Consider the following 111,724-nt stretch of genomic DNA (forward strand, 5'->3'; position numbering starts at 1 on the left):
TCCCGTCCATCTCGGCATCGAGCGCCGCTGCCCGTGGGCCAAAACCGTTTTGAGCGGTTTGCAGGATCACGACGACGGAGGTTTGCGCGGAAATCTCGTCCGCCGTCTCGAAGACTGGCGCCGGCGACTGAGGCATGTAGCTCGTTCTCCCATTTGCGGGGCGGCTCCTGCCAGGTCGGCTGCGTCGTGCGCAAACCTTTCCCGCCACCGATGCAACCGATGAGGCCGGTCCGCGCCGTTGGGGAAATGGTATCGGAGTACCCAAATAATTGTTTTCTGACGGCGACTTAGTCGCTCTTGCCATTTGGGTATCCCCGAACCGGCCAGGGGATCAAACGCCAATTTTGCCCAAGTCGATTGACAAAAACTCAACTGACAATTCATGATCGGCCAATGGCCCTGCCCTCACTCAATGGCATGCGCGCTTTCGAGGCCGCCGCGCGTCTCGGCAGCATCAAGGATGCAGCGGAAGAGCTGCATCTGACGCCCTCGGCCGTCAGCCGCCACATCCGCGCGCTTGAAAGGAACCTCGGCCAGGACCTGTTCGAACGTGGCTTTCGCCAGATCACCCCGACCATCAGGGGCTCATATTACGCGCGCTCTCTCTCGGAAGCATTCGAGGCCATCTGGCGCGCCACCGACGATGTCAGCTTCGTCGATGCGCCGGGTCACGGCAGGACCCAGCGTGTCAGGGTGCTCTGCGTGCCGGCGGTCCTGAACCTTTGGCTGGCCGACCGCTTGCCGAATTTCCGCAAGCTGCACCCTTCCGTGGACCTGGAGATCTCGACTTCGGGCAAGCGCGCCAATTTCGATTTGGCCATCGTCGACGAGTTCGTCTACAAGGCCGGCCCGGCCTTGACACTGCTGATCCCGTTGGTCCTGACGCCGGTCTGCGCGCCCTCGTTGCTCGAAGGGCCGGTGCCGCTCCGAACGCCGGCCGACCTGGTCAATCATCACCTGATCCACGAATGCGAGAGCATGCGCTGGCGGCGCTGGCTGGAGCAGGAGGGCGTTCTCGACACCACGCCCAAATCCAGCACGACGCTCGACGACTGCACCTTGATCATGCGCGAGGTGATAAACGGCGCGGGGATCGCTCTGGCCGACACCATGATGGCGCAGGACCTTCTGCAGCAAGGCAGGCTGGTCGCCCCATTCAACGCCCGCCACACCTATCCCGCCGGCATCTATCTGCACCAGCGCCGCAGCATCGGAAACAAGCCGGGCACCGGTCTGTTCCAGGACTGGCTGCTCGCCGAGATCGCTGACCATAAGCGAACGATGGGTATCGCGTAGCGCGTTCCGGAAAGGCGGGCCGACCGAAGCGCCACGCAAGAAAAAGGCGGCGGCCGACCGGCCACCGCCTTCGCATTTGTCGATGGCTGGGCTCAACCCTTGATGGTGGCGGTCAGCTCGTCATAGGCCTTGCAGGCTTCGTCGAGTGTCGTCGCGCCCTGATATTTCGTCGTCACGGCCTGCACCTTGGCGGTCAGATCGGCCGCCTTGCTCGGATCCTTGGTGATGGCTTGCTGAAGGGCGGCAGCCATGTCCTGCGCCTTCTTGGCGGCGATTTCCTGCGTGCATTCCGGCCCCTTGGAGCAAGCCGAACCGGCCAACGCCGCAACACCGACGGCAACGAGCAAAAACTTCTTCATCTCAATCATCTCCTCAAAAAAGTCAGCCGCCCATCGCGGCTGCCTCCACTGGCCTAAGCCGAGCGTGCCATAACCTCTGATTGTGACGGCGCGCAACGACTGGGCCGCATAAACTTGTGTAACAGGCTTGCAACAGGCGTTTGCCGCGGAGCCGGTTGCTTCGTATCCTGCTGGATGCCCCCTGCTCTTCCAGCCAGTCTCCGCGCCCTTGCCTCCCGCTCCCAGGCCATGCAAGGAGTGCTTCTCATGCATGTCGTCCAGCGTGCAGCGGGTTCTGGGACAACGACATGCGTCAAGCAAAGACCTAAGGCACGCCGCGTGAATCTGTTTCAGGCGGGGCGCTTTGGGGCAACGGGATGACAGGCATGGCAGCGGAAGCGTCGAGCAGCGATCTGGTGCAGGTGGTGGCGCTGCTCGCCGCGGGCGTCGTCGCCGTGCCGATCTTCAAGCGCATGGGGCTCGGCTCGATCCTCGGCTATCTCGCCGCCGGCGTCGTCATCGGCCCGTTCGGCCTGCGCATCTTTTCCGAATCGGAAGCGATCCTCCACGTCGCCGAGCTCGGCGTCGTCATGTTCCTGTTCATCATCGGCCTGGAGATGCAGCCGTCGCGGCTCTGGGGGCTGCGCCGCGAAATCTTTGGACTGGGCGCCTTGCAGGTCGGCGTCTGCGCGGTGCTTCTGACCCTGGTCGGACTGGCGGGAGGCTTTCCGATCGCGCAGTCCTTCGTCGCCGGCGCCGGTTTCGTGCTGACCTCGACGGCGATCGTCATGCAGCTGCTGGAGGAGCGCGGTGAGATCGCCACGCCGAAAGGCCAGCGCATTGTCTCCATCCTGCTGCTCGAAGACCTGATGATCGTGCCGCTGCTTGCGCTGGTGGCGTTCCTCGCGCCCGGCGGCGCCGAAACCAGCTTTTCGGAGCGGCTGACCGAAGTCGGCATCGGCATCGCCGCGATCGTCGGGCTGGTCGTGGCCGGCCGCTACCTGCTCAATCCGCTCTTTCGCATCCTGGCCGACGCCCGCGCCCGCGAAGTCATGACCGCGGCGGCGCTGCTGGTGGTGCTGGGATCGGCGCTCGCCATGCAGCTCTCCGGCCTGTCGATGGCCATGGGCGCCTTCCTCGCCGGCGTGCTGTTGTCGGAATCGACCTTTCGCCACCAGCTCGAAGCCGATATCGAGCCGTTCCGCGGCATCCTGCTCGGCCTGTTCTTCCTCGCCGTCGGCATGTCGCTCGACCTTGGCCTCGTCGCCCAGAACTGGCGGCTCGTCGCCATCTATGTCGTCGCCTACATGGTCATGAAAGCGGTCGGCATCTACGCCGTCGCGCGCATTCTGAAGAGCGGCCACCGCGAGGCGCTCGAACGCGCCGTCTTCATGGCGCAGGGCGGCGAATTCGCGTTCGTGCTCTATTCGTCAGCCGCCGCGGTCGGCATCATCGACGGCCAGGCCAACGCCACGCTGACGGCCATCATCATCATCTCGATGGTGCTGACGCCCTTGGCCATCCTGGCGCTGCGCTACCTCACCCCGCGCGACGAGCAGTCGCTCGACGGCGTCGACATCGCCGAGGGCCTCACCGGCAGCGTACTGATCATCGGATTCGGCCGTTTCGGCCAGATCGCCAGCCAGCCGCTTCTGCTGCGCGGGCTGGACGTCTCGATCATCGACAACGAGGTGGAGATGATCCAGGCGGCGGCCGACTTCGGCTTCAAGGTCTATTACGGCGACGGCACCAGGCTCGACATCCTGCATGCTGCCGGCGCCGGGCGCGCCCGCGCGGTGCTGATCTGCGTCGACAAGCCGGACGCAGCGGTGCGCATCGCGCAACTGATCAAGGCCGAATTTCCTTTGGTCACCATCCTGGCGCGCGCCTTCGACCGCGGCACGGCGCTGCAGCTCGTGCGCGCCGGCGTCGACTATCAGCTGCGTGAGACCTTCGAATCGGCGCTGGTGTTCGGCGGCTCCGCGCTGGAGGCGCTGGGCGTCGATCCGGAAGAGGTCGCCGAGGTCATCGAGGATGTGCGTCGTCGCGATGAAGCCCGCTTCGAGACGCAACTGGCCGAAGGCGTACGCGCCGGCCAGCGTTTCCTGAAGGGCAATATCGGCACGCCTATCCCGACGCCGCTGACGCAGCCGCGCCGTGCCGGCCGTGCGCTGAACCAGGAAACCGCCGTCGTCCTGAACCAGGCAGAGACCAAGAACTGAGGAACAAGGCATGGCAGAGCTCGACCCGCGAGCGCTTTCGGTCACCAAATTCTGGCGCGATGCCGGCGAGGACGCCTGGTTCGAGAAGAACGACGCCTTCGACACGGATTTCCGCGACCGCTTCCTGGAACTGCACTACGCCGCCGCGCGGCGCGAGTGCGACGACTGGAACACGTATGCCGAAGGCTCGCTGGCGTTGATGATCCTACTCGATCAGTTCCCGCGCAACTGCTTCCGGGGCAGCGGCCACATGTACGCGACCGATCCGCTCGCCAGATACTTCGCCGACCGGGCGATCGCCGCCGGTCAGGACCTTGAGCTGGAAGAATTGCTTCGCGTCTTCCTCTATTTGCCCTTCGAGCATTCCGAATCGCTGGCGGACCAGCAACGGTCGGTGGAGCTGACGGCCGCCAGGGCGCCTGACTATCTGAAATATGCCGAGGAGCATCTTGAGATCGTCCGGCGCTTCGGACGTTTTCCGCACCGCAACCGCATGCTCGGCCGCGCGACGACCGCAGAGGAGCAGGCATTTTTGGACGACGGCGGTTTTTCCGGCTGACCAGCCTTTACCCGAGCCACCACTCACGGCCGGACGACAGCCGCTGGATGCCGGAGGTATCGACGGCATTGAGCCGTTCCGACACGCTCCTGCCGCTCACCGAAAGCGCGGGCGCGATTTCGGCTAGCGGCGCCAGCACGAAGGCGCGCTCAAGCATGCGCGGATGCGGCACTTCGAGGCCGGTCTCGTGGATCACCCGGTCGCCGAACACCAATATGTCTATGTCGATCAGGCGCGGCCCCCAGCGCTCCTCGCGCACGCGCTTCAGCCGCTTCTCGACATCGAGGCAAAGCTCGAGCAGCGCGCGTGGAGAAAGCGCCGTCTCGATCGCGGCGGCTGCATTGAGGAAATCGGGCTGGTCGAGCTTGCCCCAAGGCGGCGTGCGGTAGAGCGAGGAGACAGCGGTTACGCGCGTTGCGTCGTCGCCGTCCAGCATGCGCAATGCCGCGCCCATGGACTTCGCCGGCTCGCCGAGATTGCCGCCGAGACTGAGGTAGACGGCGCTATTCTGGCCAGACAACGGTCACCTCGACATGATCGAGCACGCCCGGCACCGGAGCGTTCGGTTTGCGCACGGTGATCGCGGCCTTCCTGATCTGCGAGAACCGTGCGGTCAAGGCCTTCGCGACCTCCAGGGCCAGCGCCTCGATCAGGAAGCGGCGATGTCCGGTCACGATCTCCTCGATAACCGAGAAAGCAACGCCGTAATTGACGGTGTCCTCGATGGAATCCTCGGCCAGCGGCCGGCTGGGCTCGACCGTCAGCTCGGCATCGACATAGAAACGCTGGCCAAGCGTCTCCTCCTCGTCCAGCACGCCGTGGCGGGCGAAGAAAGCGCAGTTCTTCATGCGGATGACATACATGATCAGTGTCCGGGAGGAAGCTCGGTTTCGCGTTGCAGCATAGCATCGGTCAGCGCCAGCGCGTCCACGTTGATTGCGACATCGTGGACGCGAAACAGGTCGGCTCCTTTCAAGCGCAGGATGACGCTGGTGGCCGCCGTGCCGGCCGCCCGATCGCCAGGCTTGCGCCCCGTCGCGTTGCCGATGAAGCGCTTGCGCGAGGTTCCGGCCATCAGCGGATAGCCGAGCGCCTGAAGCTCGGAAAACCGCGCCATCAGGTCGAGGTTTTCCTCCGCCGTCTCCTTGGCGAAGCCGAAGCCGGCATCGAGCACGATCTGGCTGTCGGCGACCTTCCCGGCGCGCGCGATCTCCAGGGATTTGCGCAGGAACAGGAACTGGTCCTCGATCACGTCGGACAGCTTCCGCCGTTCGCGCCCGGTATGCATGATGACGAGCCCGGCGCCGGTCTCGGCGGCGACGCGCGCGATGCCGGGCTCGCGCTGCAGTCCCCAGACATCGTTGACGATATGGGCGCCGGCGGCGACCGCCCGCCGCGCCGTATCCTCGCGATAGGTGTCGACCGAGATCAGCGCTTCGCCCGAAGCGGCGAGCGCGGCGATAATCGGCAACACGCGGCCCTGTTCTTCTTCCGCGGTGATCGGGGCGAAACCCGGCCGGGTCGATTCCCCGCCGACATCGATGACGGCGGCGCCCTCTTCCACCATGCGGCGCGCCTGCTCCAGCGCCTTTTCAGGCGCGGCGAACAGCCCGCCATCCGAAAAACTGTCGGGCGTCACGTTGAGGATGCCGACGACGACCGCCTTCGGACCGAGGTCGAGATAGCGTCCATGCGCCAGCTGCCATCGCCTTGTCGTCATTGTCCATCAACCATGCGTGATCCGCGCGAAATCAATTCCGTTGCGCTGGCGACGGCCCTAAAGCAAGGTGCGTGAAGAGGCAATATGATGAACCGATCCCTGCTCTGCGCCCTGATGCTCGCATTGACCGCCATGCCGGCGGGCGCGGCCAATCTGGTGAAGACCTACAGCTATTTCAGCGTCGGCGGCCGCACGCTCGACGATATCCAGAACCAGCTGTCGAGAAACGGCCCCGAGGTGAAGAGCACCGGCTCGCGGCACCCGGGCGCCACGCAGATGGCCTTCACCACCCGCATCAGCTACGCGCAGAGCGCCGGGTCCTGCCGCATCGCCGACGCGGCCGTCACCGTGAAGGTCAAGGTGATCCTCCCCGAATGGCGGCGCCCGCGCAAATCCGATCCCGGCGTCAGGCTGGTCTGGGATACGCTCTCGGCCGACATCAAGCGGCATGAGGAGCGCCATGTCGAGATCGCCAAGAACCATGCGCGCCTGCTCGAGGATGCGCTGAAAGCCCTCCCCGCACAGAAGACCTGCGAGGCGGCAAAGGTGAAGGCAGCCGCGATCCAGGCAGCCGAGCTCGCCAGGCACGATCAGGACCAGGTGCGCTTCGACCGGGTCGAGAGCGTCAATTTCGAAAGCCGTATCCTTCGCCTGATGCGCTACCGGATGGAGCGCGTCGAAGCCGGACAACTGCCGCCGCCTTGACCGCAAGCAAGCCGTCTCCGAGGCCAATTTCGCCCAAGCATGGTGCCAGACCGGGAAAACTTTCGAAGGACGGTCGAAATCGGCCTATATCGAACGACATATAGCGGGTTCGAACACTCGAACCGCTATCCACGAGAAATGACAGGCGCGACCGGCCGCAGCCGTCTTGGCGCGCAAGGCATCAGCCTTTGAAAGAATGACGCATGGACCAGACCGTCGAGAAGCAGGCGATGGCGCCGAAAGCCGCGCCGCTGATGAGCGAGAACGAGAAGAATACCATCATCGGCGGCGTGCTGTTGTCGATGCTGCTGGCAGCACTTGACCAGACCATCGTTGCCCCTGCCCTGCCGACGATCGCGCGTGCGCTCGGCCACGCCGAATATCTGCCATGGATCGTCACCGGCTATCTTTTGGCCGCAACCGCGGTGGCGCCGCTCTACGGCAAGATATCCGATGTCTATGGACGCCGGCCGGTCATCCACGCCGGCATTCTTATCTTCCTGCTCGGGTCGCTGGTCAGCGCGCTCGCGCCCAACATGCTGGTGCTGATCATCGGCCGCGCCATCCAGGGCGCCGGCGGCGGCGGTCTCTTCGCGCTGGCCCAGACGGTGATCGGCGATCTCGTGCCGCCACGCGAGCGCGCCCGCTACGCGGCCTGGATCTCCGGCACCTGGGCGGTGGCCAGCGTCGCCGGTCCGCTGCTCGGCGGTGTCTTTGCCGAGCATCTGCACTGGTCGTTGATCTTCTGGATCAACCTGCCGATCGGTTTCCTGGCCATGGCCATCGTCAACAACCCGCTGAAGAAGCTGCCGATCGCGGCCAAGCACCACCGCATCGACGGACTGGGCGCAGTGCTGCTGGTCATCGCGACCGCGCTGCTGCTTCTGGCGCTCAGCTGGGGCGGCAGCACCTATCCCTGGTTCTCATCCGAGATCATCGGATTGGTGGCCTTTTCGGCCGTATTCTGGTTCTTCTTCGCGCTGAGGCTGATGAGGGCGGCCGAGCCTTTGGTCTCGCTCGAAGTGCTGGGCAACCCGATCGTGCTCGCCGGCACGCTGTCGATGTTCCTGCTGCAGGCCGCCAACATCGGCGCGTCGGTCTACCTGCCGGTCTATCTGCAATCGATCGTCGGGCTTTCGGTGAGCGAATCCGGCACGGCGATGCTCGGCCTCCTGCTCGGCACGGTTGCCGGCGCCGCGTTCAGTGGCCGCATGATCCCACGATTCGTCCACTACAAGCGCATCGCCATGATCGGCCTCAGCCTGGCAATCCTGTGCATAGGCCTGCTCAGTGCCATTGCGGGACACGCCTCGCTGCTCGAAGTCGAACTCCTGACCACGATGATCGGCCTGGGCAGCGGCACGACCTTTCCGGTCAGCACCGTCTCGGTCCAGAACGCGGTCGACCGCGCGCATCTCGGCGTCGCGACGGGCGTGCTGACCTTCCTGCGGACGCTGGGCGGCGCGCTGGGCGTCGCCATGCTCGGCGCCGTTGCGCTGGGTTTTGGCCTGCCCTTGGCCACCGAAGGCTCGCAGACGCACATCCTGCTGACGTCGGCGACGCCGTTCGTGATGATCTTCCTCACAGCCGGCGTCACGCTTGTGCTGGCGCTGATCACGCTGGCCCTGATGCCCGAAAAAGAACTGCGCGGTCACAACGAGAACGCGGCGCCCGTGCTTGCGGAGTAGATCGCCTGAAGGTGTGTTGAGATTCAGGTCAGGCCGAGTCGAGAATGGCGGTTTTCGAGAACCGGAGCGGAGCGTACTTAATGCATGTCGCCCAAAAGTGCGCAGCGGTTTTGGGAGAACGACATGCATCAAAAACAAGACTTACAGCGCTTCGCCTGAATCGCTTTCAGCGTGATGCGCTTTAAGGTACGTGAGCACCGGAAGCGCAGGAAGCTGCCGTTCGCAGGCCGGCTGAATATCAATACGCCTTAGTCGTGGACGCCGAGCTTCTTCTGCAGGCTCGTCGACGATGTCGTGTACTGGAAGACGATGCGCTCGCCCGGGCTGACGATGCGCTTGGCGGCCTGGGCCATCAACGCCACCTCGTGGAAGCCTGACAGGATGAGCTTGAGCTTGCCGGGATACCAGTTGATGTCGCCCACCGCGAAGATGCCCGGGATCGACGTCTGGAACTTTTCCGTGTCGACCGGAATCAGGTTCTCGCTGAGGTTAAGGCCCCATTCGGCTATCGGCCCGAGCTTCATGGTGAGGCCGAAGAACGGCAGCATGCGGGTGCAAGGCACCTCGACATCGCCATCCGGGCCGCCCTTGATGGTCGCCGATGACAGTTGGCCGCCGGCGCCGGCAAGGGCGCTGACTTGGCCAACCAGGAATTCGAGCTGCTTCATCTCCTGCATGGCATACATCTTGTTGACGCTGTCGGGCGCCGCCCTGAATTCAGGGCGGCGATGGACCAGCGTCACGCTTTTGGCGATCGGCTGTAGGTTGAGCGTCCAGTCGAGCGCCGAATCGCCGCCGCCGACGATGACCAGGTCGTGCCCGCGAAAATCCTCCATGCGCCGGACGGAATAGAAGACGCTCTTGCCTTCATAGTCCTCGATGCCGGGAATGGGCGGACGCTTGGGCTGGAACGAGCCGCCGCCGGCGGCGATCACCACGATCTTGGCCTCGAACACCTCGCCTTCATCCGTGGCGACCCGGAAACTGCCATCCTCCAGCTTTTCAAGGCTCGACACCATGCGGTTGAAGGTGAACTCCGGCTTGAACGGATGGATCTGCTCCATGAGCTTGTCGACTAGGCCCTGGGCCGAGATCGTGGGCCAGCCCGGAATGTCGTAGATCGGTTTTTCGGGATAGAGCTCGGCGCATTGGCCGCCGGGACGGTCGAGAATGTCGATGAGGTGGCATTTCATGTCGAGCAGACCGAGCTCGAACACGGCGAACAGGCCGACCGGCCCTGCCCCGACTATGAGAACGTCCGTCTTGATGGTCTCGGTCATGCGCTGCGCCCTCTTTTTGGGAATGAGCGAGACTGCATGAGCGCCAGCCTGCTGCCAAGCAGCCAGCGTGAAAGAAAATTGGAAAGTTAGCCTCAGCCTTGGCGTTCAGGCACCCTGACGATCAGGCCGTCCAGCGCGTCGCGCACCTTGATCTGGCAGGACAGGCGCGAGTTCGGCCGGACGTCATAGGCGAAATCCAGCATGTCCTCTTCCATCGCCTCCGGCTCGCCGACCTCGGCCGTCCAGGCCTCGTCGACATAGACATGGCAGGTCGCGCAGGCGCAGGCGCCGCCGCATTCGGCTTCGATGCCGGGCACCGCGTTGCGGATCGCGTTTTCCATCACCGTCGAGCCGTTTTCGGCGTCCACGTCAAATCGGGTCCCGTCATGGGCGATGTAAGTCAACTTGGTCATTAAAGTCACCTGAGGAGTCGCAGCCGAGATAATCACTCCACCGGACAAGTCAACTGCGGCGCGAAAGCGCCACGAAATGACGTTTTTCAAAAAGGTGGACGCTCAAGCAATTCCAGTAAAAGCGCGCAACGGTTTTCCGCCCGGAATTGCAAAAAATAAGGAGCTGGAGCGAGTCGGCGATTCCATGAAACGCTGAACCGCTCTAGCGGCTGATGCCGGCGATGAAATCGCGCACTTCCTCGATCAGCGTGCCGAGCCGCTTGAGCGCGCGGACGTCCTCCGGCTGCTTTTCGATGATCGCCGCGCATTCGGCCACCGCAAAGGCGCCGATGCCGCGCGCAGAACCTTTCAAGCCATGTGCCAGAAGCACCCTCTGCCGGGTGTCGGCGTCGGCGATCTGGTCGCGGACGCCGAGCGACTGATGCACGAACAGCGCCAGCACCTCGCGTTCGAGGTCGCGGTCGCCCATCGTCTGACGCGCCAGATGACCGAGATCCACAGGTCTGGCTCCGACCGTTCCGGAGGCATCTCCCCCCGGCATGGAAAACGCTATACCAGTTTCGCCACGCATACGCACTGCAACTCCATCAAGCGGGCAGACGGGCCCATGAAAATAGGCGACTCCGGTCGCCAAGGGGTTAACGACTGCAGGGGAAAAATGTTGTCACGGAGGCGGCCGGATCACGTCTCCGTTAACCTTATATTTAAAGTTTTACGTATCGCCTGGAATGCATGTTTTCTTTACCCCTGTGTGTCATTACGATACGAAGGTCCATTTTTCAGCCTCCTGCTCGGGATAGACAAGCCAGAATCGGGCCAGAATCAGGCCAAAATCATAAGTCCCGCGGCAGCTAGTACAGGGTAGCGAAGGCATGGCTAAGAAACCAACGACGACCAAATCTCTCGACAGCGACGTAGCCGCGGAACTGGAAAAGGCGCTCGACCTTGACCTTAACGGCGACGAAGGCGGCCTCGATATGGCGGCGTCGATGGAGGATCTCGAAGCGCAGATCTCGGCGGCGGCCGACGAACTGGCGCGCGAGGGCCGCAGCCAGAGAGCGGAGCCAGCAAACAACCCTCAGCCCTCCAAGGCGCCCGCGGCCAAGCCGGCCGAGTTGCGGCCCGTCGAGCCGCGCAACGGACAACCGTCCGGCTTTGCGCCTCCCGCAGGCTTCACGCCCGCCAATGACGACCGCCAGAAGGACTATAAGACGCTGCTGCACAGCCTCAACCGGCGCGCGTCGAGCACCGTCTATTGGGTGATCGCCTTCATCTCCCTGGCCTGGATCGCCGGCGCCGGCGGCCTGGCCAATCTCTTGTTCGGCCCCGGCATCTGGAATATCCGCACCTTCGACCAGTTCTTCGCCCGCCCCGAGCTGATCGGCCTGGCGGTCGCCGCGATCGTTCCGGTCATCCTGTTCTGGGCGTTCGCCGCCATGATCCGGCGCGCGCAGGAGATGCGCATCGCCGCGCAATCCATGACCGAGGTCGCCTTCCGCCTGGCGGAGCCGGAAAACCTCGCCCAGGACCGCGTCATGATGATCGGCCAGGCCGTTCGCCGCGAGGTGGCGGCCATGGGTGAAGGCATCGAGCGCACCCTGGCCCGCGCGGTCGAGCTCGAAACGCTCGTCCACGGCGAAGTCAGCCAGCTCGAACGCTCCTATTCCGAGAACGAGGCCCGCATCCGTTCGCTGGTCGATGGTCTCGGCAGCGAGCGCGAGGCGGTCGTCACCCATGCCGAGCGCGTGCGCGCCTCGATTGCCAGCGCCCACGAGACGCTGCGCGACGAGATCGGCTCGGCCAGCGACATCATCCGCGATTCGATCCTCAACGCCTCGACCAAGCTGTCGATGACGATCAACAATTCCGGCGACACGCTGATCGATCGCATCAACGAAAGCTCGACGTCGATCTTCGATTCCGTCGAATCGCGCCTGGACAGCATCACCGACCGGCTTTCGACCTCCGGCGAGGCTTTCGCCAGCCTGCTCGACACCCGTATCGCCAAGCTGACCGACACCACGGACGGCCTCACCCGCTCGCTGACCGACCTGCTCGACGACCGCACCAATGGCATGGTCTCGCTGCTCGGCGGCGCGGCGCGCACGCTGAATTCGGAATTCGAGGCGAGCCTCAGCGGCATCGAGCGGACCCTGGCCGAACGCGGCCAGGCGCTGATCAGCGAATTCCAGACCCGAGCCGAGGCGCTCGACACCGGCACCCAAAAGCTCAACGCCGCCCTCGAAGCCCGCGCCCGCCAGATCAACGAGACGATGGTGGAGCGCGCGAAGGAAATCGCCCACGCCTTCGCCGAAAGCAAGGACACGCTGTCGGCGATGATCGATCAGGGCAAGACCCAGATCGGCGCCGATATGGCCGACATCATCTCGTCGACCTCCTCGATGCTCGAAGCCCGCGCCACCGACTTTGCCGGCCGCATGGAAGCGGCCCGGCATGTGGTGTCGCGCTCGTTCGATACCGACATCCAGCGGCTTGCCGACGCCCGCGCCGGCATCGAGGAAGCGGTCGAGAACCACAGCCGCTCGCTTTCGGAAAGCCGCGAACGCATGGCCGCCGCCATGCAGGATGACCTGGCGAAATTCGCCGAAGGTCGCGCTGCGATCGATGCCGCCGTCACCAATCAGGTGCAGAAGCTGGCCGAAGGTCGCAGCCTGATCTCGCGCGCCCTGGAAGAAGATCTGCGCAAGGTCAACGAATCGCGCGCGGCCATCGACGCCTCGCTGGGCAGCCATCTGGAGCAGATCGAAGAAGGCCGCAACCGGCTCGCCCAGGCCTTGAACGAAGACTCCGGCAGGCTCGTCCAAGCCCGTACAATGATTGACGAAATGGTCGCCGGCCATGTCGGGAAGCTGGCCGAGGGCCGCAACATCCTGGCGCGCGCCCTGGAAGCCGATCTCGGCAAGCTGCAGGACAGCCGCGCCTCGATCGACGGCCTGGTCGCCGGTCAGGTCGAGAAGATCGCCGAGGGCCGTGCCGTGCTGGCCAAGGCGCTCGAAACCGACATCGTCGGCATAAGGAGCCTCATCGAGGCCCACTCGACCAAGCTCGCCGAGGACCGCGGCGAGCTCAGCCGCGCGCTTGAAAGCGATCTGAGTGGCATCCGCGGCCTGATCGACAGCCACGCCGGCAAGCTCGCCGCGGACCGCAGCCTGCTGTCGCAGACGCTGGAAGCCGACCTCGCCAAGCTCGCCGAAAGCCGTGCCTCGATCGACGGGCTGGTTGCCGGCCAGGTCGAGAAGCTCGCTGAAGGCCGCGACATCCTCAAGCGCGCGCTGGAAGCCGACCTCAACACCATCAAGGGTGCCATTGCGGGGCACTCGGGCAAGGTGCTGGAGGACCGCTCCCAGCTGTCGAAGGCGCTCGAAGCCGACCTGCAGGCCGTCAGCGGCGCCATCGCAGATCACCAAAACAGGCTGGCGCAGGATCGCTCGACCTTGTCGAAGACCTTGCAGGATGACCTCCAGGCCGTAAGCGGTGCCGTCGCCGATCATCAGAACCGACTCGTTCAGGACCGTTCCGTGCTGTCGAAGTCGCTTGAGGACGATCTCGCCAAGCTCGCCGAGAGCCGCTCCAGCATCGACGGGCTGGTCGCCGGCCAGGTCGAGAAGCTCGCCGAGGGCCGCGACATCCTCAAGCGCGCGCTGGAAGCCGACCTCAACACGATCCAGGGCGCGATCGTCGATCATTCGCAGAAGATTACCGACCACCGCGCCGAGCTTTCGCGCGTGCTGGAGGCCGATATGGCCGGCGCCAGCAGCCTCATGCAGACCCATGCCGAACAGCTGTCGCAGAACCGCGCGACGCTGTCCAAGGCGCTCGAGGATGATCTCGCCAAGCTCGCCGAGAGCCGCGCCGGCATCGACGGTCTGGTGTCCGGCCAGGTCGAGAAGCTCGCGGAAGGCCGTGACATCCTCAAGCGTGCGCTGGAAGCCGACCTCGCCAAGCTGGCCGAAAGCCGCGCCTCGATCGACGGCCTCGTTGCCGGCCAGGTGGAAAAGCTTGCCGAAGGCCGCGACATCCTCACGCGTGCTCTTGAAGCCGATCTCGCCAAGCTGGCGGAAAGCCGTGCCGGTATCGACGGGCTGGTCGCCGGCCAGGTCGAAAAGCTCGCCGAGGGGCGCGACATCCTCAGGCGCGCCCTTGAAGCCGACCTTCAGAAGCTGACCGAGAGCCGGTCCGAGATCGACAACGTCATCGCCGGCCATGTCGGCAAGCTGTCCGAAGGCCGCGATATGCTGGCCCGCGCCCTGGAGGACGACCTCGCCAAGCTCGCCGATGCGCGCAAGGACGTCGACCGTTCGGTTTCCGGGCATATCGACCAGATCGCCGCCAGGAGCAGCGACATCTCGGCGGCGATCGCCGCCGACGTCGAGAAGATCGAGCACGCCTTCAGCCGGCAGACCGGTATCATCGAGGAGCGCGCCGGCACGATGGAGCGTGCGCTGTCGACCGGCGTGGAAAATGTGCGGGGTGTGCTGGAAAAGACCGCAGTCTTCGTGGCGGGCGCGCTGCGCGACAAGGTCATGGAGGTCACCAGCACTCTGCATGAGCAGGCCGGCGCCGCCTTCAGCGACGCCGATCGCAAGATCGCCGAGCGCGCCGAGCAGACTTCCGCCGCGCTCCTTGCCAGGGCCGAGGACATTGCCCAGGCCTTCGAGGCGGCCGACCGCCGCCTCCACGAGCGCGCCCAGGACACGTCCAGCATGCTCATGGCGCGCGCCGACGATGCGTCCAACGCGCTCATGGCCCGCGCCGAGGAAACCGCCGACAAGCTGGCCACGCGGGCCGGCGAGATCGCCAACACCTTCGACGCGGCCGACCAGAAGCTGGTTGCCCGCGCCGTCGAGACGGCGCAGTCGCTGGCCGCCCGCGCCGGCGACATCTTGCGCAACTTCGAGGGCGCCGACGAGCGGCTCTCGATGCGCATCACCGAATCGGCCGAAGCGCTGGCCGCCCGGGCCGCCGATCTCGGCCGCATCTTCGATGGCGTCGACCAGCAGCTCATGGCGCGCATAGCCGAAGGTTCCGAAGCGCTTTCCGCCCGCGCCGGCGAAATCGGCCGCATCTTCGACGACGCCGACAACCGCCTGGTGTCGCGCATCGCCTCGAGCACCTCGACCATCGGCGAGCACGCCGACACGATCGTCGGCGCCTTCGCCGCCACCGAGCAGCGTGTCGCCGACCGCGCCCGCCAGACCGGCCAGGAGCTTGCCGTGCACGCCCGCGAGATCGAGCAGGCGCTGGCCGGCGCCGACGAGCGGCTTGCCGCAAGCGCCGCTGCCGCCGCTTCCCGCGTCGAGGACCAGGTCGCGAGCGTGGAAAACCGCCTCGCCTACAGCGCCGAGACCATGGGCCAGAAGCTCAACGAGCAGGTCTCAAGCGCCGAGGCCCAGCTCATCTCGCGCGCCAACGTCATTGCCGAGACCTTCACGGCGGTGGGCCAGCATATCGGCCAGAGCACGAACGAGGCCGCGCGCACGATCGGCGCCAACACCCGCGAGCTCAACACCATGCTCGCGGCGCGTTCGGCCGAGATGGCGAAAATCCTCGACGAGACCGCCAAGCCGCTGGTCGAGCGCTTCGCCCAGGGTGGCTCCGAGCTGCAGCGCAGCATGGAAGAGGTCACCGAACGGGCGGCCGAGAAACTGCGCAGCGAGAACACGAACCTCGTCAATGCTCTCGCCAGCCGCACGGCCGAAACGCTGTCGGCCGTCGAAGGCGCTCGCTCGTCGCTCGCCGACAGCGTGGCCGATCTCATTGGCCGCATGACCACCTCCAGCGCGCAGCTCGGGCAGCTCATCGAGCAGGCGGCCGTCAACCTCGGTCAGGTCGAGGAGCGGCTCTCCGGCAGCACGCAGAGCTTCGCCGCGACCACCGAAAAGGCCGCCCAAACCTTCGCCAGCTCGGCACGTCTCGTCGATTCCAACACGACGCGGCTCACCGACCTGTCCTCGGCGACGCTGCGCGAGGTGGCCTCCATCGCGACCAAGTTCGACGAGCATAGCCGGCTGCTCTCCAGCGCCTCCAACCTGCTCAGCTCCGCGCAGAGCAATCTCGAGCACACGCTGGAGCGCCAATCCTCGCTGGAAGACCTCGCCGTCGGCCTGGTCAAGAAGTCCGAAGACCTCGAGAAGGTGATGCGCTCCTTCGAGAACCTCGTCGGCCAGACGATGCAGACTGCGGAAGGCCGCACGATGGAATCGGCGGAAAAGATCCGTACCGCCATCGCCGAGGTCGTCGATTCGGCGACGCGCCGCTTTGCCGACGCGACCGAGGAGATGCGCCGCACCGCGGGCTCTATCAAGAGCGAACTCGACCTGACCCGCGCCGAGCTGAAGAAGGGCGTCATCGAGATGCCGGAGGAGGCCAAGGAATCGACCTCGGCCATTCGCCGCGCCGTCGCCGAGCAGATCAATGCGCTCAAGGAACTGTCGGATATCGTTGCGAAATCCGGCCGCAGCGGCTCAAGCGAGCAAGGCGAGCCCCGCGGTCTGCGCCCTGCTCCGCAGGCACCGGCCCGTGCCGCCGAGCCGCCGCTGCGTCGTCCGGCGGCGCCTCAGCCGCAGCCGCAACCCACGGCGCGCCCTCCCCAGGCGCCGCTTGCCGAGAGCACGCTGCGCGGCACGCTCGACCTGGAGCGCCCTGCCGAAGCGCCGCGCCGCGAGAACGGCAAGACGCCGCAGGGCGGCTGGGTGCGCGACCTCCTGACCAATGCCTCGCGCGAGGAAGAGCTGCGGCCGGCAGCGCCCGCGGAAGCGCCGCGCGCGACGCCTGCCCAGCGCTCGCCGCTGCATGTCATGGAGTCGCTCAACTCGCTCTCCGTCGACATCGCGCGGGCGATCGACCATGACGCCTCGATTGAGCTGTGGAACCGCTACCGGCGTGGCGAGCGCGACGTCTTCACGCGTCGCCTCTACACGCTCAAGGGCCAGCAGACTTTCGACGAGATCCGCCGCAAGTATCAGGCCGAGGCGGAATTCCGCGCCGCGGTCGACCGCTACTGCGAGGATTTCGAGAAGCTGCTCAAGGATGTCTCGCGCAACGACCGCGACAACATCATGGCGCAGACCTATCTGACCTCCGACACCGGCAAGGTCTACACCATGCTGGCCCACGCCAGCGGCCGGCTGCACTGACGCCGCCAAGCAGAACCGGAACTGAAAAAGGCGGGTCTCGACCCGCCTTTTTCATATCGATGATTTCGATTGTCGGCTTGGCCCGGCGCTCAGATCGTCTGATCCGTCCAGCGGACGATGTCCTTCGCCGCCTGGCCGAAGGCGCTGTCCAGCGCGCCGACGTAAGCCGCGTTCCCGCTGCCGGAGACCGGCGCGGTCGCGGTGAAGTTCTTCGAGGCGCGCACCTCGCCGTTACGGTCGTTCAGGATGCGCACGAACAGGTCGACATCGGCATGCTCGCCGCCATCGACGCGCACCTCGAAGGAGCGCACCTCGACGATGATCTGGTAGTCGATCGCCAGCCCCTCGCCCGGCTTGCCGACGCCGGCGAAGCTGCCGGAGCGCTGAAAGGTCTCGGCCAGCCTCGCCTGCACGATCAGCGGCAGCCGATCGGCCCATTGCGCGCCTTTGAGGAACTGGATCGACCGGTCCGAGGGCCTGATGACGATGTTCTGGCTGTCCAGCGCCTTGAGCGCCGACGGCTGGGCGATCAGGATCTGGCGGCGGCTGTGAGCGCGAACGTCGACCGACGGCGCCGACAATTCGAACGTATCGAGCGGCGCCGGCTTGCCGCCGAGGGCCGCGCAGCCGGCAAGCGCAAGCACCAGCAACGCTGCCGCGGACGATCTGAAACTCCCCGCCACCACCCTCACCGACTTCACGCGCGATCCCCGTCGTCCCCGGACCTTACGACCAACCCGCTTTTGCGGTTCATTTTCTTGGCGGTCGCGGCGGCGGAAGTCAACGCCGTGCCCTTCCATCGAACTGTCGGACCTCGCCGTCGCCGCCGGACAGAATGCGCTGCGGATTGCGGCTGAGGTCGGTCACCGCTTCCTCGATGCGGTTGATCGAGCGGCGACTGTCCTGCACCAGCGCTTCCACATTCTGCAGGCCCTGGCCGGAGAAGCGCGACAGATTGTCGACGATGGTGCCGAGGCGGGAGTTCAGCGTGTCGGCCACCTGCTTGAAGGATTTCAGCGTCGCCCTGGCATCGGCCATCACACCGTTGGCCTCGCCGGAGCCGAGGAGATTGTCGACTTTGGCCAGGATGCCGTCGACGCGCACCGAGGCGTCATTGAGGCGCTGCGCAAGCTGGCGGGCGTTCTTGATCGTGTCATTGATGTCGTCGGAACGGTTGGCGATCTTGTCGGTGACCTTGGCGATGTCGGACGCCGCCTTGTCGGCGCTGGCGCTGGCCTTCTGGATGTTGGCCAAAGCGCTTTTGACATCCGCCGGATCGATGCCGTCGAGCACGCCGTTGACCTTGGCCAGCGTCCCTTGCGTCTGCTTGGCGAAATCGTTGATCGAGCCGACCGCCGTATTGACGTTGCCGATGACCGTATCGAACTGCTTCGAGGTCTCCTTCAGGTTCGCCGTCACCGTGTCGACATTGGCCACGATGCTTTTGATTTGGTCCTTGTCGACGGAATTGAGCAAGCCTTCGGCTGCCTTCAGCGTGCTGTCGAGCCGGCCCGAGACGTTCTTAAGCTGATCCGAAAGCGAGCTCACCGCTGTCAGGAACTTGTCGATGCCGTCGGAATTCTTGGCCAGCGCGTCCGAGAAGGTCTCGACATTCTTGACCGTCTGCGTCAGCGGGCCACGAACATCCTTGGTGAAGCCTTCGAGCTCGCTCAGCACCTTGTCGGCGCGGGTGAAGATGTTCTGCGCCGTCTGCAGAAGGTTGGTGACCGCCGACGGATTGGCGGTTATCTCGGGGATCCTGCCCTCCTTCTCCGCCTCGTCGAGCAGCTTCGCTTCCTTGGGATCGGCGCCGCGGAGTTCGATATTGGCCTGGCCGGTCAAGCCGGCAAGGCCGATATCGGCCTGTGTCGACTTGGTGATCGGCGTCATGCGGTCTATCTCGGTATCGGCGATGGCCACCGTCGGATTGTCGACGTCGATGTAAACCCGTTTGACGTCACCGACCTTGACGCCGTTGAACAGCACGAAGCTGCCGCGGCCGAGGCCAGAGGCCGAACCCGGGATGCGCACGCGCAGCATTGTCGTTTCGCCTCTGTCGCCGATCGCCGCGGTCCAATAGACGAAGGCGAAGGCCGCCAGGATCGCACCCAGCGTGAAGATGCCGACAATAATGTAGTTGGCTCTTGTTTCCATCGCCTCACTTATGGCTATGCGCGCGCCGCAAGATCAAGTTGCCGGGCGCGTTTTCCGCGGAAATAGGATTTCACCCATGGCTCCTCGCTCTTCAGCATGTCGTCGATCGTGCCTTCGACGAGCACCCGCTTCTTGCCGAGCACTGCCACGTGATCGCAGGCGGTGAACAGCGTGTCGAGATCGTGCGTGACCATGTAGACGGTCAGGTCCATCGTGTCGCGTAGCTTGACGACCAGTTCATCGAATTCAGCCGCGCTGATCGGATCGAGCCCCGATGTCGGCTCGTCGAGAAAGACGATGTCGGGGTCGAGCGCCAGCGCGCGCGCCAGCGCCGCGCGCTTGATCATGCCGCCGGACAGTTCGGAGGGAAATTTCTGTGCGGCGTCGGCCGGCAATCCGACCAGCTCGATCTTGAGTAAGGCGAGCTCGTCCATCAGAGCCTTGGGCAGGTCGAGATATTCGCGCATCGGCACCTGCACGTTCTCCAGCACCGTCAGCGCCGAAAACAGCGCGCCATGCTGGAAAAGGACGCCGAGCCGCATGTCGATGCGCAAGCGGTCGGCGTCGCTTGCCTTGTCGACGTCGACGCCGAACAGCCTGATCGTCCCCGATTGCTTCGGCATCAGTCCCAATATGGTACGCAACAGCACCGATTTGCCGGCGCCGGAGGCGCCGACGAAGCCGAGGATTTCCCCGCGCTTGATGTCGAGCGAAAGCTTGTCGAGGATCAGATTGTCTTCGATGGCGACGGTGACGTCGCGCACCGAAAGCACGATTTCGTCGTCGTTCGCGTCCTCCCCAGTCGTGGCGCCGTTGCCGTTCGCCATCTCAGAACCCGATCGCTGCGTAGAACATGGCGAAAAGCCCGTCGAGGATGATGACGACGAAGATCGACTTCACCACCGACGCGGTCACGTGCAGGCCGAGCGATTCGGCGCTGCCGCCGACCTTCATGCCTTCGACCGATGCGATGATGCCGATGATCAGGGCCATGAACGGCGCCTTGATCAGGCCGGCGAAGATGGTGCTGAGATCGATGGCCACACGCAGCCTGTCGATGAACGCGGCCGGCGGAATGTCGGAATAGAGCCAGGCGGCGACGATACCGCCGGCGAGGGCCGCGAAATTGGCGATGATGGTGAGGCATGGCAGCCCGATCACCAGCGCGACGAGCCGCGGAAAGACCAGCACGCCGATCGGGTTGAGGCCGATCACCTTCAGCGCGTCGACCTCCTCGCGCATCTTCATCGAGCCGATCTCGGCGGTGATGGCGCTGCCCGAACGCCCCGCGAGCATGATCGCCGTCATCAGCACGCCGAGCTCGCGCAGGATGAGCACGCCGACGAGGTCGACGACGAAGATGTTGGCGCCGAAATAGCTGAGCTGATAGGCGCCCTGCTGGGCGACGATGGCGCCGACGATGGCCGACATCAGCACCACCACCGGTATCGCGCCGACGCCCATGCGATCGATCTGGTTGAAGATCGCGGCGGGATTGACCGCGTGACCGCGCCCGAGCTTCATCTGCGCACCGCGAATCGTGGCGCCGAGGATGTTCATCGAGGCCAGGAAATCGTCGCGCATCTCATAGACCCGCCGGCCGACCAGCTCCAGCGCGCGCAGGATGATGTTGGGCGGCCTGGACGGGCCCGATTCGGGCTCGCGGCGGACCGCGTCGCCGACCGCGCCGAGCAGGATCGAGGCGATCTCGCTCTGGCCCTGCAAATGGACCTCGACGCCTTTCTTCTCGAAGGCGCTGGCCAGCCGGTCGATCAGCCAGGCGCCGGCCGTGTCCATCTTGTCGATGTGGGAAAGGTCGAGCACCAGCTGTTTCGCGCCGCTTCTCTGCTCGATCTTGCGCATGTCGGCATCGACCGCCGCGACGGTGCGCGTCGTCCACACGCCGGAAAAGGCGCAGCCCAGAACGCCGCCTTCCTCGCCAACGGCAACGCGCGGCCGGTGCTCGGCGTCCTTGGCGGCCTCGCCGCTTGCGTCGCGTTTGCGGATGGTCAACATGGTGTCCTGTTTAGCGTGACGGGACTGGCGTGTCGATTTGCCGGCAGACCGGTGTCGCACAGCCGGAGAAGAAAATTATGGCGCGTGTCATTTCGGTCGAAATGGAGCGATTCCCGATCGCCGGCACCTTCACCATCTCACGCGGATCCAAAACCGAGGCCGAAGTCATCACCGTAACGATCACCGACAGGGGACGTTCCGGGCGCGGCGAGTGCGTGCCTTACAAGCGTTATGGCGAGACCATGGAAGGGGTGCGCGCGGCCATCGAGACCATGCGCGACCCGGTCATCGCCGGCATCGACCGGACCGCTCTGCTCACGGCCATGCCCGCGGGCGCCGCACGAAACGCCATCGATTGCGCGCTTTGGGACCTGGAAGCCAAGCTGACCGGCACGCCAGTGGCGGCGGCGATCGGCGCTGTTCCGGCCAGACCGCTGGAAACCGCCTACACGCTATCGCTTGCTGAGCCGGAGGCCATGGCAGCGCAGGCGCGCGCCAATGCCGCGCGGCCTTTGCTCAAGGTCAAGATCGGCGGCGACAACGACATGGCAAGAATCCGCGCGGTGACGCAAGCCGCTCCTCAAAGCCGCATCATCCTCGATGCCAATGAGGGCTGGACCGACGACAATATCGAGGCGAACCTCGCCTTCGCCGCACAGCACGGCATCGCGCTGGTCGAACAGCCGCTGCCGGCCGGCAAGGACGATATCCTGCGCCGGATCGCGTATCCGGTGCCGGTCTGCGCCGACGAAAGCGTGCATGCTGCGAAGGACCTCGATGCGCTGGTCGGCCTCTACGACGCCGTCAACATCAAGCTCGACAAGTCAGGCGGCCTGACCGAGGCGCTGACGTTGCGCGACCGCGCGCGCGACCTGGGCTTCGGCATCATGGTGGGCTGCATGGTCGGCACCTCGCTTGCCATGGCGCCGGCGGTGCTCCTGGCGCAGGACGCCGACTTCGTCGACCTCGACGGTCCGCTGCTCTTGGCGCGTGATCGCGAGCCCGGGCTCGTCTATCATGGATCGCTCGTCTCACCCCCTGACAGGGTGCTTTGGGGCTGAGCGGGAAGCGAGGCCTATCAGCGCCATGCCGATGATCGCGATCGGGATCATCGCCCAGAAACCGTCGACGCCCAGGCGGTCGTAGAGCGGGCCGGACGCGAGCGTCACCGCCGCCATGAAGAAGCCGTTGAAGAAATAGGCGATGCCTTGCGCGGCCCCTGTACGCTCCTCGGAAACCGTCTCGCCGATCATTTTCTGCAGGCCGATCAACACCATTGCCACCGAAACCGAGTGCAGCGACTGGACGAGGAAGAAGCCGGCGACGCCAAGCCCGAGCGGCCAGACGAGCGGAAAGGCGATCCAGCGCACGACCGAGCCGATGCCGGCGATCACCATCACCTTGACCACCGAGACCGAAGCAAAAATGCGGTTGAAGAACAGGAACATGCAGACTTCGGACACCACGCCCCAGGCCCATAGCAGGCCGACGACGGAATCGCCGATGCCGATAGACTTCCAGTAGATCGAGACAAAGCCGTAGAGGAGGGCGTGGCTGGCGGTGATGACGCCGACGCCGAGGGTGAAATAGAGGAAATAGGCGTTGAACAGGCTCGGCGCCTTATGCTGGATCTCGGTGGCCGACAGCGGCGAGGCCTTGCGAGGCCGTCCCATGCGCGGTGCCGCCACTGCCGCGACCAGGGCCGCGCCGAGCGCGATGAAGATGATGGCCGGAACCGCCTGCGGACCGGTGGCCGCCAGGATGAAGCCGCCCACGACATTGGCGCCGAGGTAGGAGATCGAACCCCATTTGCGCATCGCCGTGTAGTTGGAGCCGAAGCGGCGCACGCCCGACAGCGCCAGCGAATCGGCCATCGGCGAATGCGGCGTCCAGACGATCGTCAGCAAAAGCGACACGGCAAGCACGATCGCATAGGTGGCCGGCAGGAAGTAACCGGCCGAGACGACCATCGAGGCCGCGACCAGTATGATGTAGACATTGGCGCGGTCCTTCGCCCGGTCGGCAAGCGCCGTCAGCATCGGCGTCGTCACCACGCGCAGGAACATTGGCGCCGCCAGGATGACGGCGATCTGCTCGGCATGAAAACCCTTCGCCTGCAGCCAGAGCGGAAAATAAGGCAGATGCGTGCCCTGCGACACGAACAAGGTCGCAAAGATCAGGCTCATGCGCAATTCGAAATGGCTGGGCTTGACGAGTTGCTCGGGCGACAGGGGCGGCAGCGACATGAATCGATCCAATTGCGCTGCAATCGACGGCCTGCAACGCGTCTCGATCCCTAACATGCGGCAAGGCGCGGCGGAACTGGCTGGATCAATCGATCGGCGGCAAAGCTGTTGACGAACGGCGCAGGGGAGCAGGCCGCGCACGTCAGCGCGACGAAGGCGGCAGGCTGAACCGCGACGTGCGGCTGCGTTCAGGCTGCCTGAGCCGCCCTGCCCGTCAGGTCGATGATGTCGATCGGCACCAGCGCTTCATTGCCGGCCGAAGCCTCGGGCAGCACATGCGCCCAGGTCAGGATTTCCATGCGGCCATCGAAATGCTCGACCACCGCCGTGCAGCTTTCCACCCAGTCGCCGGTGTTGATGTACTGCACGTCGCCATAGCTTTCGATCGCGGCATGATGGATGTGGCCGCAGATCACGCCGTCGACATGCGAGCGCCGCGCTTCTTCCGAAAGCACCGTCTGGAACGAACTGATGAAGTTCACCGCCTTCTTCACCTTGACCTTGGCCCAGGACGAGAACGACCAGTAAGGCAGGCCGAGCAGATGACGCAGCTTCGTCACCACCCGATTGATCACCATCGCCGTGTCATAGGCATAGTCGCCGAGATAGGCGAGCCAGCGCTGGTTGTGCACCACCGTATCGAACTGGTCGCCGTGGATAACCAGCAGGCGCCGGCCGTCGGCGGTCTCGTGGATGGCGCGGTCGGCGACGACGATGCCGCCGAAATGCACGCCCTGGAACTGGCGGGTGAACTCGTCGTGATTGCCGGCGATATAGGTGATCGAAGCGCCCTTGCGCGCCTTGCGCAGCAGCTTCTGCACCACGTCGTTATGGCTCTGCGGCCAATGCCAGCTGCGCCGCAGCCGCCAGCCGTCGACGATATCGCCGACCAGATAGATGATCTCGGCGTCGTGATGGCGCAGGAAGTCGATCAGGAAATCAGCCTTGGCCGCCTTCGAGCCGAGATGCACGTCTGAAATGAACATTGCGCGGAAAGTGCGGGGCTCTGGGTCTGACATCACGATTACCCTTTGCTTTCGCGTGCCTATGCCCCGATTCATGCAACAACCGTATGACGGTTGCGGTTGGTCCAGCCCAGGCGCTAGCTTGCGCGACCATAGCATCAGGAGAAAATCACCATGGATCTCGGCATTCGCGGCAAGAAGGCCATCGTCTGCGCCTCGAGCAAGGGACTTGGAAAAGGTTGCGCCATGGCGCTGGCCGAGGCTGGCGTCGACCTCGTCGTCAACGGCCGCAACGCCGAGCTTCTGGCCAGGACCGCTGCTGAAATTCGCGAAAAATTCGGCGTCACGGTGATCGAAGTCGCAGGCGATGTGTCGAAGCCCGAGGTGCAGAAGGCGCTGCTTGCCGCCTGTCCCGATCCGGACATCCTGGTCAACAACAATGGCGGCCCGCCGCTGCGCGATTTCCGCGAGCTCGACCGCGCCAAGATCCTCGAGGGTGTGACCCAGAACATGGTGACGCCGATCGAACTGATCCAGGCGGTGATCGACGGCATGGCCAAGCGCGGCTTCGGCCGCATCGTCAACATCACCTCGCTGTCGGTCTATGTGCCGATCCCCGGCCTTGACCTTTCGTCCGGCGCACGCGCCGGCCTGACCTCCTTCCTGGCCGGGGTGGCGCGCACTGTGGTTGACCGCAACGTCACCATCAACAGCCTCCTGCCCGGCAAGCTCGATACCGACCGGCTGCGCGGCCCGCACGAGGCCGGCACTCCGGAAGACCCGGCCACGGCCGCCGCACGCAAAGCGCGGATCAGCGCCGACGTGCCGGCAAAACGTCTCGGCACGCCGGAAGAATTCGGCCAGATCTGCGCCTTCCTGTGCTCGGTCCATGCCGGCTATCTCACCGGCCAGAACATCCCGGTCGACGGCGGCCTCTACGTCAGCGCGTTCTGATCGCCGTCAATTTAAAAGGCTTGAGGCTCGCAGCCTAACCATCTGGAATCGATTGATTATTTTCGCTCCGGCATTGTGAAGGCCGGAGCCCGTTATTTGCCGTCGCGAAAACGCTCCGACGCGTGCTAAAAGGCTCCAAAGCAATATCGCAGAGAGGGGCCGGATGGACGGCGAGAACAAGAAAACGGCCCGGTCGGACCTCGACGAGGCCGCCCTCTTCTTCCACAAGCATCCTACTCCGGGAAAGCTCGAGATCCAGGCGACGAAGCCGCTCGGCAACCAGCGCGACCTGGCACTCGCCTATTCGCCCGGCGTCGCGGCACCTTGCCTTGAGATCCGCGACAACCCGGCCGCCGCCGCCGACTATACGGCGCGCGCCAATCTGGTCGGCGTCGTTTCCAACGGCTCGGCGGTGCTCGGCCTCGGCAATATCGGTCCGCTCGCCTCCAAGCCGGTGATGGAGGGCAAGGCGGTGCTGTTCAAGAAGTTCGCCGGCATCGACGTCTTCGACATCGAGATCGACGCGCCGGAGATCGAACGCATGGTCGAGACGGTGGCCGCGCTCGAGCCGACCTTCGGCGGCATCAACCTCGAGGACATCAAGGCGCCGGAATGCTTCGAGGTCGAGGAGCGGCTGAAGGCACGCATGGGCATCCCGGTTTTCCACGACGACCAGCATGGCACCGCGATCATCGTCGCCGCCGCGGTGCTCAACGGGCTGGAACTGGCCGGCAAGACGATTTCCGATATCAAGATCGTCACCTCCGGCGCGGGCGCCGCCGCGCTTGCCTGCCTCAACCTTTTGGTCTCGCTCGGCGCCAGAGTGGAAAACATCTGGGTCACCGACCGTTTCGGCGTCGCCTATAAGGGCCGCGTCGAGGAGATGGATCGCTGGAAGGACCCTTATGTGAAGGACACCGAGGCGCGAACGCTGGCCGATGTCATTCCCGGCGCCGACGTCTTCCTAGGCCTCTCCGCCGCCGGCGTGCTGAAGCCCGAGCTTTTGCAGCATATGGCGCCGAAGCCGCTGATCCTGGCTTTGGCCAACCCCAATCCCGAGATCATGCCGGAAGTGGCGCGCGGCGCCCGGCCGGACGCCATGATCTGCACCGGCCGCTCGGATTTTCCCAACCAAGTCAATAATGTGCTGTGCTTTCCTTATATCTTCCGCGGCGCGCTGGACTGCGGCGCCAGCGCCATCAACGAAGAGATGAAGATGGCGGCCGTGCGGGCGATCGCCGCCCTTGCCCGCGAAGAGCCCTCCGATGTCGCGGCGCGCGCCTATTCCGGCGAGACGCCGATATTCGGTCCCGATTTCCTGATCCCGTCGCCCTTCGATCCGCGCCTGATCCTGCGCATCGCGCCGGCGGTGGCGAAGGCTGCCTGCGATACCGGCGTTGCAACGCGGCCGATCGCGGATTTCGCCGCCTATATCGACAAGCTCAACCGCTTCGTCTTCCGCTCCGGCCTGGTGATGAAGCCAGTGTTCTCGTCGGCCAAGACATCGAGCACCAAGCGCGTCATCTATGCCGACGGCGAGGACGAGCGCGTGCTGCGCGCAGCACAAGTGGTGCTGGAGGAAGGCATTGCCGAACCGACGCTGATCGGCCGCCCGCACGTGGTGGAGGTGCGCCTGAAGCGTTACGGCCTGCGCATCCGGCCGGGCGTCGATTTCGCTTTGATCAATCCGGAAGACGATCCGCGCTACCGCCACTATGTCGACCTTTTGATCGAGCTCGCCGGCCGGCGCGGCGTGACGACGGAAGCCGCCCGCACCATGGTGCGCACCAACAATACGGTGATCGCGGCGCTCGCGTTGAGGCGCGGCGATGCGGATGCCATGATTTGCGGACTCGAAGGCCGCTTCGAGCGGCATTTGCGCAATGTCTCGCTGATCATCGGGCCGCGCGCCGGCGTCAAGGACCGCGATCTGTCGACGCTCTCCATGCTGATTTCGCAGCGAGGCATTATCTTTCTCACCGACACCTATGTCTCCATCGATCCAACGGCCGAGGAGATTGCCGAGATGACCGTTCTGGCGGCGGAGGAGATCAGGCGTTTCGGCATGGAACCCAAGGCCGCCCTGCTCTCCTTCTCGGATTTCGGATCGCGTGACGCGCCGAGCGCGTTCAAGATGCGGCAAGCCGCGGCGATCCTGGCGCGCATCGCGCCCGACCTTGAATGCGACGGCGAGATGCATGCCGATACGGCGCTTTCGCAACATCTGCGCCAGCGCGTCTATCCGCATTCCAGGCTGAATGGCGAAGCCAATCTGCTGGTCTTCCCGAACCTCGATTCGGCCAACATCACGCTGACGGCGCTGGGCGCCATGATGGATGCGCTGCATGTCGGGCCGATTCTGCTCGGCACCGACAAGCCCGCGCACATATTGACGCCTTCGGTGACCTCGCGCGGCGTCGTCAACATGACCGCGCTGGCCGTCGTCGAGGCGGCGCACAAGGCGCAGGCGCTCGTCGATCTGAATTGAGGCGGTGCCGAAGCAGACTAGGGAACACTTAACCACGAACGCGGTAGCCTTCCGTCCACGGGCAATCGGGATTCCGGGCGGATGAAGGGGTTTAAGCTGATGCATCTTGCGACGCTGCTTGTAGCGTTTACGGGCTCAGCCGTCGCCGTCACGGATTCCCAGGCGACATCTCGCACATGCCGGCAGCTCGAAGCCGAACTCGCCGCGGCGCGCGGTGGCGGCGGCGGACCGGGCCTCGTCCGCAAATATGACGACGCGATCGCCAGGCAGCGCGAGCAGTTGGCCAAGGCCCGCGGCCGGGCGAGCGACGCCAATTGCGGCTTCACGCTGTTTTTGCGCAATGTCAGCCAATGCGCGGCGATCAACGCCTCTATAGAGCGCATGAATGCCAATCTCGACACGTTGCAGGCCAAGCGCGAGCGACTGTCCGCCGGCGGCGGCACGCGGCGTGACCGCAGCCGCATCCTCGCGGCGCTCGATGCCAATGGCTGCCGCGGCGACGAGCCCCCGCCGCGCCGCCCGCCGCTTCAGGAGGCTTCCCGCGACAATGGCGGCGGCAATTTGTTCGAGCAGCTTTTCGGCCGCCAGGACCAGCAACTCGAAACGCCCGATGCCCCCGACATGCCGGACGCGGCGGACGTACCTGCCGATGATCCCAGCGTGCGCAACATCCGCCGCGTCATCAACCAGCCGGACGGCATGGATCTGCCGAGGCTGGGCGGCGAGTTCCATACGATGTGCGTGCGCACCTGCGACGGCTATTTCTTCCCGATGTCCAATGCCGCCTCCGTCGGCGATTTCGAGCGCGACCAGAAGAATTGCGAATCGAGCTGCCCCGGCACCGAGATGCAGGTCTTCTATTCGCGTGGAATAGACGACGATTCGGGGTCGATGACCTCCTCGGTCACCGGGCAACCCTACGCCTCGCTGCCGACCGCCTATCTCTACAAGCAGGCCAACTACTCACGCCCACCGAGTTGCGGCTGCAACGCGCAGGCCGGCAATTTCACGATCATCGGCGGCAACCCGCCCAATCCCGAACAGTCGCAGCCGGAGAGCGGGATGCCGCCCTTCATCCCCGTGCCGGCAGTGAAGCCCGATCCCGGCGCCGATCCCGAAACGCTCGCCAATGCCGAAGGCGGGCTCGATCTGGACGCGATCAAGCGGCTGACCACCAAGGCGCCAGTGTCGCCGGTCTCGGCGCTGCCGCCGGATCAGCGCAAGGTCAGGGTCGTCGGGCCAGCGTTCCTTCCCGACCCATCAGCGGCAATAGATCTGAAAGCTCCGGCCCCGAAGTCCGCCCGGTAAGCGCCAGTCTCAGCGGCATGAACAGCGGCTTGCCCTTGCGCCCAGTGGCTTCCCTGATCTTGCCGGTCCAGTCCTTCCAAACCGTGCCGTTCCACGGCTCCTCCGGCAACAGCTCGAACGCCTGATCGAGGAAGTCGCGGTCTTCGCCGGAAAACTCGGCCGGCTCTTGCGGACCCTCGTTCAGGATGCGCCACCAGATGACGGCGTCCGACAGACGGTCGAGATTGCCGCGCACCGCCAGCCAGAACGGCTCTGCTTTGTCGCCGGAAATGCCCAGCACCATCAGCCGGTCGCGCGCTTCCTCGAACGACATGTGATGCATGAGCGCTCGGTTGAGCACGAAGAGCTCGTCCGGGTCGAATTTCGCGGCTGACTTGGATGTCGCCGCCGGGTCGAAATGGCGGGCAAGCTCGTTGAGGTCGTGCGCGGCGGTGACATTCTCCGACGTGCCGACGAGCACGGCCAGCGAGGCAACCGCCATCGGCTCGATGCCATCCTCGCGCAGGCTTTCGATCGACAGCGCGCCGGTGCGCTTCGACAGCCCCTCGCCCGACACGGTGGTGAGCAGGTTGTGATGGCCGAACACCGGCGGCTCGGCGCCGAGCGCCTTGAAGATGGCGATCTGCACGCCGGTGTTGGTGACATGGTCGTCGCCGCGAATGACGTGGCTTACGCCCATCTCGATATCGTCGACCACCGAAGGCAGCGTGTAGAGATAGGTACCGTCCTCGCGCACCAGGACGGGGTCCGACAGCGAGGCGAGATCGACGGTCTCCTCACCGCGAACCAGGTCGTTCCAGTGCACCTCGGTGCGCTCCGGCTGCAGCGGATCGCTGGTGAAATTGGGCAGCAGGAACCGCCAATGCGGCTTGCGCCCGTCCGACTGGTATTCGGCCACCTGCTCCGGCGTCAGCGTCAGCGCCTCCCGGCCATAGACAGGCGGCAGGCCGCGCGTGCGGCGCACCTTGCGGCGCAGATCGAGCTCTTCCGGTGTCTCGTAGCAGGCATAGAGCACGCGAGCCGCTTTCAGCCGCTCGACCGCCGCGTCGTAGATCTCGAAGCGGCGCGATTGATACTCGGTGACGTCCGGGAAGATGCCCAGCCAGTGCAGGTCGTAAAGAATGGAATCGGCATATTCCTGCTTCGAGCGGGCAATATCGGTGTCGTCGAAACGCTGGATGAAACGGCCCTTGTTGTTCATGGCGAAAAGCCAGTTGAACAGTGCGGTGCGCGCATTGCCGATATGGATGCGGCCGGTCGGCGACGGGGCAAAACGTACGGTAACTGTCATGAGCGGGGCGTAGCGGATGCTTTTGGTGTTGACAAGGCGCGCCCCCGCGCGAACGCAACAGATAGTGCAAGCCAGCTAAAATGAAAAGCCGCTGCCTGACACGCTTCGCGGCGGCCTGACAAACGGCGTCAAGTGCCTGCAAAGCCGAGCTTCTTGTGTCCCCGTTATCCACATGTGTGACACACAAGATGTTGGGGTCACAAAAGCTACAAAAACGAATCCTTGACGGGTCGGAACGAGTCGCTTTTTATGGGGCATGCGCTCCTGTTGCGGGCGTGACCGGAGAGTTCAGAGGCCGGTCTTTTTTCCCGGATTTTGTGCGTTTTGCCCACATTTCCGCCCGTTCACGAGGCCGGCGGAAGCGTTGGGATCGTTAGGGCTTGGGTGGGCGAAAGGGAGAATTGTCGGCCTGGAAAAAATGATCTGTTAACACTATATTTAGTGTTTGCAGGCAGGCTGAACCCTAGATAGTGTGAACCTCCCTCTTCCGAGGGAATCGACCAAAGTTTCAGTTGAGGGACCCGCGGGGGTCGGCCTGCAGCCCGGGTAAACGCCCGGCAAGGTGCTTTGCTGTCTGCATGGCGGCGCCCGCGACGAGGAGAATGCCGGCGTCGCCTGCGGTGCCGGCAAATGGCGGACTGCGCTTTTTGCCGAGTGGGGCAGAAATCCCTTGGGAAAAGCGCTACATATAGACACAAAGGGACCGGACCAATGCGCATCGAGCGTCGCTTCACCAAGCCAGAGCAGTCAGCCTATGCGGAGATCGAATTCCGCAAGGCTTTGTCGGAGATCAAGAATCCCGACGGCTCGGTGGTGTTCCGCCTCGACAACATCGATGTGCCGGCGCAGTTCAGCCAAGTCGCGGCCGACATCCTGGCGCAGAAGTATTTCCGCAAGGCGGGCGTGCCTGCGCGCCTGAAGAAGGTCGAGGAGAACGACGTTCCCTCCTTCCTATGGCGTTCGGTTGCCGACGAGGCCGAGCTCGCCAAGCTGCCCGAGGCGGAGCGCTATGGTTCGGAGACCGATGCCCGCCAGGTCTTCGATCGCCTCTCCGGCACCTGGACCTATTGGGGCTGGAAGGGCGGCTACTTCAAGTCGGAAGAGGACGCGCGCGCCTTCCGCGACGAGCTCGCCTATATGCTGGCCACCCAGCGCGTCGCGCCGAACTCGCCGCAGTGGTTCAACACCGGCCTGCATTGGGCCTACGGCATCGACGGCCCGAGCCAGGGCCACTTCTATGTCGACCCCTTCACCGGCAAGCTGACCAAGTCGAAGTCGGCCTATGAGCATCCGCAGCCGCATGCCTGCTTCATCCAGAGCGTGCAAGACGACCTCGTCAACGAGGGCGGCATCATGGATCTTTGGGTGCGTGAGGCGCGCCTGTTCAAATACGGCTCCGGCACCGGCTCGAACTTCTCCATGCTGCGCGGCGAAGGCGAGAAGCTTTCCGGCGGCGGCCGCTCGTCCGGCCTGATGAGCTTCCTCAAGATCGGCGACCGCGCGGCGGGCGCCATCAAGTCGGGCGGCACGACGCGCCGCGCAGCCAAGATGGTCATCGTCGACGCCGACCATCCCGACATCGAGGACTTCATCGACTGGAAGGTCAATGAGGAGCAGAAGGTCGCCTCGCTGGTGACCGGCTCGAAGATCGTCAAGAAGCATCTCGAAGCCATCATGAAGGCCTGCGTCAATTGCGAAGGCAATGGCGACGACTGCTTCGACCCGGCGCTGAACACCGCGCTGAAGCGCGAGATCAAGGCGGCCAAGAAGGACGCCGTGCCGGAGAACTACATCTACCGCGTCATCCAGTTCGCCCGCCAGGGTTACACCTCGATGTCGTTCAAGACCTACGACACCGACTGGGATTCCGACGCCTACCTCACCGTCTCCGGCCAGAACTCCAACAACTCGGTGTCGCTGAAGGACAATTTCCTGCGCGCCGTCGAGGCGGATGGCGACTGGCAGCTCACCGCCCGCAAGGACGGCAAGGTGCTGAAGACGCTGAAGGCGCGCGATCTGTGGGAAAAGATCGGCTATGCCGCCTGGGCTTCCGCCGATCCGGGCCTGCACTTCAACACGACGATGAACGACTGGCACACCTGCGCCTCCGCCGGTGCGATCCGGGCCTCCAACCCGTGCTCGGAATACATGTTCCTCGACGACACGGCCTGCAACCTCGCCTCGATCAACCTTCTGCCCTACCGCAAGGAAGACGGCACGATCGACATCGCCGCTTATGAGCACACCGTTCGGCTGTGGACCATCGTGCTCGAAATCTCGGTGATGATGGCGCAGTTCCCGTCCAAGGAGATCGCCAAGCTCTCCTACGAATACCGCACGCTCGGCCTCGGCTACGCCAATATCGGCGGCCTGCTGATGACCTCGGGCATCCCTTACGACTCCGACGAGGGCCGCGCGATCTGCGCCGCGCTCACCGCGATCATGACCGGCGTCGCCTATTCGACCTCGGCCGAGATGGCTTCCGAGCTCGGCGCCTTCCCGGACTATGACCGCAACGCCCAGAACATGCTGCGCGTCATGCGCAATCACCGCCGCGCGGCCTATGGCGACAAGGACGGCTACGAGAAGCTCGCCGTCAATCCGGTGCCGCTGGTCGCGTCCGACCTCAAGCAGCAGGCGCTGGCCGAGCACGCCCGCGCCGCCTGGGACCGCGCCATCGAGCTCGGCGAGGAGCATGGCTACCGCAATGCGCAGGCGACTGTCATCGCGCCGACCGGCACGATCGGCCTGGTCATGGATTGCGACACCACCGGCATCGAGCCCGACTTCGCCCTGGTGAAGTTCAAGAAGCTCGCCGGCGGCGGCTATTTCAAGATCATCAACCGCGCCGTGCCGGAAGCGCTGCGCACGCTGGGTTACTCCGAAAGCCAGATCGCCGAGATCGAGGCCTATGCGGTCGGCCACGGCAACCTCAACCAGGCGCCCGGCATCAACCCGTCGATGCTGAAGGCCAAGGGCTTCACCGACGAGAAGATCGCGGCGCTGAATGCGGCGCTGAAGTCGGCCTTCGACATCAAGTTCGTGTTCAACCAGTGGACGCTCGGCGCCGACTGGGTGAAGGAAACGCTCGGATTCACCGATGAGCAGCTTAGCGACGTCTCCTTCGAGATGCTGCCCGCGCTGGGCTTCTCGAAAAAGGATATCGACGCCGCCAACATCCATGTCTGCGGCGCGATGACGCTGGAAGGCGCGCCCTTCGTCAAGGCCGAGCACCTCCCGGTGTTCGACTGCGCCAGCCCCTGCGGCAAGATCGGCAAGCGCTCGCTGTCCATCCAGAGCCACATCCTGATGATGGCCGCCGCGCAGCCCTTCATCTCGGGCGCCATCTCCAAGACCATCAACATGCCGAACGAGGCGACGGTCGAGGACGCCAAGAACGCCTACATGCTGTCCTGGAAGCTGGCGCTGAAGGCCAACGCCCTCTACCGCGACGGCTCGAAACTGTCGCAGCCGCTCAACGCCTCGCTGCTCGCCGATGACGACGAGGATGAGGACGAGGCCGTCGAGCAGCTGATCGCCGCACCTGCCGCGCAGCGCGCCGTGCAGGTGACCGAAAAGATCGTCGAGCGCGTCATCGAGCGGCTCTACCGCGATCGTGAAAAACTGCCGAACCGCCGCAAGGGCTACACCCAGAAGGCCGTCGTCGGCGGCCACAAGGTGTATCTCCGCACCGGCGAGTTCGACGACGGGCGCCTGGGCGAGATCTTCATCGACATGCATAAGGAGGGTGCTGCCTTCCGCGCGATGATGAACAACTTCGCCATCGCGATCTCGCTCGGCCTGCAATATGGCGTGCCGCTCGATGAATATGTCGAGGCCTTCACCTTCACCAAGTTCGAGCCGGCCGGCATGGTGCAGGGCAACGACGCGATCAAGAACGCCACGTCGATCCTCGACTATGTGTTCCGCGAGCTTGCCGTCTCCTATCTCGGCCGCCACGACCTCGCCCATGTCGACCAGTCGGACTTCGACAAGACGGCGCTTGGCCGTGGCATCACCGAAGGCAAGGCGACGCCCTTCTCCAAGGGCCTCTATCGCGGCGCCTCGCCGGTGAAGCTGGTGAGCGGCATCGGCAGCGAGCCCAAGGGTTTCGGCGGAGGTTCGGGTTCCTCCGGGACCACCAGCCCTGCCCGCGCCGCGCCCACGGCCTTCGCCGGCTCCAACGTGCTGGCCCTGAAGCCAGCCAGTGACGAGGCGCTCGCCTACAAGCGCGACTATGAGGAGCGCGCCCGGGAACTGGCCGAGGATATGGTGGAAGAGGAAGCCGAAGCCGCCGGCGGCACCGAGGCTCTGTTCACCGACGCCGCCGCCAACGAAGCCGCCGAAGCAAAGAAGCTCGCCGCGACAAGGCGCCAGCAGTCGCTGCTCCAGGGCTATACCGGCAACGAATGCTCCGAGTGCCACAACTTCACCATGGTGCGGAACGGCACCTGCGAGAAGTGCGACACGTGTGGTTCAACGAGCGGGTGCAGCTGAAGACGGTCCGAAGCTAATCAAAGCGTGCGAGGTAAGCACCTCGCACGCAAATGTCTTCAAGTTATAAGGGGCCAATCAGCTTGGCACTTACCTCGGGACGTTCACCTGCACCGAGAATGCTATAGTCACGACTCCCTTGAAGTGACGGACGTCATCCTCGAAGCTGGGCTATCAATTCCTGGCATATAACAGAGGGCATACGCTGCGAGCGAGGACGCTCTAGAGCGACCGAGAGAATTGAAAAGTTCGAAAATTGGCCTGTGGTTTGATCGAATTCTATTCTTGCTTTGAAGTAGCCCTTCTGCATGACTTCGATGACCACAATGTCGTCCTGCATCTCCAGAAAAACAAATCCTCCTATGCTTTCGCTACCTTGGTATTTACTTTGTGGAATTCTTATCGTCCAAAGGAAACCTGCCAACTCATAGGACAATTCAATTGAAATTTGATCAACTGTATGCTCCATCCGTATTATCTCAAGATCTTGGATGCCGCCAAAGTCTAGCACCGAGAAACTCGCAAAACCCCGTAAACACCGCCAAGGGACATTCGTCGATCGCAAGAATTTTCTCATTTCTCGCGATGATAGTTTTTCAAGAGCGGCAATCGTCGACTCACCGGCGATTGCCTCCATATGGGCGCCCCATTTGCCAACGAAAGCTTTGAGTTCATTCTCCTCAGGCCAAGCCTTCCTGTCCCTTGCGGAGAGAGGGGTAGAGCGAGCTAAAAGCCTTAATTCTGCGTCTGACAGCACAAACTTCACATCTCCCCAGGGATTTCGGCTAACTTGCCCCTTGACCTTCACGAGCCCCATCGCCCTGGCGTGTAGGAGACTTGTTTTCCCATGGCGGGCAAGCTTCGGTACAGTTCCCTTTAAGTTAAGCTGGAAAGCATCCCAAATCAAAGTTATGTAGGAAGGTCTTCCATCAAAGGAGGAGGATACGATTCCAACTAAAAGCCCGTCGGAATTGAGAACGGGACCGCCGCTCATCCCTCCAAGCACATCCATCTCTACTTCACAACAAGGAGAAATCATCCGTTCACCCCGCCCGCAAGGGAAAACTGCCGTCACCAACCCCAACGATACCATCAGGCTCACGAGAGCAGTGCCGTCTTCAATTCTCTGATGCCTAAATCCAAGTGCCCAAAGACGTTGGCCAACAAGCGGCAATGCTATTTGCATTGGGGCTAGCATCAGGGGAGACGTTTCGTAGGCAGCAGAATTTAATGTGCAGCTAATCAAGGATAGGTCCGATATGACATCCCGAGTCTCATCAAATTTGCTCACGACTGAGCTCGCCACGATCTCTTGTGGGAGCCATGCCCGCGCCGCGCCTGGCAGAAAAGTCAAAAAAACGGGAGATATAGCACCGACAGCCATGCACTCCTCAATTACATGAGTTGCGGTAAGGAGAAGCCCCGGACCGACCATCACCCCGCTTCCGAGAATTGTTATTTCTCTTTCTTCCATCTTAGCTACGGCTACTAAAGCGTCCCCGGCATCATACAAGGAGGCTAGTGGTCCGATGCCGTCTTCGGCGGCAAACAAACTTGTCTTCCATGACAGTGGCATTTCTGGCAGTTTTGAGTTGTCTTCTGTAACTGATACAGGATGTGTTGTTTTATTGCTCTTGGGGTTAAGTCGGATTCGGGTGCCGCCCTTATTTGGCGAGAAGCCTAATGATGAAGCTACTACTGGGGGCTTTCTTAGTCACCCCATCTCGCAATCGACGTAGGTAGACAAAATAGAACGAAGTTCGGAGGAGATAATTGCATCCGAACATCGCATTCAGACGAGGTGCGTGCCTGCTCTTGTCCAACGTTCGCACGGAAAGCCCAAACCCACAGATACGAATGCTCGACCACATCACGATCGAAGTCAGCGACCTCACCAGGAGCAAGCTATTCTGCGAACAGGCCTTTGCGCCCTCGGGCTACAGCCTCGCCTTCGGCAAGGACGGCATCTTTTTGGGCCTTTGATGTCGGCAATGGCTGCCTGTTCGAGATCCAGAGCACGGGCCAGACACCGCCGCTCACCCATCTGCATGTCGCCTTCCGGTGAAAAGCAAGGCAGAAGTCGATGCGTTCTACCGCGCGGCGCTCGAGGCGGGCGCCGCGGACAACGGCGCGCCGGGGCCGCGTCCGGGCTATGCGGAAAATTACTACGCCTGCTTTGTGCTCGATCCCGATGGTTACAACATAGGGGCGATGATCAACGAGGGGTGAGGACCGATCGCCTGCGCGACTTCGTCATTCCAGGGCGGAGCAAGGAGCGAAGCGACGCGCGCAGACCCTGGAATCCATGCCGTTAAATCGAGGCCTTGCAGCGGATTCAGAATTCTGCACCGTTGCGCGCCGCGATAAAGGTCACGGTATGGATTCTCGGGTCAAGCCCGAGAATGACGAACGCGTAGGGCCGCCTTTCGCCCCTCGTCCTCTGAAAGCCCGCTCAATCCTTGAACGTGATCCCGTACTTTGCCGCTTTCTCCTTCGGCATGTCGGCCAGCGCCTGGCGCACCGTGTAGCCGCCATAGATGTCGCGGCCGTCGCGGATCATCCAGTCCTCGACATCGGCTTCGGCAACGCTCATGCGGTCGCCCATCTTGTACTGGTTGCCGTTGACCGGTTCGTCGGCGAGCAGGCGACGAAATGACCGTCGCTATAACCGACAAGCTGCAGCCAGATATGCTCGGTGGCGCCGTTCTGCGTCAGCGGAAACTTCACGGTGTAGGTGTCTGGCATGCCGGCGTCCATCAGCTGGTGGAAACGCGCCAGCGTCGCATGGCCCTTGGCCTTGGCGCCTTGCATCGCCTGGTCGGCGGTGGAATAGGCGACGACCTTGATCGGGCGCGGCGCCGTGGGCGAGGCGCCGGGCGCCGCCTCCGGAATCGCAACGGGCTTATTGCTCGGCACGTGCCAGTGCGTGTTGAGAAACCCGTAGCCGAGAGCAGCGGCGAAAACGACTGCCATGACAGGATTGCGCATCGAATCCCTCCAAATGCGATCACGGACACGTTACCGGAAGGTCGTTGCCGCGCCGCTAAAAGACAGGGTGAGCGCCTGGTTAGAAAAATAAAGAAATTGCCATCGACCGATCGGCCGTGCGTGGGCGCGCCGGCGCCCTCTCCTTCTCCCCTTGTGGGAGAAGGTGGATCGGCGCGATAGCGCCGAAACGGATGAGGGGTGTTCCAGCGGAGTGAGGGGCAGGCGATCTTGCTGCAGCGCCCCAAGCCGGCAAAGGTTTCCGCCAAGCTGGAGCACCCCTCATCCGGCCGCTTCGCGGCCACCTTCTCCCACAAGGGGAGAAGGAAGATGCGCCTCAATCCGCGTCGGCCATCATCTGCCCGCCGCCGCCCAGCCAGGCGCGCCATTGGCGCTCGTCGCCGTGGAAGACGTTGAGGTCGATGCGGCCGCTCACGCCATGCGACAGGCCGGAACCGGAATACTGCCAGAACAGCCATTTGCGGCCCGGATAGACCTTTGACGGATGCGCCGCCACCGCGCGCAGCCAGAACGGGTAATCCTGGAAGGCGCCGCGCAGGTTGTCGCGGTAGAAATCGGGGCTGGTGTAAATGATGGGCCGCTGGCCGTAATGGCGCTCCAGCTTATCCATGAAGACCTGCATCTTTTCCAGCACCTTCTCGCGCGAAGGCCGCCGCTTGCAGGAGGAATCCCCGTTCCACTCGACGTCGATGACCGGCGGCAGCGCACCGTCGATCTTGGGTACGTTGCGGATGAACCAGTCGGCCTGCTCGCCGGCGGTGCGGCACCAGTAGAAGAAATGATAGGCGCCGCGCTTCAGCCCGGCGCCATCGGCGTTGCGCCAGTTCTTCATGAACATCGGGTCGAGATGATCGCCGCCGTCGGTCGCCTTGATGTAGGCGAAGTTGGCGCCCTGAGCGCGCAGCTTTTCCCAGTTGATGTTGCCCTGCCAGCGCGAGACGTCGACGCCGTGCACGGCCAGGTGGCGCGGCGAAGAGCGGCCGAAATTGATCGGCTTGGCGTCGCGGAAGGCATAGCGCGTGACCGGGCTGGCAAGCATGGCGGGCGCGGCGCGCGACAGCCGCTTCGGCGGCGAGACGAGTGCTGCCTCCTGCACCGGCGGCTCGACGCTGTCCGGCAGATCGGCCGCCGGGAAGTTCACCGTCTCCTCCTTGGCGAGCCCGAAGGGGCGCGAGCTCTCGTCGCCGGGACTTCCATTGCCTTCGTCAAGCAGCGGCGCCGGCGGCTTGATGCCTGCCATGCCCGACATCGACGCGGTCTCGACGGTTTTTTCCCTTGTGGCGGTCTTCACGCCCTTCGACACCGGCGCGCTCGGCCGCACGACCGAACTGGTCGTCTCGTTGGACGGCATCTGCAAGGCATCGACGCCCGACGTGGACGAGCAGCCGGCAAGGCAAAGCGCTGCGAGCACGAAACTGACGACGCCAAAAATCCGCATCTTTGACCTGTACGCAAGACAAAACAGACCGAAGGCAGGAACAACGCCGCCGGAAGCCCCATTCCTAATGAGAAATTACCAACAAAGTTTGAATCAAAATTTACCTTTGGCGCAACGGTGGTGACCGATTCGGGGTGTGTCCCCGTCACCTCTCCCCGCGCGAATTCGGCGAGGCACCTGCCCTCGCCTGACTTCGCCGCGCTTGACACTTCCGGGGCTCATGAAGGCGCAGCCGCGAGCGAGCTTAGGATCAGGACGATTGTCGCCGGCTCGGCGGACGCATTGAAGCAGGGGCTAAACCTGGCTCGCTTGGCACCCCATATACGGGGCTCGCGCAAAGTGAAACGCTCACGTACCCAGGGATTGTGCTTAATGTCGAAGTCACGAACGATCAAAGTCGCGTCGATCTTCATGATCCTGCTGATGGCGCTCGGGACCCTCGCCATCGGCCCCGCCGAAGCGCGCATGGGCGGCAGCTTCGGCAGCCGCGGCAGCCGCACCTACCAGGCTCCCGCGCCGACCAGGACGGCCCCTTACACGGCGCCCGTCACGCGCTCGATGACGCCGCAGGCCACCCAGTCCACCCCATCGTCACAGTCGTTTCCCGGCTCCGCTCGCCCCGGTTTCTGGCGTGGTTTCGGCGGCGGCTTTGTCGGCGGGCTGGTGGGAGGACTGTTCTTCCAGGGCCTGTTCGGCATGATGCTGGGCCATGGTTTCGGCGGCATAGGCGGCGGGCTGAGCTTCATCTTCCAACTGCTCTTGATCGGCGGGCTCGTGATGCTGGCGATGCGCTTCCTCAATCGCGACAATGCCGCTCCGGCCAACATGCGAAGCGCCGGCGTTCCGTTCGGACGGCAAGGCTGGGGCGGCGCGCCGCCCAGCTATTCGTCCAACGCCGCGAGCTTCGGCTCCACTGACGCATCCGGCGCGGATGAAATTGGCATCACGGATGCCGATCGCGACGCGTTCGAACGAATCCTCGGCGACGTGCAGGCTGCCTTCACCCGCGAGGATCATCAGGGATTGCGCCGGCTGACGACCCCCGAAATGGTTTCCTACCTTTCGGAGGAGCTGGCGGAGAACGCGACTCATGGCCTCAAGAACGAGGTGACAAATCTTCGGTTGCTGAAGGGCGAAGTCGCCGAGGCGTGGCGGGAAGGCTCGCGCGACTACGCGACCGTGGCGATGCGCTGGTCGGCGATCGACATCATGCGGAACCGACAGACTGGTGCCGTCGAGAAGGGCGATCCCAACAATCCGGTCGAAGCCACGGAGCTGTGGACCTTCACCCGCCAGGCCGGAGAGCCATGGCTGCTGTCTGCGATCCAGGACGCGTCCAGTTAAGCCAGAAGCACAACGCAAACAGCGCTTCGATCAACGCCTGAACACGCCGATCATCGGCCCGAGATTCCAGAAATCGTCGTTGCGGCCGATCCCTGGCGCATAAAGGCTGGAGATCGAGCCGTCGAGGAAGAGCGCGTTCGGGCAGCCGAGCTGATCGCGGAACAGGCGCGCAAACTCGTGGAAGGTCACGACGTCGTCCGAGATCGCGAAGACGGCGACGCCATCGGGACGCACGCCGACGCCGTCGCGGATCTTGCGCGAGGTACTGTCGTAACGGAATTTCGGATGGAGCTTGCCGTCGATGACCAGCATCGGCCCGGACTGCGTCGCATAATCGACGCGCGGCGGACGCTTGAGATAGTCCTTGGTCGCACGAACCCCGGCCTTGCCGGCGCTGAGATAGAAGATGCCGTTGGGCTGCATGGAGAAATTGCCGGATCCCGATCCGGTCTTCGCCGGCGTGACCTGCTCACCGCGCTCGACATACAGCCCGACCGGCATGAGGTTCGGATGATACATGCCGGCATTGATACCGAACAGCATGGTGCGCCCTGCCGCCTGCTGCGCGCTGCGCAGATTGTGCAGCGACCGGTAGAAGTCGCCGTCCTCGTTCTTCCAGAACAGCTCGATGGAGAAATGCTTCGGATCGGCCTCGCAGACCAGATAGGACGCGCTCTCGAAAGTCTGGTTGCGACAGGGCGGCAAGGCCACCAGCCATTGGCCAAGGCCCATGCCGGCGCCGACGGCCGCGGGCACCGCCGATTTCACCAGCATCACCAGCAAGGGCACGGCGTGCAGCAACGTCGAAAGATCCATGAGCATACCAATAGCTGAACGGCCCTATGAGGCGAACGGGCAACTCGCCTCTTCCGGCAATTCCGCCCTTCCGGGTGAGATCGTCATGAGGCTGGAATACCCGGGTCCTGCAGCAGATAGAAGATGCTCTTCGGATTGAAATCGGTGATGAGGAAGTCGAAGCTCGCCTGACGATGTGTGTCCACGTGGCCCTCGAGAAACCGAAGGCGATCGAAAGGCTCAAGCTGGCGATCGTATCGGGCGAAGCTGTCGGATGAGATGAAGTCGGACGGGGTATGGGTCTGATCGAAGGACAGGCCGTCGCCGAACACGCTCGGCTGGTTCATTATCGACTGAAGCTCGAACATGAAGTCCACCCACGGATGCCCGCTGCCGTTGAGCGCCACGATCCGCAAATAGAGAATTCCCTCGGTGAAATTGGCTGTTGGCTGCCGTGCCCTGATCGTCAGAATGACGGGGTCGGCCGTTTCCATTTCCTCGCCGAGGATAACCGGATCGGATCTCGTTCCCGTGCCTGAGACCGATCGGATCAGAAAGCCGCCGCGTTCGTCCGAGAAAGAATACTGACCGGCTTGCCATTGGCGGCCAAGCCCATTGGCTTCGGCCGCCGGCATGACAAGAACCAGGCACGAGAGAAATCCTGCAAGGCGGCGCACGCCTTTTGCGTGAACCGCCAGCAGCGCCGGACCTGCTAGGAGAGCCATCCTAGTGCCAGGCCCAGCAACAGCACCACGCCGAGCAGGCCTCGATAGATGACGAAAGGCCAGGCGGAAAAGCGCTCGAGAATCCGCATCAGCCCCCATATGGCGAAGAAGGCCGAGATCGAGGCGACGACAAGGCCGACGGCCAGGATCGACCAGCCATGCGCGTCGAGATGCACCTTGTGCAGCTCATAGAGCTCCTTGAGGCCGGCGAGCGCGATGGCCGGCAAGCCGAGCAGGAAGGACAGGCGCGCCGCCTCCGGCCGGGCGAAGCCCAGCCCCATCGCCGCCGTCAGCGTCGAGCCCGAGCGCGAGACGCCGGGAATGAGCGCGCCGACTTGGGCGACGCCCACCAGCAGCGCGTCGAGGATCGAGGCCTGGCGCAGCATGAGCTTGTGGCTGGCGAAGATCTCGGCGAGCGCCAGGAGGATCGCCATGGCGATGCAGGCCCAGCCAATGACGGCGAGCCCGCGCAGCGGCGAATTGCAGGCGTTGAGCACGCCCGAGAGCGCAAGGCCGGCAATGACGATCGGGACGGTGGCAAGCACGATGCTGATCGCAAGGCGGAAATAGCGGTCGCGGAAATCGCGGCGCGAGATCGCGGCAAGCGATCCGAACAGCACGTCCCTGACATCGCTCCAGAAATAGCTGACCACCGCCGCCAAGGCAGCCAATTGCATGGCGGCGGAAAAGGCCGAGCCGGGATCCTGCCAGCCGAGCACGGCCGGCACGATGCGCATATGCGCGGTCGACGAGATCGGCAGCAATTCGGTGATGCCTTGCACGATGCCCAGAAACGCCACCTTGGCATAACCCAGACCGACAAAGCCGGTATCCAAACCTTGAGTGCAGACGTCGGTCATCTCAATCCTTTTCCCAGCGCCCCGGCCCTGCCCCGGGGCAAAAGTGAATCGTCATTCGAAAAGCCCTGGAGGACAGGCTTAGCCTCACGATAGCGTGATTCCAACTCACGGATTTGTAAGGTGCCGCTAATCCTGCTTGACAACGCCCGGCAGCATATTATCATCCACTAATCTTACACTGTAAGGTAATTGGAGGAGGATTTTAATGTCGACCGCCGCCCTCTGGGAACTGCAGCCAATCATCCCACCGGAAACGCATGCTGCGGAAATTGCGATCGAGGAGGTGTCGCGCGATTTCAGCCGCGCCATGGAGCGCACCGAAGTGGCTGCCTGGCTCGACCTCTACGAAGCGGCGCCCGCCGACTTCGCGACGCGGCATGGGGTGTCGATAGCCAGCGACGGCGATCTGGTCTGGACCACCTGCACGACGATCCCGTTCATCCATTTCAACTGTGTGAAGAATATCGGCGTCGATGGTCCGGCGACGGAAGAACAGGTCGATGCGCTGCTCCAGCGCTACCGTGATGCCGGCGTCATGCGGCCGTGGTTCTATACCAACCCACACGCCGAACCGGCGCGACTGCGGTGCTGGCTGGAGGCGCGCGGCCTGCAGCATCAGGGCGGCTGGGAGCGCATCTATCGCGACGCCGCGCCGCTGCCGGACGAACCGCTTTTTCCGGGCGATCCGCTGATCCCGGTCGATGATCTGCTGGTCGAGGAGGTCACGCCCAGGACGGCGTCGGATTGGGCTTCCTTCATCGGCGCCAATTACAGGCTCCCCGCCACGCCCTGGCTCACGGCGCTTGTCGGCCGCAAGGGTTGGCATCACTACATGCTGAAACGCAGGGGCGCGGTCGCCGCCGTGCGCTCGCTCTTCATCTCAGGCGGCGCGGCCTGGAGCGGCATCGACGCCCCGGTGCCCGGAATCATGGCGCAGAGCTTCGATCTTGACGCCGTGCTCGGCGAAAGGCTGGTTCGCGACGGCATCGCCGCCGGCGTGAAACTGTTCGTCGCAGACATCGAGGCGCCGCGCCCCGACCGCGACGGGCCGGCCTATCGCAATTATGATCGGCTCGGCTTCAAGCTCGCCTATTTGCGCAATCATTACAGCTACTTGCCCGCGTATTCGAGCTGACGGGCGGCTGTTGTCCTTGCGCAATTCCCGGCGGGAAACCGACATATTCTTTGTGGGATGGCCTTAGCGATAGAGCCACTGCTTCAGGCAGCTTCTTGCCACGACATGCGCCGGCGGCACCGAGGTCTGGTCGATGCGCGAATCATCGCCAGCCCTGTCGCGCGCCTTCTCCAGAAGCAGGCGAATCTCGGCCGGACGCACCCGGTCGCGTTCCATCACGAGTTGGATCATCGGGTCGTTCAAAAGCTCGTCCAGGGTGTTGATGCTCTCGCTCATCCGTCGCCTCCTCGATGCCTGCCCGCATGGCTTAGATAGGCGCCAATGATGGCCCGCCAATGACGCTTTGCCGGCTATGTCGTGAATCGAAGATGAAATTTTGTGCAGGCCTGCGTCGCGATGACTCAGGCCGGCGGCGCGCCTTCATATTGCGGCAGGCCGTCGTCGAGCTTTACCCAAGGCTGCTTCGAGGCGGTCCAGAAATGCATGTCGGGCTTGAACAGCGACGGGTCGTCAAGCGAGCCGGAGGTGACGCCGAGAATGCCCCGGGAGTCGCGCCGTGAGAAAAGCGTCGTGCCGCAGGCCGGGCAGAAGCCGCGCTTGAGGTCCGGCGTGGAATTGATCGTCGCGACCGGCCCTTCGATGGTCACGTCGTCGATGCGGAACAGAAGCCGCGCGTTGAAGGCAGCGCCGATCGCTCTCTGGCAGATCCGGCAATGGCAGACCCGTTCGTTGACCGGTTTGACTTCGGCCTTGTAGCGCACCGCGCCGCACAGGCATCCGCCTTCATACTTGGTCATCACCGAACACCTGCCCCGAGGAAATGCCGGGCACCGTAGTGGCCGGCATGACAGGGTCAATCAAAAAACATTGATGGGACGCGATCGCTTGAACTGATGCCACTGGCCGCCTGCCCTCAGGCCGCCAGCGGCCAGGATCATTCGCTGACGATCTCGTCCCAGGTCTTGACCTTGGTGACACCGTCGAGGAACGGCAGCGTGCTGGCGACCAGTTCCGGCGCGAAGAACACGTCGTAATGCGTGCGATTGGGGATGATCGCCAGCCGGTTCTGCGATAGGTGCTCGCGCATCCAGCCGGCGTCCTTCAATCCGCCGCCAAGCATCTGGTAGAACTTGATCTCGTGCTCGGGCTTGTACATGTCGCTGTCGCCGTAGACGAGCATGACGGGCATCTTCAGTTTCGGCACGTCGGCCGAGAAATCATAGTCCTTGCGCATGAAGGCGCCGAGCGCATCGAGCAGTTTTGGGAAATCCTCGGGCTTCGGCGCCACGGCGACGTAGGATTTATACATCGGGGTGTCCTTCATGAACTCGGCGGCCGCCGCGCTCACCTGCGCCTGCTGCGGACGCATCTCGTCATAAAAGCCGTTGGCGGCGTAGCCGGTCGACACCATGACCAGCCGACGCACCGCTTCCGGATGCTGGACGGCCATGCGGAAGGCGACGCCGCCGCCAAGCGAATAGCCCATGACGTCGACCTTGTCGTAGCCGAGCGCCTTGACGGTGGCCGCCATGTCGTCGCCCATCGCCTCAAGGCCGAAAGGCCGTTCGCCGAGCGCGGTACGGCCATGCCCCTGCAGGTCGACGGCGATCACCGTGCGATGTTCGGCAAATTTCGGCAGGATCGGCGCGAACATGTCGCCCGAACCCAGGCCGCCATGCAAAAGAAGCAGCGGCTCGCCCTTACCATAGACGGCGTAATAGTAGTTCACGCCGTCGATCGGCAGCAGGCCTGATTTTTCCGGCTTCAAGAGAGCTTTGGTTTCGCTGGCCATGGCAGATTTGGTCTCCTCGGATTGTGCGCTCGGCGTGGCAATGAGAGCCATGGCCGAAGCAAAGATGGCGAAAAACAGGGTCTTGGACATTTCAGGCTCCTCTCCGCTTGCTTTGCCTCAAGGACGCGGTGAGAGAGCCCAAGCCGACATGGCCTGCCAAATAATTCGAGGGAGAGTGGAAGCGCCTCGGCAGGCGTCCCCACCGCAACGAGAAGTCAGTGGCGCTTGGCCTGCACGAGATAGGCGTCGATCATGGTCTCGCCGAGCCACTTTGCTGCCTCGAGCCGATGCAACCCCTCGACCAGGATGTGGCGCTTGCCATCGTGCCGCACCTGGATCGGCGTCTTCATACCGTTCTCGAGGATGTCCTCGGCGAGATGACGCACGGTTTCGGGATGCAGCGTCTTGCGCCGCGCCGTCGGCACGTAGATGTCGTCGACCTTGACCTTTTGCACCCGCAGCATGTCGGCTCCCGGCGTTGGAACATCGCCTCAAGCTGAGATAGTCCCTTTGCCGGATATCGCCAAGCGCAAGCGCCCTGCTGGCCCGATGCTTTCCATTTGACGCTTGGCCAGCCGATGGTCTCAATGACGGCCTCGTGATCTCAGGTGTTCCTTGACGCAACCGCCCACCAAATTCCCCGATTTCGGGCTGACGCCCGAGCAGCGCCGTGAGGCGGTGCGCGGCCATTATTACGAATGGCCGGGCATGGACGGCGAGCGCGGCGAGATCTGGTGCTATTCCGATCGCTTCTCCTACGGCCCCGGCGAGAAGGTGGCGCTGCATGTCAGCTCGACGGCCCCGCAATTCAGCATGGCCATCGTCCGCGACGGCGGCATCGAAACCAAGGTCTTCGAGAAACCCGGCATCGCCGCACGCTGGCAGGAGACGCCGGATCAGTGCTCGGTCGAGGGGTGCGGCTGGGAGGCCTCGTTCGAATTCCACATCGGCGCCGATTGGCCCTCGGGCGCCTATCGCCTGACGCTTGTCGCCGCAGGCCGCGACGGCAAGCCGATACAGTGCCAGCACCTGTTCATCGTCGCGCCGCTGCCCGGCAGGAAACCCGGCCGCCTGCTGCAGGTCGCGGCGACCGGAACATGGCTCGCCTACAACACCTGGGGCGGGTCCAATCACTACCAGGGCATCACCGGCCCGAACCGCGATCAGTATGCCACCACGGTTTCGACGCAGCGGCCGTGGTGCCGCGGCTTCGTCGTGTTGCCCAAGGATGCGCCGCGGGTGCCTCTCGAAGTCGCCGTACCGCCGAAGACCGTGCCGCGCTATCCGCACATGGAATGGGCTTTTGCCACCGGGCATTCCAAGAAATACGCCTCCTCCGGCTGGGCGAGTTACGACAGCCATTTCTTCCGCTTCGCCGAGCGCGCCGGCTATGCAATCGATCTGGCCAGCCAGCACGAACTGCATTTCTCGCCCGAAATCCTCGACGGCTACGACTGCGTCGTTTTCGTAGGGCATGACGAATACTGGACCTGGGAGATGCGCGACGCCGTCGATGCCTATGTCGAGCGCGGCGGACATGCCGCGCGCTTCGCCGGCAATTTCATGTGGCAGACCAGGCTGGAGGACGAGGGCCGTCGGCAGGTCTGCTACAAATACAAGGCGCGCGCCGAGGACCCCGCCTATCGCGGCGGCGACGTCACCCGCGCCACCAACTCCTGGGAGGCGCCCGAGATCGGCCGTCCCGGCAGCGCCACCTTCGGCCTCAATGCAACGCGGGGCGTCTATGCCGGCTGGGGCGGCTGCGCGCCGCGCGGCGTGCGCGGCTTCCCGGTCTACCGGCCCGAGCACTGGGCCTTCGCCGGCACCGGCATCTATTATGGCGACCTGCTCGGCGCCGACAGCCATGTCTATGGCTATGAGGTCGACGGCCTCGATTTCGAGATCCGTGGCGGCCTGCCATACCCGACTGAAACCAGCGGCGCGCCGGATGGCTTGCAAGTGCTGGCGGTGGGCATGGCGAGCCAGGTCGAGGAAAGCGCCGATATCCCGATCGAGGACCAGTTCCTCACCGACGAGGATGGCCGCTTCACCGCCGAGACGCTGTTCGGCGAGGCGAGCGACGCCAATCTCGACAAGGTCAAGCGCGGCAACGGCATGATCGTCAATTTCCCGCGCGGCAAGGGCGAGGTCTTCCACGCCGGAAGCTGCGAATGGGTCGCCGGCCTGCTAAGGCAGGATCCAATGGTCGAACGCGTGACCAAGAATGTCCTCGACCGCTATCTCGGAAAGTCCTGACATGCCGAAATCGCAAACGCAGCCCGTATCCGATGTCGAAGCACGGCCGCCATCGCATCTGTTCTATCTGTCGAGCCTGCGCCGGCCTCTCGTCGACCGCGCCGAGGGCATCTATTTCTGGACGAAGGACGGCCGCCGTTTCCTCGACGGCTCGAGCGGGCCGATGGTCGCCAATATCGGCCATTCCAACCGCAACGTGCTCGACGCTATGAAGCGGCAGATGGACAAGACCACCTTCGCCTACCGGCTGCATTTCGAGAATGAGCCGGCCGAGGAGTTGGCGCGCGCCCTGGCCGGCAAGCTGCCTGAAGGCATGGACCGCATCTTCTTTGTTTCCGGCGGGTCCGAAGCGACCGAATCCTGCATCAAACTCGCTCGCCAATGGGCGGTCGCCACCGGCCACCCCAAGCGCTGGAAGGTGATCACCCGATTTCCCTCCTATCATGGCGGCACGCTGGGCTCGCTCTCCATCACCGGCGACGACGCGCTCGCCGAAAGCTTCACGCCGATGATGCGGGTGATGCCGACCGTGCCGGCGCCTACCGCTTGGCGCGACCGCGACAACCTTTCGATGGAACAGCGCGGCATCCGCTATGCCGACATGCTGGAGGAAAAGATCCAGTCCGAGGGCCCGGAAAGCGTTCTGGCCTTCATCATGGAACCGATCGGGGGTGCGGCAACGGCTGCGCTTGTCGCACCCGACAGCTATTATCCGCGCATCCGCGAGATCTGCGACCGCTATGGTATCCTGCTGATCCATGACGAGGTGATGAGCGGCGCCGGCAGGACAGGCAAATTCCTCGGCGGCGATCATTGGAACTGTAAGCCGGACATTGTAGCACTTTCGAAGGGGCTGGGCTCGGGCTATGCGCCGCTCGGCGCCCTCGCCGCGCCGATTCGCCTGGTCGAGCCGCTGCTGGCCTCGGGCGGCTTCCAGCATGGCCACACCTATGCCGGCAATCCGCTTGCCTGCGCCGCCGGCCTTGCCGTGCTCGGCGAGATGGACCGGCTCGACTTGATCGCCAACGCCGCCGCCATGGGCGACGTGCTGATGGCGGAGTTGAAGGGATTGCAGAAGCGCTTCCCCTTCATCGCGGATGTGCGCGGCAAGGGCCTGCTCACCGGCGCCGAAATGGTCGCCGATCCGGAGACACTGAAGCCGATCGACCCGGCCAGCAAGGCGACGCAGCGCCTGCTCGATCACGCCTATGCGCGCGGCCTGATAATCTATGGCCGCAAGGTCAAGGGCGGCGGCGACGGCGACAATTTCATGGTGGCGCCGCCGATGATCATCACGCGCGAGCAGATCGGCGAGATGATTTCCATCATCGGCGATTCGCTGGAGACGCTGGCGGAGGAACTCGATCTGCCGGTGGAAGGGTGAGAAAGGTGTTTTGATGCCGGCACCGGTTACGCTCCGCCCCGGTCGCATCGAGGATGTCGAAGCCATTCACGCCGCCTTGCTCCGTCTCAGCACCCACATCGGCGCGCAGGAAGAGATCCAATCGACGCCCGACGACCTCCGCCGCTACGGCTTCGGTGAAAAGCCCGCCTTCTCGACCCTGATCGCCGAGATCGGCGGCGAATTCGCCGGTCTTTGCCTGCACTTCCCGATCTTCTCGACCTGGATGGGCCGGCCGGGCGTCTATGTGCAGGACCTTTACGTCGAGGATCGTTTCCGCGGGCGCCGGGTCGGCGAGAAACTGCTGCGCCGCGTCGCGAAAGAGTGCCGCGCGGCGGGCGGCGCCTATCTGAGGCTCTCCGTCGATACCGACAACGAGACCGCCAAGGCCTTCTATGAGAAACTGGGCATCGGCTGGTCGAGTTACGAGCAGGTGCAGAAGATCGTCGGCGATGCCTTCTTCGCCTTTGCCGACACGCCGGAGGAGTGACGATGAAAGCCTTCTATGCCGAGGAGCAGAAACGCCATGACCCGAAGGCTTTCCTCTCCAGCGGCGCGCCGCAGCCCAATCCGGAAAAGCCGGAGCGGATCGAGAGATTGTTAGCCGGCGCAAGATCAGCCGGGTTGACGGTCGAACGTCCGAAAAATCATGGACTTGGACCGATCTCGGCGGTGCACACGCCCGAATATCTGGATTTCCTCCAGCACATTTTTCCGCGCTGGCAGCGTATCGAAGGCGCTTCGGCAGAGGTGATCCCGAACATCCACCCGATCGCCCGCAACGGCTCCTATCCGGCCTCGGCTGTCGGCCAGGCCGGCTATCACATGGCCGACACCGCCTGCCCGATCTCGGCCGAGACCTGGAACAGCGCGCTGTGGAGCGCCTGGAGCGCGGTGGAAGCCGCTGAAGCGGTGATGGCCGGCGCGGCGTCGGCCTATGCGCTGTGCCGCCCGCCAGGCCATCACGCCTTCGCGGATGTCGCCGGCGGCTTCTGCTTCATCAACAATTCGGCGGTCGCGGCGCAGGTTCTGCGCAAGAATTCCGCCCGCGTCGCCATCCTCGATGTCGACCTGCACCACGGCAACGGTACGCAAGGCATCTTCTATACCCGTCCCGACGTGCTCACCGTCTCGGTGCATGCCGACCCGGTACGCTTCTACCCGTTCTTCTGGGGGCATGCCGACGAGCGCGGCGAAGGCCCGGGCCTCGGCTACAATCTCAACCTGCCGCTGCCGCGCAAATCCGGCGACGCGGCCTTCCTCGAAGCGCTGGCGGCGGCCTTCCAGCGCATCCGCGCCTTCGCGCCGGAAGCGCTGGTCGTCGCGCTCGGCCTCGACGCTTTCGAAGGCGATCCATTCGGCGGCCTGTCGGTGACGACGCCGGGCTTCGCGCGCATCGGCGAAGCGATAGCCGGCCTCGGCCTGCCCACGGTCATCGTCCAGGAGGGCGGCTATCTCTGCGACGCGCTGGGCGACAACCTTACCGCTTTCCTGACCGGCTTCGGCGGCAAGAAAGACTAGCGCTGCTGCCGTAGCATCGCGATCACGCGGTGCACGCTTTCAAGCGTTTCCTCGATCTCGGCCGCCGTATTGTAATGCGCAATGCCGATGCGCACGACGCCCTGCTCAGCCGGAATGCCGAGCTGCTGGACGACCTCCCACGCATAATTGTGGCCTGACCACAGGAAGATGTTTTCGGCGTTCATCTGCCGCACGATCGTTTCCGGTGCGATGCCTTCGACGGTGAAGGAAATGGTCGGCACCCGCTCGGCGAGACGCTCCGGATCGGTGATGCCGTGGATGACCAGGCCCTCGATGTCGGACAGGCCGTCGATCAGTCGCCGGACCAGCGCGTTCTCGTAGGCGATCGACACCTCGAACGCCCTGGCGATCCGCTGCCGCCGCGAGCCGCCCTCGCCGGCCGAAGCGCCGAGATCGGCGAAATAGTCGATTGCCGCCGTCAGCCCCGCCATCAGCTCGATCTGCGGCGTGCCAAGCTCGAACCGTTCGGGCAGGACGTTCGAAGAACAGCGGCATTTGTAGGGCTTGAGGCGGTCGATCACGTCGCGGCGGCCCCACAATATGCCCATATGCGGGCCGAAGAATTTATAGGCCGAGCAGATCAGGAAATCGCAGCCGAGCTCCTGCACGTCGACCAGCCCGTGCGGCGCGAACTGCACGGCATCGACATAGACCAGCGCGCCGGCCTGCCTGGCGATCGCCGTCAGCGCCTTCACCCGGTTGATCGAGCCGGTGAGGTTGGAGGCATAGTTCAGCGCGACGAGGCGCGTCTTGTCCGAAAGCAGCTCCTTGAGCGCCGTCTCCTCCACCTGCCAGCTCCGCTCGTCGAACGGCAGAAAGCGCACGACAAGGCCGAGATCCTCGGCAAGCTGCAGCCAGGGCGAGACATTGCCCTCATGGTCCATGCGCGTGACGATGATCTCATCGCCGGGTTTCATCGTCCGGCCGAGGGTGCGCGACATGTGGTAGGTCAGCGTCGTCATGTTGGCGCCGATGACAATCTCCTCAACGCTCGATGCGTTCAGAAAATCGGCCATTGCCGCATGCGCGTCGTCGACCGCTTTTTGGGCCGCGACCGTAGTCTCGAAGAACCCGCCCAGATTGGCGTTGGTCGAGAGCAGGCAGCGCGACACCGCGTCCGCCACTGTCAGCGGCACCTGCGTGCCGGCGGGATTGTCGAGATAGATGCGCCGGCGTCCTTTATCGGTCAGCGAAAGCGCCGGAAATCTGCCGCGCACGGCCTCGATCGGAAAATCTGCCATCGTCTCCACCCTTTTTGTTTTTCCACGATTCCCGCTCAAGGGCACGGATTGCCTACGCGCTGGTGGATGGCGTCGACCGCCTTCTGCATCTCTTCCGTCCAGGTGACGTCGACCGAGGACAGCGCCATCTCGAGCTGCGCGATGGTGGTTGCGCCGACGATGTTCGCGGTCACGAAGGGCCGGCTCGCCACATACGCATTGGCGAAAAGCGCCGGCTCCATGCCGAAGGAGCGCGCCAGCTCATTGTATTCGAGCAGCACTTCCGCCGCATTCGGCGTCTCGTAGCGCTGGCCGCGGTTGAAGAGCTGCGAGCGCGAGCCCTGCGGCCGCGCGCCGTGGTCGTATTTACCGGTCAGGTACCCCTGCGCCAGCGGCGAATAGGGAAGTAACGCGATCTCCTCGCGCTGGCAGACCTCGGCAAGGTTCACCTCGAACGTGCGGTTGACCAGATTGTAGGCGTTCTGCAGCGAGGCGACGCGCGGACCAATGCCCTTTTCGGCTTCGAAGACGAAGCGCATGAGACCCCAGGAGCTTTCGTTCGAAAGGCCGAGATGGCGAATCTTGCCGGCCTTCACCAGCTCTTCGAAGACGGCGAGGGTTTCGGCAATCGGCGTCTCGTCTCCGGGAGCGCCTGCCGCATCCGCACGCCGCGCCACAGCCCCGACGCGCGTCGGATTCGAGCCCCACGGAATATCCCGGTCCGGCCAGTGGATCTGATAGAGGTCGATATAGTCGGTGCCGAGCTTGGCCAGCGATTTCTCGACAGCGTCGAAAATATCGCCGCGCACCAGCTTCGACGGACGATCGCCGCGGAACCATGTGTTGGCCGTGCGGCCGACGACCTTCGAGGCGAGGATGACCTTGTCGCGATTGCGGTTGGCCTTCATCCAGCTGCCGATGGTCCTCTCGGTCCGCCCTTGCGTCTCCGCCTTGGGCGGGATCGGGTAAAGCTCGGCCGTGTCGATGAAATTCACGCCGCGCGAGAACGCCAGATCCATCTGCGCATGGCCTTCGGCCTCGGTGTTCTGCTGACCCCAGGTCATCGAACCGAGGCAGATTTGCGAAACAAGAAGATCGGTCCGACCGAGGCGGCGTTTATGCATGGGTTCTCCGGCGGGAGGTTTGCGCGGACGGCGCGGGTAGGAAATTCAAGCATAAAGCACAGGCTGGAGTTTCTCCAAGCCCTCGCTCGCAACGACGTTTTGCTTGAATTGCTTGGCTAACGGTGCGCCCCGGCCAAAGCCCGCCGCTTGGCCTCGTCGATCAGCATGTTGGCCACCTGCATGCGGATCATGGCGCGCTGGCGCAGATGCGGCGCCACCCGGTCCGGGTGGTTGGCGAAAGCGAAATTGCGGCGGATGCGGCCGAAATCGGCATTCTTGGCCGGACGGTCGAGGCCGAGCTCGCCGGCGATCGCTTCAGGATCGATCGGCGGCAGCTTCTCCTCCGGCCGCTGTTCCTCGCCGGCAAGGGTCAGTTTCGCCTGATCGAGAAGTGCCGCGAACTCAACCGCGAGGTCGGCGCCGGACTCGCGGTATTCGGCGGCGACGCTCTCGCCGGCGACCTTGATGCGGCCGGAATGCAGCTCATCGGCTACGGACAGATAATCAAAGGGAATAGACGGCCAGGCACCCTCCTCCTCGCCTTTTTTCGAGGCGACGATCAGGTCGTCGAGCAACGAAGCGAAATCGAGCTTGTTCCCGGTGCCGATCTCAGCCTCCCTGTGGTGCCGGCATGCGTTTATGCCGCCGAACATAGGAGGCTCTCGTTAAAAATGAATGCCGGCGATGTTAACAATTGCCGGCTTTTGCGCCCGGGAAAGACGACCAGTGGAAAAGGCTGGACTGCATTTCGTGCAGCCCGGCAGGGGCGCCAGGAGTGGCGAGGAAAAAGCCGGCCATGGGCCGACACGGGTCACTACGATCGAGCCCGCCGGAAAGTTTCACGAAAAATCGATTGTGGCGGAAAATTTCGTGCGGCATGGCAGCCATGCAATTGCTGCACTGCACAACTTTAACAAATCACCTATATCGTGGTGTCGGGAGGAACCAACAGGGGCAACTGAGTCATGGGGTTCTTCACTGAAATGTTCGCTCGGCCGAGGCCGCAGGAACAGCAGCGTTACCGCGCGGCGCTCGCGCTTCTGAACGCGATGAGCAATGACGATCGCGCCGATATCGGCGTCAAGCCGGCGGATTTTCCCCGCATAGCGCGCGAAATGTCGACCCGCTGAACAACACTGAGCCAAAGAGGTTTCCCGGGCTATCGGGAAACCTCAAAGCCTCCAAAAGTCAGCGATTTCCCAAAAATGTCTGCTTGCCGAGCGGCACGCCATTGTGGCGCAGGATGTCGTACGCGGTCGTGACGTGGAAATAGAAATTCGGCGTCGCTATATGCAGCAGGTAGTGCAGGCCGGGCAGCGTGGTTTCGCGGCCGCCGAGCTTTAATTCGATCGTCTTGTCTTCCGATCCCTCCAGGTCAGCCGCCGTAAACGTCGCCAGATGATCGAGCGTCTTGGAGACACGGGCCTGCAGCTCGGCAAAGCTCGCTTCATTGTCCTCGTATTTCGGCACCTCGCGGCCGGCGAGCCGCGACGGCGCACCCTTGGCATGGTCGGTGGCGATCTGGACCTGCCTGGTCAGCGCGAACATGTCTGGCGCCAGCCGCGCGGTAAGGAACACCTGCGGATCGATCTTGCGCTCGCCGGCATTCTGCTCCGCCGCCGTCAGCACGCTGGCCAGCGCCTTCAGCCTCGCGGAAAACACGCCGACCGAGATGTCATACATGGAAATGGTCACGGGCAATCTCCCACGCGGCCCCAGCGCCGCGGGCCGTGAACTAGCGCTTCCCATCACGATTCTTCAAGCGGTCCTGCCCATGGCGTCACCGCGCCGCCGCAATCGCCATGGTAGTATTTTCGTTACCGAGCGGAGGATTCGATGAAAAGAGCCGTTTTCGCAGCGACCGTGTTTTTCTCACTGGCCGGCTTCACGCAGTCCGCGCCCGCGGCGGACGTGCCCTACATCGATGACCGATCAAGCGCCGACGCCGTCATCCGCTCGCTCTACAGCGCCATCAACCGCCACGAATTCGCCCGCGCCTGGAGTTATTTTGGCGAAACGAAGCCGGCAAAAGACTTCAACGCCTTCGTCAAGGGTTACGACGGCACCGACAGTGTTGAGGTCAAGACTGGCGCCGTGTCGAACGAAGGGGCAGCCGGCAGCATCTATTACAGTGTCCCGGTCGCCATCCAGGCAACCGACAACAAGGGCGAGGCCAAGGTTTTCGCCGGCTGCTACACGGTCCGCCAGGTCAACGCGCAGATCCAGGAGCCGCCCTTCCAGCCGATCTTCATCGACAAGGGCGCGCTGAAGCCGTCGACCGAGGATTTCGACAGCGCCGTGCCGGCAAGCTGCGGCGACGGCCCACCCCCGCCGAAGACGGACGAGGCCCTAGAGCAGGCCAAGAAAGCCTTCCTCGCCACCTACGGCAACCAGTGCGACAAGAAGGATCCTGATGGCAAGCCAGTCGGCGAGCCCGAGGCTCACTCTATCCGCTACAAGGACAAGGACGCCCAGCCCAACGATCCCGAACGCGAGACGCGGCTGTTCCGCTTCTTCTGTTCGATGGCCGCCTATAACGAGACGGCGGTTTACTACATCGCCGATGACGTCAACGGCGTCTCACAGTTGCAGTTCACCGAGCCGGATCTCGACATCCGCTACGAGAACAACAACAGCGAAGGCAAGGTCGAATCGATCCACATCATCGGGTTCAAGACCAGCGGCTGGGCGACCAACTCGGACTATGACGACAACACCAAGACCATCACCACATCGAACAAATGGCGTGGTGCGGGAGATGCGTCGTCATCGGGAACCTATCTTTTCCGCAACGGCGATTTCTCGCTCGTCCAGTATGACGTCGATGCTTCCTATGACGGCGAGATCAATCCGCAGACGGTCATCGACTACAACACCGCACCTTAAACGCAGGGCGTCGATCAGGGCGCCTTCGTCAGCATCCAGTTCAGCGTGCCGCGCCAGTCGACCATGCGGATCGGCGTACCATGGGTGCCTGTCTCGAAGCGGACGAAGCGGGTCGGGTAAGACTTCTTGGCCAGGATCGAGCGGAAGAAGGCTTCCTGCTTCTCCACCGGGAACACCACGTCATGGCTGCCCTGCCCGAAAAACACCGGCACGCGGCGCTTGAAGGCGGGGCTGGTGAGGAAGCTGTCGTCCCAGAGCGAACCGAGCAGCAGCAGCCCATTGATGCGGCCGCCGGTGTCCTTGCGCGCAGCGAGCTTCCAGCAGATCATGCCGCCCATCGAGCCGCAGGCGACGAAGATCTTCGCGCCCGGCGATTGTTGGGCATAGTGATCGATCAATGCCGCGACCTGCGCCGCGCCCTTGTCGCCGAAATCCGGGAAATCCGGCGAAAGATAGAGCCCATTGTTAGCGGCCATCAGGTTCTTGATGCGGTTGAAATTTCCGCCGAAGGTGAAGTCGTCAACGCCCTGCTTTCGGCTGCCGCCTTGCCCGTGCAGGTAGAGCACGATGATGGAAGCGCCTTGCGTCCTGCCGACCGCGACATGCCTTATATCGCCGGCGTCGGTCTTCAGCATCAGGTCCTGCTGGACCTTGCGCACGCCGGGATCGGTGTATTGCGCGCGAACGCGCTTTTCCGGCACCTCGTCGCGCTGGTTGATGTCGCGCAGCTCGTGATAGTCGAGCACGGTGTAGGCGCCATTGTCGCCGGTGGACAGCGTCGCCGGATAAGCGAACAGGTCGTCCTTGAACGGCTTTAGCGAAAGCGGCTGGCTATGGGCAGCCTGGACGGCAAAACCGGTTGCGACGAGCAGGGCGAAGAGGAAGCGGAAAGACATGCCGAGAGCCATGCGAAATTCGGCTCTGCTTTGTCAATCCTGCAGAACGCCGCCCGCCCCTTCCAGCGCCTCGCGCGTGTCGACATCGATCGAGGCGCCCTGCCCGATCTCGACATCGATGACGTCGAGACCCTCGGCCTCGACCAGATGGCGCGCGCCGGTGTCGCCCTCGAGCTGCGCGACGGCCGCGAAAAGCGATCGTGGCAAAAGCACCGGATTGCCGCGCTTGCCCTGATGCGAGGCGCGCACCACGGAGCGGCCGCCGGAGCCGCGGAACGCATCGATCAGGCTGTCGAGGTCTTTCGATGAAACGCCGGGCATGTCGCCGAGCACGATCATGGCGCCTGCCGCATCGGGCCCGACCCTCGCGATGCCCGCCTTCAGCGACGATGCCAGACCATCGGCGAAGTCCGGATTGTCGGCGAGGCTCACGCCGAGGCCGGAAAGCGCGGAGCGCACGCGCTCGCGCTGGTGGCCGGTGACGACGATGGTGCTGGCGGCCTTCGAGCCCAGAGCCCGCCGGGCGGTGCGGCGCACCAACGGCTCGCCGTCGAACAGGGCCAAAAGCTTGTTCGGCCCGCCCATCCGGCTCGAGCGGCCGGCGGCCAGAAGCACGATATCGACCTTCAGCGCCGCCCTTGCCGGCTGCGGCGCGGGCTCGCGCGGCTGCGGCCTTGTCGGGATTTCCATCAGAAGTCCGCCGACGCCCATGCCGGCAATGTCGCCCGCCGTCACCTCTAGCCCGGCAATCAGGCGATCGAGCACCCAGTCGAAGCCGTTCTCCTTCGGGCTGCGAGCGCATCCGGGCGCGCCGACGATGCGCTTGCCGTCCAGCGTTCCGAGCACCAGCAGGTTGCCGGGATCGACCGGCATGCCGGCACGGACGACGGTACCCCCTGCGCGTTCGATCGCGGCCGGCACGACGTCGGCGAAATCGCTCATCGCCGAGGCCCCAAAGATCACCACCATGTCATTGTCGCGCGCCAGCTGGGTTGCCGCCGCGGCGACCGGCGCAATCTCATGCGGCGTGCGCCGCTCGGCCGTCAGCCGGCCGCCTGAGCGCGCCAGCCGCGCCTCGGTGACGCGCAGCGTCTTGTCCAGCACGCTCGGCTTGACGCCCGGAAGCACCGTCTGGATGACGCCGACAGTGATGGGCCGATAGGCGTTGACGGCAAAGATCTCGCGGCCGGCGCAAATCCTCACCACCCTGTCCACCAGGCTCGCGGCAACGGCAAAGGGGATGATCTTCACCGTCGCCACCATCTGCCCCTTCTCGACCGGCGCATGCTGCGCCAGTGTCGCGATGGTGATGGCCGGATCGACCGCGTTGATGGCGTCGATCATCCCGGCATCGACGGTAAAGACGCCGGCAGCGCCTGCATGAAGGTTCACCCGCCCGGTTGCGGCCGGCTTGACCTCGATGTTGCGGTGGCTCATGGCGGCGGCGATCTTCGCGGCAGCGGCATCCTCGCCGAGATCATCCTCGGCAAGAACCGCCGCGACGACTTCGCCGATGCCCGCCGCCTTGAGCGCCGCGATATCCTCGCGGCTCAGCCGGTGTGCCTTGCGGAAGCGTTTTTCGCCGGCGGTGGTCGCATGCGCCAGCACCGCACCTTCCGCCGCATCGATCGGAACCGGCCCAAATTTCACGCCACGGCGCCTTTTGCTTCGAGACCGCGCGAGCGGAAGGCATGAATGGTCTGCGCAAGCACCGCGACGGCGATCTCCGCCGGACTGGCCGCGCCGATGTCGAGGCCGATCGGCGCGTGGATGCGGGCGATCTGGTCGGCGCCGGCGCCGAGCGCCAGCAGGCGTTCGACACGCTTGGCGTGGGTCTTGCGGCTGCCGAGCGCCCCGATATAGAAGCACCGCGCGTCGAGCGCCGCCTTCAGCGCAAAATCGTCGATCTTCGGATCATGGGTGACGGCGGCAAGCGCGGTATAGCTGTCGAGCGGCGCGCGCTTCAGCACATCCTCCGGCCATTCGGCATGCAGCGCGACGTTCGGAAAGCGCTCCGGCGTGGCGAACGCCGTGCGCGGATCGATGATCTCGACGGGATAGCCGGCGATCCTGGCCATCGGCCCCAGCGCCTGGCTGATATGCACCGCGCCGACCACCACGAGGCGCGGGCGCGGCAGATGCGCATTGAGAAAGAAGGTCCGTCCTTCCGCCTCCACCGACCGCGAAATGCCGGTGCGGAACGCATTGGCGATCGCCGCCCCGAGATCGCCCGCAACCCGGTCGCCCTCACGCACGATGCGGTCGCGGCCGTCGCCGAGATCGGTGACAAGCACGGCCGCTCGACGGGCGCGGCGTTCTTCGTTGAGTGTCTTCAGGACATACGGATCCATCAGGAAGTCTCTTGTTCGAGCATGATCTTGCCCCAAAACCGGTTCCCGCTTTTTGGAATCATGCTCTAGCCCAGCCTTTCGACATAGACCTTGATGCGGCCGCCGCAGGAAAGGCCCACCTGCCAGGCGGTTTCGTCGGCGACGCCAAACTCAAGCATCTTTGGCTTGCCCGAGCCGATGACGTCCATCGCCTCGGTCACCACGGCGCCCTCCACGCAGCCGCCCGAGACCGAACCATGGAAATTCCCCTCGGCGTCGATGACAAGATGACTGCCGACCGGACGCGGCGCCGAACCCCAGGTCTCGACCACGGTCGCGATGGCGACATCCCTGCCGTCCTTCATCCAGCCTTCCGCGATGATCAGGGGATCGCGGGCCTCATCAAGATAAATGCTCTCATCCATCGTCGCTTCTCACAAAGTCTGGTTTTCAAGGGAAAACTTTAGTTCTCTCCGGGAGAGACATCCCCAGAAAATATGGCTGCAGAACATATGGCTATGCGGCACGCCTCCCGCCAGTTTGCAGCCAGCGGCGCGGATCGACCCCGGCGGCCGGCTGCTGGTCGAGCGAGGCGCAAAGATCGGCCAGCGCGTCGAGATTATGCACCGCCCGGAACTCGTCGACATAGGGCAGCATCGCCATGACGCCGCGGGCGCGCGCCTCGAACCGGTCGAAGCGCAGCAGCGGATTGAGCCAGATCAGCCGCCGGCAGGATTTATGCAGCCGCTCCATCTCGTGCGAAAGACTGGTGACGTCGTCGCGCTCCAACCCGTCGGTGATCAAAAGCACCACGGCGCCCTGCCCCAGCACCCGGCGCGACCACAGCCGGTTGAACTCGGCAAGCGTATCGCCGATGCGGGTGCCGCCCGACCAATCCTTCACCGCCGCCGAGCATTCGGCCAGTGCCTCGTCCGGATCGCGATGGCGCATCTGCCGCGTCAAATTGGTCAGCCGCGTGCCGAAGACGAAGGCATGCACACGGCCCCGCTTTTCCGTCAGCGCATGCAGGAAATGCAGGAAGATGCGCGTGTACTGGCTCATCGAGCCGGAAATGTCGGCCAGCACCACCAGCGGCGGGTGCACTTCACGCTGCGAGCGGAATTTCGGCAGGATAAGCGCGCCGCCGGTGCGCGCGGCCGAGCGCATCATGGCGCGCGGATCGATGCGGCGCCCCTGCGCGTCGGCCTTGAAGCGCCGCGTGCGGACAAGGTCGAACGGCAGCCGCAGGGCCATGATCGCCTTTTTGGCCTCGGCCATTTCGCCGGCATCCATCTGGGCGAAGTCCTTGCCGCGCAGCACCTCGTTGCCGGAAAAAGTCATCCGCGCATCGACCTCGATCTCAGGCGCTTCTCGCGCCGGCTGGTTTTTCCGATGGCCCTCGAACATCGCTTGGCTGACGCGGTTCTCGGCCGCCCGCGGCTTCTGTTTTTCAGCGTTGTCCGGCGCAACCGGCGAGAACATCGCCAGCAGCTTCTCGATCAGCTCGCGCGATTTCCAGAACAGGCGGAAAGCCTCGTCGAAGACCGGATGATCCTCGTGCCGCGAGACGAGCACCGCATGCAGCGTCCAGTAGAAATCGTCGCGCGAGCCGATGCCGGCGGCAAGCACCGCCTCGATGGCGTCCTTCACCGAGGCCGGACCGACGCGCATGCCGGCCTTGCGAAGGGCGCGGGCAAAATAGACGATGTTGTCGGCGATACGCCCATCGGCGAGCGCCTCTTTGGGTTCCGGGGGCGGCGACGGCATCGCACCTACTCCGCCGCCGAAAGCTCGGCCTTCACCTCATTGAGGATGCGCCGGCCCTCGCCTTCGCCGATACGGGCGATGTCGTCCTGGTACTTCAAAAGAACGCCGATCGTGTCCGACACGGTCTCTGGGTCGAGCGCCACCTTGTCGAGCTCGGTCAATGCGCCGGCCCAATCGATCGTTTCGGCGACGCCGGGCGCCTTGAACAGCTCGACCTGGCGCAGCTTCTGGACGAAGGACACGACCTGCGCCGAGAGCCGGCGGTTCGCCTGCGGCACCTTGCGCCGAACGATCTCCAGCTCGCGCTCGGCGTTCGGGTAGTCGACCCAGTGGTAAAGGCAGCGCCGCTTCAGCGCGTCGTGAATCTCGCGTGTGCGGTTGGTGGTGATGATGACGATCGGCGGCTCTTCCGCCTTGATCGTGCCAAGCTCGGGAACGGTAACCTGGAAGTCGGACAGGATTTCGAGCAGGAAGGCCTCGAAAGCCTCATCGGTGCGGTCGAGCTCGTCGATCAGGAACACCGGCGCAGCGCCCGCCTTGCCGGTCAGCGCATCGAGCACCGGGCGGCGGATCAGGTATTTTTCGGAGAATACGTTGCGCTCCATGTCGGAGCGCACGACCTTGCCGGCCGCCTCCTCCATGCGGATCTCGATCATCTGGGCGGCGTAGTTCCACTCATAGACGGCCGAGGAGACATCGAGACCCTCATAGCATTGCAGGCGGATCAGCCGGCGGCCGAGCGCGTCGGCCAGCACCTTGGCGATCTCGGTCTTGCCGACGCCCGCCTCGCCTTCGAGGAACAAGGGCCGCTTCATGCGCAGCGATAAAAACAGCACGGTCGCCAGCGAACGGTCCGCGACATAGTCCGCGCCGGTCAAAAGATCGAGTGTTTCGTCGATCGTTTTCGGCGCGGGGCGCGGCGCGGTCATCTCGTCTCCGTGGATCCCGCTTGCACGTTTCAAAGAACGTGATAGCCGCGGTTGTGGTAGATCAGCGGCCGCAAATTATCGCCGATGCGCAGGCCTGTCACCTTGCCAAAAAGCACACGGTGGGTGGCCAAATCCTTGGCATCGATGATCTCGCAGTCGAACACGGCAAGGGCGCCTTTCAGGGTCGGCGCGCCGGTCGAGATCACATCCCATTCGGCCAGCGCAAAGCGCTCGTCCGCCGGCAGGCCGGTGATGCCGGAAAAGCCGACCGATACGGCTTCCTGGTCCGAGGCGAGCGTGTTCAACGCGAACCTGCCGTTCTTGATGAAGGCTTCGTTCTTGACGTTCTCGCGGTTGAGACAGACCAGCACCGTCGGCGGGGTGTCCGAAACCGAACAGGCGGCGATCACCGTCGCGCCCCGCTTGCCGCCGGGCCCGTCCGTCGTCACCACATGCACATGGCCGGCAAAATGCGCCATCGCATCGCGATAGTGCTGCGGTCCGATATCATTGATCTTGAGCACCCGATAATCCACCTGTCGGAACCAGTTCGTTATATATGGCGGCATATTGCACGCCACAAGTTGCATAGCATGGGCGAAGTGCTTGACTGCAATCCGCAAATTCGCGTTGCGCGCCGCTTAGCCAGCCTTTAGGCATTTCCTGGAATAGTGTCGGGACTGTATCCCCGGCATGGAGGATCACTTAGCCCGAATGCGTCTTCTCACGACGACATCAGCCTTGCTGCTCTGGCTGTCGCTGGCCGCGGGCGCCGAGGCCGAGACGCTGGTCGGCGTCGCGGCGCCGCTTTCCGGTCCGTCGGCGATCCTCGGCAAGCAGGTCGAGACCGGCGCTGACCTCGCGGCGGAGGCAAACGGCATCACGGTGAAAACACTCGACGACGCCTGCACCGCCGACGGCGGCGCGGCGGCGGCAAAGGAATTCGTCGACGCCAAGGTCAATGTCGTGGTGGGCTTTCTCTGCACCGAGGCGATCGAGGCGGCGCTGCCGATCCTGAAGGATGCCAACATCCCGGTGATCACGGTCGGCGTGCGCACCGAAAGCCTGACCGACCGGCGCGCCAAGACCGGCTGGCCGGTCTACCGGCTCGGCCCGCGCGGTGACGACGAGCGCAATGCGGTTGCCGCCAAGCTCACCCAGCTCTGGCGCGACGACCTGTTCGCCATCGTCGACGACGGCACCATCTATGGCCGCGAAATGGCCGAGACCTTTCGCGCCGCGGCCGAGCAGGCTGCCTTGAAACCGGTCTTCGTCGACACGTTCCGGCCGCAGCTCGACAACCAGATCGGACTGGTCGGGCGGCTGAAGAAGGCCGGCGCGACCAAGGTGTTCGCCGGCGGCGACGGCGACGACATCGCGATCATGGGTCGCGACGCCGCCCAGCTCGATGCCGGCATCACCTTTGCCGGCGGCGAGAACCTGCGCACGCCGCCGGGCGATGTCCCCTATGCGGTAGGCACGCTGATGATCGCCACGCCGGAATGGGCGGAGGTCGCCGATCCCAAAGTGGTGCAGGCTTTCGGGGCGAAGAACATCGTGCCGGACGGCTACACGCTGCCGGCCTATGCCGCAGTCGAGGTCGCCAAGGCCGCGCTTGCCGGCGCGGAAAGCTCCGGCAAGCCGCTCGGCGAAGCGCTGACCGGCCATGATTTCGCGACCGCGATCGGCACCATCCGCTTCGACGCCAAGGGCGATCTCAGCCAGAACCCGTTCCGCCTCTTCCGCTTCGACCGCATGCATTTCGTGCCGCTGGAGGACAAGTGATGTTCCGCACCGGACCGCGTAATCTTATCACCGACGTTGTCGGCCTTCGCGTCGGCAATGCCACCGACGCCGGGCTCAAATCCGGCGTCACGGTGGTGCTGTGCGACGAGCCAGCGGTTGCCGGCATCCAGGTTCTGGGCGGCGCGCCGGGCACGCGCGAAACCGACCTGCTCGAGCCGCAGAACTCTATCGCGACGATCCATGCCGTCGTCCTGTCCGGCGGCTCCGCCTTCGGCCTCGACGCCGCCTCGGGCGTGCAGGCGGCATTGCGCGAGAGGAACATCGGCGTCGAGGTCGGCGGCTTCCGCGTGCCGATCGTGCCGGCCGCGATCCTGTTCGACCTGCGCAACGGCGGCGACAAGGATTGGGGCCGCTACCCGCCTTATCGTGAGCTCGGCTATCAGGCCGCGCAGGCCGCAACGATGGATTTCGCCATCGGCACGACGGGCGCCGGCACCGGCGCCCTGACCTCCGGGCTGAAAGGCGGGCTGGGTTCGGCCTCGACCGTGCTTGACAGCGGCGTCACCATCGGCGCGCTTGCCGCGGTCAATCCGACCGGCTCGGTGACGGTTGGCGGCAGCCGCCATTTCTGGGCGGCGCCCTTCGAGATCGGCAACGAGTTCGGCGGCCTGGGCTATCCCGAGCCGCTGCCACAAGACGCCAGGAAGATCCTGCTGAAATACCGCGACCGGCGCGTCGGTGGCGAGGCCGAAGGCGGCAGCACCACCATCGCCGTCATCGCCACAGACGCCGTGCTGAGCAAGGCCGCCGCCAAGCGGCTGGCGATTTCGGCGCATGACGGCTTCGCCCGCGCCATCTGGCCGACGCATACGCCGGCCGACGGCGATCTGGTGTTTGCGCTGGCCACAGGCGGGAGCGGCATCGAGCTCGGCGCCGATGCCGCGATCGACCTCTTCGCGGCGGCCGGCGCCACCATGGCGCGCGCGATCAGCCGCGGCGTCCACGCCGCGACCCCGGCCGACGGCGATTTGTTTCCCGTCTGGTCGTCGCGCTGATTGGCTCGGTACCGATCAGGTCGGATCGGATTTTTCTTCCTCGAAGGTGACCGCGACATCGGAATTCGCGGAGAGCCATACCTTTTGCCCATCGATTTCCGCGACCAGGGCGAGTGAAATGTAATGGTGATGGTCCTTGTGCGAGCCCATGCCGCTGTCGGCCTTGGTCAGCTTGATCCGGTCGCCTTCGACTTTGTCGACGGTGCCGATATGGACGCCGTCGGCGCCGATCACTTCCATATGTCCGCTTATCTTGCTGATGTCGGTGCTCATGCTGGTCCTCCGCTGGATGCCGATGTGCCCTTTCGGATGCGAGACGGCCGACAATAACAAATGAACGCCGGATTGGATGCATCGCACGGCACGTCTCGTTCACCATGGCGTGATAAGCATGACGCCGATGAGACAGAGGTCGAGCCGGTGACGCTTTCAGTTTTGCAGCGCTTCTCGGTCAGTATCTGGTTTGCGCGGCAGCGGCGTTGAGCATTAGGCCCGCCTCTGTTAGGACGCGGCCGACGCTTCTCCCAGGCAGGACTTAGAAAACGGATGATCCCTCGCTATTCCCGGCCGGAAATGGTCGCCATCTGGTCGCCCGAAACCCGCTTCCGCATCTGGTTCGAGATCGAGGCCCATGCCTGCGATGCGCTGGCCGAGCTCGGCGTCATTCCGAAGGAAGCGGCAAGGACCATTTGGGAAAAAGGCGGCGCCGCCAAATTCGACGTCGGCAAGATCGACGAGATCGAACGCGTCACCAAGCATGACGTCATCGCTTTCCTGACCCATCTCGCCGAATTCGTCGGACCGGACGCCCGCTTCATCCACCAGGGCATGACCTCGTCGGACGTGCTCGACACCTGCCTTGCCGTGCAGCTGACCCGCGCCAGTGACATCCTGCTTGCCGACATCGATGCCTTGCTTGCGGCGCTGAAGCGCCGCGCCTTCGAGCACAAGGACACCGTCACCATCGGCCGCAGCCATGGTATCCATGCCGAGCCGACCACCTTCGGCGTCAAGCTGGCGCAGGCCTATGCCGAGTTCTCGCGCGGCCGCGAGCGGCTGGTGCACGCGCGGGAGGATATCGCAACATGTGCGATCTCCGGCGCTGTCGGCACCTTCGCCAACATCGAGCCTTATGTCGAAGAGCATGTGGCGGCAAAGCTCGGGCTGAAGCCGGAGCCCGTATCGACCCAGGTGATCCCGCGCGACCGCCATGCCATGTTCTTTGCGACGCTCGGCGTCATCGCCTCCTCTGTCGAACGCCTCGCCGTCGAGATCCGCCATCTGCAGCGCACTGAGGTTCTCGAAGCCGAAGAGTATTTCTCGCCGGGCCAGAAGGGTTCGTCGGCGATGCCGCACAAGCGCAACCCGGTGCTGACCGAAAACCTCACTGGCCTTGCCCGGATGGTGCGGTCGATGGCGCTGCCGGCCATGGAAGACGTGGCGCTCTGGCACGAGCGCGACATTTCGCATTCCTCGGTCGAGCGCATGATCGGGCCGGACGCGACGGTGACGCTGGATTTTGCGCTGGCGCGCCTCACCGGGGTCGTCGACAAGCTGCTCGTCTATCCCGAGAACATGGAGAAGAACCTCAACAAGTTCCGCGGCCTGGTGCATTCGCAGCGTGTGCTTCTGGCGCTGACGCAGGCCGGCCTGTCACGCGAGGACGCCTATCGGCTGGTGCAGCGCAACGCTATGAAAGTTTGGGAGCACGGCGCTGATTTCCTCGAGGAACTGCTGGCCGACAAGGACGTGACGGCGGCCCTCTCCGAAGCCGAGATCCGCGAGAAATTCGACCTCGGCTATCATACCAAGCATGTCGACACGATCTTCAAGCGGGTGTTTGGGGAAGATTGATCTTTCCTTCTCCCCGTCTCTATACGGGAGAAATAGGCTGTCACCGACGCCCGCTCAAGCCTTCCCTTGGCACGGTCCTAATCACCGTGCCCCACGGGTCCTCTCTGCTCGTCTCATCCTTCACATTATCCGAGCGCATCTCGACCCAGGCGAGGCCTGAGCGGGACGGATCGCGGCGGCCGGCGCCGGCGCTCTGCCACGCATTGGCGCCGATATGGTGGTGGTAGTGGCCGGACGACAGGAACACCGCCTGGCTGCCATATTTGGCGACGGTGTCGAAGCCGAACTGGTCATGCCACCAGGCTTCGGCATCTTCCGGCCGGCCGACGCGCAGGTGAACGTGGCCGACAACGGTGTTTTCCGGCGCGCCCTGCCAGCCGGCATCGCCTGCCGGCACGCTTCCTACCACCGCCGGCAGGTTCAGCCGTTCGGTTGCCATGGCGATGCGGCCGCCGTTCCATTTCCAGTCCTGCGGGCTGCGGTCGGCATAGATCTCAATGCCGTTGCCTTCCGGATCGGTGAGATAGAGCGCCTCGCTGACCAGATGGTCGGAAGCGCCCTCGATGGCGAGGCGGTTGGCGGCGGCGTGATTGATCCAACGGCCGAGATCGGCGCGCGACGGCAACAGGAAAGCCGTGTGGAAAAGCCCGGCGCTGCGCGGATCGTCCGGCTTGGCCGCGGAATCCGGCTCCAAGACCATCAATGGCCGGTTGGCGGCGCCAAGCGTGATCGCGCCGTCGGCGCGGCTCAACTCCTGCAGGCCGACGACCGCGCGGTAATAGGCGGCAAGACTCTCGGCGTCGCGCGCCTTCAACCCGACACGCGACACGCTGACCGGTGTGGTCGCGGCAAAAGGCAGTTCGCTCATCAAACTCTCCGTTCGGGCGACACCTACTCCAGAAAGGGGTTTTGTGGGCCGCCGGCTCTGTTCCTTGTTCCCTCCTCAGATCGTCGATTGCGATCGTTCACACAAGAGAGCAAGAATCGAACAAGTTGTTCACGATTGTGATCACGTGATATTGGCGACAGGGTTGCAGGCGGGAAGGCCGCTCGCTACATCGGCGCCATGAAAGTCAAAGACGCAGATATCCTGATCGTGCCGGGCTACACCAATTCCGGCCCCGAGCACTGGCAGACCCGCTGGCAGTCGAAACTGTCGACGGCGCGCCGAGTCGAGCAGGCGGAATGGACGAAGCCCGTCCGCGAGGACTGGACGGCAAGCGTGGCGAACGCCGTCAACGAGGCCGAGCGACCAGTGGTTCTGGTCGCGCACTCGCTTGGCGTCGCGGCGGCGGTGCAGGCCATCCCGCAATTCAAGAAGCCGGTCGCGGGCGCCTTTTTCGTGGCGCCGCCCGACGTCTCCAATCCGGAAATCAGGCCAAGACATCTGATGACCTTCGGCCCTTATTCGCGCGATCCCCTGCCCTTTCCGTCAATCGTGATCGCCAGCCGCAACGATCCGTTCTGCGCCTTCGAGGTCGCCGAGGACATCGCCGCCGCCTGGGGATCGCTTTTCATCGATGCCGGCGAGGCAGGTCATCTCAACCACGATGCCGGCTTCGGCCCCTGGCCCGAGGGTTCGATGACTTTCGCCAAATTCCTGACGGAGTTGAAGGAGCCGTAGGGCTGGCGCTAAGAACCGATCGAATCTCGCATGCTCTTCAGCAGCGTCTTCGCGCCGAGCGAGATCAGCGTGTGGTCCGAGCCCATGGCGAGCAGCCGGAAGCCCATCGACGCCACACGCCCAGCGATCGCCGGTTCGATGACATAGATCGCAGCATGCTTGCCGGCCTTGCGCGTCCGCTCGGCGATCGACGCGACCGTCTCCATCATGCTTTCCAGCGTCGAACTGACGGTGGCGCCGTTCGACCAGGCGATCGAGAAATCCGAGGGGCCGACGAAGATGCCGTCGATGCCGGGCGTATCCAGGATACCGTCGAGCGCATCGAGGGCCGCCCGCGTCTCGACCATCGCGAAAGCCATGGTGCGCTCGTTCGTATCGCGCAGCCATTCGGCATGGTCACCCTTGCCGTGACGAGGGAAGGCATAGGTCGGACCCCAGGAGCGCTCGCCCAGCGGCGGATATTTCATCGCGGCGGCGAACTGCCTTGCCTCGGCCACGGAATTCACCATCGGAGCGATCACCGCCTCGGCGCCGAAATCGAGCGCGCGGCTCGCCATGTCGAAGCGCCCGACCGGAATGCGCACCAGCGCCGGCTTATTGGCTGCCAACACCGGCACAAGGCCGCGCAGCACGCTGTCCTCGTGATGGCCGCCGTGCTGCATGTCGAGGGTGACGGCGTCAAAACCCTGCTTGGCGATGATCTCGACCGTCAGCGCGTCCGGCACGCCCGACCAGGCGGTGAACAGCGTTTCGTCGGCGGCCAGGCGGGATTTGAGCGACATCGGAACTTTCCTCGTTAACAATCCGCAGTTTCGGCCGGAAACGACGCCAAGGCAAAGAAAAACCGCCCGGTTTGGCCGGGCGGCGATTGGTCCAACTACCGCATGACGCCGGAAATCGAGGAGCGGCTTTCGAACGACATCATGGCCATCAGCCTCAGGTATTCTTGATCTGCTCGATCGCCTGCGCCATCAACTCGTCCATGGTCCGGCGGATCTGATGGTCGGACTGGGCGACGCCGGCAGCGTCGAAATCCTTGCGGATCTTGCGGAAGACGTCGTGGTCGCCTGCTTCCTCGATATCGGACACCACCACTTCCTTGGCATAGGCTTCGGCATCGGCGCCGGATTTGCCGAGTTTCTCGGCGGCCCACAGGCCAAGCGCCTTGTTGCGGCGCGCCGAGGCCTTGAAGCGAAGTTCCTCGTCGAAGGCGAATTTGCGCTCAAAACCCTCTTCGCGGTCTTTCATGCTGCTCATTACGTCCCTCCGATCAATCCGATTCGCTTGGCGATGAATATGTGTGATGGGCAAGCACAAACCAAAAGGCCGCGAGCCGGTCAATATGCTTCGTCGCATGCTGCGCTGCGGCATTTCGGTCCCGAAAGCGGTTGATTCGCGGGATTTGCGGATTGAGCAAACAAGGCGATTGCGATAACACCGGCATTGAACGCCGCCTTCGCCATACTAACTTAGGCAGACGGGCAGGAACCGGTCACTTGCCGCCTGCCCGCAGATCCAGAGAAAAAATCAAATGAAAAATCGCCGCCGCATTTATGAAGGCAAGGCCAAGATCCTCTATGAGGGACCTGAGCCGGGGACGCTGATACAGTTTTTCAAGGACGATGCCACCGCCTTCAACAAGAAGAAGCACGAAGTGGTCGATGGCAAGGGCGTGCTCAACAACCGCATTTCCGAGCACATCTTCAATCACTTGAACCGCATGGGCATCCCGACCCATTTCATCCGCCGGCTCAACATGCGCGAGCAGTTGATCAAGGAAGTCGAGATCATTCCGCTCGAGGTCATCGTGCGCAATGTCGCCGCCGGCTCGCTTTCGAAGCGCCTCGGCATCGAGGAAGGCACGGTGCTGCCGCGCTCGATCATCGAATTCTATTACAAGGCCGACGCACTCGACGATCCGATGGTGTCGGAAGAGCACATCACCGCCTTCGGCTGGGCGAGCCCACAGGAAATCGACGACATCATGGCGCTGGCCATACGCGTCAACGACTTCCTCTCCGGCCTGTTCCTCGGCGTCGGCATCCAGTTGGTCGACTTCAAGATCGAATGCGGCCGCCTGTTCGAGGGCGACATGATGCGCATCGTCGTCGCCGACGAGATCTCGCCGGATTCCTGCCGGCTGTGGGACGTCGCCACCCAGGACAAGCTTGACAAGGACCGTTTCCGTCGCGACATGGGCGGCCTGGTCGAGGCCTATCAGGAGGTCGCCCGCCGTCTTGGCATCATCAACGAGAACGAGCCGCCGCGGCCGATGGGCCCGGTGCTGGTCGCCTCCTCCGAACCGCCCAAGGGCCTGAAGCACTGATTGCGAGGCCTGCCGGACAATGGCAGGCCTTTTTCCAAACGACCGTCTGGCCAGGAGTATCGATGAAAGCCCGTATCACCGTCACCCTCAAGAACGGCGTCCTCGACCCGCAGGGCAAGGCGATTGAGCACGCGCTGTCCGGGCTGGGTTTCGACGGCGTCGGCCAGGTGCGCCAGGGCAAGGTGTTCGACATCGAGCTTACTGGAACCGACAAGGCCAAGGTCGAAGCCGACCTGAAAGCCATGTGCGACAAGCTTCTGGCGAACACGGTGATTGAAAATTACGCGGTGGAGATCGCCTGACAATGAAATCAGCCGTCGTCCTCCTGCCTGGGCTCAACCGCGATCGCGACATGATCGCGGCGCTGACCAAGATTTCCGGCCAGGCGCCGGCGACCGTCTGGCAGACCGACACCGAAATCCCCGACGTCGACCTGATCGCCATCCCCGGCGGCTTCTCCTTCGGCGACTATCTGCGCTGCGGCGCGATCGCGGCGCGCATGCCGGTAATGCGGGTGGTCGCCGAAAAGGCCGCCAAGGGCGTGCCTGTTATCGGCGTCTGCAATGGTTTTCAGATCCTGGTCGAGGCGGGACTGCTGCCTGGCGCCCTGATGCGCAATGCCTCTCTGAAATTCGTCTGCCGCCAGGTGAATCTTGAGATCGCCAACGCCAACACCATGTTCACCAGGCACTACAAGCCGGGGCAGATCATCCGCTCGCCGGTGGCGCATCACGACGGCAATTACTTCGCCGATGCCGAGACGCTGGCGCGGCTCGAAGGCGAAGGCCAGGTGGTGTTCCGCTATGCAGACGGCACCAACCCCAACGGCTCGATCAACGACATCGCCGGAATCGTCAACGACAAGGGCAATGTGCTCGGCCTGATGCCGCATCCGGAAAACCTGATCGAAGCGGCGCATGGCGGCAATGATGGCCGGGCGCTGTTCGAGAGCGCGCTCGGCGTCGCGGCTTGATCCTTTAACATCCTATCGGAAACTGGGGGGCGGACTGACCATGAGACTGACGGTTGCTCGCCTTGCTCTCTCGGCCGCCGCCGGGCTCGCCTTGGCTTCCTGCCAGTCGAGCCCCAAGACAGCGCCGGTTCCGTCGGGCAAAAGCGCGTCGCTGCTTGCCATGGAACAGGTCGCCATCGCCGCGCATAAATGCTGGATCGCCAGCAAGGATCCAGCCTTCAAGGCCTACCAGATGGCCAATGAGCTCAATTCCTACAGCGGCACCCCACGCTTCCTGTTGGTACCTGCCAAACACTATGGCGGCAAGCCGCTGCTGGTCGTGCAGGCGCAGGGCAATTCCAGCCGCGTCGACGTGTTCGGGCCGCTGATGAACGAGCCGCTCGGCGCGCGCATCGGTTCCGACATCGCCCGCTGGCAGGCCGGCAATCCGTCCTGCGCGGCTGCTGCTTGAGGTTGCGATGAGCCGGTTCCTGCAGATAGCGGGACTGGTTGTCGGGCTCGCTGCGCTTGTCCTGCAATTCGCCATCACCATTCCGGCGTCGATGGCGGCGGGTCGCAGCCTTCTCGGCTCGATCGTCTTCTATTTCAGCTTCTTCACCATCCTCACCAACATCGCGGCGGTGATGGTTCATGCCGCGCTGGTCTCGCCAGCCGCCTATGCCTGGTTTCCGGCCTTTGCCGGACAAAGCCTGCGGGCTGGCGTCGCGGTCGCCATCACGCTGGTCTTCATCGTCTATGCGACCGTTTTGGCACAGCTTTGGCAACCGCAGGGCCTGTTCCTGCTTTGCGACATCCTGCTCCATTACGTCACGCCATTCGTCTTCGTCACGTGGTGGCTCATCGCTGGCGCGGACGGCAGCACGCGCTGGCGCGACATCTCCTGGTGGATGATCTATCCGCTCGCCTATCTTGCTTACGCCCTGATACGTGCGCCCTTCGCCGGCGAGGTGCCTTACCCGTTCCTCGACGTCGCCAAGAACGGCGCGGCCAGCGTCGCCGTTTCGGCGCTGGGCGTCACGGCATTGTTCATCGGGTTGAGCGTGCTTGCCGTGCTGATCGATCACGGCATCGGCCGGTTGCGGGGAAAGCCGGCAACCCGCCTCCAACCGAGCCGTTGATAGGCATCACTCCCAGAATGCCCTGATGCCTTCGCGATGGGCATCGCAGCGCGAGATGCCGATATCCTTGAGCTGCTCGTCCGTCATCTCCAGGAGCGCGAGGCGGCCGCGCCGGCGCTCAAGCATGCGATCGATTTGTTTGGCGGCAGAACGGAGCACGAATACCAGGCGACCGACGAAGCCGCGACGGCTCCGTGGATCGGCCTGCGCGCCAAATGCCGGACCGGCGTGGCGAATTGTCTCGATTGTATCCATTTTCGTTCTACCTTGTCTCGATTGTACCTTTCCAATCGCAAGTCCGATATGAATTGACTCATCGCGCGGTGCAATATAGAAAATTGTCACCATGACAAATTGGCTCCCTGACCTCTCCTCTGGCTCCGGTCCGCTGTATCAGCGCCTTGCTGACAGCATTGAGTCAGATATCGACAAGGGCGTTATCCACGCCGGTGCAAAACTGCCGCCGCAGCGCGACCTCGCCTACGACATCGGCACGACCGTCGGCACCATCGGCAGGGCCTATCAGCTGCTGCGCGAGCGCGGTCTGGTGAGTGGCGAGGTGGGTCGCGGCACCTATGTGCTCGGTCAGCGCGCCGCCGACCCGAAGTCGGATTTGGAACCTGCCATCCAGGGCACACGCCCCATCGACGCGCCGACCGGCAAGCTGCGCTTCGACAGCACCGCCGCGCCCGATGTCGGCCAGGGCGCGGTGATTGCCGACCTGCTGGCGCGCACGGCGCAGGAGCATCCGCACGACATTTCGAGCTACACGCGGGATTTTCCCGAACGCTGGTATGAAGCCGGAAGCCGCTGGCTGGCACGCAATGCCTTCCGCCCCTCGCCCGATTCGATCGTGCCGACGCTCGGCACCCATGCCGCGGTCATGGCCGCGATCGCGGCGCTGACCATGCCCGGCGACTACGTGGTCTTCGAGCATCTCACCTATTCGCAGATCGCGCGCAGCGCCGGGCTGATCGGCCGCCGCACGGCGCTTGTTTCGACTGACAGGGATGGCATCGACCCGGATGATTTCGAGCGCGTCTGCGCGCAGAAACACCCGAAGCTGATGTTCCTGATGCCGACCGCGAAGAACCCGACGCTGGTGACGTTGTCGGCGGACCGGCGGCAGGAGATCGCGCGGATCGCGCGCGAGTACAATGTCGCGCTGATCGAGGACGATCTTTACGGCGAGCTCACCGACGATCCGACGCCGCTGCTAGCCGAATATGCGCCCGAGCGCACGATCGTCGCCGGCGGCCTGTCGAAGTCGGTCGCGGCAGGCGTGCGCGGCGGCTGGCTTTCCTGCCCGCCGGCCTACCGCCACCGCATCCGTGTCGCGCACAAGATGATGACCGGCGGCCTGCCCTTCCTGCTGGCCGAAGTCGGCACGCGGCTGGTGATATCGGGCCAGGCGGGCGAGATCCGCAAGCGCTGCATTGCCGAAATCCAGGCGCGCCTCGCCATCGTGCGCGACGTGCTGGCGGGGTTCGAGGTCAAGGCAAGGGACAACGTCCCCTTCGTCTGGCTGACCTTGCCGGATCCGTGGCTGTCCGGCACCTTCAAGAACGCCTGCCTTGCGCAAGGCGTGCTCATCGACGACGAGGACGAGTTCAAGGCTGGCCGCTCCGAGCAGGTCTTTCACGGCGTGCGCTTTGGCGTCTCGCAGCCGCGGCAAAGCAAGGATGTCGCCGGAGGCGTCGCCGTCATCCGGCGCCTGCTCGACGAAGGCCGCGCTGGCTACGACAGTTTCTCCTGATCAAGCCGGCGAACCCAAGGTCGTCGGCATCGCCGGCAGAGGCAGTTTTCCGGCGTTTTTCCTCATCCGGTGGGCTGTATCGCGCGAAAGCTTGCGATAAGAGGAGGACTCGAAACTCCCCTCTTCCACGGACAAAATTCGCCGCTCATGACCATTTCCAATTCCGTGCCGATCACCCCCGAGCTCGTCGCCGCGCATGGGCTGAAGCCCGACGAATACCAGCGCATCCTCGATCTGGTCGGCCGCGAGCCAAGCTTCACCGAGCTCGGCATCTTCTCGGCGATGTGGAACGAGCACTGCTCCTACAAGTCCTCCAAGAAATGGCTGCGCACACTGCCGACCAGCGGTCCGCAGGTCATCCAGGGTCCAGGCGAGAATGCCGGCGTGGTCGACATCGGCGATGGCGACTGCGTCGTCTTCAAGATGGAGAGCCATAACCACCCCTCCTACATCGAACCCTATCAGGGCGCCGCGACCGGCGTCGGCGGCATCCTGCGCGACGTCTTCACCATGGGCGCGCGGCCGGTTGCGGCGATGAACGCGCTGCGCTTCGGCGCACCTGACCATCCCAAGACCAGGCACCTCGTCGCGGGCGTGGTTTCCGGCGTCGGTGGCTACGGTAACTCCTTTGGCGTGCCGACCGTCGGCGGCGAGGTCAATTTCGATGCCCGCTACAACGGCAACATCCTGGTCAACGCCTTCGCGGCGGGCCTCGCCAAGACCAACGCCATCTTCCTGTCGCAGGCGAAGGGCGTAGGCCTGCCGGTCGTCTATCTCGGCGCCAAGACCGGGCGCGATGGCGTCGGCGGCGCCACCATGGCGTCGGCCGAATTCGACGACAAGATCGAGGAGAAGCGCCCGACCGTGCAGGTCGGCGATCCCTTCACCGAAAAATGCCTGCTGGAAGCCTGCCTCGAGCTGATGGCCTCGGGCGCCGTCATCGCCATCCAGGACATGGGTGCGGCCGGCCTCACCTGCTCGGCCGTCGAGATGGGCGCCAAGGGCGATCTCGGCATCGAGCTCGATCTCGACAAGGTGCCGGTGCGCGAGGAGCGCATGAGCGCCTATGAGATGATGCTGTCGGAAAGCCAGGAGCGCATGCTGATGGTGCTGCGCCCCGAGAAGGAAGAGGAAGCCGAAGCGATCTTCCGCAAATGGGGGCTCGACTTCGCCATCGTCGGCAAGACCACGGATGACCTACGTTTTCGCGTCCTGCATCAGGGTGACGAGGTCGCCAATTTGCCGATCAAGGAGCTCGGCGATCAGGCGCCCGAATATGACCGCCCCTGGGTCGAGACCAGGAAGCCGGCGCCGCTTGCCGCAAACGATGCGCCGAAGGCCGATGTCGCCGACGCGCTGCTGAAGATGCTCGGCGGGCCGGACCTCTCCTCGCGCCGCTGGGTGTGGGAGCAGTACGACACGCTGATCCAAGGCAATTCGCTGCAGCTTCCCGGCGGCGATGCCGGCGTCGTGCGCGTCGAAGGCCATCCGACCAAGGCGCTGGCTTTCTCCTCGGATGTCACGCCGCGCTACTGCGAGGCCAACCCTTACGAGGGCGGCAAGCAGGCGGTCGCCGAATGCTGGCGCAACCTGACCGCAACCGGCGCCCTGCCGCTCGCCGCCACCGACAACCTCAATTTCGGCAATCCGGAGAGGCCCGAGATCATGGGCCAGTTCGTCGGCGCCATCAAAGGCATCGGCGATGCCTGCCGCGCGCTGGGCTTCCCGATCGTCTCCGGCAATGTCTCGCTCTACAACGAAACCAACGGCCGCGGCATCCTGCCGACGCCGACCATCGGCGGCGTCGGGCTGATTGCCGACTGGTCGAAGATGGCGCGCATCGGCTTTGCCGCCGAGGGCCAGATGATCGTGCTGGTCGGCGCGCCGCCGACATGGGGCAGCCATCTCGGCCAGTCCGTCTACCTGCGCGACATCCACGGCCGCGCCGACGGTCCGCCGCCGCCGGTCGATCTCGCGCACGAAAAGCGCGTCGGCGACCATGTGCGCTCGCTGATCGCGTCCGGCGTCGTCACCGCCGCACATGACGTTTCGGACGGTGGCCTGGCGATAGCGCTGGCCGAAATGGCGATGGCCTCCGGCATTGGCGCCACCATCCCTGGCCTCACCGGCACCGATCCGATCCCGGTCTGGTTCGGCGAGGACCAGGGCCGCTACCTGCTGACGCTGTCGATCGATCCGCAGAGCGGCGAATGGGACAGGATCCGCGAGGAACAGGGCAAGCTCGGCATCTTCGCGCCCTGGATCGGCACCACCGGCGGTCGTGAATTGAAGCTGGGTGACGCACGGCCGATCCCGGTCACCGAGCTGAAGGCTGCCCATGAAGGCTGGTTCCCGCGCTTCATGGATCAGGCCAGTTGACCAGAAGCATGTCTCCCGAAAGTGTGCGGCGGTTTCGGGAAAAGACATGCTTACGAGAAGAGACTTAAATCATGCCGCATAAATCCTTTTTTATGCGACATGATTTAACCGCCAGGGCGCTTGTTGCAGTCGTCTTCTGGCCGTCCCTGTTCTTCTTCTGGTTTCTCGGACCGTTCGTTCTGTTCCTGCTGTCGACGACCTCGAGCGAGCTCTGTCCGCGGCTGGAAACCCGCGCTGAGTTCCTGGCGGCGGCCAACGGCACGCTGCCGATGCTCATCGTGCAGACCCTGATCTACGCGGTTCCGGTCGTCTGCCTCGTGCTGTGGAACCGGCTTTCTCCGGAGCCGGCGCGGGCAAGGCACATCGCGACCTGCGTCAAGCTCTTTGCTGTCGCCGCATTGACCGGGGCGGTTTGGGACTATGGCTCGTCCTTGACCTGCGACGGCTACGGTCAGGCCTTCTTCTCAACCGCATGGCAGATGACGAGCTATCTTCCCATCGTCAGCCTGTTGGTCAACATCCCGCTCTACGTGCTGGTCTTCAGCCTCGGCCGCGCCTATTCAACGCGCGCTGACATCACCGAAGATGGCGTGGTTCATCCGAGCCAGGACAATTCCTAGGCAGCATCACCCGACGGAACGGCTTCAATCCGGGCTGGAAAGGCTTTAGGCTCACTCCGAGTCACATACCCGGCCTGCCCGCTTGAAACAGGATTTTTGCCATGGCAATGGATGCCCACGACATCGAAAAACTGATCAAGGAAAGCATTCCGGACGCCAAGGTGACGATCCGTGATCTCGCCGGCGACGGCGACCACTATGCGGCCGAAGTGGTGGCCGAGAGTTTCCGGGGTAAAAGCCGTGTCCAGCAGCACCAGATGGTCTATGACGCGCTGAAGGGCAATATGGGCGGCGTGCTGCACGCGCTGGCGCTGCAGACCAGCGTCCCAGACTGAGCAGCACTGCCGCCCCTCGGGCTTGGCCCAAAATCGCGTTATCCCTTGCGCCATTCAAGTAGCGTCGTGGCTAACGTCTTGTTTCAGCCACCCTATGGGTTTATTTGAAGGACATGCTTCGAGCCTGACTCCCACACAGGCGTGAAAGGATTGTCCATGACCGGCATCAGCGACTACATCGACAATGAAGTGAAGAGCAACGACGTCGTGCTCTTCATGAAGGGCACGCCCGGCTTCCCGCAATGCGGGTTCTCCGGCCAGGTGGTGCAGATCCTCGATTACATCGGGGCCGACTACAAAGGCGTCAACGTGCTCGACTCGGCCGAACTGCGCCAAGGCATCAAGGACTATTCCAACTGGCCGACCATCCCGCAGCTCTATGTGAAGGGTGAGTTCGTCGGCGGTTGCGATATCGTGCGCGAGATGTTCCAGGCCGGCGAGCTGCAGGATTTCCTCGTCGAAAAGGGCGTCAGCGTCAAAGGCGCCGCCTGACTGAGCCGAACCGGCCAGTCGGCCGGTAGCGCTAATTTCCGGGGCAGCCCCCACCTCGGCATTGTGGTTCCCTAAGCTCGGGAACGACACGGACTCACGCGCCGGCAGTCCGGCGCATGTTCGTTTGAAACGATCGGATTTTGCGGTGGACAAGCAGGCTGTGGCGCAGCGATCGGCAACCAATTTGCCCATTCCGCGCTGGGAATTCATCGCGCTCTGCGCAGCGCTGATGGCGCTCAACTCCTTGGCTATCGACATCATGCTGCCGGCGCTGCAGCAGATCGGCGCCTCGCTCGGCGTCGAGAGCGAGAACCACCGCCAGTATGTCATCACCGCCTATATGCTCGGCTTCGGCGGCGGACAGCTTTTGTTCGGGCCCATTTCGGATCGCTTCGGACGCCGCGCGCCGCTGGTCTTCGGCCTAGTCGTCTATGTCGTGGCCGCGGCTGCCGCCGCCATAGCTCCCAGTTTCACCCTATTGCTGACCTGGCGTCTCATCCAGGGCATCGGCGCGGCTGCGACCCGCGTCATCGCCGTCTCGATCGTGCGCGATACGTTCGAAGGCCGGCGTATGGCTGAGGTTATGTCGCTGATCTTCATGGTTTTCATGGCCATCCCGGTCATCGCGCCCGGTATCGGCCAGTTCGTCATGCTGTTCGCGAGTTGGCACTGGATTTTCGTGACCATGGCCATCGGCGCGCTCATCGTTTCGACCTGGGCTTTGCTGCGCCTGCCGGAGACGCTGCATCCCGAATATCGCCGGCAGCTCACGGTAGCGTCCGTAGTCGGGGGCTTCCGCATCGTGCTCACCAACCGGCTCACGCTCTGCTACGCCTTTGCCAGCACGTTCATCTTCGCCGCCATGTTCGGCTTCATCAGTTCGGCGCAGCAGATCTACATCGACATCTTTCACGTCGGCGAATTGTTCCCGCTGATCTTTGCCGGCGTCGCCGGCGTGCTTGCCTTCTCCAACTATCTCAATTCGCGGCTGGTCGGACAGATCGGCATGCGCCGCCTGTCGCAAGGCGCGCTGCTTATCTTCCTCTGCATCAGCCTTGCCTGGCTGCTGGTCTCGCTGGAGATGCAGATGCCGCTCTGGCTCTTCGTCACCTTTTTTGCCGGCGCGATGCTGCCGTTCGGCGGACTTGGCGCGAATTTCAACGCCCTGGCCATGGAGCCGCTCGGCGAACTCGCCGGGACGGCCGCATCCATCCTTGGTTTCATGCAGACTTTTCTCGGCGCCCTGATAGGAGCGGCGATCGGCCAGGCCTATAACGGCACGGTCACGCCTCTGGCCGCCGGCTTCTGCAGCGTCTCGGTCGCGGCTTTGCTGATGATCCTGATCGCCGAGCGGGGCAGGATGTTCCAGCCCCACAATCCCCCTGTTTCAGGGCACATCACCGATTTGCATTAGATGCCGGCTGGCCGGCCGGCGCGCCGGATTGCCCCTATTCCGCCCAGAGCTCGCGGCGCAGTTCGTCCCAGCTTTGCTTGTCCGGCGCGACCAGCAGGCCGCCGTCGACATGCGACGGCAGGTAGGCGCTGCCGTCGACGCGCGCGACATGGCCGCCGGCTTCCCGATGGATCAGCGCCCCGGCGAGATGATCCCAGGGCATCAGCTTGTTGTAGAGCACGAAATGCGCATGGCCGCTCGCAAGCAGCCGGTATTCATGCGCCGCGCAGCGATAGGCGAATTGCGACAGCGTCTTGGTCTGGTTGCGGGCAAGCCGCGAGCGTTCAGGCTCTTGGAGAAACTGCCAGGAAACGGCGCCGGTCATCTGCGCCATAGGCACAGGCGCCGCGACGCGGACCTTCTCCAGCGCGCCATGCGCGTGGCGGATATGGCTGCCGGCGCCCCTGGCGCCTATCAGCCAGTCCTTGCCGACCGGATCGTGGATGATGCCGGCGACGGTTTCGCCGTTGATGACGACGCCGGCCATGACGCCGAACAGCGGCACGCCGGACGCGAAGTTGAAAGTGCCGTCGACCGGATCGATTACGAAGGCAAGCGCCGCATCGCCAAGGCCCGACAGCAGTGCCGGATTGTCTGAGCAGGCTTCCTCGCCGACCACCATGGCGTCGGGATAGCGTTCGAGCAGCCGGGCGGTGATCAGCCTCTCGGCATTGACATCCGCCTCGGTGACGAGGTCGGCGGCGGACGTCTTCTGGCGCACGTCGCCCTCGCCCAGCCGGCGGAAGCGCGGCATGATTTCAACGCTGGCTGCATCGGCAAGAAGGTTGGCCAGCCAGTCGATCGCATTGTCGTCAAATGTCATCGGAAATGTCTTATCCTGGGTTTATGCTAGAGCATGACGCCGAAAAGTGTGAAGCGGTTTTCGGACGACATCATGCTCTACTTCTTTGATTTGGAGCCGGATTCAGAATTTCAGGTCGAACAGACCTGAAATCTTCTCGCTCTAGCCCCGCGAAGTCGAACAGCTTCCTGTCCAGGAGATGCGAGGGCCTTACATTGGTCATGGCGCGGATCATCGTGTCCTTGCGGCCCGGCATGCGCTTCTCGATGTCGTCGAGCATCGCCTTCATGGCATTGCGCTGCAGCCCTTCTTGGCTGCCGCAGAGGTCGCACGGAATGATCGGGAATTTCATCGCGTTGGCGAATCTCTCGAGGTCGGCCTCGGCGCTATAGGCAAGCGGCCGCAGCACCATGACGTCACCCTCGTCATTGAGGAGCTTGGGCGGCATGGCGGCGAGCCGCCCGCCATGGAACAGGTTCATGAAGAAGGTTTCGAGGATGTCCTCGCGGTGATGGCCAAGCACCAGCGCCGAACACCCCTCCTCGCGCGCGATCCGGTAGAGATGGCCACGCCGCAGCCGCGAGCAGAGCGAACAATAGGTGCTGCCCTCCGCCAGCTTGTCGGTCACCACCGAATAGGTGTCCTGGTATTCGATGCGGTGGGCGATGCCGTTGGCGTTGAGATAGTCGGGCAGGATGTGCTTTGGAAAATTCGGCTGGCCCTGGTCGAGATTGCAGGCAAGCAGATCCACGGGGAGCAGGCCGCGCCATTTGAGGTCGAGCAAAAGCGCCAGCAGGCCGTAGGAATCCTTGCCGCCGGACAGCGCCACCAGCCAGCGTTCGCCCGGCTTCACCATCGCGAAATCCTCGATCGCCTGGCGGGTGAGCCTCAACAGCCGCTTGCGCAGCTTGTTGAATTCGACCGAGGTCGGCACGTCGCGGAACAGCTGATGAAAACCGCCTTCGGCATCATCGTCGATCGGCTCGAGGGATTTGAGGTCTGGCAGCATATTCATGGCGCCGGCTCCGCGTTGTCAGCGCCCGGCTTACCGGACGCGGCCGACAAAGAAAAGGCCGCCTCGACGGGCGGCCTTTGATATTGCGGCTGATTGAGTTCGATCAGCGCGAGTAGAATTCGACGACCAGGTTCGGTTCCATCTGCACGGCGAACGGAACGTCCGACAGGCCGGGAACGCGGGCGAAGGTTGCGGTCATCTTGTTGTGGTCGGCTTCGATATAGTCCGGCACGTCGCGCTCGGCGAGAGCAACCGACTCCAGCACGATGACGAGCTGCTTCGACTTCTCGCGCACCTCGATCACGTCGCCCGGCTTGCAGCGGTACGAACCGATGTTGGTGCGCTTGCCGTTGACGTTTACGTGGCCGTGGTTGACGAACTGGCGAGCGGCGAAGATCGTCGGCACGAACTTGGCGCGGTAGACGATCGCATCGAGGCGCGACTCCAGCAGGCCGATCAGGTTCTCGGAGGTGTCGCCCTTGCGGCGGTTGGCCTCCTCATAGACCTTGCGGAACTGCTTTTCCGAAACGTCGCCATAGTGACCCTTCAGCTTCTGCTTGGCGCGCAGCTGCAGGCCGAAGTCGGAAAGCTTGCCCTTGCGGCGCTGGCCGTGCTGGCCAGGGCCGTATTCACGCTTGTTGACCGGGGACTTCGGGCGGCCCCAGATGTTTTCGCCGAGACGGCGGTCGATCTTGTATTTCGCGGATTCGCGCTTGCTCATCGCATTCCCTTTCAAAACAATATACCCGGAACCCCATGGCTCCGGGCGAAGGAAACGCGCCCTCCTCTGGCCTCCGTTTTCGAGACCTGACAGGATTTCCCACGCAAAGCGACGGAAAACCCACGGGACACGTCAAAAGAAACCACCGGGCGTTGCCACCCGGTATTGGTGGGCCTGTTAAACACAGATTTAACCGCTGTCAAGCTTGTGGCTGGCGGCGCCGACGCCAACCCGATATCATCTCAGCGTTGCATGCGGTGCTGGATGTGGCGGAAAGTTGCACGCCGGCGGCATCGGGGCGGATGCGGCGTCTTCGGACGCAAACGCCCGCACGTGATGAAGGGACTGGAGCAGAGGAGTCCGAATCCCATGAAGAAGTTCTTCCTTACCCTGACTGGAGCCGCCGTGTTGGCCGGATCGATGGCGGTCATGACGCCGGAACCGGCCATGGCCAGGCATTGGCACGGCCACAAGCAGGTGTGCCGCGTCGTCGTGAAGAAAAGAGTGGTGTGGCGCCACGGCCATCGCCATGTCGTTCGCTACAAGACGCGGCATTGCTGGTGGCGCCGCTAGCTGACCGCTTGGCTAATCCAGACGAAAGCCCGCGGATAGCACCGCGGGCTTTTTCATCCAATCTCGTGACTTATGACTTCTTGCTGGGCAGATCCTTGCGTTTGGTCTCGGCGAATTCCTCGAGCTGCTTCTCGCTCATGGAATCATACATCTCGCGCGACGCGCCCTTGAGCTCGCTTTTTTTGGTCTCGCCGCGCTTGGCCGAAAGTGCTGCGCCGGCGGCCTTTTGCTGGGCTTGCGATTTGGCGGGCATGGCTTCTCTCCTTTGCTGCGGAAAAAACGCCGCGCCTCCGCGGCGGTTCCAAGGCCGGCGGCTCAGCCGCCCGCTATCGGCAAGTCGGTCAGCCGCCCTTCGATTTTCGTCGACGACCTTCCCGCGTCCGGAACGCCAGTGTAGGACGGCGGCATGAAATCGCTGACCGATCCCTCACAGGCCCTCTCCACCGGCCTGACAAAAATCCGCACCGAATTCCACGTGCCGGATGGATTTCCGCCGGAGGTAGCGGCCGCGGCTGAAGCGGCTGCCAAGCGTGTGCCCGACCAGCATGCCGACCGCACCGCTATACCCTTCGTCACGCTCGATCCGGCAAGTTCCACCGATCTCGACCAGGCCTTCTCGATCGAGGCCAGCGGCGGCGATCTCCTCTTGCATTATGCCATTGCCGACGTGGCCTGGTTCGTCGGGGACGGCGACGCGATCGATCTCGAAGCCTGGAACCGGGGCGAGACGCTTTATTTGCCGGACGGCAAGGCCGGGCTTTATCCGGCGGTGCTTGCCGAAGCATCGGCGAGCCTGTTGCCCGATGGACCGCGTCCTGCGGTCATCTTCACGATCCGCGTTGCCGGGGACGGCGCGGTGAAATTGGATGGCGCGGAGCGCGCCCTCGTCCAAAGCCGCGCCAAGCTCGCCTATGACAGCGTGCAGCCCTCGGATGTACCCGCCGGCTTCGCCGAACTGGCGCGGCGCATGGCGGCAAACGAAGAGCGCCGCGGCGCTTCGCGCGTCGACCCACCCGAGCAGGAGGTGGAGAAGCTCGCCGACGGCACGTTCCGGCTTTCGTTCAGGCCGCTGCTGCAATCCGAGCAGGACAACGCCGCGCTTTCCCTGGCCGCCAATATGGCGATTGCCGATGCTATGCTGGCGCACAAGACCGGATTGTTCCGGGTGATGTCGGGGCCGGATGCCTCCAAGGTGCAGCGGCTGCGCAACGCCGCACAGGCGCTCGGCCTGTCCTGGCCGGCCTCAACCAGCCTTCGCGATTATCAGCGCACGCTCGATCCGGCCGATCCAAGACAGGCGGCGCTGATGCTGGAAATCCGCCGTGCGGGCAACGGCGCGTCCTACCAGCCCTATCAGGAAGGCCTCGTCCCTTGGCATGAGGCGATGGCCGCGACCTATGCGCATGCCACCGCGCCGCTCAGGCGGCTGGCCGACCGCTACGTCGTGCGCTGCGCGCTGGCAATCGCGAACGGCCAGCTCGTGCCGCAGGCGGTCACCGACGCCTTCGCCAGATTGCCGAAGGTGATGGCGCGCGCGGATGCCCGCGCGTCGCAGATCAGCCATGCGGCCATCGACTTGGCCGAGGCGGTGATGCTCAAGGGACATGAGGGCGAGACATTCAAGGCCGTCGTCACCGACTCCGTCGACCATGGCGTGCGCGTGCAGCTTGCCGACATGCCTGTCGTCGCCAGCGTGAAGGCCTCCGGGCTCAGGCAAGGCGACGGCGTGGCGCTAAAATTGGTCACGGCCGAACCGGATCAGCGCAGCATCGTCTTCGAGCTTCTAGCGCCTGAGGCGGTCCATCCTCCGTCGTCTAGCGCGCGGTAAGGCCAAAACCCTGGATCAGCCGCCGCGTGGCGAAATCCACCTCACCGGATGTGAAGACGGCTAGATCGGGCTCGCTCTCGCCCGAGGTCTCCCCCACAGGATCGAGCAGCGACATGGCGCGTCGCGCGATTGCCTCGGCCGGATCGATCCAGTCGACAGGCCAGGGCGCCGTTTTGCGCATGCGGTTGACGAGAAACGGATAGTGCGTGCAGGCAAGCACGACGATATCTGTGCGGTTGCCCTCGCGCTCGATGAAGCAGGGCGCGATTTCGGCACGCACGGCTTCCTCGTCGACGAAACCCTGGCGCATATAGATCTCGGCCAGCCCCGCGAGCCTATCGCTGCCGACCAGACGCACGTGGCATTTCTGCGCCCATTTGCTGATCAGGTCGCGCGTGTACTGGCGCTTCACGGTGCCCGGCGTCGCCAGAACCGATACGAGGCCCGAGCGGGTGCGTTCGGCGGCGGGCTTGATCGCCGGCACGGTACCGACAAAAGGATGGCCGGGGAATGTCTCGCGCAGCGCGTCGATCACCAGCGTCGACGCCGTGTTGCAGGCAATGACCGAAATCGCCGGCTGCAGCCGGTCGAGCAATTTGCCGAACAGCGCAAGGATGTGCTCCTTGAGCGCCGGCTCTTCCCAGGCGCCGTAAGGAAAAGCCGCGTCGTCGGCGACATAGACGAAGCGGCGGTCGGGCATCAGCACGCGCGCCTCGCGCAGCACCGTCAGCCCGCCGACGCCGGAATCGAACATCAGGATCGGGCGCTGGCTTGATCGATCGCTCATTGTCATCCGGTCATAGAGCAATTCCAGGAAAAGTGTGAAACGGTTTTCCGTCCGGAATTGTCAAAACAGAGAGCGTCAGGCCCGCGATTGACCGACCGCGCTTCTATCGCAAATGATCATGGTCTTGAAGAGGCGAATGCGAGCAGCTTTTGCGCAGTCGCGACGGCTCTATCCCACCCCGCGCTTGCCGAAGCCGGCGGGACGCGGCTTGCCGAAAGGCTGCGGCGCGGACGGAACGCGTGCGGATGAGGCCGCGGCGCGTGGAGCGGCCGGCGCAGCGGTGCGTGTCGATGCCGGAAGCGGACCATCGAAGTCGAAAATATCGGTCAATTCGTCGATGTTGCTGCCCGCGACGGGTTTCGCCCAGAGGATCGTGCACCAGAGGCCGAATATCGAAAGCCCAAGCAGGTTCAGCCCGCCCGGGATGCTCTCTGGATCGTCGAACTTGACGACCAGCAGCACGCCTGCCTGGAGAAGGGCGTAGACGGCGGAAAAGGCGATGTAGGCCCACAGGATCCAGCGGCGCCCTTTGGCGTCGCGGGTGCGGCGCGAGGCGGTGTTGCCACGCAGCGCGACAAAGATGAGCGAGCCGACGAGAACGGCGCCCGCCATGCCCTGCCGCCCGGGGCCGGGTTCTGAATTGATCAGCCCTTCGAAGCCGATCGTGCTGACAATGCAGGTAACGATCATCACGGTCTCGGCGACAGCAAGACCGAGTGAGTACAGGAAAAAGCGCAGCCGACCAATATTGGACGAAAACATGTGCCACCCCGCTATTGCAGCAGGATGAGGAACAACCGAATAAGAATCGGTTACTTCAAATGCTCACAGCTTATCGATCTTAACTTTCCTGGTCTTTGGCACGACTGCGCGCTCCGGCCGGCAACCGTCTTGGATCGTCACCGGGCGAGCCGTCGCCGCGCGGCATGGCCGGCGAGAACCGGTCGAGCGAGGAGATGATGCCGCGCAGGACCTTGAGCTCCGGCTCGGCGAAGCCAGCGCGCGTCAGCACGGCTCGCAGATTGTCGACCATCTTCGGCTTCTTTTCTTGAGGGCGAAAATAGCCGCGCGCTTCAAGTGCGTTCTCCAGATAAGCAAACAGGCTGTGCAGCTGCTCCTTGGTCGCCGGCACCAGTTCCGGTCCGGAGAAGTTGGTCTCAGTCTCGTCGGCGAGGCCTGACTTCATCCATTCATAGGACATCAAAAGCACCGCCTGGGCGATGTTGAGCGAGGAAAAACCGGGATCGACCGGGAAGGTGACGATCTCGTCGGCAAGGCCGACCTCGTCATTATAGAGGCCGAAGCGCTCGCGGCCGAACAGGATGCCGGTACGCTGGCCCGCTTCGACACGTGCCCTGAGCGCCCTGCCGGCTTCCACAGGACCGCGCACCGGCTTGAAGCCGTCGCGCTCGCGCGCCGTCGTGGCGAAGACGAAGTTGAGATCGGCAACCGCGGAGGCGAGATCGTCAAACACCGTGGTGGCGTCGATGACATGGTCGGCACGGCTGGCTGCCGCGCGCGCCTTCTCGCTCGGCCAGCCGTCGCGCGGATTGACAAGGCGCAGTTCCGACAGGCCGAAATTCGCCATGGCACGCGCGACCATGCCGATATTCTCGCCGAGCTGCGGCTCGACCAGGATGATCGCCGGTCCGGCGGAGGCTGTCTTGGCGGTATCTTCGGTGGCAGGCATGGTTATGGGTACCGTGGTTTGCGGCGTTTCGGCGTCCCCTGCCACATCCAGCCCGGAAAATGAAGCATTCACAACAGCGGCACCGTCAGCCCCGGCCCGGATCGTGGTTTGCGCGCCCAAAAAGCCTTTGATATACGCTCCGCATCCCCGGCCGAAACCATGCGGCAAGGCCGTTCAGACCCCCCAGCAACGAGGCATTCTTTCCATGGCGAAGATCAAGGTGGCGAACCCGGTCGTCGAACTCGACGGCGACGAGATGACCCGCATCATCTGGCAGTTCATCAAGGACAAGCTGATCCACCCCTATCTCGACCTGAAGCTTGAATATTACGACCTCGGCATCGAGAACCGCGACGCCACCAACGACCAGGTGACGATCGACTCGGCCAACGCCATCAAGAAATGGGGCGTCGGCGTGAAATGCGCGACCATCACCCCCGACGAAGCGCGCGTCGAGGAATTCAAGCTGAAGAAGATGTGGAAGTCGCCCAACGGCACCATCCGCAACATCCTCGGCGGCACCATCTTCCGCGAGCCGATCATCATGAAGAACGTGCCGCGCCTGGTGCCGGGCTGGACCAAGCCGATCGTCGTCGGTCGTCATGCCTTCGGCGACCAGTACCGCGCCACCGACTTCCGCTTCCCCGGCAAGGGCAAGCTGACGATCAAGTTCGTCGGCGAGGACGGCCAGGTGATCGAGCATGACGTCTATGATGCTCCCGGCGCCGGCGTGGCCATGGCCATGTACAATCTCGACGAGTCGATCCGCGAGTTCGCCCGCGCGTCGCTGAACTACGGCCTGCTGCGCAACTTCCCGGTCTATCTGTCGACCAAGAACACCATCCTCAAGGCCTATGACGGCCGCTTCAAGGACATTTTCCAGGAGGTCTATGAGAAGGAATTCGAGGCCGAGTTCAAGGCAAGGAAACTCTGGTACGAGCACCGCCTGATCGACGACATGGTCGCTTCCAGCCTGAAGTGGTCGGGCGGCTATGTGTGGGCCTGCAAGAACTATGACGGCGACGTGCAGTCGGATACCGTGGCGCAAGGCTTCGGCTCGCTCGGCCTGATGACCTCGGTGCTGATGACGCCGGACGGCAAGACGGTGGAAGCGGAAGCCGCGCACGGCACCGTCACCCGCCATTATCGCCAGCACCAGAAGGGTGAGGAAACCTCGACAAATTCGATCGCCTCGATCTTCGCCTGGACGCGCGGCCTCGCCCATCGCGCCAAGCTCGACGACAATGCCGAACTGAAGCGCTTCGCCGAGACGCTGGAGAAGGTCTGCATCCAGACCGTCGAGAGCGGCTTCATGACCAAGGACCTGTCGCTGCTGATCGGTCCCGACCAGCCCTGGCTGTCGACCACCGGCTTCCTCGACAAGATCGACGAGAATTTGCAGAAGGCGATGGGGTAATACCGAACCCCGGTAACGTCGAAGGCTCCGAAAGGAGCCTTCGCTTTTTTACGACGACGACGAGCAGAAGGAAGAGCTGATTGACGGCCAAGCCAACTCTCTACGGCGCCGACACAGCGTCTATGTGCGCATTGCGCGGATGGCGTTGCAGGAAAAGGGCGTCGACTACGAGCTCGTGCCGCTCGACATCTTCGCCGCCGAGGGCATTCCGGCCTGGTATCTGGAGCTTCACCCGTTCGGCCGCATCCCGGCCTTCGAGCATGACGGTTTTTGCCTGTTCGAGACCGGCGCCATCACACGCTATGTCGACGAAGGCTTTCCCGGCCCGGCCTTACAGCCTACTGATCCGCACCTTCGGGCGCGGATGAGCCAGATCATCGGCATGCTCGGCGCCTATGGCTACCGCGCCATGGTCTGGGACGTGGCGGTGGAGCGGCTCGAAACGACGCCGCCGGATGAAGCGTTGATCGCCAGCGGCCTCGCTCAGGCTGAGACAGTGCTGAAGGTTTTGACATCGCTGAAGGCGAAAGGACCTTGGCTGCTCGGCGAGCAACTGACGCTCGCCGACCTGCATGCGGCGCCGATCATCGCCTATTTCCTCAAGGTCGCGGAAGGGCGCGATCTGCTGGCGCGGTTTGTGGAAGTCTGGGATTGGTATGCGCGGATCGCTGATCGCACGAGCTTTGCGCGGACTGAAAAGGGCGCTTGGGCCGAGTGAACTTCCTCAACGCCGGCGCCGCCCCTCATTGCCCTGCTGGGCATTTCTCCCCGTAAAACGGGGAGAAAGAGGCTGGCCGCAACGCCGGCCCGTTTCTGCGAGGCTGACTATTGGCGAATAGCCGCGATGACAGCCCCTTCCCCCGTTCAACGGGGAGAAGATGCCGGCAGGCAGATGAGGGGCAGCGCCAACCCTTGTAGGAACCGGCCTACGCGCCAAGCCGCCCGACTTACGCCGCCTCGAGCGCCGCCTTCACCGCCGCGATCGCGTCGTTGGCCTTGGAGGCGTCGGGACCGCCGGCTTGCGCCATGTCGGGCCGGCCGCCGCCGCCCTGTCCGCCAAGCGCGGCGGACGCGACGCGGACCAGATCCACGGCGCTGAAGCGGCCAGTCAGGTCGTCGGTGACGCCGACGACGACGCTCGCTTTGTTGTCCTCGCCCGCGCCGACAAAGACCACCACGCCCGAGCCGAGCGTCTTCTTGCCGGCATCCGCCAGTGGCTTCAGGTCCTTCGGCGCCACGCCGCTGACCGCCTTGCCGAGGAAGCCGACGCCTGCGACCGTCTCATTCGCGGCCGGGGCATCGGCAACGGCAGAACCGCTGCCCAACGCCAGCTTCTTGCGCGCCTCGGTAAGCTCCTTCTCGAGCTTCTTGCGCTCCTCAAGCAATGTCTCGACGCGAGCCGGCACATCGGCTGGCGAGATCTTCAACGTCGCCGCCGCGGCCTTCAGCCGCCTGTCCTGCTCGTCGAGATGCTTGCGTGCCGCTTCGCCGGTCAGCGCCTCGATGCGGCGCACGCCGGCCGCCACCGCGCTGTCCGATAGGATGCGCACCAACCCGATATCGCCGGTCGACCTCACATGCGTGCCGCCGCAGAGCTCGACCGAGTAAGGACGGTTGGTCTTGGCGCCATGCAGGCCGGTGCCCATCGACACGACGCGCACCTCGTCGCCGTATTTCTCGCCGAACAGCGCCATCGCGCCCTCGGCAATGGCGTCGTCGACCGACATCAGCCGCGTCGTCACCGGGCTGTTCTGCACGACGATCTCGTTCGCCATGCGTTCGACCTCCTCGAGCTCGTTGGCCGAGATCGGCTTGTTGTGCGAAATGTCGAAGCGCAGGCGGTCGGGCGCGACCAGCGAGCCCTTCTGCGCGACATGGGTGCCCAGCACCTCGCGCAGCGCCTCGTGGATGAGATGCGTGGCGGAATGGTTGGCGCGCAGCTTCGAGCGGCGGGCATGATCGACCTTGAGCTCGACCGCCGCGCCCGTCCTGACCGTGCCTTTGGCAACCTTGCCCAGATGCACGAACAGGCCGTCGGCCTTCTTCTGCGTATCGGAAACCTCGATCGAGAAGCCCTCGCCGGAGATGACCCCGGTGTCACCCATCTGGCCGCCGGATTCGCCATAGAACGGCGTCTGGTTGACGACCACGGCGACCGCGTCGCCCTGGCTTGCGCTGTCGATCGTCTTGCCATCCTTGACCAGCGCCTGGACGATACCTTCGGCAGCTTCAGTCTCGTAGCCGAGGAACTCGGTCGCGCCGGTCTTTTCGCGCACCGAGAACCACACCGTCTCGGTCGCGGATTCGCCCGAGCCCGCCCAATGCGCGCGCGCCTCGGCCTTCTGCCGCTCCATCGCGTCGGTGAAGCCGGCGATATCGACCGAGATGCTGCGCTGGCGCAGCGCGTCCTGCGTCAGGTCGAGCGGGAAACCATAGGTGTCGTAGAGCTTGAAGGCCGTCTCGCCGTCCAGCATGTCGCCGGCTTTGAGCGTCTCGGTCGCGTCCGAAAGCAGGCCGAGGCCACGCACCAGCGTCTTGCGGAAACGTGTTTCCTCGAGCTTCAGCGTCTCGGTGATCAGCGCCTCGCCGCGCACCAGCTCGGGATAGGCCTGGCCCATCTCGCGCACCAGCGCCGGCACCAACTGCCACATCAGCGGCTCCTTCGCCCCGAGCAGCTGCGCGTGGCGCATGGCGCGGCGCATGATGCGGCGCAGCACATAGCCGCGCCCCTCATTGGAGGGTAGCACGCCGTCGGCCACCAGGAAGGAGGACGAGCGCAGATGATCGGCGATGACGCGGTAAGATGCCACGTTCTCCGTATTTGGCCCCTGACCGAGCGCCGAGGACGCGGCATCGATCAGATGCTTGAACAGGTCGGTCTCGAAGACGCTCTCGACGCCCTGCAGGATGGAGGCCATGCGCTCCAAGCCCATGCCCGTGTCGATCGAGGGACGCGGCAGGTCGATGCGCTCTTCCTTCGTCACCTGCTCATACTGCATGAACACCAGGTTCCAGAATTCCAGGAACCGGTCGCCGTCCTCTTCCGGGCTGCCGGGCGGTCCGCCCCAGATGTGCTCGCCGCGGTCGATGAAGATCTCCGAACACGGGCCGCACGGACCGGTGTCGCCCATCGCCCAGAAATTGTCCGAGGTAGGAATCCGGATGATGCGGTCGTCGGAAAAACCGGCGATCTTCTTCCAATAGCCAGCTGCCTCATCATCGGTGTGATAGACGGTGACGAGCAGCCTGTCCTTCTTCAGGCCAAAACCCTTGGTGATCAGATTCCAGGCAAGCTCGATCGCGCGCTCCTTGAAATAGTCGCCGAACGAGAAATTGCCCAGCATCTCGAAGAAGGTGAGATGGCGCGCGGTGTAGCCGACATTGTCGAGGTCGTTATGCTTGCCGCCGGCGCGCACGCTCTTCTGCGCGGTCGCGGCACGTGAATAGGAGCGCTTCTCCAGGCCGGTGAAGACGTTCTTGAACTGCACCATGCCGGCGTTGGTGAACATCAGCGTCGGATCGTTGCGCGGCACCAGCGGGCTGGAGGCGACGATCTCGTGGCCCTCCTTGCGGAAGTAGTCGAGGAATGTCGACCGGATGTCGTTCACGCCACTCATTGCACACTGCCTTTTTCGCAAGAACCGCCGGCCCGGCCGGCGGCAAATGGGCTTTGGTATTTCAGAAGATAGATGGGCCTTTTAGCGATAGCTCTTCAGCCTGTCCAGAAACACGGAGTTAGGCCACTAATGCATGTCGCCCAAAAGTGCGCAGCGGTTTTGGGAGAACGACATGCATCAAAACAAAGACTTAAAGCGCGTCGCCTGAATCCCTTTCAGCGCGACACGCTTTAAACGATCCGCCGGCCGCTCGACGCTACCCCGAAACGCAAAAACCGCCGGCGCGAGGGCCGGCGGTTCGGGTACGCAGTACTCAAGAACTCGATTACATAAGCATAATGCAATAAACCAGGATTGTGGCCGAACTCCGGCTAAGCCGGCGAATTGCTTTCGCTCAATCCCGAACAGGAAATCGCTGCGCGACCTTCCTGGGCCGGCCCTACATGGCACCGGCTTCGTCCTCAAAACCGTCGTCCCCGCCTTCGGAGCCGCCATTCTCAAGGAATTTCTCGGCGATCAGCCCGGCATTCTGCCGAAGCGCCATCTCGATCTCGCGCGCCGTATCGGGATTGTCGCGCAGGAACAGCTTGGCGTTCTCGCGACCCTGGCCGAGACGCTGCGAATTATAGGAGAACCAGGCGCCCGACTTCTCGACCACGCCCGCCTTGACCCCGAGATCGACGAGCTCGCCGGTCTTCGACACGCCCTCGCCATACATGATGTCGAACTCCACCACCTTGAAGGGCGGGGCCAGCTTGTTTTTGACCACCTTGACGCGGGTCTGGTTGCCGACGACCTCGTCGCGGTCCTTGACCGAGCCGATGCGGCGGATGTCGAGGCGCACCGAGGCGTAGAATTTCAGCGCGTTGCCGCCCGTGGTCGTCTCGGGCGAGCCGAACATGACGCCGATCTTCATGCGGATCTGGTTGATGAAGATGACCATGGTGTTGGAGCGCGAGATCGAGGCGGTCAGCTTGCGCAGCGCCTGGCTCATCAAACGAGCCTGGAGACCGGGCAGCGCGTCGCCCATCTCGCCTTCGATTTCTGCGCGCGGCGTCAGCGCCGCGACCGAGTCGACGACCAGAACGTCGATGGCCCCCGACCGCACCAGCGTGTCGCAAATTTCCAGCGCCTGCTCGCCGGTATCGGGCTGCGAGATCAAAAGGTTTTCCAGGTCGACGCCGAGCTTGCGGGCATAGACCGGATCGAGCGCATGCTCGGCATCGACAAAGGCGCAGATGCCGCCCTTCTTCTGCGCTTCGGCCACCGTGTGCAGCGCCAGCGTCGTCTTGCCCGAGCTTTCCGGCCCGTAGATTTCGATGATGCGGCCGCGCGGCAGGCCGCCGACGCCGAGCGCGATGTCGAGCCCGAGCGACCCGGTCGGCACGGTTTCGATCTCGACCACCTGCTCGTTGGCGCCGAGCCGCATGATCGAGCCCTTGCCGAAAGCGCGCTCGATTTGCGACAGCGCCGCATCCAGAGCCTTTGATTTGTCCACTGCCTTATCCTCTACAAGCCGCAAAGTATTCTGAGCCATGATACATCACCCCTTGGTCGTCAATGAAGGCCGGACAATCCGTGATCCCTGCCGATTTGTACCTTTTTTGTTCTCAGTTGGCAAGAGGAAACAAATATCTGAAAAACAACCGCTATCTGGATTTGTTCTATTTTTGTCTCACCAGGGGTAGTGCGGATGTATCCCCTTGAAACATGTAGCATGAAGTGCTATATGTTGTCGCATGAGCAAGGCCCCGAAACTCGAAACCCTCAAATCGTTCCTCGAACGCTTCCCCACGGATGATTCGTGCCTCGACCATCTGATGCAGACGCGTTACGGCAAGCGGCACACCTGCGCTAAGTGTGACAGGGAAGCGAACTTCCATCGTGTGAAGTCCCGTCGCTGCTACGAATGCGATTTCTGCGGCTATCAGGTCTACCCGACCGCTGGCACGCCGTTCGAAGCCACGCGCACTTCCTTGCGCGATTGGTTCACGGTCATGTTCCTGTTCTGCACGTCGCGCAACGGCGTGTCGGCCAAGGAAGTCCAGCGCACTATCGGCGTGACCTACAAGACCGCTTGGCGCATGTGCAACCTGATCCGCCAATACATGGGCTATGTCGATGGTGACGCGCCGCTTGGCGGTCGCGACGGCGGCATCGTTGAAGCCGACAAGATGTTCTATGGCGGCAAGGACAAGCAAGGCGAGGACGACAAGACGGTCGTATTCGGTGCTATCGAGCGTGGCGGCGAGGTCGTGACGACCATCTTGCCGGGTCGCGGCCGGAAATACGTTCTGCCGGCAATCTTCAAGTGGGTTAAGGACGGTTCGCGCATCGCAACGGATGAGGCTGGCGCGTTCCGTGAATTGTCAGAGCTTGGCTATCTGCACGGCACCGTGAACCATAGCGCGGGCGAGTATGTGAACGGCGCGGTTCACACGAACAACATCGAAGCTTTCTGGTCGCACGTTAAGCGTTCGATGCGCGGGACTTATGTTTCCGTTTCGAGGAAGTGGCTCCAGACTTACCTTTGGGAGTTCGAGTTCCGCCAGAACCTGCGGAAGAACCCTCATCTGATGCTGGACGCGCTTTTGCTTTCTTTCCCACGCCCAAGGGCGGACGTTTAGCCATAGCTTCGAGCAACCGCTCGAAGCGTGCGCTTTCGTCATTCATCATGGATTCGGACAAGATGGATCTCTGATGGTTCGAAGTCGAGGCCGACGCGTTTCGACACTAGCACTATGTCACCCTTAACGCGATCCCGACCCCAAAGTTGCTCTGGCGTCGCAGCGTCCATAAGTTTCATCCTTAGCCGTTTGTCGTGAAGGCCAACGGGAACCGCTGCCCAGCCCGATGCTTCGCGGTCTTTGTCCTGAGCATGGATTTCAAGCGTCACGTCGTCATGGTGCCGCGACTTTTCAGTTTGGGCGGCATCTTGATATGCATAGTCCATGGGAGCGTCGGCAACGGTGCTGCTATCGATGGTCGTGTCGTTTACCAGGATCGGGGCATTTGCCTGTTTCTTGCTGGGCATAAAGAACTTCACGGCGCTGTCGCCAAGCTGCTTTATCCGCGATTTGACACCATAGCGCTTGTCGAGGAACGCCTTTACGTCCTTTTCAGACCTGCCGGAGCGCTGGGCTAAATCCTTGATAAGCGCTCTCTTGAAAAGTTGCGTTGGTGTGTCGTGCACCTTACCCAGCACGAGTTTCTGGACGAAATCCGCGCCATAGACGATAGCAACCAACGCCAAGATGACGAGTAGTGTGTCGGCATTGGCCGGAACCTGATATCCAGTTTGGTCGTGTATCAACTGTGGAAGCTCCTGCCGCAGTTCATCCTGAAACAGGGCAAAGAGCCCAACGGCCAAAATTTCCTTCAGGCTCCCGGTTGAGATTTGCTGAACGCGAACGTCCACCTTTAGAACGGTCAATCCCGGAACGAAGTTTTCGAGGTTCTTTCCGGCTTCCTCCAAGACCCGTTGGAGTGCGAGCAAACTGTTTATTATTTCCGGGATCGGAACGGACGCCGCCGTTTGATATTCGACCTTGAACGGTATTTGAATTTCCATCTGATCCCCCCAACGCAACAATAGCGTATAGGATCAGACCTTCACTCGGATGTGGAGTCTGATTCGAGAGGGGATCGTCTGCGGACTCGGTCATCGCCGAGAAGTATGTCACATCTCGCTATTTCGATTCACATGTTCGAAGGGGATACATCCGGGGTAGTGCAAAACCAGAACCACTGGTCCAGAAGAGATTTCTATGTCCGGCCGTCCGAATCGCGACCCGGTTACGGGTGACCCGGGGACATCCAGAGCAATTCCAGGAAAAGTGCATAGCGGTTTTCCGTCCGGAATTGCGCAAGAAAAAAGATTTAGAGCGGTTCAGCGATTCCGTGAAGCTCTGAACCGCTCTAGTGTGCGCAGCCGCACGATCAACGGAAGTCACCGGTCTCAAATGCCAACATCCCCAAGAATCCTGGCGCTGGGCGGCGCCCATATCGACCGGCGCGGCCAGGTCTCGGGCATTTATGTGCCCGCTGCCTCCAACCCCGGCATGATGCGCGAGGATGTCGGCGGCGTCGTTTTCAACGCGCTGCGCAGTGTGGTGAAGCGCGGCGTGTCGGCCTCGCTGATATCCGTGCGCGGCGGCGACGCGGCGGCGGACGCGGTCGCCTCGGCGATCGACAACGCCGGCATAGCGGACCTCTCGGTCGTGTTCCTCGACCGCACGACCCCGAGCTATACGGCGCTGATCGACGCCGAGGGCGAATTGATTGTCGGACTGGCCGACATGGCGCTCTATGACCTCGCCTTTCCCAAGCAGATAATGCGTTCCAAGGTGCGCGAGGCGATCGCCGCCGCCGACGCGATCCTGTGCGACGCCAACCTGCCGACGGGGGCGCTGGAGCGCCTGATGGCGTTGGCCGGCGGCAGGCCGGTCTTCGCCATCGCCGTCTCGCCGGCCAAGGTCGTCCGGCTGGCGCCGCTGCTCGACAAGCTGTCGCTGCTTTTCATGAACCGCCGCGAAGCCGCTGCGCTGGTCGGCACCGAACTGTGGGGCAAGCCCCTTGTCGACGCGCTCAGGCGGGTTGGCCTGAATTCCGGCGTGGTTACAGCGGGCAGCGCCCCGGTGCTGGGCTTCGACGGCGCCGGCATCTTTGAAATCGACCCGCCCACGCCGCGCCAGGTCGCCGACGTGACCGGCGCCGGTGACGCCTTGACCGGCGCGACGGTCGCTGCCCTGCTGCGCGGCCTGCCGCTGCACGCCGCGCTGCGCGAGGGCATTGCGGCGGCAATGCTAGCCATAGAGAGCCCCGAAGCCGTGCCATCCTTCACGAGCGCCGACTTCGCCCAGGCGCTTGCCCTTGTGCCGGAGGCACGGGAGATGGCATAGGGCCACCCACCATCCACTTCCTCCTTGTCGGAGACAGCCATGCCCCCGGAAACCGCCCGCCCCTTCATCGACATCCATCCGCCCGTGGCGGAGGCGCTCGCCGCCGGCCGGCCGGTGGTGGCGCTGGAAAGCACCATCATCACCCATGGCATGCCCTACCCCGACAATGGCGCGATGGCCGCCAAGGTAGAGCAGATCATCATCAACGGCGGCGCGGTGCCGGCGACGATCGCCGTGGTCGACGGCCGCATCAAGGTCGGCCTGTCCGACGGCGAGCGCGAATCGCTTGCCATGACGGGTGACGCCATGAAGCTGTCGCGCGCCGATCTCGGCTTCGCGGTTGCGCAAAAGCGCACGGGCGGCACCACGGTTGCGGCCACGATGATCGCCGCCCACATGGCCGGCATAAAAGTCTTCGCCACCGGCGGCATCGGCGGCGTCCACAAGGGCGCGGAGAAAAGCTTCGACATATCGGCCGACCTCGACGAGCTGGCGCGCACGCCGGTCATTGTCGTTTCAGCCGGCGCCAAGGCGATCCTCGATATCGAAAAGACGCTGGAAGTGCTGGAGACACGCGGCGTGCCGGTCATCGGCTACGGCTGCGAGACGATGCCGGCCTTCTGGTCGAGGCAGTCGCCCTTCCGCGCGCCGCTGACGCTGCAGGCGCCTGAGGATATCGCGCATTTCTACCGCACGCGCCTGGCGCTGTGCCTGGGCGGCGGCATCCTGGTCGCCAACCCGGTGCCGCGGAATAACGAGATTCCGGCCGACGAAATGGCCGGCTATATCGACGCCGCGCAGAAAGCCGCCGAGGCGCAGAACGTCACCGGCAAGGGGGTGACGCCCTTCCTCTTGTCGAAGATCCTGGAACTCACCGGCGGCCGCAGCCTCAAGACCAACATCGCGCTGGTCGAGAACAATGCGCGGCTGGCGGCGGAGATCGCCAAGGCGTTGTAGGGCGACGGCAGCGATAGCAAAAGCGAGCGCCGCGTTCCGTCACCCCCTCTGTCCTGCCGGACATCTCCCTCGTAAAGGTCCGCAAAGGGAGGAGATTGGCAGCTTCATCGAAGGCGCTCTTCTTGCAATGTTGGCGATTAACGAAAGCCAGCGCGACAGCTGATCTTCCCCCCTGCGGAGGAGATGGCCGGCAGGCCAGAGGGGGCTGTCCCTCCAGCATTCCTAGGTTTCACTTCCCCGCCCGCCTTCCCGCCTCATATGCGCGCCGCGCCCACACCGCCATTTCGTCGGGATCGTCGAAAGCCTCGTCGGGAACGCTCCAATAGGGCATCGCCACCGCCTTGCCGTGGCGCGAGCCGGTATAGGTCCACTGGCGGCAGCCCGCGGCCTCGAAATCGGGAATGGTTTCCCCGTCCGCCTTGAGCATCAGCTCGCCGCGCACGACGACCGCGACGATGACGCCGTCGCAATAGATGCCCTTGCCGCCGAACAGTTTGCGGATGCTGATCGGACCCAGGCTTTCGAACAGTTCTTCAAGGCGCGCATTATCCATGCCGCGATCATCTCATCCGTCACCGGCCTTGTCATCGCCGCAACCAAAAGCATGCTGACAGGTTGAAACCTGGAAACGGAGCTCCCCCCATGCCCATGCTGCTCAAAGGCTGCTGCCGCTGCGGCGCCGTCCGCTTTGAGGTGGAGAGCCACACGCCAGTGCCCTTCATGCTCTGCTACTGCTCGATCTGCCGCAAGCAGCAGGGCGGCGGCGGCTTCGCCATCAATCTCGGCGCCGACTACGAGACGATGAACGTCAGGGGCAAGCGCAGCCTCGGCGTCTATCGCGCCGAAATCGAGGATGACGAGCATCCGCATTGCGAGGTCTCGACCGGCGAGCGCAATTTCTGCCGGAAATGCGGCTCGGCGCTTTGGCTCTACGATCCGACCTGGCCGGACCTCGTGCATCCTTTCGCCTCGGCGATCGACACCGACCTGCCGAAACCGCCGGAAAAGGTGCATCTGATGCTGAAGTACAAGGCGAACTGGGTCGAGCCGGTCATCGGCAACAACGACAAGGTGTTCGACGTCTATCCGGAGGAATCGATCGCCGACTGGCACAAGCGGACTGGGATGTGGGTTGATTAGGCAATTTCAGAAAAACTGCGCAGCGGTTTTCCGCCCGGAATTGCATCAGGAAAACCATCTGGCGACAGGAGACCGAAATGAATCTCACAACGCACAAGAAATTCAAAGGCGATCGTTTGATGCCTTGGGGCAAGGGCACGGTCGTCTCGGATGCGAAGGGATATGTTTTCCTGTCCGGCAACACCGCCACGGTCGACGACTACGATCCGTCGAAACACCAAGGCGGCGCTGTCGGCGACGCGGCAACGCAGTGGCGCGAAATCCTGGCCAACATCAAGTCGGATTTGGAGGAACTTGGCAGCTCGCTCGACCATCTGGTCAAGGTGACGTTTTACGTCAAAGGGCCTTTTCCGTCCGGTGGCGTTCTCAGCTCACCCAATTTTCGTCTGGACGTGTTGGACGAATTCTTCGCCGAACATTGCCCGAAGCACTGCAGTTACAACAATCCGCCGCCATCGGAGGTAATCGGTGTCGCCGCCTTGGCGCAGCCCGACCTTGTTGTGGAACTTGTCGTCATCGCTGCGTTGCCGGACTGAGCGGGAGCATTGGCGCCTGATCAGGCCGAGGCGCGTGCCTCGGCAAGCGCCTTGAGGTCGGCAGGCTTCAGCTCGACGGATTCACCGCAGCCGCAGGCCGAGCTCTGGTTCGGATTCTTGAAGGTGAAGCCGGTACGCAGCGTCGTCTGCTCGAAATCCATCTCGGTGCCGAACAGGAAGAGCGCGGCTTCCGGCGCCACATAGACATGCGCGTCGTCACGCTCGATATGGTCGTCCTTGGGGTTCGGCTCGGTCACCAGGTCGATGGTGTATTCCATGCCGGCGCAGCCGCCCTTTTTGATACCGAGCCGGATGCCATGCGCACCTTCGCGCGTGGCGACGATCTCGCGCACGCGGTCGGCGGCCTTGTCGGTCATCGTGATGACGGCGAAGCGTCCCATTTTTTCTTTCTCCATTCCATGCAGGTTCAAGGCCTGCCGAATGATTCTCACCTAAAATGGTGAAGTTTTACAAATGGCGCAAGGGTATCGGCCTCAGTACCATCCAACCGCGACCTGCGCCTCTTCCGACATGCGATCGGGCGTCCACGGCGGATCGAACACCATGTTGACCTCGACGCCGGACACGCCTTCGACGGCGCCGACGGCGTTCTCGACCCATCCGGGCATTTCGCCCGCTACCGGGCAGCCGGGCGCGGTCAGCGTCATGTCGATCTTGACCGACCGGTCGTCCTCGATGTCGATCTTGTAGACGAGGCCGAGCTCATAGATGTCGGCCGGGATTTCCGGGTCGTAAACAGTCTTCAGCGCCGAGACGATGTCGTCGGTCAGCCGCGCCAGCTCATCGGCGGGAATAGCCGAGGCCGAGACGATGCCGTTGGCAGCCGTTTCCGGAACGGTCTCTGCGGTCGCGCTCACATCGTCCATCATCATCACCCGAAGAATTTCCGCGCCTTTTCCAGCGCCTCGGCCAAAGCGTCGACTTCGGCCCTGGTATTATACATGCCGAACGATGCCCTGCATGTGGAGGTGACGCCGAAGCGTTTCAACAGCGGCTGGGCGCAATGCGTGCCCGCGCGGACGGCAACACCCTGCCGGTCGATCACCATCGACACGTCATGCGCATGGATACCTTGCAATTCGAACGAGATGATGGCGCCCTTGCCCGGCGCGTCGCCGAAGATACGCAGCGAGTTGATGGCCCTGAGCCGCTCATGCGCGTACGCCTTGAGGTCCGCCTCGTGCGCGGCGATACGCTCGCGGCCGACCCTGTCCATATAGTCGAGCGCGGCGCCCAGGCCGATCGCCTGGACAATCGGCGGCGTGCCGGCCTCGAAGCGGTGCGGCGGCTCGTTATAGGTGACGATGTCCTCCGTCACCTCTTCGATCATCTCGCCGCCGCCCATGAAGGGCCGCATTTCCTCCAGCCTGTCCTTCTTGCCGTAGAGCACGCCGATGCCCGACGGGCCGTAGACCTTGTGTCCCGTGAAGACGAAGAAATCGCAGTCGAGGTCCTGCACGTCGATCGGCATGTGAACCGCGCTCTGGCTGCCGTCGACCAGGACAGGAATTCCACGCGAATGCGCAATGCGCACGATCTCCTTGATCGGCGTCACCGTGCCCAGCGCGTTGGACATCTGGGTGATGGCGACGAGCTTCGTGCGCGAGGTCAGCCGCTTTTCGAATTCCTCGATATGGAAGGCGCCGAGATCGTCGACCGGCACCCAGATGAGCTTCGCGCCCTGCCGCTCGCGGATGAAATGCCACGGCACAATGTTGGAATGATGCTCCATGATCGACAGCACGATCTCGTCGCCCTCGCCGATCCTCGGCATGCCCCAGCCATAGGCGACCGTGTTGATCGCCGCGGTGGTGTTGGAGCTGAAGACGATGTTGTCCGTGCTCGGCGCGTTGAGAAACCGCTGCACCGACTTGCGCGCATTCTCATACGCGTCAGTCGCGGCGTTCGACAGGAAATGCAGCCCGCGGTGGACGTTGGCGTATTCCTGCGAATAGGCGTGCTGGATGGTGTCGAGCACCACCTGCGGCTTCTGCGCCGAGGCGCCATTGTCGAGATAGACCAGCGGCTTGCCGTAGACCTGGCGCGCCAGGATCGGGAAGTCTCGGCGGATCGCCTCGACGTCATAGGGAGTGGTTTCGATCTTCTGGTCCATTTCGAAGTCCTTGCCGGCCAAGGCCGCGATCCTTCCAACACCCCTCATCCGTCCGAGCTTCGCTCGGCCACCTTCTCCCACAAGGGAGAAGGAAAGGCGCCTACCCGTGCGTCGAAAACCAGCCGTCGAGCCGCGCTTCGAGCGCTTCGACCAGCGCCTCGTCGTCCAGTTCCTCGATCACTTCGGCGACGAAAGCCTTCACCAGCAGGCCCCGCGCCGACTTCTCGTCGATACCGCGCGCCATCAGGTAAAACAGATGGTTGTGGTCGATCTCGGTGACCGTCGCGCCATGGCCGCAGACCACGTCGTCCGCGAAGATCTCCAGCTCCGGCTTGGTCGAGAACTCGCCGTCGTCGGATAGAAGCAACGTGTTGCAGGCCATCTTGGCGTTGGTCTTCTGCGCGTATTGATGCACGTTGATGCGGCCCTGGAAGACGCCGCGCGCTTTGCCGGTCACCACGTTGCGGATCACTTCCGTCGACGTCGTGTGCGGCACGGCATGGTCGAGCACCATGGTGGTGTCGGTATGCGTGTCGCCGGCGAGAAGATTGATGCCGCGCAATTTGAAATCGGCGCCCTCGCCTGTCGTCCTGACGACGACCTCCTGGCGAACGAGCTTGCCGCCGGCATTCATCACGAACAGCGTCAGCTTCGCGTCCTTGCCGATATGCGCCTTGAACTGGGCGAGATGCGTGGCCGTGTCCGGCTGTTCCTGCACGATCAGCCAGATCACTTCCGCGCCGTCGCCGACCACGAGCTGGCCGACCGATGAGATGAGCGCCTCGCCGTCTTCGCTTGCCTCGCCCGTCTGGCGCTCGACGACGACCGCCTTGGCGCCGGCCCCGACACGCGCCAACAGCCGGACATGCGACTGGCCACCGGCCTGCAGGTTCTGCAGTTCGACCGGCTTTTCCAGCTCGGCGCCGTCGGCGATGTCGACGAAATAACCGTCGGCGACGAAAGCCGTGTTCAGCGCGCCGATCGCGTCGTCACTGCCATAGGGATCCAGCCCGGGCGCTACGCTGCCGTCGGTCAGCTTTTCCGACAGGCGCTGCACCGCGACGCCTTCGATCTCCGGCAGCTTCGTCTGCGAGACGCCGTTCAGGACCGGCAGGACCGCCGAGCCTTCAAGGATCGGCGCCAGCGCCTTGGCCACGGCTCCAGCTTCGAAAGCCGGCACCTTGGTCAGTAACCGGCGAAGGTCCGTGTAGTGCCAGGATTCGACGCGCCGCGTCGGCAGGCCGTGCTTGATCGCCTCGATCGCGTCGTCGCGCTTGACCATCACCGCGCCGTCGCCGGGCAGCAGCGACAGCCGCTCGCCGAAGGCATCGATCAGCGCCGTCTCGGCCAATGTCCGCTGGGGCTGTGCGTGCATGTTCATCGTTCTTGCCTCGACCGCTCCCATCTCACGCGGCTTGCCCGATCACGCCGGCATAGCCGTTGGCTTCAAGATCGAGCGCCAGCGACTTGTCGCCCGACTTGATGACCTGGCCCTTGTAGAGCACGTGCACCGAGTCCGGCACGATGTGCTCGAGCAGGCGCTGGTAGTGGGTGATGACGACGATGGCGCGGTCCGCCGAGCGTAGCGCGTTAACGCCGTCCGAGACGATCTTCAGCGCGTCGATGTCGAGGCCGGAATCAGTCTCGTCGAGCACGCAAAGCTTTGGTTCCAACAGCTTCATCTGCAGGATCTCGGCGCGCTTCTTCTCGCCGCCCGAGAAGCCGACATTGAGCGGCCGCTTCAGCATGTTCATGTCCATGCTGAGCGAGGCAGCAGCCTCCTTCACGCGCTTCAGGAATTCCGGAACCTTCAGCGGCTCCTCGCCGCGCGCCTTGCGCTGCTCGTTCATCGCCACTTTGAGGAATTCCATGGTCGCCACGCCCGGTATCTCCATCGGATACTGGAAGGCGAGAAAGATGCCGGCGGTGGCGCGCTCGGCCGGATCCATTTCGAGGATCGACTGGCCGTTATAGAGGATGTCGCCCTCAGTCACCTCATAGTCCTCGCGGCCGGCGAGGATATAGGAAAGCGTCGACTTGCCCGAGCCGTTCGGGCCCATAATGGCGGCCACCTCGCCGGCTTTCACCGTCAGGTTCAGGCCGCGGATGATCTCGGTGCCGTCGTCGACGATGCGGGCGTGCAAATTCTTGATCTCAAGCATATTTTTTTCCTGAATATTTTTGCGGTCAGCCGACCGAACCCTCGAGGCTGATGCCGATCAGCTTCTGCGCTTCAACGGCAAACTCCATCGGCAGCTGTTGGATGACATCCTTGACGAAGCCGTTGACGATCAGCGCGATCGCTTCCTCTTCGGGGATGCCGCGCTGCATGACGTAGAACTTCTGGTCCTCGGAGATCTTCGACGTCGTCGCCTCGTGCTCGAACTTCGCCGTCGCGTTCTTGGCTTCCATGTAAGGCACGGTGTGCGCGCCGCACTGGTCGCCGATCAGCAGCGAATCGCAATTGGTGAAGTTGCGCGCGTTGGTTGCCTTGCGATGCGCCGAGACCTGGCCGCGATAGGTGTTCTGCGAGAAACCGGCGGCGATGCCCTTGGAGATGATGCGGCTTGACGTGTTCTTGCCGAGATGGATCATCTTGGTGCCGCTATCGACCTGCTGATAGCCGTTCGACACCGCGATCGAATAGAACTCGCCGCTGGAATCGTCGCCACGCAGGATGCAGCTCGGATATTTCCAGGTGATGGCCGAGCCGGTCTCGACCTGCGTCCATGAGATTTTCGAGCGGTCGCCGCGGCAGTCGCCGCGCTTGGTGACGAAATTATAGATGCCGCCCTTGCCCTCGGCGTCGCCGGGATACCAGTTCTGCACCGTCGAATATTTGATCTCGGCATCGTCAAGCGCGATCAGCTCGACCACCGCGGCGTGCAATTGGTTCTCGTCGCGCTGCGGCGCCGTGCAGCCTTCCAGATAGGAGACATAGGCCCCCTCCTCGGCGATGATCAGCGTGCGCTCGAACTGGCCGGTGTTCTTCTCGTTGATGCGGAAATAGGTCGACAGTTCCATCGGGCAGCGAACACCCTTCGGCACGAAGACGAACGAGCCGTCGGTGAACACGGCCGAATTCAGCGTCGCATAGAAATTGTCGGAGGTCGGCACGACCGAGCCGAGATATTTCTTCACCAGTTCGGGATGCTCGCGAATGGCTTCCGAGATCGAGCAGAAGATGACGCCGGCCTGCGCCAGTTCCTTCTTGAAGGTGGTGACCACCGAGACGGAATCGAACACCGCGTCGACCGCGACCCGGCCCGACTTGTAGACGTTGTCGCCCGCCTCCTCGAGTTCCGACGCGTCGGTCTTCTGCACGCCGGCAAGAATTTCCTGCTCCTTGAGCGGAATGCCGAGCTTCTCGTAGACCTTGAGCAATTCGGGATCGACCTCGCTCAGCGACTTCGGCCCCGGCGTGCTCTTCGGCGCGGCGTAGTAGTGGATGTCCTGGAAATCGATCTTCGGATAGTGGACACGCGCCCAGGTCGGCTCTTCCAGCGTCAGCCAGCGGCGATAGGCCCCGAGACGCCATTCCAGCATCCAGTCCGGCTCGCCCTTCTTCTCGGAGATCAGACGGATGATGTCCTCGTTCAGGCCCTTGGGAGCCTTATCCATCTCGATCTCTGTCTGGAATCCGTATTTATACTGGTCGACGTCGATCTTTCGGACTCGATCGATCGTCTCCTGCACAGCAGGCATAAGCGTTCTCCATCCTCGCCGGGGTCAAGGCCCGGCAGTTTTCAAACTATGGCACCGCTGGAATCGCATCCCGGCGGGGCTGCGCAGCGGAGTAAGCTCCATATAGTGCGTGTCCGCCGGAAATTCACCCGGCCAGGACAAAACGCACGGCTCTACCAGGCCGCAAGGCCTGAATTCATCTTCGCCGCCCTCAGGCGGCTTCTTCCTTGTCCGCGCGGCGCGCGACGATGCCGGCCAGCGCCGACTGGAAGGCCTTAATGTCCTCGGCGCCGGTCGCAAGGCCGATCGAGACGCGCAAGGCGCCCAGGCTGTCGCCGTAGCCCATCGCCTTCAGCACATGGCTTGGCCCGACTTTCCCCGAGGAGCAGGCCGAGCCCGCCGACAACGCGACGCCGGCAAGGTCGAAAGCGATCTGCGCCGTTTCGGCCTTGACGCCGGGAATAGCGAAGAATGTCGTGTTGGCAAGCCTGGAAGCACCATTTCCGAAGATTTCCGCGTCCGGCGCCAGTTCCGTCACGATGGTCTCGATCTCGTCACGCCGGCGCGCGATGGCCTCCATCTCTGCGAGACCCGCAAACGCGGCCCGTGCGGCGGCGCCGAAACCGGCGATCCCGGCGACGTTTTCCGTGCCGGCGCGGTGGCCCTTCTCCTGGCCGCCGCCATTGATCAGCGGACGCGGCATCATCAGATCGGACGCGGCAACGATCGCGCCGACACCCTTCGGTCCGCCGATCTTGTGCGAGGACAGGATCAGGTAATCGGCATAAGGGCCTGACACATCGAGCGGAATCCGCCCCGTGGCCTGCACGGCATCGACGACCAGAACCCCGCCGGCGGCCTTGACGATTTCGCCGATGCGACCGACCGGCTGGATGACGCCGGTCTCATTGTTGGCGGCATGGATCGCCACCAGCGGCAGGCCGGCGGCCCTGTGATGCGCGGCGAGCGCGGCGGCAAGCGCGTCGAGATCGGCAATGCCGTTGCTATCGACGCCGATCTTCGTCACTTGCGCCGGGGCGAAGCGCCCGCCATTCAGGACGCAGGGATGGTCGGCTTCCGAGACGTAGAGATGGCTCATGCGGATGGCGCCGCGTCCCATCTGCCAGTCGGGCCCCAGCAGCGTCGAGGCGGCTTCGGTGGCGCCGGACGTGAAGACGACATGTTCGGGCCTGGCGTTGACCAGCCGCGCCACGTCGCGGCGCGCGTCCTCGACCAGCCGCCGCGCCGCGCGGCCTTCGGCATGGACCGACGACGGGTTGGCGGCATCGAGCGCGGCGACCATCGCCGCCTGCGCTTCCGCAAGGAGCGGCGCGCTGGCATTGTAGTCGAGATAGGCGCGGGTTGCGGCCATTTTCGCTCAGTTCGTCCTTTCGCCAACTATCCCGCGAGGATAGCGCGTTATTTCCTTGAAATTGCAAGGCAAGCCGTCCTATTTACGCGGCTTGCGGCGCGGGCGACCGGACCATCGGGTTCGGCCTCCCAGTTTTGAACAATTCTAAACTAGCTTCTAGGAAGACGCTCGCCCGGCGTCAAGGCCACAGAAGGTATGGGGCCGCACGAGAGTTGGGGCCGAAGAGTTCCGGGCTAGCGCATTCATATGCCACGTGGAGTATTTTATGCCTGAGGTCATTTTCGCCGGTCCGGCTGGTCGCCTGGAGGGACGTTATCAGCCCTCGAAGGAAAAGAGCGCCCCGATCGCCATCGTGCTGCACCCGCACCCGCAATTCGGCGGCACGATGAACAACAAGATCGTTTACGACCTCTTCTACATGTTCCAGAAGCGCGATTTCACCGTGCTGCGCTTCAATTTCCGCGGCATCGGCCGCAGCCAGGGCGAGTTCGACCACGGCACCGGCGAGTTGTCGGATGCTGCGGCGGCGCTCGACTGGGTGCAGTCGCTGCATCCGGATTCCAAAAGCTGCTGGGTCGCCGGCTATTCTTTCGGCTCCTGGATCGGCATGCAGCTTCTGATGCGCCGGCCTGAGATCGAGGGATTCATTTCGGTCGCGCCGCAGCCCAACACCTATGATTTCTCGTTCCTGGCGCCCTGCCCGTCATCCGGCCTGATCATCCATGGCGATGCCGACAAGGTGGCGCCGCCCAAGGACGTGCAGGGGCTTGTCGATAAGCTGCACACGCAAAAGGGCATCACCATCACCCAGAAGACGCTGCCCGGCGCCAACCATTTCTTCGCCAACGATTCCGAGCTGCTGATCCAGGAATGCGCCGACTATCTCGACCGGCGCCTGGCTGGAGAACTCGCGGATCCGCGGCCGAAGCGCCTGCGCTAAGCACGGCAGGCCGCCAGTCCAGGCGTCTTAAGGGGTCTGGGTTCGGTCGACGCCGATCTCGCCGCTTTCGACCGGGCCGGCCATCGAAACCATGCCTCTGGGCGCGCGGAACGGTCCCAGCCGGAAGGTTCGCTTGCGCACCGGCAGTTTCGAGCCTGTCTGGCTGAAGATGAAACCGAGCCGGGCAAACAGCAGGCCCGAGACCACCGCGAACGCCAGCCCTAGGCCGAAGCCCGCGACCGTATCGCTCGGATAGTGCGCGCCGACGAAGACGCGTGTCGAGGCGATGCAGGCGGTGACCGCCAGCGCGATATACCAGCGCCGTGGGAACAGCAGGAGCAGGATACCGAAGACCGCGCCCATCGTCGTGGCATGGCCGGACGGAAAGCCGGCGAAGCGCGCATCCATGGCGAAAGGATGCAGCGACAGGATGCCGAAATCGCTGAAATAAAGCGGCCGGGCCCGGCCGATGCCGTATTTCAAAAGGTTGACCGCGAGGCCCGACAGACCGACGGCGCAAAGCACCAGGAACGCGAAGCACGTCCAGTTGTAAACGACCATCCGGCCTTGCCGGGACAGGCCACGCCAATCCGTCAGATTGGCGGCGACGAGGCAGAGCGCCGCCGGAATGAGATACCAGCCGCCGAGGCCGAACTGCGTGAAGAAGTCGGTGAAACGCGCGAAGCCGGGTGACCATTCGCCGCGCATCTCGCCCGCGCCGGCGTCGAGACGCAGGAAGACCGCCACGGTGAACAGCGCCCAGGCTATGAGCCAGACGCTCCACAGAATTCGCGGATAGCGCGCCGGCCGCACGACAAAGCGTCGCTTCACGATCGAAATCGTGTCGCGGAAATTGCCGAGCGAGCGTCGGTAAAGGGCAAGGGGCGCGACGGACATGGCTTTAGCGCGTGCTTATAGGGGGCATTCGACTCCCGAGGCTATTCATCACGGAGCCATCCGGTAAAGCCCGAGCGACAACTTGTCTCCTGACGAATAGTTGATGCCGTCGATCTCGGTCAGCCGCTTGGCCGATTTCCCCTGGGCGGTCAGCACGTCGGCGAGCTTTTGCTCGTCCTTGATCGGCGCCAGCCCAAGCGCGCAGGACGGATCGTTGAGCAGATGCCGCGCCACCCCCTCGACATCGGTAAGCACGGTCTTGGTGCCGACCAGGAAGACCAGGCTCGGCTCCTGGAATTTCGCCGAGGCGAGCACGGTGGTGTCGCAGAGCCGGTTGGCGTCGACGGCGGCCTTGACGGCGGGGCTCAGCCAGATCGGCTTCAGCGACGGCGCAATGACGCCGAACAGCAGGCTGAAGGTGATGCCGGCGCCGGTCGCGATCGCGGCAATGCGCGGAAGCGGCACCTGCAATTGCCTCGGGAAGGCAAGATAGCCGGTGACCAGAGCGGCGATCGCCGCCGGTATGCTCCACCAGGAGAAGGTCTTTGTCAGATAAAGCGGCGCACCGACGCAGACCGCGGCCAGGCCAATCGCCACCATGGCAAGGCCGAAGGCAGTCGCCCACCACAGCCATGTCTGCCAGCGCTTCAGCGGCGCGTTGGCCTTGTCCGCCGGCAAGGTGAGCAGCCAGCCGACCAGAAGCGCCATGCCCGGATAGGCAGGCATCACATAATGCGGCAGCTTGGTCGGGATCGCCTCGAATACCAGCCAGAACGGGATGTACCAGGCCAGGCAGAAGCGCAGGCGCGGATCGTCCCAAAGACGGTTGATGGCCTGGAGCCCGGCGCCGACCGCGATCAGCCCGAAGGGCCACATGAACAGCGAATAGGTCAGCATGTAGAAGCCGGGCGGCAGGCCGTGCGATTCCTCGCCCTGCGCCACCTTGTTCAGCATGTCCTTGCCGACCGCCTCCTGGAAGAAGGCGCCGCCGCTCTTCCAGGAGATGAGGATGAGCCACGGCAGCACGATGACCAGCACTATGCCGACGCCGCGCACCAGCTTCATCTTGAGGAGCCAGCGCCACTCGCGGTCGAAGGCAAAGAGCGCAGCGGCAGTCAGCAGCGACAGTAGCGGCGAAACCGGGCCCTTGATGAGGATGCCGAAGCCTTGCGCGATCCAGAAAATCCACGACAGATGCCCGGGAACCGGTTCGTTGCGCTTCGAAGCCCAATAGACCTGCGCCAGCGCGCCTTGCGCGATCACGCAGCAGGCGAGAAGCATCGCGTCGGTCTTGGCGTCGCGCCCCTCGAAGCCTGTGGCGAAGATCGCCGCCATCATCAGGCCGGCGGCCAGCCCGGCATTGGCGCCGAAGAGCTTCGTCCCGGTCCAGCCGATGCCGACCACCGCCAGCGCAATGCCCAGCATCGAGACCAGGCGATAAACCCAGATCGGCGCCGCCGCCCCCTCGCCGCTCAACGCGACCGCCGCGGACTGCAGCCAGTAGATGCCGATCGGCTTCTTGTAGCGCGTGACGTCCTGCAGGCGGATATCGACATAGTCGCCCGTCTCGACCATCTGCTTGGTCGCCTGGACGAAGCGGGATTCGTCGCGGTCGACCGGCGGCAGGCTGGCCAGCCCGCTGACGGTCATGACGATGCTGAACAGAAAGAGGAAAAGATAGTTCCTGTTCATCGCGGGAGCTCGTCCGATCTGAAACCGCGGGATGGCCCCGTCGCGGCGCATTGCGCCTGTCTTTGCGCGGCGCCTCATTACGCCAGCAAAAAGGGCGAAGCAAGGACGCGCCGCGCCCTACGCGATCGGACGCAAAGCCGGAAACCACTTTTGCTGATCGGGGTCATTCTTGGCGGGCGATCGAACGCAAAACCGGAAACCACTTTTGCTGATCGCCCGCGAATGCTAAACGCGCGCCTTCATATCAAGCATGGCCAAGTGCCCGGCGACCTCCAGGAAGAACAAATGTCCGCCTTCAAATCCGATTTCCTGCGCATCATGAGCGAGCGCGGCTTCATCCACCAGATTTCGGATGAATCGGCCCTCGACCAGCTTTTCGCCAAGGAAACGGTAAGCGCCTATATCGGCTTCGACGCCACCGCCAAGAGCCTGCATGCCGGATCGCTGATCCAGATCATGATGCTGCACTGGCTGCAGCAGACGGGCCACCGGCCGATCGCGCTGATGGGCGGCGGCACCTCGATGATCGGCGACCCGTCCTTCAAGGAC

The 111,724-nt window shown here is 63.7% G+C and carries 106 protein-coding genes and 2 pseudogenes (2 of these 108 only partly in view); 46 read left to right on the plus strand and 62 right to left on the minus strand.

Annotation, left to right across the window (positions count from 1 at the left end; all coding sequences use genetic code 11):
- Positions 1-136, minus strand: partial view of a leucyl aminopeptidase gene (locus tag FJW06_RS07920; protein WP_140750337.1) — the 5' portion only. 1,379 nt of this gene lie to the left of the window's left edge; the window shows 136 of its 1,515 coding nt (coding positions 1-136); the start codon lies at positions 134-136; its stop codon lies off the left edge, out of view.
- Between the two features lie 257 nt (positions 137-393).
- Here FJW06_RS07920 and FJW06_RS07925 point away from each other — a divergent pair, with 257 nt between their 5' ends.
- On the plus strand, positions 394-1,296 hold the full coding sequence (locus FJW06_RS07925) for a LysR substrate-binding domain-containing protein (RefSeq protein WP_140750339.1): 903 nt from the start codon (positions 394-396) through the stop codon (positions 1,294-1,296).
- Between the two features lie 92 nt (positions 1,297-1,388).
- Here FJW06_RS07925 and FJW06_RS07930 read toward each other — a convergent pair whose 3' ends face one another.
- A complete protein-coding gene (locus FJW06_RS07930; protein ID WP_140750341.1) occupies positions 1,389-1,655 on the minus strand; it encodes a hypothetical protein in 267 nt (88 codons plus the stop codon).
- Positions 1,656-2,020: 365 nt separating this feature from the next.
- Here FJW06_RS07930 and FJW06_RS07935 point away from each other — a divergent pair, with 365 nt between their 5' ends.
- Complete coding sequence (locus tag FJW06_RS07935) at positions 2,021-3,856, plus strand: monovalent cation:proton antiporter-2 (CPA2) family protein (protein WP_140750343.1); 1,836 nt, start codon at positions 2,021-2,023, stop codon at positions 3,854-3,856.
- A gap of 10 nt (positions 3,857-3,866) precedes the next feature.
- The gene (locus FJW06_RS07940; RefSeq protein ID WP_140750345.1) at positions 3,867-4,415 is read left to right on the plus strand and encodes a DUF924 family protein; all 549 of its coding nucleotides are present in this window, start codon (positions 3,867-3,869) and stop codon (positions 4,413-4,415) included.
- 7 nt (positions 4,416-4,422) lie between these two features.
- Here FJW06_RS07940 and folK read toward each other — a convergent pair whose 3' ends face one another.
- Genes folK through folP form a run of 3 tightly spaced genes read right to left on the minus strand, consistent with a single transcriptional unit; the run spans position 4,423 to position 6,135 of the window.
- The gene (gene folK / locus FJW06_RS07945) at positions 4,423-4,935 is read right to left on the minus strand and encodes a 2-amino-4-hydroxy-6-hydroxymethyldihydropteridine diphosphokinase (RefSeq protein WP_140750348.1); all 513 of its coding nucleotides are present in this window, start codon (positions 4,933-4,935) and stop codon (positions 4,423-4,425) included.
- Positions 4,919-5,278 carry a dihydroneopterin aldolase gene (gene folB, locus FJW06_RS07950; protein ID WP_140750350.1) on the minus strand — a complete coding sequence of 120 codons (360 nt, stop codon included), beginning with the start codon at positions 5,276-5,278 and terminating at the stop codon, positions 4,919-4,921. The genes folK and folB overlap by 17 nt, the downstream gene beginning before the upstream one ends.
- 2 nt (positions 5,279-5,280) lie before the next feature.
- Positions 5,281-6,135 carry a dihydropteroate synthase gene (gene folP / locus FJW06_RS07955; protein WP_140750352.1) on the minus strand — a complete coding sequence of 285 codons (855 nt, stop codon included), beginning with the start codon at positions 6,133-6,135 and terminating at the stop codon, positions 5,281-5,283.
- An 84-nt stretch (positions 6,136-6,219) separates the two neighbouring features.
- Between folP and FJW06_RS07960 the strand changes: the two genes are divergently transcribed.
- Entirely contained in the window at positions 6,220-6,840 is a 621-nt protein-coding gene (locus FJW06_RS07960; protein WP_140750354.1) for a DUF922 domain-containing protein, read from the plus strand.
- A gap of 203 nt (positions 6,841-7,043) precedes the next feature.
- Complete coding sequence (locus tag FJW06_RS07965) at positions 7,044-8,528, plus strand: MDR family MFS transporter (protein ID WP_140750356.1); 1,485 nt, start codon at positions 7,044-7,046, stop codon at positions 8,526-8,528.
- Positions 8,529-8,776: 248 nt separating this feature from the next.
- On the opposite strand, the gene FJW06_RS07970 is transcribed toward FJW06_RS07965, so the two are convergent.
- From FJW06_RS07970 to FJW06_RS07980, 3 genes are all read right to left on the minus strand, one after another.
- A complete protein-coding gene (locus tag FJW06_RS07970) occupies positions 8,777-9,808 on the minus strand; it encodes an NAD(P)/FAD-dependent oxidoreductase (RefSeq protein ID WP_140750358.1) in 1,032 nt (343 codons plus the stop codon).
- Positions 9,809-9,900: 92 nt separating this feature from the next.
- The gene (locus FJW06_RS07975) at positions 9,901-10,221 is read right to left on the minus strand and encodes a 2Fe-2S iron-sulfur cluster-binding protein (protein WP_040981161.1); all 321 of its coding nucleotides are present in this window, start codon (positions 10,219-10,221) and stop codon (positions 9,901-9,903) included.
- A 202-nt stretch (positions 10,222-10,423) separates the two neighbouring features.
- Entirely contained in the window at positions 10,424-10,792 is a 369-nt protein-coding gene (locus FJW06_RS07980; protein ID WP_140750360.1) for an Hpt domain-containing protein, read from the minus strand.
- Positions 10,793-11,093: 301 nt separating this feature from the next.
- Between FJW06_RS07980 and FJW06_RS07985 the strand changes: the two genes are divergently transcribed.
- Positions 11,094-17,378: a kinesin gene (locus FJW06_RS07985; protein ID WP_140750362.1), complete on the plus strand. Its 6,285-nt coding sequence runs from the start codon at positions 11,094-11,096 to the stop codon at positions 17,376-17,378.
- An 89-nt stretch (positions 17,379-17,467) separates the two neighbouring features.
- On the opposite strand, the gene FJW06_RS07990 is transcribed toward FJW06_RS07985, so the two are convergent.
- The 4 genes from FJW06_RS07990 to FJW06_RS08005 are packed head-to-tail and all read right to left on the minus strand — an operon-like array spanning position 17,468 to position 21,548.
- Positions 17,468-18,178, minus strand: a complete 711-nt coding sequence (locus FJW06_RS07990) for an ABC-type transport auxiliary lipoprotein family protein (protein ID WP_140750364.1) — start codon at positions 18,176-18,178, stop codon at positions 17,468-17,470.
- Positions 18,159-19,532, minus strand: coding sequence for an MlaD family protein (locus FJW06_RS07995; protein WP_140750366.1), 1,374 nt, complete (start codon positions 19,530-19,532; stop codon positions 18,159-18,161). Before FJW06_RS07995 ends, FJW06_RS07990 begins: the two co-directional genes overlap by 20 nt.
- A gap of 14 nt (positions 19,533-19,546) precedes the next feature.
- Positions 19,547-20,359, minus strand: a complete 813-nt coding sequence (locus FJW06_RS08000) for an ABC transporter ATP-binding protein (protein WP_140750368.1) — start codon at positions 20,357-20,359, stop codon at positions 19,547-19,549.
- 1 nt (position 20,360) lies between these two features.
- Entirely contained in the window at positions 20,361-21,548 is a 1,188-nt protein-coding gene (locus FJW06_RS08005) for an ABC transporter permease (protein ID WP_140750370.1), read from the minus strand.
- 77 nt (positions 21,549-21,625) lie between these two features.
- On the opposite strand from FJW06_RS08005, the gene dgcA reads away from it, so the two are divergent.
- Positions 21,626-22,609, plus strand: coding sequence for an N-acetyl-D-Glu racemase DgcA (gene dgcA / locus FJW06_RS08010; RefSeq protein WP_140750372.1), 984 nt, complete (start codon positions 21,626-21,628; stop codon positions 22,607-22,609).
- On the opposite strand, the gene FJW06_RS08015 is transcribed toward dgcA, so the two are convergent.
- Positions 22,580-23,794: an MFS transporter gene (locus FJW06_RS08015; RefSeq protein ID WP_140750374.1), complete on the minus strand. Its 1,215-nt coding sequence runs from the start codon at positions 23,792-23,794 to the stop codon at positions 22,580-22,582. The genes dgcA and FJW06_RS08015 overlap by 30 nt on opposite strands.
- 188 nt (positions 23,795-23,982) lie before the next feature.
- A complete protein-coding gene (locus tag FJW06_RS08020; protein ID WP_140750376.1) occupies positions 23,983-24,813 on the minus strand; it encodes a UDP-2,3-diacylglucosamine diphosphatase in 831 nt (276 codons plus the stop codon).
- Positions 24,814-24,933: 120 nt separating this feature from the next.
- On the opposite strand from FJW06_RS08020, the gene FJW06_RS08025 reads away from it, so the two are divergent.
- The 3 genes from FJW06_RS08025 (at position 24,934) to FJW06_RS08035 (ending at position 29,509) form a co-directional block, all read left to right on the plus strand.
- Entirely contained in the window at positions 24,934-25,713 is a 780-nt protein-coding gene (locus tag FJW06_RS08025) for an SDR family oxidoreductase (RefSeq protein WP_140750378.1), read from the plus strand.
- Between the two features lie 163 nt (positions 25,714-25,876).
- Positions 25,877-28,201, plus strand: a complete 2,325-nt coding sequence (locus FJW06_RS08030; RefSeq protein WP_140750380.1) for an NADP-dependent malic enzyme — start codon at positions 25,877-25,879, stop codon at positions 28,199-28,201.
- Positions 28,202-28,300: 99 nt separating this feature from the next.
- Positions 28,301-29,509 (plus strand): DUF2865 domain-containing protein, encoded by a 1,209-nt coding sequence (locus FJW06_RS08035; RefSeq protein WP_246674562.1) that lies wholly within the window; start codon positions 28,301-28,303, stop codon positions 29,507-29,509.
- On the opposite strand, the gene gltX is transcribed toward FJW06_RS08035, so the two are convergent.
- Positions 29,427-30,800: a glutamate--tRNA ligase gene (gltX, locus tag FJW06_RS08040; protein WP_140750384.1), complete on the minus strand. Its 1,374-nt coding sequence runs from the start codon at positions 30,798-30,800 to the stop codon at positions 29,427-29,429. The genes FJW06_RS08035 and gltX overlap by 83 nt on opposite strands.
- A 711-nt stretch (positions 30,801-31,511) precedes the next feature.
- On the opposite strand from gltX, the gene FJW06_RS08045 reads away from it, so the two are divergent.
- The gene (locus tag FJW06_RS08045; protein WP_140750386.1) at positions 31,512-35,297 is read left to right on the plus strand and encodes a vitamin B12-dependent ribonucleotide reductase; all 3,786 of its coding nucleotides are present in this window, start codon (positions 31,512-31,514) and stop codon (positions 35,295-35,297) included.
- 151 nt (positions 35,298-35,448) lie between these two features.
- Here the strand turns inward: FJW06_RS08045 and FJW06_RS08050 are convergent, their stop codons facing one another.
- Positions 35,449-36,846, minus strand: coding sequence for a serine protease (locus FJW06_RS08050; RefSeq protein WP_210238953.1), 1,398 nt, complete (start codon positions 36,844-36,846; stop codon positions 35,449-35,451).
- A 305-nt stretch (positions 36,847-37,151) separates the two neighbouring features.
- On the opposite strand from FJW06_RS08050, the pseudogene FJW06_RS08055 reads away from it, so the two are divergent.
- Positions 37,152-37,523: pseudogene (locus FJW06_RS08055) on the plus strand (VOC family protein).
- A 223-nt stretch (positions 37,524-37,746) separates the two neighbouring features.
- On the opposite strand, the gene FJW06_RS08060 reads toward FJW06_RS08055, so the two are convergent.
- From FJW06_RS08060 to FJW06_RS08070, 3 genes are all read right to left on the minus strand, one after another.
- On the minus strand, positions 37,747-37,887 hold the full coding sequence (locus tag FJW06_RS08060; RefSeq protein WP_246674556.1) for a DUF2314 domain-containing protein: 141 nt from the start codon (positions 37,885-37,887) through the stop codon (positions 37,747-37,749).
- Positions 37,884-38,282 carry a hypothetical protein gene (locus tag FJW06_RS08065; RefSeq protein WP_140750392.1) on the minus strand — a complete coding sequence of 133 codons (399 nt, stop codon included), beginning with the start codon at positions 38,280-38,282 and terminating at the stop codon, positions 37,884-37,886. Before FJW06_RS08065 ends, FJW06_RS08060 begins: the two co-directional genes overlap by 4 nt.
- 334 nt (positions 38,283-38,616) lie before the next feature.
- Entirely contained in the window at positions 38,617-39,738 is a 1,122-nt protein-coding gene (locus FJW06_RS08070; RefSeq protein ID WP_140750394.1) for a GH25 family lysozyme, read from the minus strand.
- A 372-nt stretch (positions 39,739-40,110) separates the two neighbouring features.
- On the opposite strand from FJW06_RS08070, the gene FJW06_RS08075 reads away from it, so the two are divergent.
- The gene (locus FJW06_RS08075) at positions 40,111-41,082 is read left to right on the plus strand and encodes a Tim44 domain-containing protein (protein ID WP_140750396.1); all 972 of its coding nucleotides are present in this window, start codon (positions 40,111-40,113) and stop codon (positions 41,080-41,082) included.
- Between the two features lie 30 nt (positions 41,083-41,112).
- On the opposite strand, the gene FJW06_RS08080 is transcribed toward FJW06_RS08075, so the two are convergent.
- The 3 genes from FJW06_RS08080 to FJW06_RS08090 form a co-directional block, all read right to left on the minus strand.
- Positions 41,113-41,898, minus strand: a complete 786-nt coding sequence (locus tag FJW06_RS08080; RefSeq protein ID WP_140750398.1) for a phosphodiester glycosidase family protein — start codon at positions 41,896-41,898, stop codon at positions 41,113-41,115.
- 83 nt (positions 41,899-41,981) lie between these two features.
- Complete coding sequence (locus FJW06_RS08085) at positions 41,982-42,512, minus strand: hypothetical protein (RefSeq protein ID WP_140750400.1); 531 nt, start codon at positions 42,510-42,512, stop codon at positions 41,982-41,984.
- Positions 42,513-42,589: 77 nt separating this feature from the next.
- A complete protein-coding gene (locus FJW06_RS08090) occupies positions 42,590-43,462 on the minus strand; it encodes an undecaprenyl-diphosphate phosphatase (RefSeq protein ID WP_140750402.1) in 873 nt (290 codons plus the stop codon).
- A 205-nt stretch (positions 43,463-43,667) separates the two neighbouring features.
- Between FJW06_RS08090 and FJW06_RS08095 the strand changes: the two genes are divergently transcribed.
- Positions 43,668-44,597 (plus strand): hypothetical protein, encoded by a 930-nt coding sequence (locus FJW06_RS08095; RefSeq protein ID WP_140750404.1) that lies wholly within the window; start codon positions 43,668-43,670, stop codon positions 44,595-44,597.
- Between the two features lie 63 nt (positions 44,598-44,660).
- Here FJW06_RS08095 and FJW06_RS08100 read toward each other — a convergent pair whose 3' ends face one another.
- The 4 genes from FJW06_RS08100 to FJW06_RS08115 all read right to left on the minus strand — a co-directional run bounded on the left by FJW06_RS08100 (position 44,661) and on the right by FJW06_RS08115 (position 46,853).
- Positions 44,661-44,873: a hypothetical protein gene (locus tag FJW06_RS08100; protein ID WP_140750406.1), complete on the minus strand. Its 213-nt coding sequence runs from the start codon at positions 44,871-44,873 to the stop codon at positions 44,661-44,663.
- Between the two features lie 125 nt (positions 44,874-44,998).
- The gene (locus FJW06_RS08105; RefSeq protein WP_140750408.1) at positions 44,999-45,394 is read right to left on the minus strand and encodes a GFA family protein; all 396 of its coding nucleotides are present in this window, start codon (positions 45,392-45,394) and stop codon (positions 44,999-45,001) included.
- Positions 45,395-45,531: 137 nt separating this feature from the next.
- A complete protein-coding gene (locus FJW06_RS08110) occupies positions 45,532-46,479 on the minus strand; it encodes an alpha/beta hydrolase (RefSeq protein WP_140750410.1) in 948 nt (315 codons plus the stop codon).
- Between the two features lie 125 nt (positions 46,480-46,604).
- Positions 46,605-46,853: a ParB N-terminal domain-containing protein gene (locus FJW06_RS08115; protein WP_042644583.1), complete on the minus strand. Its 249-nt coding sequence runs from the start codon at positions 46,851-46,853 to the stop codon at positions 46,605-46,607.
- A gap of 151 nt (positions 46,854-47,004) precedes the next feature.
- Here FJW06_RS08115 and FJW06_RS08120 point away from each other — a divergent pair, with 151 nt between their 5' ends.
- The 4 genes from FJW06_RS08120 to FJW06_RS08135 are packed head-to-tail and all read left to right on the plus strand — an operon-like array spanning position 47,005 to position 51,568.
- Positions 47,005-48,645 carry a N,N-dimethylformamidase beta subunit family domain-containing protein gene (locus FJW06_RS08120; protein WP_140750411.1) on the plus strand — a complete coding sequence of 547 codons (1,641 nt, stop codon included), beginning with the start codon at positions 47,005-47,007 and terminating at the stop codon, positions 48,643-48,645.
- A gap of 1 nt (position 48,646) precedes the next feature.
- Positions 48,647-50,029, plus strand: coding sequence for an aspartate aminotransferase family protein (locus FJW06_RS08125; RefSeq protein ID WP_140750413.1), 1,383 nt, complete (start codon positions 48,647-48,649; stop codon positions 50,027-50,029).
- Between the two features lie 13 nt (positions 50,030-50,042).
- Positions 50,043-50,537, plus strand: coding sequence for a GNAT family N-acetyltransferase (locus tag FJW06_RS08130; protein ID WP_140750415.1), 495 nt, complete (start codon positions 50,043-50,045; stop codon positions 50,535-50,537).
- A 2-nt stretch (positions 50,538-50,539) separates the two neighbouring features.
- The gene (locus tag FJW06_RS08135) at positions 50,540-51,568 is read left to right on the plus strand and encodes a histone deacetylase family protein (protein ID WP_140750417.1); all 1,029 of its coding nucleotides are present in this window, start codon (positions 50,540-50,542) and stop codon (positions 51,566-51,568) included.
- On the opposite strand, the gene FJW06_RS08140 is transcribed toward FJW06_RS08135, so the two are convergent.
- The 3 genes from FJW06_RS08140 to FJW06_RS08150 all read right to left on the minus strand — a co-directional run bounded on the left by FJW06_RS08140 (position 51,565) and on the right by FJW06_RS08150 (position 54,508).
- Positions 51,565-52,830, minus strand: a complete 1,266-nt coding sequence (locus tag FJW06_RS08140) for a cysteine desulfurase-like protein (RefSeq protein ID WP_140750419.1) — start codon at positions 52,828-52,830, stop codon at positions 51,565-51,567. The two genes, FJW06_RS08135 and FJW06_RS08140, sit on opposite strands and share 4 nt — an antisense overlap.
- Before the next feature lie 35 nt (positions 52,831-52,865).
- The gene (locus FJW06_RS08145; protein ID WP_140750421.1) at positions 52,866-53,933 is read right to left on the minus strand and encodes an aldo/keto reductase; all 1,068 of its coding nucleotides are present in this window, start codon (positions 53,931-53,933) and stop codon (positions 52,866-52,868) included.
- A gap of 116 nt (positions 53,934-54,049) precedes the next feature.
- Positions 54,050-54,508 carry a hypothetical protein gene (locus FJW06_RS08150; protein ID WP_140750652.1) on the minus strand — a complete coding sequence of 153 codons (459 nt, stop codon included), beginning with the start codon at positions 54,506-54,508 and terminating at the stop codon, positions 54,050-54,052.
- A gap of 390 nt (positions 54,509-54,898) precedes the next feature.
- On the opposite strand from FJW06_RS08150, the gene FJW06_RS08155 reads away from it, so the two are divergent.
- On the plus strand, positions 54,899-55,063 hold the full coding sequence (locus tag FJW06_RS08155; protein ID WP_140750423.1) for a DUF1127 domain-containing protein: 165 nt from the start codon (positions 54,899-54,901) through the stop codon (positions 55,061-55,063).
- A gap of 58 nt (positions 55,064-55,121) precedes the next feature.
- Here FJW06_RS08155 and FJW06_RS08160 read toward each other — a convergent pair whose 3' ends face one another.
- The gene (locus FJW06_RS08160) at positions 55,122-55,628 is read right to left on the minus strand and encodes a DUF1993 family protein (protein WP_140750425.1); all 507 of its coding nucleotides are present in this window, start codon (positions 55,626-55,628) and stop codon (positions 55,122-55,124) included.
- A gap of 141 nt (positions 55,629-55,769) precedes the next feature.
- Here FJW06_RS08160 and FJW06_RS08165 point away from each other — a divergent pair, with 141 nt between their 5' ends.
- Positions 55,770-56,819, plus strand: a complete 1,050-nt coding sequence (locus FJW06_RS08165) for a DUF1176 domain-containing protein (protein WP_140750427.1) — start codon at positions 55,770-55,772, stop codon at positions 56,817-56,819.
- Between the two features lie 14 nt (positions 56,820-56,833).
- Here the strand turns inward: FJW06_RS08165 and FJW06_RS08170 are convergent, their stop codons facing one another.
- The 7 genes from FJW06_RS08170 to FJW06_RS08200 all read right to left on the minus strand — a co-directional run bounded on the left by FJW06_RS08170 (position 56,834) and on the right by FJW06_RS08200 (position 63,265).
- Entirely contained in the window at positions 56,834-57,715 is an 882-nt protein-coding gene (locus FJW06_RS08170) for an alpha/beta fold hydrolase (RefSeq protein ID WP_140750654.1), read from the minus strand.
- 33 nt (positions 57,716-57,748) lie between these two features.
- The gene (locus FJW06_RS08175; RefSeq protein WP_140750429.1) at positions 57,749-59,365 is read right to left on the minus strand and encodes a molybdopterin-binding/glycosyltransferase family 2 protein; all 1,617 of its coding nucleotides are present in this window, start codon (positions 59,363-59,365) and stop codon (positions 57,749-57,751) included.
- Positions 59,362-60,066 (minus strand): XdhC family protein, encoded by a 705-nt coding sequence (locus tag FJW06_RS08180; protein ID WP_140750431.1) that lies wholly within the window; start codon positions 60,064-60,066, stop codon positions 59,362-59,364. Before FJW06_RS08180 ends, FJW06_RS08175 begins: the two co-directional genes overlap by 4 nt.
- Positions 60,067-60,131: 65 nt before the next feature.
- On the minus strand, positions 60,132-60,470 hold the full coding sequence (locus tag FJW06_RS08185) for an XdhC family protein (protein ID WP_140750433.1): 339 nt from the start codon (positions 60,468-60,470) through the stop codon (positions 60,132-60,134).
- A 91-nt stretch (positions 60,471-60,561) separates the two neighbouring features.
- Complete coding sequence (locus tag FJW06_RS08190; protein ID WP_140750435.1) at positions 60,562-61,812, minus strand: VWA domain-containing protein; 1,251 nt, start codon at positions 61,810-61,812, stop codon at positions 60,562-60,564.
- Positions 61,813-61,817: 5 nt separating this feature from the next.
- Complete coding sequence (locus FJW06_RS08195) at positions 61,818-62,741, minus strand: MoxR family ATPase (RefSeq protein ID WP_140750437.1); 924 nt, start codon at positions 62,739-62,741, stop codon at positions 61,818-61,820.
- Positions 62,742-62,770: 29 nt separating this feature from the next.
- A complete protein-coding gene (locus FJW06_RS08200) occupies positions 62,771-63,265 on the minus strand; it encodes a flavin reductase (RefSeq protein ID WP_140750439.1) in 495 nt (164 codons plus the stop codon).
- Positions 63,266-63,455: 190 nt separating this feature from the next.
- Between FJW06_RS08200 and FJW06_RS08205 the strand changes: the two genes are divergently transcribed.
- Both FJW06_RS08205 and FJW06_RS08210 read left to right on the plus strand, forming a co-directional pair.
- Positions 63,456-64,526: a branched-chain amino acid ABC transporter substrate-binding protein gene (locus tag FJW06_RS08205; protein WP_140750441.1), complete on the plus strand. Its 1,071-nt coding sequence runs from the start codon at positions 63,456-63,458 to the stop codon at positions 64,524-64,526.
- The gene (locus FJW06_RS08210; protein WP_140750443.1) at positions 64,526-65,542 is read left to right on the plus strand and encodes a P1 family peptidase; all 1,017 of its coding nucleotides are present in this window, start codon (positions 64,526-64,528) and stop codon (positions 65,540-65,542) included. The genes FJW06_RS08205 and FJW06_RS08210 overlap by 1 nt, the downstream gene beginning before the upstream one ends.
- 15 nt (positions 65,543-65,557) lie before the next feature.
- On the opposite strand, the gene FJW06_RS08215 is transcribed toward FJW06_RS08210, so the two are convergent.
- Positions 65,558-65,815 (minus strand): DUF2171 domain-containing protein, encoded by a 258-nt coding sequence (locus FJW06_RS08215; protein ID WP_140750445.1) that lies wholly within the window; start codon positions 65,813-65,815, stop codon positions 65,558-65,560.
- 273 nt (positions 65,816-66,088) lie between these two features.
- Here FJW06_RS08215 and purB point away from each other — a divergent pair, with 273 nt between their 5' ends.
- A complete protein-coding gene (gene purB / locus FJW06_RS08220) occupies positions 66,089-67,396 on the plus strand; it encodes an adenylosuccinate lyase (protein WP_140750447.1) in 1,308 nt (435 codons plus the stop codon).
- Between the two features lie 40 nt (positions 67,397-67,436).
- Here purB and FJW06_RS08225 read toward each other — a convergent pair whose 3' ends face one another.
- Positions 67,437-68,264 (minus strand): VOC family protein, encoded by an 828-nt coding sequence (locus FJW06_RS08225; protein WP_140750449.1) that lies wholly within the window; start codon positions 68,262-68,264, stop codon positions 67,437-67,439.
- Between the two features lie 198 nt (positions 68,265-68,462).
- Here FJW06_RS08225 and FJW06_RS08230 point away from each other — a divergent pair, with 198 nt between their 5' ends.
- Positions 68,463-69,020, plus strand: coding sequence for an alpha/beta hydrolase (locus FJW06_RS08230; protein WP_071072016.1), 558 nt, complete (start codon positions 68,463-68,465; stop codon positions 69,018-69,020).
- An 8-nt stretch (positions 69,021-69,028) separates the two neighbouring features.
- Here FJW06_RS08230 and FJW06_RS08235 read toward each other — a convergent pair whose 3' ends face one another.
- Both FJW06_RS08235 and FJW06_RS08240 read right to left on the minus strand, forming a co-directional pair.
- Complete coding sequence (locus FJW06_RS08235) at positions 69,029-69,802, minus strand: HpcH/HpaI aldolase/citrate lyase family protein (RefSeq protein WP_140750451.1); 774 nt, start codon at positions 69,800-69,802, stop codon at positions 69,029-69,031.
- Positions 69,803-69,956: 154 nt separating this feature from the next.
- Positions 69,957-70,277, minus strand: coding sequence for a DUF1476 domain-containing protein (locus FJW06_RS08240; RefSeq protein ID WP_140750453.1), 321 nt, complete (start codon positions 70,275-70,277; stop codon positions 69,957-69,959).
- A gap of 274 nt (positions 70,278-70,551) precedes the next feature.
- Here FJW06_RS08240 and purC point away from each other — a divergent pair, with 274 nt between their 5' ends.
- The 5 genes from purC to FJW06_RS08265 all read left to right on the plus strand — a co-directional run bounded on the left by purC (position 70,552) and on the right by FJW06_RS08265 (position 73,437).
- Complete coding sequence (gene purC / locus FJW06_RS08245; RefSeq protein WP_140750455.1) at positions 70,552-71,346, plus strand: phosphoribosylaminoimidazolesuccinocarboxamide synthase; 795 nt, start codon at positions 70,552-70,554, stop codon at positions 71,344-71,346.
- A gap of 62 nt (positions 71,347-71,408) precedes the next feature.
- The gene (gene purS, locus FJW06_RS08250; protein WP_140750457.1) at positions 71,409-71,648 is read left to right on the plus strand and encodes a phosphoribosylformylglycinamidine synthase subunit PurS; all 240 of its coding nucleotides are present in this window, start codon (positions 71,409-71,411) and stop codon (positions 71,646-71,648) included.
- Between the two features lie 2 nt (positions 71,649-71,650).
- Positions 71,651-72,319, plus strand: a complete 669-nt coding sequence (purQ, locus tag FJW06_RS08255; RefSeq protein ID WP_140750459.1) for a phosphoribosylformylglycinamidine synthase subunit PurQ — start codon at positions 71,651-71,653, stop codon at positions 72,317-72,319.
- Between the two features lie 40 nt (positions 72,320-72,359).
- Positions 72,360-72,770 (plus strand): hypothetical protein, encoded by a 411-nt coding sequence (locus tag FJW06_RS08260; RefSeq protein WP_140750461.1) that lies wholly within the window; start codon positions 72,360-72,362, stop codon positions 72,768-72,770.
- A 7-nt stretch (positions 72,771-72,777) separates the two neighbouring features.
- Positions 72,778-73,437 carry a Pr6Pr family membrane protein gene (locus FJW06_RS08265; RefSeq protein WP_140750463.1) on the plus strand — a complete coding sequence of 220 codons (660 nt, stop codon included), beginning with the start codon at positions 72,778-72,780 and terminating at the stop codon, positions 73,435-73,437.
- 6 nt (positions 73,438-73,443) lie between these two features.
- Here the strand turns inward: FJW06_RS08265 and FJW06_RS08270 are convergent, their stop codons facing one another.
- Entirely contained in the window at positions 73,444-73,692 is a 249-nt protein-coding gene (locus FJW06_RS08270) for a DUF1127 domain-containing protein (protein ID WP_140750656.1), read from the minus strand.
- Between the two features lie 91 nt (positions 73,693-73,783).
- On the opposite strand from FJW06_RS08270, the gene FJW06_RS08275 reads away from it, so the two are divergent.
- The 6 genes from FJW06_RS08275 (at position 73,784) to FJW06_RS08300 (ending at position 80,433) form a co-directional block, all read left to right on the plus strand.
- Positions 73,784-75,193 (plus strand): PLP-dependent aminotransferase family protein, encoded by a 1,410-nt coding sequence (locus tag FJW06_RS08275; protein ID WP_140750465.1) that lies wholly within the window; start codon positions 73,784-73,786, stop codon positions 75,191-75,193.
- A 147-nt stretch (positions 75,194-75,340) separates the two neighbouring features.
- Positions 75,341-77,572, plus strand: a complete 2,232-nt coding sequence (purL, locus tag FJW06_RS08280; protein WP_140750467.1) for a phosphoribosylformylglycinamidine synthase subunit PurL — start codon at positions 75,341-75,343, stop codon at positions 77,570-77,572.
- Between the two features lie 92 nt (positions 77,573-77,664).
- Complete coding sequence (locus FJW06_RS08285; RefSeq protein ID WP_140750468.1) at positions 77,665-78,192, plus strand: hypothetical protein; 528 nt, start codon at positions 77,665-77,667, stop codon at positions 78,190-78,192.
- A gap of 101 nt (positions 78,193-78,293) precedes the next feature.
- Positions 78,294-78,527, plus strand: coding sequence for a BolA family transcriptional regulator (locus FJW06_RS08290; RefSeq protein ID WP_040981261.1), 234 nt, complete (start codon positions 78,294-78,296; stop codon positions 78,525-78,527).
- 156 nt (positions 78,528-78,683) lie between these two features.
- Positions 78,684-79,019 carry a Grx4 family monothiol glutaredoxin gene (gene grxD, locus FJW06_RS08295; protein WP_040981263.1) on the plus strand — a complete coding sequence of 112 codons (336 nt, stop codon included), beginning with the start codon at positions 78,684-78,686 and terminating at the stop codon, positions 79,017-79,019.
- Positions 79,020-79,164: 145 nt separating this feature from the next.
- Positions 79,165-80,433 carry a multidrug effflux MFS transporter gene (locus tag FJW06_RS08300; RefSeq protein WP_140750470.1) on the plus strand — a complete coding sequence of 423 codons (1,269 nt, stop codon included), beginning with the start codon at positions 79,165-79,167 and terminating at the stop codon, positions 80,431-80,433.
- 34 nt (positions 80,434-80,467) lie between these two features.
- Here FJW06_RS08300 and FJW06_RS08305 read toward each other — a convergent pair whose 3' ends face one another.
- The 3 genes from FJW06_RS08305 to rpsD all read right to left on the minus strand — a co-directional run bounded on the left by FJW06_RS08305 (position 80,468) and on the right by rpsD (position 83,010).
- Complete coding sequence (locus FJW06_RS08305) at positions 80,468-81,295, minus strand: inositol monophosphatase family protein (RefSeq protein WP_140750472.1); 828 nt, start codon at positions 81,293-81,295, stop codon at positions 80,468-80,470.
- Positions 81,296-81,365: 70 nt separating this feature from the next.
- Positions 81,366-82,289, minus strand: coding sequence for a tRNA 2-thiocytidine(32) synthetase TtcA (gene ttcA, locus FJW06_RS08310; RefSeq protein ID WP_246674557.1), 924 nt, complete (start codon positions 82,287-82,289; stop codon positions 81,366-81,368).
- Between the two features lie 103 nt (positions 82,290-82,392).
- Positions 82,393-83,010 carry a 30S ribosomal protein S4 gene (gene rpsD, locus FJW06_RS08315; protein WP_040981269.1) on the minus strand — a complete coding sequence of 206 codons (618 nt, stop codon included), beginning with the start codon at positions 83,008-83,010 and terminating at the stop codon, positions 82,393-82,395.
- Between the two features lie 369 nt (positions 83,011-83,379).
- On the opposite strand from rpsD, the gene FJW06_RS08320 reads away from it, so the two are divergent.
- Entirely contained in the window at positions 83,380-83,583 is a 204-nt protein-coding gene (locus FJW06_RS08320) for a hypothetical protein (RefSeq protein WP_128257251.1), read from the plus strand.
- 70 nt (positions 83,584-83,653) lie between these two features.
- On the opposite strand, the gene FJW06_RS08325 is transcribed toward FJW06_RS08320, so the two are convergent.
- Complete coding sequence (locus FJW06_RS08325) at positions 83,654-83,836, minus strand: DUF3008 family protein (RefSeq protein ID WP_140750474.1); 183 nt, start codon at positions 83,834-83,836, stop codon at positions 83,654-83,656.
- Positions 83,837-83,989: 153 nt separating this feature from the next.
- On the opposite strand from FJW06_RS08325, the gene FJW06_RS08330 reads away from it, so the two are divergent.
- Entirely contained in the window at positions 83,990-85,411 is a 1,422-nt protein-coding gene (locus FJW06_RS08330) for an RNB domain-containing ribonuclease (protein ID WP_140750476.1), read from the plus strand.
- Here FJW06_RS08330 and murI read toward each other — a convergent pair.
- From murI to FJW06_RS08345, 3 genes are all read right to left on the minus strand, one after another.
- The gene (gene murI, locus FJW06_RS08335) at positions 85,398-86,198 is read right to left on the minus strand and encodes a glutamate racemase (RefSeq protein WP_140750478.1); all 801 of its coding nucleotides are present in this window, start codon (positions 86,196-86,198) and stop codon (positions 85,398-85,400) included. The genes FJW06_RS08330 and murI overlap by 14 nt on opposite strands.
- 168 nt (positions 86,199-86,366) lie before the next feature.
- Positions 86,367-86,960 (minus strand): hypothetical protein, encoded by a 594-nt coding sequence (locus FJW06_RS08340; RefSeq protein ID WP_140750480.1) that lies wholly within the window; start codon positions 86,958-86,960, stop codon positions 86,367-86,369.
- 79 nt (positions 86,961-87,039) lie between these two features.
- On the minus strand, positions 87,040-87,888 hold the full coding sequence (locus FJW06_RS08345) for an RNA methyltransferase (RefSeq protein ID WP_140750482.1): 849 nt from the start codon (positions 87,886-87,888) through the stop codon (positions 87,040-87,042).
- A 205-nt stretch (positions 87,889-88,093) separates the two neighbouring features.
- Here FJW06_RS08345 and FJW06_RS08350 point away from each other — a divergent pair, with 205 nt between their 5' ends.
- Positions 88,094-89,305 carry an NADP-dependent isocitrate dehydrogenase gene (locus tag FJW06_RS08350; protein WP_140750484.1) on the plus strand — a complete coding sequence of 404 codons (1,212 nt, stop codon included), beginning with the start codon at positions 88,094-88,096 and terminating at the stop codon, positions 89,303-89,305.
- A gap of 80 nt (positions 89,306-89,385) precedes the next feature.
- Positions 89,386-90,023 (plus strand): annotated as a pseudogene (locus tag FJW06_RS08355) (glutathione S-transferase family protein).
- Positions 90,024-90,252: 229 nt separating this feature from the next.
- Here the strand turns inward: FJW06_RS08355 and alaS are convergent.
- Positions 90,253-92,922 carry an alanine--tRNA ligase gene (gene alaS / locus FJW06_RS08360; RefSeq protein WP_140750486.1) on the minus strand — a complete coding sequence of 890 codons (2,670 nt, stop codon included), beginning with the start codon at positions 92,920-92,922 and terminating at the stop codon, positions 90,253-90,255.
- A gap of 439 nt (positions 92,923-93,361) precedes the next feature.
- Positions 93,362-94,459, minus strand: coding sequence for a recombinase RecA (recA, locus tag FJW06_RS08365; protein ID WP_140750488.1), 1,098 nt, complete (start codon positions 94,457-94,459; stop codon positions 93,362-93,364).
- A gap of 202 nt (positions 94,460-94,661) precedes the next feature.
- Here recA and FJW06_RS08370 point away from each other — a divergent pair, with 202 nt between their 5' ends.
- A complete protein-coding gene (locus FJW06_RS08370) occupies positions 94,662-95,549 on the plus strand; it encodes an IS1595 family transposase (RefSeq protein WP_140750490.1) in 888 nt (295 codons plus the stop codon).
- Positions 95,550-95,587: 38 nt separating this feature from the next.
- Here FJW06_RS08370 and FJW06_RS08375 read toward each other — a convergent pair whose 3' ends face one another.
- Complete coding sequence (locus FJW06_RS08375) at positions 95,588-96,493, minus strand: hypothetical protein (protein ID WP_140750492.1); 906 nt, start codon at positions 96,491-96,493, stop codon at positions 95,588-95,590.
- Between the two features lie 391 nt (positions 96,494-96,884).
- Between FJW06_RS08375 and FJW06_RS08380 the strand changes: the two genes are divergently transcribed.
- A complete protein-coding gene (locus FJW06_RS08380; protein ID WP_140750494.1) occupies positions 96,885-97,823 on the plus strand; it encodes a carbohydrate kinase family protein in 939 nt (312 codons plus the stop codon).
- A gap of 39 nt (positions 97,824-97,862) precedes the next feature.
- The gene (locus tag FJW06_RS08385; protein ID WP_140750496.1) at positions 97,863-98,780 is read left to right on the plus strand and encodes a pseudouridine-5'-phosphate glycosidase; all 918 of its coding nucleotides are present in this window, start codon (positions 97,863-97,865) and stop codon (positions 98,778-98,780) included.
- Positions 98,781-99,009: 229 nt separating this feature from the next.
- Here the strand turns inward: FJW06_RS08385 and FJW06_RS08395 are convergent, their stop codons facing one another.
- Positions 99,010-99,333, minus strand: a complete 324-nt coding sequence (locus FJW06_RS08395) for a TfoX/Sxy family protein (RefSeq protein WP_140750498.1) — start codon at positions 99,331-99,333, stop codon at positions 99,010-99,012.
- A gap of 89 nt (positions 99,334-99,422) precedes the next feature.
- On the opposite strand from FJW06_RS08395, the gene FJW06_RS08400 reads away from it, so the two are divergent.
- Complete coding sequence (locus FJW06_RS08400) at positions 99,423-99,920, plus strand: GFA family protein (protein ID WP_140750500.1); 498 nt, start codon at positions 99,423-99,425, stop codon at positions 99,918-99,920.
- A 119-nt stretch (positions 99,921-100,039) separates the two neighbouring features.
- The gene (locus tag FJW06_RS08405; protein WP_246674558.1) at positions 100,040-100,456 is read left to right on the plus strand and encodes a RidA family protein; all 417 of its coding nucleotides are present in this window, start codon (positions 100,040-100,042) and stop codon (positions 100,454-100,456) included.
- 20 nt (positions 100,457-100,476) lie between these two features.
- On the opposite strand, the gene sufA is transcribed toward FJW06_RS08405, so the two are convergent.
- The 7 genes from sufA to FJW06_RS08440 form a co-directional block, all read right to left on the minus strand.
- The gene (sufA, locus tag FJW06_RS08410) at positions 100,477-100,857 is read right to left on the minus strand and encodes a Fe-S cluster assembly scaffold SufA (RefSeq protein ID WP_140750502.1); all 381 of its coding nucleotides are present in this window, start codon (positions 100,855-100,857) and stop codon (positions 100,477-100,479) included.
- A 93-nt stretch (positions 100,858-100,950) separates the two neighbouring features.
- Positions 100,951-101,343, minus strand: coding sequence for an SUF system Fe-S cluster assembly protein (locus FJW06_RS08415; RefSeq protein WP_140750658.1), 393 nt, complete (start codon positions 101,341-101,343; stop codon positions 100,951-100,953).
- A gap of 5 nt (positions 101,344-101,348) precedes the next feature.
- Positions 101,349-102,590 carry a cysteine desulfurase gene (locus FJW06_RS08420; protein ID WP_140750504.1) on the minus strand — a complete coding sequence of 414 codons (1,242 nt, stop codon included), beginning with the start codon at positions 102,588-102,590 and terminating at the stop codon, positions 101,349-101,351.
- A 100-nt stretch (positions 102,591-102,690) separates the two neighbouring features.
- The gene (gene sufD / locus FJW06_RS08425) at positions 102,691-103,971 is read right to left on the minus strand and encodes a Fe-S cluster assembly protein SufD (protein WP_140750506.1); all 1,281 of its coding nucleotides are present in this window, start codon (positions 103,969-103,971) and stop codon (positions 102,691-102,693) included.
- A 25-nt stretch (positions 103,972-103,996) separates the two neighbouring features.
- The gene (gene sufC / locus FJW06_RS08430) at positions 103,997-104,752 is read right to left on the minus strand and encodes a Fe-S cluster assembly ATPase SufC (protein WP_140750508.1); all 756 of its coding nucleotides are present in this window, start codon (positions 104,750-104,752) and stop codon (positions 103,997-103,999) included.
- 25 nt (positions 104,753-104,777) lie between these two features.
- Complete coding sequence (gene sufB / locus FJW06_RS08435) at positions 104,778-106,295, minus strand: Fe-S cluster assembly protein SufB (protein ID WP_140750510.1); 1,518 nt, start codon at positions 106,293-106,295, stop codon at positions 104,778-104,780.
- Positions 106,296-106,485: 190 nt separating this feature from the next.
- Positions 106,486-107,646: a cysteine desulfurase family protein gene (locus FJW06_RS08440; RefSeq protein WP_140750512.1), complete on the minus strand. Its 1,161-nt coding sequence runs from the start codon at positions 107,644-107,646 to the stop codon at positions 106,486-106,488.
- A 265-nt stretch (positions 107,647-107,911) separates the two neighbouring features.
- Between FJW06_RS08440 and FJW06_RS08445 the strand changes: the two genes are divergently transcribed.
- Positions 107,912-108,586: an alpha/beta hydrolase gene (locus FJW06_RS08445; RefSeq protein WP_027166430.1), complete on the plus strand. Its 675-nt coding sequence runs from the start codon at positions 107,912-107,914 to the stop codon at positions 108,584-108,586.
- Between the two features lie 27 nt (positions 108,587-108,613).
- On the opposite strand, the gene FJW06_RS08450 is transcribed toward FJW06_RS08445, so the two are convergent.
- Both FJW06_RS08450 and FJW06_RS08455 read right to left on the minus strand, forming a co-directional pair.
- Positions 108,614-109,483, minus strand: coding sequence for a phosphatase PAP2 family protein (locus FJW06_RS08450; protein ID WP_140750514.1), 870 nt, complete (start codon positions 109,481-109,483; stop codon positions 108,614-108,616).
- 48 nt (positions 109,484-109,531) lie between these two features.
- The gene (locus FJW06_RS08455; protein ID WP_140750516.1) at positions 109,532-111,175 is read right to left on the minus strand and encodes a glycosyltransferase family 39 protein; all 1,644 of its coding nucleotides are present in this window, start codon (positions 111,173-111,175) and stop codon (positions 109,532-109,534) included.
- A gap of 285 nt (positions 111,176-111,460) precedes the next feature.
- On the opposite strand from FJW06_RS08455, the gene tyrS reads away from it, so the two are divergent.
- A protein-coding gene (gene tyrS / locus FJW06_RS08460; protein WP_140750518.1) for a tyrosine--tRNA ligase crosses the window boundary here: on the plus strand, positions 111,461-111,724 show its 5' portion. Its footprint extends 990 nt past the window's final position; the window shows 264 of its 1,254 coding nt (coding positions 1-264); its start codon is at positions 111,461-111,463; its stop codon lies beyond the right edge, outside the window.

The organism is Mesorhizobium sp. B4-1-3 (assembly GCF_006439355.1).
Lineage (GTDB): Bacteria > Pseudomonadota > Alphaproteobacteria > Rhizobiales > Rhizobiaceae > Mesorhizobium.

What these genes read in the sequence shown, in the direction of transcription:
- grxD (WP_040981263.1), top strand. Translation starts at nt 78,684, where the DNA reads ATGACCGGCATCAGCGACTACATCGACAATGAAGTGAAGAGCAACGAC.
- FJW06_RS08060 (WP_246674556.1), bottom strand. Translation starts at nt 37,887, where the DNA reads ATGAGCGTTGCCGAAGCCGATGTCGAGGACTGGATGATCCGCGACGGC.
- FJW06_RS08005 (WP_140750370.1), bottom strand. Translation starts at nt 21,548, where the DNA reads ATGTTGACCATCCGCAAACGCGACGCAAGCGGCGAGGCCGCCAAGGAC.
- FJW06_RS07935 (WP_140750343.1), top strand. Translation starts at nt 2,021, where the DNA reads ATGGCAGCGGAAGCGTCGAGCAGCGATCTGGTGCAGGTGGTGGCGCTG.
- FJW06_RS08105 (WP_140750408.1), bottom strand. Translation starts at nt 45,394, where the DNA reads ATGACCAAGTATGAAGGCGGATGCCTGTGCGGCGCGGTGCGCTACAAG.
- FJW06_RS07975 (WP_040981161.1), bottom strand. Translation starts at nt 10,221, where the DNA reads ATGACCAAGTTGACTTACATCGCCCATGACGGGACCCGATTTGACGTG.
- FJW06_RS08275 (WP_140750465.1), top strand. Translation starts at nt 73,784, where the DNA reads ATGACAAATTGGCTCCCTGACCTCTCCTCTGGCTCCGGTCCGCTGTAT.
- purB (WP_140750447.1), top strand. Translation starts at nt 66,089, where the DNA reads ATGATCCCTCGCTATTCCCGGCCGGAAATGGTCGCCATCTGGTCGCCC.
- FJW06_RS08030 (WP_140750380.1), top strand. Translation starts at nt 25,877, where the DNA reads ATGGACGGCGAGAACAAGAAAACGGCCCGGTCGGACCTCGACGAGGCC.
- FJW06_RS08000 (WP_140750368.1), bottom strand. Translation starts at nt 20,359, where the DNA reads ATGGCGAACGGCAACGGCGCCACGACTGGGGAGGACGCGAACGACGAC.
- FJW06_RS08350 (WP_140750484.1), top strand. Translation starts at nt 88,094, where the DNA reads ATGGCGAAGATCAAGGTGGCGAACCCGGTCGTCGAACTCGACGGCGAC.
- FJW06_RS08155 (WP_140750423.1), top strand. Translation starts at nt 54,899, where the DNA reads ATGGGGTTCTTCACTGAAATGTTCGCTCGGCCGAGGCCGCAGGAACAG.
- FJW06_RS08145 (WP_140750421.1), bottom strand. Translation starts at nt 53,933, where the DNA reads ATGCATAAACGCCGCCTCGGTCGGACCGATCTTCTTGTTTCGCAAATC.
- FJW06_RS08195 (WP_140750437.1), bottom strand. Translation starts at nt 62,741, where the DNA reads ATGACCGCGCCGCGCCCCGCGCCGAAAACGATCGACGAAACACTCGAT.
- FJW06_RS07980 (WP_140750360.1), bottom strand. Translation starts at nt 10,792, where the DNA reads ATGCGTGGCGAAACTGGTATAGCGTTTTCCATGCCGGGGGGAGATGCC.
- FJW06_RS08100 (WP_140750406.1), bottom strand. Translation starts at nt 44,873, where the DNA reads ATGAGCGAGAGCATCAACACCCTGGACGAGCTTTTGAACGACCCGATG.
- FJW06_RS08095 (WP_140750404.1), top strand. Translation starts at nt 43,668, where the DNA reads ATGTCGACCGCCGCCCTCTGGGAACTGCAGCCAATCATCCCACCGGAA.
- FJW06_RS08325 (WP_140750474.1), bottom strand. Translation starts at nt 83,836, where the DNA reads ATGCCCGCCAAATCGCAAGCCCAGCAAAAGGCCGCCGGCGCAGCACTT.
- FJW06_RS07930 (WP_140750341.1), bottom strand. Translation starts at nt 1,655, where the DNA reads ATGAAGAAGTTTTTGCTCGTTGCCGTCGGTGTTGCGGCGTTGGCCGGT.
- FJW06_RS08375 (WP_140750492.1), bottom strand. Translation starts at nt 96,493, where the DNA reads ATGGAAATTCAAATACCGTTCAAGGTCGAATATCAAACGGCGGCGTCC.
- FJW06_RS07965 (WP_140750356.1), top strand. Translation starts at nt 7,044, where the DNA reads ATGGACCAGACCGTCGAGAAGCAGGCGATGGCGCCGAAAGCCGCGCCG.
- FJW06_RS07990 (WP_140750364.1), bottom strand. Translation starts at nt 18,178, where the DNA reads ATGGAAGGGCACGGCGTTGACTTCCGCCGCCGCGACCGCCAAGAAAAT.
- FJW06_RS07970 (WP_140750358.1), bottom strand. Translation starts at nt 9,808, where the DNA reads ATGACCGAGACCATCAAGACGGACGTTCTCATAGTCGGGGCAGGGCCG.
- FJW06_RS08405 (WP_246674558.1), top strand. Translation starts at nt 100,040, where the DNA reads ATGCCTTGGGGCAAGGGCACGGTCGTCTCGGATGCGAAGGGATATGTT.
- FJW06_RS08110 (WP_140750410.1), bottom strand. Translation starts at nt 46,479, where the DNA reads ATGTCCAAGACCCTGTTTTTCGCCATCTTTGCTTCGGCCATGGCTCTC.
- FJW06_RS08290 (WP_040981261.1), top strand. Translation starts at nt 78,294, where the DNA reads ATGGCAATGGATGCCCACGACATCGAAAAACTGATCAAGGAAAGCATT.
- FJW06_RS08020 (WP_140750376.1), bottom strand. Translation starts at nt 24,813, where the DNA reads ATGTCAGACCCAGAGCCCCGCACTTTCCGCGCAATGTTCATTTCAGAC.
- FJW06_RS08395 (WP_140750498.1), bottom strand. Translation starts at nt 99,333, where the DNA reads ATGGATAATGCGCGCCTTGAAGAACTGTTCGAAAGCCTGGGTCCGATC.
- FJW06_RS08045 (WP_140750386.1), top strand. Translation starts at nt 31,512, where the DNA reads ATGCGCATCGAGCGTCGCTTCACCAAGCCAGAGCAGTCAGCCTATGCG.
- folB (WP_140750350.1), bottom strand. Translation starts at nt 5,278, where the DNA reads ATGTATGTCATCCGCATGAAGAACTGCGCTTTCTTCGCCCGCCACGGC.
- FJW06_RS08135 (WP_140750417.1), top strand. Translation starts at nt 50,540, where the DNA reads ATGAAAGCCTTCTATGCCGAGGAGCAGAAACGCCATGACCCGAAGGCT.
- FJW06_RS08265 (WP_140750463.1), top strand. Translation starts at nt 72,778, where the DNA reads ATGAGCCGGTTCCTGCAGATAGCGGGACTGGTTGTCGGGCTCGCTGCG.
- FJW06_RS08225 (WP_140750449.1), bottom strand. Translation starts at nt 68,264, where the DNA reads ATGAGCGAACTGCCTTTTGCCGCGACCACACCGGTCAGCGTGTCGCGT.
- purS (WP_140750457.1), top strand. Translation starts at nt 71,409, where the DNA reads ATGAAAGCCCGTATCACCGTCACCCTCAAGAACGGCGTCCTCGACCCG.
- FJW06_RS08115 (WP_042644583.1), bottom strand. Translation starts at nt 46,853, where the DNA reads ATGCTGCGGGTGCAAAAGGTCAAGGTCGACGACATCTACGTGCCGACG.
- FJW06_RS08305 (WP_140750472.1), bottom strand. Translation starts at nt 81,295, where the DNA reads ATGACATTTGACGACAATGCGATCGACTGGCTGGCCAACCTTCTTGCC.
- FJW06_RS08455 (WP_140750516.1), bottom strand. Translation starts at nt 111,175, where the DNA reads ATGAACAGGAACTATCTTTTCCTCTTTCTGTTCAGCATCGTCATGACC.
- FJW06_RS07940 (WP_140750345.1), top strand. Translation starts at nt 3,867, where the DNA reads ATGGCAGAGCTCGACCCGCGAGCGCTTTCGGTCACCAAATTCTGGCGC.
- FJW06_RS07985 (WP_140750362.1), top strand. Translation starts at nt 11,094, where the DNA reads ATGGCTAAGAAACCAACGACGACCAAATCTCTCGACAGCGACGTAGCC.
- FJW06_RS08240 (WP_140750453.1), bottom strand. Translation starts at nt 70,277, where the DNA reads ATGAGCAGCATGAAAGACCGCGAAGAGGGTTTTGAGCGCAAATTCGCC.
- FJW06_RS08320 (WP_128257251.1), top strand. Translation starts at nt 83,380, where the DNA reads ATGAAGAAGTTCTTCCTTACCCTGACTGGAGCCGCCGTGTTGGCCGGA.
- FJW06_RS08025 (WP_140750378.1), top strand. Translation starts at nt 24,934, where the DNA reads ATGGATCTCGGCATTCGCGGCAAGAAGGCCATCGTCTGCGCCTCGAGC.
- FJW06_RS08270 (WP_140750656.1), bottom strand. Translation starts at nt 73,692, where the DNA reads ATGGATACAATCGAGACAATTCGCCACGCCGGTCCGGCATTTGGCGCG.
- FJW06_RS07925 (WP_140750339.1), top strand. Translation starts at nt 394, where the DNA reads ATGGCCCTGCCCTCACTCAATGGCATGCGCGCTTTCGAGGCCGCCGCG.
- sufB (WP_140750510.1), bottom strand. Translation starts at nt 106,295, where the DNA reads ATGCCTGCTGTGCAGGAGACGATCGATCGAGTCCGAAAGATCGACGTC.
- FJW06_RS08205 (WP_140750441.1), top strand. Translation starts at nt 63,456, where the DNA reads ATGCGTCTTCTCACGACGACATCAGCCTTGCTGCTCTGGCTGTCGCTG.
- FJW06_RS08370 (WP_140750490.1), top strand. Translation starts at nt 94,662, where the DNA reads ATGAGCAAGGCCCCGAAACTCGAAACCCTCAAATCGTTCCTCGAACGC.
- FJW06_RS08445 (WP_027166430.1), top strand. Translation starts at nt 107,912, where the DNA reads ATGCCTGAGGTCATTTTCGCCGGTCCGGCTGGTCGCCTGGAGGGACGT.
- FJW06_RS08085 (WP_140750400.1), bottom strand. Translation starts at nt 42,512, where the DNA reads ATGCCGGCGGCCGAAGCCAATGGGCTTGGCCGCCAATGGCAAGCCGGT.
- FJW06_RS08450 (WP_140750514.1), bottom strand. Translation starts at nt 109,483, where the DNA reads ATGTCCGTCGCGCCCCTTGCCCTTTACCGACGCTCGCTCGGCAATTTC.
- FJW06_RS08385 (WP_140750496.1), top strand. Translation starts at nt 97,863, where the DNA reads ATGCCCCCGGAAACCGCCCGCCCCTTCATCGACATCCATCCGCCCGTG.
- FJW06_RS08215 (WP_140750445.1), bottom strand. Translation starts at nt 65,815, where the DNA reads ATGAGCACCGACATCAGCAAGATAAGCGGACATATGGAAGTGATCGGC.
- purL (WP_140750467.1), top strand. Translation starts at nt 75,341, where the DNA reads ATGACCATTTCCAATTCCGTGCCGATCACCCCCGAGCTCGTCGCCGCG.
- FJW06_RS08340 (WP_140750480.1), bottom strand. Translation starts at nt 86,960, where the DNA reads ATGTTTTCGTCCAATATTGGTCGGCTGCGCTTTTTCCTGTACTCACTC.
- FJW06_RS08440 (WP_140750512.1), bottom strand. Translation starts at nt 107,646, where the DNA reads ATGGCCGCAACCCGCGCCTATCTCGACTACAATGCCAGCGCGCCGCTC.
- FJW06_RS08420 (WP_140750504.1), bottom strand. Translation starts at nt 102,590, where the DNA reads ATGGACCAGAAGATCGAAACCACTCCCTATGACGTCGAGGCGATCCGC.
- FJW06_RS08125 (WP_140750413.1), top strand. Translation starts at nt 48,647, where the DNA reads ATGCCGAAATCGCAAACGCAGCCCGTATCCGATGTCGAAGCACGGCCG.
- folP (WP_140750352.1), bottom strand. Translation starts at nt 6,135, where the DNA reads ATGACGACAAGGCGATGGCAGCTGGCGCATGGACGCTATCTCGACCTC.
- FJW06_RS08230 (WP_071072016.1), top strand. Translation starts at nt 68,463, where the DNA reads ATGAAAGTCAAAGACGCAGATATCCTGATCGTGCCGGGCTACACCAAT.
- FJW06_RS08190 (WP_140750435.1), bottom strand. Translation starts at nt 61,812, where the DNA reads ATGCCGTCGCCGCCCCCGGAACCCAAAGAGGCGCTCGCCGATGGGCGT.
- FJW06_RS08070 (WP_140750394.1), bottom strand. Translation starts at nt 39,738, where the DNA reads ATGCGGATTTTTGGCGTCGTCAGTTTCGTGCTCGCAGCGCTTTGCCTT.
- FJW06_RS08380 (WP_140750494.1), top strand. Translation starts at nt 96,885, where the DNA reads ATGCCAACATCCCCAAGAATCCTGGCGCTGGGCGGCGCCCATATCGAC.
- FJW06_RS08330 (WP_140750476.1), top strand. Translation starts at nt 83,990, where the DNA reads ATGAAATCGCTGACCGATCCCTCACAGGCCCTCTCCACCGGCCTGACA.
- dgcA (WP_140750372.1), top strand. Translation starts at nt 21,626, where the DNA reads ATGGCGCGTGTCATTTCGGTCGAAATGGAGCGATTCCCGATCGCCGGC.
- FJW06_RS08260 (WP_140750461.1), top strand. Translation starts at nt 72,360, where the DNA reads ATGAGACTGACGGTTGCTCGCCTTGCTCTCTCGGCCGCCGCCGGGCTC.
- purQ (WP_140750459.1), top strand. Translation starts at nt 71,651, where the DNA reads ATGAAATCAGCCGTCGTCCTCCTGCCTGGGCTCAACCGCGATCGCGAC.
- murI (WP_140750478.1), bottom strand. Translation starts at nt 86,198, where the DNA reads ATGAGCGATCGATCAAGCCAGCGCCCGATCCTGATGTTCGATTCCGGC.
- FJW06_RS08065 (WP_140750392.1), bottom strand. Translation starts at nt 38,282, where the DNA reads ATGCGCAATCCTGTCATGGCAGTCGTTTTCGCCGCTGCTCTCGGCTAC.
- FJW06_RS08140 (WP_140750419.1), bottom strand. Translation starts at nt 52,830, where the DNA reads ATGGCAGATTTTCCGATCGAGGCCGTGCGCGGCAGATTTCCGGCGCTT.
- sufA (WP_140750502.1), bottom strand. Translation starts at nt 100,857, where the DNA reads ATGGGACGCTTCGCCGTCATCACGATGACCGACAAGGCCGCCGACCGC.
- FJW06_RS07995 (WP_140750366.1), bottom strand. Translation starts at nt 19,532, where the DNA reads ATGGAAACAAGAGCCAACTACATTATTGTCGGCATCTTCACGCTGGGT.
- FJW06_RS08400 (WP_140750500.1), top strand. Translation starts at nt 99,423, where the DNA reads ATGCCCATGCTGCTCAAAGGCTGCTGCCGCTGCGGCGCCGTCCGCTTT.
- FJW06_RS08235 (WP_140750451.1), bottom strand. Translation starts at nt 69,802, where the DNA reads ATGTCGCTCAAATCCCGCCTGGCCGCCGACGAAACGCTGTTCACCGCC.
- ttcA (WP_246674557.1), bottom strand. Translation starts at nt 82,289, where the DNA reads ATGAATATGCTGCCAGACCTCAAATCCCTCGAGCCGATCGACGATGAT.
- purC (WP_140750455.1), top strand. Translation starts at nt 70,552, where the DNA reads ATGAAAAATCGCCGCCGCATTTATGAAGGCAAGGCCAAGATCCTCTAT.
- FJW06_RS08180 (WP_140750431.1), bottom strand. Translation starts at nt 60,066, where the DNA reads ATGGATCCGTATGTCCTGAAGACACTCAACGAAGAACGCCGCGCCCGT.
- FJW06_RS08345 (WP_140750482.1), bottom strand. Translation starts at nt 87,888, where the DNA reads ATGCCTGCCACCGAAGATACCGCCAAGACAGCCTCCGCCGGACCGGCG.
- FJW06_RS08080 (WP_140750398.1), bottom strand. Translation starts at nt 41,898, where the DNA reads ATGGATCTTTCGACGTTGCTGCACGCCGTGCCCTTGCTGGTGATGCTG.
- FJW06_RS08170 (WP_140750654.1), bottom strand. Translation starts at nt 57,715, where the DNA reads ATGTCTTTCCGCTTCCTCTTCGCCCTGCTCGTCGCAACCGGTTTTGCC.
- recA (WP_140750488.1), bottom strand. Translation starts at nt 94,459, where the DNA reads ATGGCTCAGAATACTTTGCGGCTTGTAGAGGATAAGGCAGTGGACAAA.
- rpsD (WP_040981269.1), bottom strand. Translation starts at nt 83,010, where the DNA reads ATGAGCAAGCGCGAATCCGCGAAATACAAGATCGACCGCCGTCTCGGC.
- sufC (WP_140750508.1), bottom strand. Translation starts at nt 104,752, where the DNA reads ATGCTTGAGATCAAGAATTTGCACGCCCGCATCGTCGACGACGGCACC.
- FJW06_RS08015 (WP_140750374.1), bottom strand. Translation starts at nt 23,794, where the DNA reads ATGTCGCTGCCGCCCCTGTCGCCCGAGCAACTCGTCAAGCCCAGCCAT.
- FJW06_RS08210 (WP_140750443.1), top strand. Translation starts at nt 64,526, where the DNA reads ATGTTCCGCACCGGACCGCGTAATCTTATCACCGACGTTGTCGGCCTT.
- FJW06_RS08090 (WP_140750402.1), bottom strand. Translation starts at nt 43,462, where the DNA reads ATGACCGACGTCTGCACTCAAGGTTTGGATACCGGCTTTGTCGGTCTG.
- FJW06_RS08130 (WP_140750415.1), top strand. Translation starts at nt 50,043, where the DNA reads ATGCCGGCACCGGTTACGCTCCGCCCCGGTCGCATCGAGGATGTCGAA.
- FJW06_RS08185 (WP_140750433.1), bottom strand. Translation starts at nt 60,470, where the DNA reads ATGGATGAGAGCATTTATCTTGATGAGGCCCGCGATCCCCTGATCATC.
- FJW06_RS08075 (WP_140750396.1), top strand. Translation starts at nt 40,111, where the DNA reads ATGTCGAAGTCACGAACGATCAAAGTCGCGTCGATCTTCATGATCCTG.
- FJW06_RS08285 (WP_140750468.1), top strand. Translation starts at nt 77,665, where the DNA reads ATGCGACATGATTTAACCGCCAGGGCGCTTGTTGCAGTCGTCTTCTGG.
- FJW06_RS07960 (WP_140750354.1), top strand. Translation starts at nt 6,220, where the DNA reads ATGATGAACCGATCCCTGCTCTGCGCCCTGATGCTCGCATTGACCGCC.
- alaS (WP_140750486.1), bottom strand. Translation starts at nt 92,922, where the DNA reads ATGAGTGGCGTGAACGACATCCGGTCGACATTCCTCGACTACTTCCGC.
- gltX (WP_140750384.1), bottom strand. Translation starts at nt 30,800, where the DNA reads ATGACAGTTACCGTACGTTTTGCCCCGTCGCCGACCGGCCGCATCCAT.
- FJW06_RS08035 (WP_246674562.1), top strand. Translation starts at nt 28,301, where the DNA reads ATGCATCTTGCGACGCTGCTTGTAGCGTTTACGGGCTCAGCCGTCGCC.
- FJW06_RS08415 (WP_140750658.1), bottom strand. Translation starts at nt 101,343, where the DNA reads ATGGACGATGTGAGCGCGACCGCAGAGACCGTTCCGGAAACGGCTGCC.
- sufD (WP_140750506.1), bottom strand. Translation starts at nt 103,971, where the DNA reads ATGAACATGCACGCACAGCCCCAGCGGACATTGGCCGAGACGGCGCTG.
- FJW06_RS08165 (WP_140750427.1), top strand. Translation starts at nt 55,770, where the DNA reads ATGAAAAGAGCCGTTTTCGCAGCGACCGTGTTTTTCTCACTGGCCGGC.